110 protein-coding genes and 1 riboswitch (2 of these 111 only partly in view) are annotated in these 114,418 nt (G+C 60.1%); of the genes, 49 read left to right on the top strand and 61 right to left on the bottom strand.

Going from position 1 to position 114,418, the window contains the following annotated elements; translation table 11 throughout:
• The 6 genes from fba to tkt form a co-directional block, all read right to left on the bottom strand.
• Positions 1-385, bottom strand: partial view of a class II fructose-bisphosphate aldolase gene (gene fba / locus B3N48_RS19200; protein WP_093468420.1) — the start only. The gene continues 680 nt to the left of window position 1, outside the view; 385 of the gene's 1,065 nt are visible here — the first part of the coding sequence; it begins with the start codon at positions 383-385; its stop codon lies beyond the left edge, outside the window.
• A 124-nt stretch (positions 386-509) separates the two neighbouring features.
• On the bottom strand, positions 510-833 hold the full coding sequence (locus tag B3N48_RS19195) for an MliC family protein (RefSeq protein WP_296186464.1): 324 nt from the start codon (positions 831-833) through the stop codon (positions 510-512).
• Between the two features lie 99 nt (positions 834-932).
• Positions 933-1,160 (bottom strand): hypothetical protein, encoded by a 228-nt coding sequence (locus tag B3N48_RS19190; RefSeq protein ID WP_296186462.1) that lies wholly within the window; start codon positions 1,158-1,160, stop codon positions 933-935.
• Positions 1,161-1,188: 28 nt separating this feature from the next.
• The gene (locus B3N48_RS19185; RefSeq protein ID WP_296186460.1) at positions 1,189-2,352 is read right to left on the bottom strand and encodes a phosphoglycerate kinase; all 1,164 of its coding nucleotides are present in this window, start codon (positions 2,350-2,352) and stop codon (positions 1,189-1,191) included.
• Positions 2,353-2,369: 17 nt separating this feature from the next.
• The gene (gene epd, locus B3N48_RS19180) at positions 2,370-3,419 is read right to left on the bottom strand and encodes an erythrose-4-phosphate dehydrogenase (RefSeq protein WP_296186458.1); all 1,050 of its coding nucleotides are present in this window, start codon (positions 3,417-3,419) and stop codon (positions 2,370-2,372) included.
• Between the two features lie 143 nt (positions 3,420-3,562).
• The gene (tkt, locus tag B3N48_RS19175) at positions 3,563-5,560 is read right to left on the bottom strand and encodes a transketolase (protein ID WP_296186456.1); all 1,998 of its coding nucleotides are present in this window, start codon (positions 5,558-5,560) and stop codon (positions 3,563-3,565) included.
• A 256-nt stretch (positions 5,561-5,816) separates the two neighbouring features.
• Between tkt and B3N48_RS19170 the strand changes: the two genes are divergently transcribed.
• The 3 genes from B3N48_RS19170 to B3N48_RS19160 all read left to right on the top strand — a co-directional run bounded on the left by B3N48_RS19170 (position 5,817) and on the right by B3N48_RS19160 (position 15,942).
• A complete protein-coding gene (locus tag B3N48_RS19170) occupies positions 5,817-6,812 on the top strand; it encodes an ArsR/SmtB family transcription factor (RefSeq protein ID WP_296186453.1) in 996 nt (331 codons plus the stop codon).
• Positions 6,813-6,832: 20 nt separating this feature from the next.
• A complete protein-coding gene (gene metK, locus B3N48_RS19165; protein WP_296186452.1) occupies positions 6,833-8,023 on the top strand; it encodes a methionine adenosyltransferase in 1,191 nt (396 codons plus the stop codon).
• 251 nt (positions 8,024-8,274) lie between these two features.
• The gene (locus B3N48_RS19160) at positions 8,275-15,942 is read left to right on the top strand and encodes a neuraminidase-like domain-containing protein (protein WP_296186523.1); all 7,668 of its coding nucleotides are present in this window, start codon (positions 8,275-8,277) and stop codon (positions 15,940-15,942) included.
• Between the two features lie 84 nt (positions 15,943-16,026).
• On the opposite strand, the gene B3N48_RS19155 is transcribed toward B3N48_RS19160, so the two are convergent.
• The gene (locus B3N48_RS19155) at positions 16,027-16,647 is read right to left on the bottom strand and encodes a LysE family translocator (RefSeq protein WP_296186449.1); all 621 of its coding nucleotides are present in this window, start codon (positions 16,645-16,647) and stop codon (positions 16,027-16,029) included.
• Between the two features lie 193 nt (positions 16,648-16,840).
• Here B3N48_RS19155 and ligB point away from each other — a divergent pair, with 193 nt between their 5' ends.
• Together ligB and B3N48_RS19145 are read left to right on the top strand one after the other, a co-directional pair.
• On the top strand, positions 16,841-18,526 hold the full coding sequence (gene ligB / locus B3N48_RS19150; RefSeq protein WP_296186447.1) for an NAD-dependent DNA ligase LigB: 1,686 nt from the start codon (positions 16,841-16,843) through the stop codon (positions 18,524-18,526).
• Between the two features lie 57 nt (positions 18,527-18,583).
• Positions 18,584-19,000, top strand: a complete 417-nt coding sequence (locus B3N48_RS19145) for a DUF1090 domain-containing protein (protein ID WP_296186444.1) — start codon at positions 18,584-18,586, stop codon at positions 18,998-19,000.
• 49 nt (positions 19,001-19,049) lie between these two features.
• Here B3N48_RS19145 and B3N48_RS19140 read toward each other — a convergent pair whose 3' ends face one another.
• From B3N48_RS19140 to B3N48_RS19130, 3 genes are all read right to left on the bottom strand, one after another.
• Positions 19,050-19,475, bottom strand: a complete 426-nt coding sequence (locus B3N48_RS19140; protein ID WP_296186521.1) for a c-type cytochrome — start codon at positions 19,473-19,475, stop codon at positions 19,050-19,052.
• Between the two features lie 138 nt (positions 19,476-19,613).
• On the bottom strand, positions 19,614-20,000 hold the full coding sequence (locus B3N48_RS19135) for an MAPEG family protein (RefSeq protein ID WP_296186442.1): 387 nt from the start codon (positions 19,998-20,000) through the stop codon (positions 19,614-19,616).
• Positions 20,001-20,015: 15 nt separating this feature from the next.
• The gene (locus B3N48_RS19130; protein ID WP_296186438.1) at positions 20,016-20,855 is read right to left on the bottom strand and encodes a DMT family transporter; all 840 of its coding nucleotides are present in this window, start codon (positions 20,853-20,855) and stop codon (positions 20,016-20,018) included.
• A gap of 212 nt (positions 20,856-21,067) precedes the next feature.
• Here B3N48_RS19130 and B3N48_RS19125 point away from each other — a divergent pair, with 212 nt between their 5' ends.
• From B3N48_RS19125 to otnI, 5 genes are all read left to right on the top strand, one after another.
• Positions 21,068-21,886, top strand: a complete 819-nt coding sequence (locus B3N48_RS19125) for a DeoR/GlpR family DNA-binding transcription regulator (RefSeq protein WP_296186437.1) — start codon at positions 21,068-21,070, stop codon at positions 21,884-21,886.
• A 295-nt stretch (positions 21,887-22,181) separates the two neighbouring features.
• Positions 22,182-23,087 (top strand): L-threonate dehydrogenase, encoded by a 906-nt coding sequence (ltnD, locus tag B3N48_RS19120; protein WP_296186435.1) that lies wholly within the window; start codon positions 22,182-22,184, stop codon positions 23,085-23,087.
• Between the two features lie 9 nt (positions 23,088-23,096).
• Positions 23,097-24,389, top strand: coding sequence for a 3-oxo-tetronate kinase (otnK, locus tag B3N48_RS19115; RefSeq protein ID WP_296186433.1), 1,293 nt, complete (start codon positions 23,097-23,099; stop codon positions 24,387-24,389).
• Entirely contained in the window at positions 24,386-25,024 is a 639-nt protein-coding gene (locus B3N48_RS19110) for an aldolase (RefSeq protein WP_296186432.1), read from the top strand. Before otnK ends, B3N48_RS19110 begins: the two co-directional genes overlap by 4 nt.
• A gap of 251 nt (positions 25,025-25,275) precedes the next feature.
• Positions 25,276-26,067 (top strand): 2-oxo-tetronate isomerase, encoded by a 792-nt coding sequence (gene otnI / locus B3N48_RS19105; protein WP_296186430.1) that lies wholly within the window; start codon positions 25,276-25,278, stop codon positions 26,065-26,067.
• A 195-nt stretch (positions 26,068-26,262) separates the two neighbouring features.
• Here otnI and B3N48_RS19100 read toward each other — a convergent pair whose 3' ends face one another.
• Positions 26,263-26,667, bottom strand: coding sequence for an acyl-CoA thioesterase (locus tag B3N48_RS19100; RefSeq protein ID WP_062385411.1), 405 nt, complete (start codon positions 26,665-26,667; stop codon positions 26,263-26,265).
• Positions 26,668-26,855: 188 nt separating this feature from the next.
• Positions 26,856-26,964, top strand: a riboswitch (S-adenosyl-L-homocysteine riboswitch).
• A gap of 20 nt (positions 26,965-26,984) precedes the next feature.
• Here B3N48_RS19100 and ahcY point away from each other — a divergent pair.
• The 5 genes from ahcY (at position 26,985) to B3N48_RS19075 (ending at position 33,640) form a co-directional block, all read left to right on the top strand.
• Positions 26,985-28,394 (top strand): adenosylhomocysteinase, encoded by a 1,410-nt coding sequence (gene ahcY / locus B3N48_RS19095; protein ID WP_296186426.1) that lies wholly within the window; start codon positions 26,985-26,987, stop codon positions 28,392-28,394.
• A gap of 186 nt (positions 28,395-28,580) precedes the next feature.
• The gene (gene metF, locus B3N48_RS19090; protein ID WP_296186424.1) at positions 28,581-29,426 is read left to right on the top strand and encodes a methylenetetrahydrofolate reductase [NAD(P)H]; all 846 of its coding nucleotides are present in this window, start codon (positions 28,581-28,583) and stop codon (positions 29,424-29,426) included.
• A gap of 106 nt (positions 29,427-29,532) precedes the next feature.
• Complete coding sequence (locus tag B3N48_RS19085; protein WP_296186420.1) at positions 29,533-30,615, top strand: hypothetical protein; 1,083 nt, start codon at positions 29,533-29,535, stop codon at positions 30,613-30,615.
• A gap of 83 nt (positions 30,616-30,698) precedes the next feature.
• Positions 30,699-31,523 carry a substrate-binding periplasmic protein gene (locus B3N48_RS19080; protein ID WP_296186419.1) on the top strand — a complete coding sequence of 275 codons (825 nt, stop codon included), beginning with the start codon at positions 30,699-30,701 and terminating at the stop codon, positions 31,521-31,523.
• A 218-nt stretch (positions 31,524-31,741) separates the two neighbouring features.
• Positions 31,742-33,640, top strand: a complete 1,899-nt coding sequence (locus tag B3N48_RS19075; RefSeq protein WP_296186418.1) for a DEAD/DEAH box helicase — start codon at positions 31,742-31,744, stop codon at positions 33,638-33,640.
• A 266-nt stretch (positions 33,641-33,906) separates the two neighbouring features.
• Here the strand turns inward: B3N48_RS19075 and B3N48_RS19070 are convergent, their stop codons facing one another.
• The 3 genes from B3N48_RS19070 to B3N48_RS19060 all read right to left on the bottom strand — a co-directional run bounded on the left by B3N48_RS19070 (position 33,907) and on the right by B3N48_RS19060 (position 37,169).
• Positions 33,907-34,503, bottom strand: coding sequence for a YceI family protein (locus B3N48_RS19070; RefSeq protein ID WP_296186417.1), 597 nt, complete (start codon positions 34,501-34,503; stop codon positions 33,907-33,909).
• Positions 34,504-34,531: 28 nt separating this feature from the next.
• Entirely contained in the window at positions 34,532-35,083 is a 552-nt protein-coding gene (locus B3N48_RS19065; RefSeq protein WP_296186416.1) for a cytochrome b, read from the bottom strand.
• 313 nt (positions 35,084-35,396) lie between these two features.
• Complete coding sequence (locus B3N48_RS19060; protein WP_296186414.1) at positions 35,397-37,169, bottom strand: flavin monoamine oxidase family protein; 1,773 nt, start codon at positions 37,167-37,169, stop codon at positions 35,397-35,399.
• Positions 37,170-37,390: 221 nt separating this feature from the next.
• Between B3N48_RS19060 and B3N48_RS19055 the strand changes: the two genes are divergently transcribed.
• On the top strand, positions 37,391-38,797 hold the full coding sequence (locus tag B3N48_RS19055) for an adenosylmethionine--8-amino-7-oxononanoate transaminase (RefSeq protein ID WP_296186412.1): 1,407 nt from the start codon (positions 37,391-37,393) through the stop codon (positions 38,795-38,797).
• Between the two features lie 195 nt (positions 38,798-38,992).
• Positions 38,993-39,712 (top strand): 16S rRNA (uracil(1498)-N(3))-methyltransferase, encoded by a 720-nt coding sequence (locus B3N48_RS19050; protein WP_296186411.1) that lies wholly within the window; start codon positions 38,993-38,995, stop codon positions 39,710-39,712.
• A gap of 36 nt (positions 39,713-39,748) precedes the next feature.
• Here B3N48_RS19050 and B3N48_RS19045 read toward each other — a convergent pair whose 3' ends face one another.
• The 7 genes from B3N48_RS19045 to trhA all read right to left on the bottom strand — a co-directional run bounded on the left by B3N48_RS19045 (position 39,749) and on the right by trhA (position 45,964).
• Positions 39,749-40,645 carry an allantoinase PuuE gene (locus tag B3N48_RS19045; protein WP_296186410.1) on the bottom strand — a complete coding sequence of 299 codons (897 nt, stop codon included), beginning with the start codon at positions 40,643-40,645 and terminating at the stop codon, positions 39,749-39,751.
• 52 nt (positions 40,646-40,697) lie between these two features.
• Positions 40,698-41,570, bottom strand: coding sequence for a MurR/RpiR family transcriptional regulator (locus tag B3N48_RS19040; protein WP_296186408.1), 873 nt, complete (start codon positions 41,568-41,570; stop codon positions 40,698-40,700).
• Positions 41,571-41,588: 18 nt separating this feature from the next.
• Complete coding sequence (locus B3N48_RS19035) at positions 41,589-42,836, bottom strand: cysteine desulfurase-like protein (protein WP_296186406.1); 1,248 nt, start codon at positions 42,834-42,836, stop codon at positions 41,589-41,591.
• A gap of 22 nt (positions 42,837-42,858) precedes the next feature.
• Complete coding sequence (locus tag B3N48_RS19030; RefSeq protein ID WP_296186404.1) at positions 42,859-43,593, bottom strand: amino acid ABC transporter ATP-binding protein; 735 nt, start codon at positions 43,591-43,593, stop codon at positions 42,859-42,861.
• Entirely contained in the window at positions 43,590-44,267 is a 678-nt protein-coding gene (locus tag B3N48_RS19025; protein ID WP_296186402.1) for an amino acid ABC transporter permease, read from the bottom strand. The genes B3N48_RS19030 and B3N48_RS19025 overlap by 4 nt, the downstream gene beginning before the upstream one ends.
• A gap of 49 nt (positions 44,268-44,316) precedes the next feature.
• On the bottom strand, positions 44,317-45,093 hold the full coding sequence (locus B3N48_RS19020) for a transporter substrate-binding domain-containing protein (RefSeq protein WP_296186400.1): 777 nt from the start codon (positions 45,091-45,093) through the stop codon (positions 44,317-44,319).
• Between the two features lie 253 nt (positions 45,094-45,346).
• Positions 45,347-45,964 (bottom strand): PAQR family membrane homeostasis protein TrhA, encoded by a 618-nt coding sequence (gene trhA, locus B3N48_RS19015; protein ID WP_296186397.1) that lies wholly within the window; start codon positions 45,962-45,964, stop codon positions 45,347-45,349.
• Positions 45,965-46,128: 164 nt separating this feature from the next.
• Between trhA and B3N48_RS19010 the strand changes: the two genes are divergently transcribed.
• Positions 46,129-47,049 carry a LysR family transcriptional regulator gene (locus B3N48_RS19010; RefSeq protein WP_296186395.1) on the top strand — a complete coding sequence of 307 codons (921 nt, stop codon included), beginning with the start codon at positions 46,129-46,131 and terminating at the stop codon, positions 47,047-47,049.
• A gap of 142 nt (positions 47,050-47,191) precedes the next feature.
• On the opposite strand, the gene madM is transcribed toward B3N48_RS19010, so the two are convergent.
• The 10 genes from madM to B3N48_RS18960 form a co-directional block, all read right to left on the bottom strand.
• Positions 47,192-47,956: a malonate transporter subunit MadM gene (gene madM / locus B3N48_RS19005; RefSeq protein ID WP_296186393.1), complete on the bottom strand. Its 765-nt coding sequence runs from the start codon at positions 47,954-47,956 to the stop codon at positions 47,192-47,194.
• Position 47,957: 1 nt separating this feature from the next.
• Complete coding sequence (madL, locus tag B3N48_RS19000) at positions 47,958-48,392, bottom strand: malonate transporter subunit MadL (RefSeq protein WP_296186392.1); 435 nt, start codon at positions 48,390-48,392, stop codon at positions 47,958-47,960.
• 62 nt (positions 48,393-48,454) lie between these two features.
• Positions 48,455-49,390, bottom strand: coding sequence for a malonate decarboxylase subunit epsilon (gene mdcH / locus B3N48_RS18995; RefSeq protein WP_296186391.1), 936 nt, complete (start codon positions 49,388-49,390; stop codon positions 48,455-48,457).
• Complete coding sequence (locus tag B3N48_RS18990) at positions 49,387-50,025, bottom strand: malonate decarboxylase holo-ACP synthase (protein ID WP_414704259.1); 639 nt, start codon at positions 50,023-50,025, stop codon at positions 49,387-49,389. Before B3N48_RS18990 ends, mdcH begins: the two co-directional genes overlap by 4 nt.
• Entirely contained in the window at positions 50,019-50,819 is an 801-nt protein-coding gene (gene mdcE, locus B3N48_RS18985) for a biotin-independent malonate decarboxylase subunit gamma (protein ID WP_296186387.1), read from the bottom strand. Before mdcE ends, B3N48_RS18990 begins: the two co-directional genes overlap by 7 nt.
• Positions 50,816-51,667, bottom strand: a complete 852-nt coding sequence (locus B3N48_RS18980; RefSeq protein WP_296186384.1) for a biotin-independent malonate decarboxylase subunit beta — start codon at positions 51,665-51,667, stop codon at positions 50,816-50,818. The genes mdcE and B3N48_RS18980 overlap by 4 nt, the downstream gene beginning before the upstream one ends.
• Positions 51,660-51,959 (bottom strand): malonate decarboxylase subunit delta, encoded by a 300-nt coding sequence (locus B3N48_RS18975; RefSeq protein WP_296186382.1) that lies wholly within the window; start codon positions 51,957-51,959, stop codon positions 51,660-51,662. The genes B3N48_RS18980 and B3N48_RS18975 overlap by 8 nt, the downstream gene beginning before the upstream one ends.
• A gap of 1 nt (position 51,960) precedes the next feature.
• On the bottom strand, positions 51,961-52,848 hold the full coding sequence (locus B3N48_RS18970; protein WP_296186379.1) for a triphosphoribosyl-dephospho-CoA synthase: 888 nt from the start codon (positions 52,846-52,848) through the stop codon (positions 51,961-51,963).
• The gene (mdcA, locus tag B3N48_RS18965; RefSeq protein WP_296186376.1) at positions 52,848-54,521 is read right to left on the bottom strand and encodes a malonate decarboxylase subunit alpha; all 1,674 of its coding nucleotides are present in this window, start codon (positions 54,519-54,521) and stop codon (positions 52,848-52,850) included. Before mdcA ends, B3N48_RS18970 begins: the two co-directional genes overlap by 1 nt.
• Before the next feature lie 105 nt (positions 54,522-54,626).
• Positions 54,627-55,769 carry a Fic family protein gene (locus B3N48_RS18960; RefSeq protein ID WP_296186374.1) on the bottom strand — a complete coding sequence of 381 codons (1,143 nt, stop codon included), beginning with the start codon at positions 55,767-55,769 and terminating at the stop codon, positions 54,627-54,629.
• Positions 55,770-56,046: 277 nt separating this feature from the next.
• On the opposite strand from B3N48_RS18960, the gene B3N48_RS18955 reads away from it, so the two are divergent.
• Together B3N48_RS18955 and B3N48_RS18950 are read left to right on the top strand one after the other, a co-directional pair.
• On the top strand, positions 56,047-56,295 hold the full coding sequence (locus B3N48_RS18955; RefSeq protein ID WP_296186372.1) for a CopG family ribbon-helix-helix protein: 249 nt from the start codon (positions 56,047-56,049) through the stop codon (positions 56,293-56,295).
• A complete protein-coding gene (locus B3N48_RS18950; RefSeq protein WP_296186371.1) occupies positions 56,273-56,551 on the top strand; it encodes a type II toxin-antitoxin system RelE/ParE family toxin in 279 nt (92 codons plus the stop codon). Before B3N48_RS18955 ends, B3N48_RS18950 begins: the two co-directional genes overlap by 23 nt.
• A gap of 86 nt (positions 56,552-56,637) precedes the next feature.
• Here the strand turns inward: B3N48_RS18950 and B3N48_RS18945 are convergent, their stop codons facing one another.
• The 6 genes from B3N48_RS18945 to pilG all read right to left on the bottom strand — a co-directional run bounded on the left by B3N48_RS18945 (position 56,638) and on the right by pilG (position 66,793).
• The gene (locus B3N48_RS18945; protein WP_296186369.1) at positions 56,638-57,108 is read right to left on the bottom strand and encodes a chemotaxis protein CheW; all 471 of its coding nucleotides are present in this window, start codon (positions 57,106-57,108) and stop codon (positions 56,638-56,640) included.
• Positions 57,101-63,088 carry an Hpt domain-containing protein gene (locus tag B3N48_RS18940; RefSeq protein WP_296186368.1) on the bottom strand — a complete coding sequence of 1,996 codons (5,988 nt, stop codon included), beginning with the start codon at positions 63,086-63,088 and terminating at the stop codon, positions 57,101-57,103. The genes B3N48_RS18945 and B3N48_RS18940 overlap by 8 nt, the downstream gene beginning before the upstream one ends.
• Before the next feature lie 36 nt (positions 63,089-63,124).
• A complete protein-coding gene (locus tag B3N48_RS18935; RefSeq protein ID WP_296186366.1) occupies positions 63,125-65,167 on the bottom strand; it encodes a methyl-accepting chemotaxis protein in 2,043 nt (680 codons plus the stop codon).
• 248 nt (positions 65,168-65,415) lie between these two features.
• A complete protein-coding gene (locus B3N48_RS18930) occupies positions 65,416-65,955 on the bottom strand; it encodes a chemotaxis protein CheW (RefSeq protein ID WP_296186365.1) in 540 nt (179 codons plus the stop codon).
• 16 nt (positions 65,956-65,971) lie between these two features.
• Positions 65,972-66,337, bottom strand: coding sequence for a twitching motility response regulator PilH (gene pilH / locus B3N48_RS18925; protein ID WP_093468272.1), 366 nt, complete (start codon positions 66,335-66,337; stop codon positions 65,972-65,974).
• A 45-nt stretch (positions 66,338-66,382) separates the two neighbouring features.
• Complete coding sequence (pilG, locus tag B3N48_RS18920; RefSeq protein WP_296186364.1) at positions 66,383-66,793, bottom strand: twitching motility response regulator PilG; 411 nt, start codon at positions 66,791-66,793, stop codon at positions 66,383-66,385.
• 264 nt (positions 66,794-67,057) lie between these two features.
• Here pilG and gshB point away from each other — a divergent pair, with 264 nt between their 5' ends.
• The 7 genes from gshB to B3N48_RS18885 all read left to right on the top strand — a co-directional run bounded on the left by gshB (position 67,058) and on the right by B3N48_RS18885 (position 73,343).
• Positions 67,058-68,011 carry a glutathione synthase gene (gshB, locus tag B3N48_RS18915; protein WP_296186363.1) on the top strand — a complete coding sequence of 318 codons (954 nt, stop codon included), beginning with the start codon at positions 67,058-67,060 and terminating at the stop codon, positions 68,009-68,011.
• Between the two features lie 291 nt (positions 68,012-68,302).
• A complete protein-coding gene (locus B3N48_RS18910; RefSeq protein ID WP_296186362.1) occupies positions 68,303-69,205 on the top strand; it encodes an energy transducer TonB in 903 nt (300 codons plus the stop codon).
• Between the two features lie 244 nt (positions 69,206-69,449).
• Positions 69,450-70,019 (top strand): YqgE/AlgH family protein, encoded by a 570-nt coding sequence (locus B3N48_RS18905; protein WP_296186360.1) that lies wholly within the window; start codon positions 69,450-69,452, stop codon positions 70,017-70,019.
• Positions 70,019-70,459 carry a Holliday junction resolvase RuvX gene (gene ruvX, locus B3N48_RS18900; protein ID WP_296186359.1) on the top strand — a complete coding sequence of 147 codons (441 nt, stop codon included), beginning with the start codon at positions 70,019-70,021 and terminating at the stop codon, positions 70,457-70,459. The genes B3N48_RS18905 and ruvX overlap by 1 nt, the downstream gene beginning before the upstream one ends.
• 77 nt (positions 70,460-70,536) lie before the next feature.
• A complete protein-coding gene (pyrR, locus tag B3N48_RS18895) occupies positions 70,537-71,058 on the top strand; it encodes a bifunctional pyr operon transcriptional regulator/uracil phosphoribosyltransferase PyrR (protein WP_296186358.1) in 522 nt (173 codons plus the stop codon).
• 12 nt (positions 71,059-71,070) lie between these two features.
• Positions 71,071-72,075 carry an aspartate carbamoyltransferase catalytic subunit gene (locus B3N48_RS18890; protein WP_296186357.1) on the top strand — a complete coding sequence of 335 codons (1,005 nt, stop codon included), beginning with the start codon at positions 71,071-71,073 and terminating at the stop codon, positions 72,073-72,075.
• A complete protein-coding gene (locus B3N48_RS18885; protein WP_296186355.1) occupies positions 72,072-73,343 on the top strand; it encodes a dihydroorotase in 1,272 nt (423 codons plus the stop codon). The genes B3N48_RS18890 and B3N48_RS18885 overlap by 4 nt, the downstream gene beginning before the upstream one ends.
• A 194-nt stretch (positions 73,344-73,537) precedes the next feature.
• Here B3N48_RS18885 and B3N48_RS18880 read toward each other — a convergent pair whose 3' ends face one another.
• Positions 73,538-73,954, bottom strand: a complete 417-nt coding sequence (locus B3N48_RS18880; protein ID WP_296186354.1) for an NINE protein — start codon at positions 73,952-73,954, stop codon at positions 73,538-73,540.
• Between the two features lie 250 nt (positions 73,955-74,204).
• Between B3N48_RS18880 and B3N48_RS18875 the strand changes: the two genes are divergently transcribed.
• Positions 74,205-74,930, top strand: coding sequence for a C40 family peptidase (locus tag B3N48_RS18875; protein ID WP_296186353.1), 726 nt, complete (start codon positions 74,205-74,207; stop codon positions 74,928-74,930).
• A gap of 128 nt (positions 74,931-75,058) precedes the next feature.
• Here B3N48_RS18875 and B3N48_RS18870 read toward each other — a convergent pair whose 3' ends face one another.
• Positions 75,059-76,093 carry a type IV pilus twitching motility protein PilT gene (locus B3N48_RS18870; protein ID WP_166595754.1) on the bottom strand — a complete coding sequence of 345 codons (1,035 nt, stop codon included), beginning with the start codon at positions 76,091-76,093 and terminating at the stop codon, positions 75,059-75,061.
• Positions 76,094-76,147: 54 nt separating this feature from the next.
• Between B3N48_RS18870 and B3N48_RS18865 the strand changes: the two genes are divergently transcribed.
• The 9 genes from B3N48_RS18865 to B3N48_RS18825 all read left to right on the top strand — a co-directional run bounded on the left by B3N48_RS18865 (position 76,148) and on the right by B3N48_RS18825 (position 83,112).
• Entirely contained in the window at positions 76,148-76,834 is a 687-nt protein-coding gene (locus B3N48_RS18865) for a YggS family pyridoxal phosphate-dependent enzyme (RefSeq protein ID WP_296186348.1), read from the top strand.
• Positions 76,835-76,858: 24 nt separating this feature from the next.
• Positions 76,859-77,677, top strand: coding sequence for a pyrroline-5-carboxylate reductase (gene proC / locus B3N48_RS18860; RefSeq protein WP_296186347.1), 819 nt, complete (start codon positions 76,859-76,861; stop codon positions 77,675-77,677).
• 10 nt (positions 77,678-77,687) lie between these two features.
• A complete protein-coding gene (locus B3N48_RS18855) occupies positions 77,688-78,278 on the top strand; it encodes a YggT family protein (RefSeq protein ID WP_296186346.1) in 591 nt (196 codons plus the stop codon).
• A gap of 446 nt (positions 78,279-78,724) precedes the next feature.
• Positions 78,725-79,864, top strand: coding sequence for a homoserine O-succinyltransferase MetX (gene metX / locus B3N48_RS18850; protein WP_296186345.1), 1,140 nt, complete (start codon positions 78,725-78,727; stop codon positions 79,862-79,864).
• Positions 79,865-79,871: 7 nt separating this feature from the next.
• Positions 79,872-80,492 carry a methionine biosynthesis protein MetW gene (gene metW / locus B3N48_RS18845; protein WP_296186344.1) on the top strand — a complete coding sequence of 207 codons (621 nt, stop codon included), beginning with the start codon at positions 79,872-79,874 and terminating at the stop codon, positions 80,490-80,492.
• 23 nt (positions 80,493-80,515) lie between these two features.
• Positions 80,516-80,962, top strand: a complete 447-nt coding sequence (locus B3N48_RS18840) for a DUF4426 domain-containing protein (protein WP_296186342.1) — start codon at positions 80,516-80,518, stop codon at positions 80,960-80,962.
• Entirely contained in the window at positions 80,959-81,555 is a 597-nt protein-coding gene (rdgB, locus tag B3N48_RS18835; protein WP_296186340.1) for an RdgB/HAM1 family non-canonical purine NTP pyrophosphatase, read from the top strand. The genes B3N48_RS18840 and rdgB overlap by 4 nt, the downstream gene beginning before the upstream one ends.
• Positions 81,552-82,766 (top strand): radical SAM family heme chaperone HemW, encoded by a 1,215-nt coding sequence (gene hemW / locus B3N48_RS18830; RefSeq protein ID WP_296186338.1) that lies wholly within the window; start codon positions 81,552-81,554, stop codon positions 82,764-82,766. The genes rdgB and hemW overlap by 4 nt, the downstream gene beginning before the upstream one ends.
• A 22-nt stretch (positions 82,767-82,788) precedes the next feature.
• Positions 82,789-83,112 carry a DUF3392 domain-containing protein gene (locus tag B3N48_RS18825; RefSeq protein WP_062385487.1) on the top strand — a complete coding sequence of 108 codons (324 nt, stop codon included), beginning with the start codon at positions 82,789-82,791 and terminating at the stop codon, positions 83,110-83,112.
• Positions 83,113-83,194: 82 nt separating this feature from the next.
• On the opposite strand, the gene B3N48_RS18820 is transcribed toward B3N48_RS18825, so the two are convergent.
• The 5 genes from B3N48_RS18820 to B3N48_RS18800 all read right to left on the bottom strand — a co-directional run bounded on the left by B3N48_RS18820 (position 83,195) and on the right by B3N48_RS18800 (position 86,204).
• Positions 83,195-83,635 (bottom strand): hypothetical protein, encoded by a 441-nt coding sequence (locus B3N48_RS18820; RefSeq protein ID WP_296186337.1) that lies wholly within the window; start codon positions 83,633-83,635, stop codon positions 83,195-83,197.
• A gap of 234 nt (positions 83,636-83,869) precedes the next feature.
• The gene (gene trmB, locus B3N48_RS18815; protein ID WP_296186519.1) at positions 83,870-84,583 is read right to left on the bottom strand and encodes a tRNA (guanosine(46)-N7)-methyltransferase TrmB; all 714 of its coding nucleotides are present in this window, start codon (positions 84,581-84,583) and stop codon (positions 83,870-83,872) included.
• Between the two features lie 55 nt (positions 84,584-84,638).
• Positions 84,639-85,433: a thiazole synthase gene (locus B3N48_RS18810; protein ID WP_296186336.1), complete on the bottom strand. Its 795-nt coding sequence runs from the start codon at positions 85,431-85,433 to the stop codon at positions 84,639-84,641.
• Between the two features lie 61 nt (positions 85,434-85,494).
• The gene (gene thiS / locus B3N48_RS18805; protein WP_296186335.1) at positions 85,495-85,695 is read right to left on the bottom strand and encodes a sulfur carrier protein ThiS; all 201 of its coding nucleotides are present in this window, start codon (positions 85,693-85,695) and stop codon (positions 85,495-85,497) included.
• Between the two features lie 125 nt (positions 85,696-85,820).
• The gene (locus B3N48_RS18800) at positions 85,821-86,204 is read right to left on the bottom strand and encodes a DUF423 domain-containing protein (RefSeq protein ID WP_296186334.1); all 384 of its coding nucleotides are present in this window, start codon (positions 86,202-86,204) and stop codon (positions 85,821-85,823) included.
• A gap of 79 nt (positions 86,205-86,283) precedes the next feature.
• Between B3N48_RS18800 and mtgA the strand changes: the two genes are divergently transcribed.
• Positions 86,284-86,994, top strand: coding sequence for a monofunctional biosynthetic peptidoglycan transglycosylase (gene mtgA / locus B3N48_RS18795; RefSeq protein WP_296186333.1), 711 nt, complete (start codon positions 86,284-86,286; stop codon positions 86,992-86,994).
• 183 nt (positions 86,995-87,177) lie between these two features.
• Here the strand turns inward: mtgA and rpoH are convergent, their stop codons facing one another.
• The 4 genes from rpoH to ftsY all read right to left on the bottom strand — a co-directional run bounded on the left by rpoH (position 87,178) and on the right by ftsY (position 91,410).
• Positions 87,178-88,032 carry an RNA polymerase sigma factor RpoH gene (gene rpoH, locus B3N48_RS18790; RefSeq protein WP_296186332.1) on the bottom strand — a complete coding sequence of 285 codons (855 nt, stop codon included), beginning with the start codon at positions 88,030-88,032 and terminating at the stop codon, positions 87,178-87,180.
• Between the two features lie 140 nt (positions 88,033-88,172).
• The gene (gene ftsX, locus B3N48_RS18785) at positions 88,173-89,198 is read right to left on the bottom strand and encodes a permease-like cell division protein FtsX (protein WP_296186331.1); all 1,026 of its coding nucleotides are present in this window, start codon (positions 89,196-89,198) and stop codon (positions 88,173-88,175) included.
• Complete coding sequence (ftsE, locus tag B3N48_RS18780) at positions 89,195-89,866, bottom strand: cell division ATP-binding protein FtsE (protein WP_296186329.1); 672 nt, start codon at positions 89,864-89,866, stop codon at positions 89,195-89,197. Before ftsE ends, ftsX begins: the two co-directional genes overlap by 4 nt.
• On the bottom strand, positions 89,863-91,410 hold the full coding sequence (gene ftsY, locus B3N48_RS18775; RefSeq protein WP_296186327.1) for a signal recognition particle-docking protein FtsY: 1,548 nt from the start codon (positions 91,408-91,410) through the stop codon (positions 89,863-89,865). The genes ftsE and ftsY overlap by 4 nt, the downstream gene beginning before the upstream one ends.
• Positions 91,411-91,704: 294 nt before the next feature.
• Between ftsY and B3N48_RS18770 the strand changes: the two genes are divergently transcribed.
• The 9 genes from B3N48_RS18770 (at position 91,705) to B3N48_RS18730 (ending at position 100,351) form a co-directional block, all read left to right on the top strand.
• On the top strand, positions 91,705-93,057 hold the full coding sequence (locus B3N48_RS18770) for a M16 family metallopeptidase (protein ID WP_296186324.1): 1,353 nt from the start codon (positions 91,705-91,707) through the stop codon (positions 93,055-93,057).
• Entirely contained in the window at positions 93,054-94,550 is a 1,497-nt protein-coding gene (locus B3N48_RS18765) for a M16 family metallopeptidase (protein WP_296186322.1), read from the top strand. The genes B3N48_RS18770 and B3N48_RS18765 overlap by 4 nt, the downstream gene beginning before the upstream one ends.
• Entirely contained in the window at positions 94,550-95,170 is a 621-nt protein-coding gene (gene rsmD / locus B3N48_RS18760; RefSeq protein ID WP_296186318.1) for a 16S rRNA (guanine(966)-N(2))-methyltransferase RsmD, read from the top strand. The genes B3N48_RS18765 and rsmD overlap by 1 nt, the downstream gene beginning before the upstream one ends.
• Positions 95,154-96,158, top strand: a complete 1,005-nt coding sequence (locus B3N48_RS18755) for a hydrolase (RefSeq protein WP_296186316.1) — start codon at positions 95,154-95,156, stop codon at positions 96,156-96,158. The genes rsmD and B3N48_RS18755 overlap by 17 nt, the downstream gene beginning before the upstream one ends.
• A 309-nt stretch (positions 96,159-96,467) precedes the next feature.
• Positions 96,468-97,196, top strand: a complete 729-nt coding sequence (locus tag B3N48_RS18750; RefSeq protein WP_296186315.1) for an AzlC family ABC transporter permease — start codon at positions 96,468-96,470, stop codon at positions 97,194-97,196.
• Positions 97,193-97,516, top strand: a complete 324-nt coding sequence (locus B3N48_RS18745) for an AzlD domain-containing protein (RefSeq protein WP_296186313.1) — start codon at positions 97,193-97,195, stop codon at positions 97,514-97,516. The genes B3N48_RS18750 and B3N48_RS18745 overlap by 4 nt, the downstream gene beginning before the upstream one ends.
• Positions 97,517-97,667: 151 nt before the next feature.
• Positions 97,668-98,672 (top strand): methionine ABC transporter ATP-binding protein, encoded by a 1,005-nt coding sequence (locus B3N48_RS18740; protein WP_296186312.1) that lies wholly within the window; start codon positions 97,668-97,670, stop codon positions 98,670-98,672.
• Positions 98,673-98,690: 18 nt separating this feature from the next.
• A complete protein-coding gene (locus tag B3N48_RS18735) occupies positions 98,691-99,359 on the top strand; it encodes a methionine ABC transporter permease (protein WP_296186310.1) in 669 nt (222 codons plus the stop codon).
• Positions 99,360-99,424: 65 nt separating this feature from the next.
• A complete protein-coding gene (locus tag B3N48_RS18730) occupies positions 99,425-100,351 on the top strand; it encodes a MetQ/NlpA family ABC transporter substrate-binding protein (RefSeq protein ID WP_296186308.1) in 927 nt (308 codons plus the stop codon).
• 54 nt (positions 100,352-100,405) lie between these two features.
• Here the strand turns inward: B3N48_RS18730 and B3N48_RS18725 are convergent, their stop codons facing one another.
• The 12 genes from B3N48_RS18725 to B3N48_RS18670 all read right to left on the bottom strand — a co-directional run bounded on the left by B3N48_RS18725 (position 100,406) and on the right by B3N48_RS18670 (position 111,413).
• Positions 100,406-101,260, bottom strand: a complete 855-nt coding sequence (locus B3N48_RS18725) for a sulfurtransferase (protein ID WP_296186306.1) — start codon at positions 101,258-101,260, stop codon at positions 100,406-100,408.
• A 63-nt stretch (positions 101,261-101,323) separates the two neighbouring features.
• A complete protein-coding gene (locus B3N48_RS18720; protein ID WP_296186304.1) occupies positions 101,324-102,013 on the bottom strand; it encodes a TetR/AcrR family transcriptional regulator in 690 nt (229 codons plus the stop codon).
• A gap of 142 nt (positions 102,014-102,155) precedes the next feature.
• The gene (locus tag B3N48_RS18715; RefSeq protein WP_296186302.1) at positions 102,156-102,902 is read right to left on the bottom strand and encodes a phosphocholine cytidylyltransferase family protein; all 747 of its coding nucleotides are present in this window, start codon (positions 102,900-102,902) and stop codon (positions 102,156-102,158) included.
• Positions 102,903-102,908: 6 nt separating this feature from the next.
• The gene (locus B3N48_RS18710; RefSeq protein WP_296186301.1) at positions 102,909-103,541 is read right to left on the bottom strand and encodes a gamma-glutamyl-gamma-aminobutyrate hydrolase family protein; all 633 of its coding nucleotides are present in this window, start codon (positions 103,539-103,541) and stop codon (positions 102,909-102,911) included.
• A 5-nt stretch (positions 103,542-103,546) separates the two neighbouring features.
• The gene (locus B3N48_RS18705) at positions 103,547-105,937 is read right to left on the bottom strand and encodes a PEP/pyruvate-binding domain-containing protein (RefSeq protein WP_296186298.1); all 2,391 of its coding nucleotides are present in this window, start codon (positions 105,935-105,937) and stop codon (positions 103,547-103,549) included.
• A complete protein-coding gene (locus B3N48_RS18700; RefSeq protein WP_296186295.1) occupies positions 105,934-106,668 on the bottom strand; it encodes a formyltransferase family protein in 735 nt (244 codons plus the stop codon). Before B3N48_RS18700 ends, B3N48_RS18705 begins: the two co-directional genes overlap by 4 nt.
• Complete coding sequence (locus B3N48_RS18695) at positions 106,665-107,228, bottom strand: hypothetical protein (RefSeq protein ID WP_296186294.1); 564 nt, start codon at positions 107,226-107,228, stop codon at positions 106,665-106,667. Before B3N48_RS18695 ends, B3N48_RS18700 begins: the two co-directional genes overlap by 4 nt.
• A complete protein-coding gene (locus tag B3N48_RS18690; RefSeq protein ID WP_296186291.1) occupies positions 107,225-107,746 on the bottom strand; it encodes an adenylyl-sulfate kinase in 522 nt (173 codons plus the stop codon). Before B3N48_RS18690 ends, B3N48_RS18695 begins: the two co-directional genes overlap by 4 nt.
• A gap of 5 nt (positions 107,747-107,751) precedes the next feature.
• The gene (locus B3N48_RS18685) at positions 107,752-108,810 is read right to left on the bottom strand and encodes a CDP-glycerol glycerophosphotransferase family protein (protein WP_296186289.1); all 1,059 of its coding nucleotides are present in this window, start codon (positions 108,808-108,810) and stop codon (positions 107,752-107,754) included.
• Positions 108,807-109,934 (bottom strand): DegT/DnrJ/EryC1/StrS family aminotransferase, encoded by a 1,128-nt coding sequence (locus B3N48_RS18680; RefSeq protein ID WP_296186286.1) that lies wholly within the window; start codon positions 109,932-109,934, stop codon positions 108,807-108,809. Before B3N48_RS18680 ends, B3N48_RS18685 begins: the two co-directional genes overlap by 4 nt.
• A 45-nt stretch (positions 109,935-109,979) precedes the next feature.
• Positions 109,980-110,378 (bottom strand): sugar 3,4-ketoisomerase, encoded by a 399-nt coding sequence (locus B3N48_RS18675; protein WP_296186285.1) that lies wholly within the window; start codon positions 110,376-110,378, stop codon positions 109,980-109,982.
• Positions 110,379-110,480: 102 nt separating this feature from the next.
• Entirely contained in the window at positions 110,481-111,413 is a 933-nt protein-coding gene (locus tag B3N48_RS18670; protein WP_296186283.1) for a phytanoyl-CoA dioxygenase family protein, read from the bottom strand.
• A 184-nt stretch (positions 111,414-111,597) separates the two neighbouring features.
• Here B3N48_RS18670 and B3N48_RS18665 point away from each other — a divergent pair, with 184 nt between their 5' ends.
• Positions 111,598-112,782: a formyltransferase family protein gene (locus tag B3N48_RS18665; RefSeq protein WP_296186282.1), complete on the top strand. Its 1,185-nt coding sequence runs from the start codon at positions 111,598-111,600 to the stop codon at positions 112,780-112,782.
• A 101-nt stretch (positions 112,783-112,883) separates the two neighbouring features.
• Here B3N48_RS18665 and B3N48_RS18660 read toward each other — a convergent pair whose 3' ends face one another.
• Positions 112,884-113,528 (bottom strand): hypothetical protein, encoded by a 645-nt coding sequence (locus B3N48_RS18660; RefSeq protein WP_296186280.1) that lies wholly within the window; start codon positions 113,526-113,528, stop codon positions 112,884-112,886.
• Positions 113,529-113,576: 48 nt separating this feature from the next.
• Between B3N48_RS18660 and B3N48_RS18655 the strand changes: the two genes are divergently transcribed.
• Positions 113,577-114,418, top strand: partial view of a glycosyltransferase family 61 protein gene (locus tag B3N48_RS18655; protein ID WP_296186278.1) — the 5' portion only. Its footprint extends 79 nt past the window's final position; 842 of the gene's 921 nt are visible here — the first part of the coding sequence; its start codon is at positions 113,577-113,579; its stop codon lies beyond the right edge, outside the window.

The raw sequence follows: 114,418 nt of genomic DNA, 5'->3' as shown, positions 1-114,418 counted from the left end.
CGGTTTCTTGCGTCACGCGAACGTTGTATTCGTAATCCGCGGGGCTCTTGCCGTCTTCGCGCAGGGAGCCGTCCATCATGACCGAGCTGAAGCCCAGCTGGATCGAACGCTGGCAGATGGCAGGGCTGGTGCCGTGGTCTTGGTGCATGACCACCGGGATGTGCGGGAACTCTTCGATCGCCGCCAGGATCAGGTGACGCAGGAATGGGGCACCTGCGTATTTACGCGCGCCGGCCGAAGCCTGAACGATCACCGGGGAATCGGTCTTGTCGGCCGCTTCCATAATGGCGCGCATCTGTTCCAGGTTGTTCACGTTGAAGGCTGGAACGCCGTAGCCGAATTCGGCGGCGTGGTCCAACATCTGGCGCATGCTGATAAGTGCCATTGTCTGTCTCTCTCCCGGTAGGGTCGTTGATCGCGTGTGCCTGCCGTAACGGCGGCTATTCAAATTATAGGGGCGCTACAGCTCATCATCGCCCAGTGTTGCATCGGCCTGACTGCTCAACGCCTCAAGGCGCCGTGCAGCCACGACCGATCAAATCGTTGGTAGCGTCCCAGTAGACCAGGCCTTCGCTGCCTTTGTTATCAAACGCGAGAACCCCGTTACTGTAGAGGCCTCCCGAAGCGCCAGGCGCGGCCTGCAATCGGAACACCTGCTCGCTCTGATTCAACCGCACATCGACCTCTTTCTTCGCAGGGTCGGCGTAGCGCCAGAAAATCTCCGCTTTGCTGTCGCAGACCCAGTGGGTCCACGGCGTGGCCGGTTCGGAGGCCTTCATGCTGGCACAACCGCCCAGCAGCATCAGTGTCGCAAGGGCAATCAAGCCTTTCATTACCACTCCTGAAACCCCTGCGAACCGCGACTTGCGTCGGCGTTTCGGTCACCAGGGGCAGTTCCGTTTCTGATGTTTCTGTTCGCTGTCAGTTCAGATTCAGCGACAGGCTACCGGCCCGACAGCGGGCATGAACTCGTACTTCTCCCAGACTTCGGGACCGCCGCGCTTATACACGATCGGCACGGTTTCCGCCTGCCAGCCCGCTTGATAGCAGCTGACCTGAAGCCGTTCCGGCGCTGCGTTCAGCGCCGTCTGGGCTTCGGGCTTGCTTGCGCAGCCGACCAGCAAACCCGCCATGATCAACAGCGGTAATGGCTTGACCATCTCACTCCCCTTCACCTTGGCCTGACATTCAGGCCTTGGCACGTTGTTCCAGCATTTCCACGGCGGGCAGCACCTTGCCCTCGACGAACTCGAGGAATGCGCCGCCGCCTGTGGAAATGTAGGAAATATCGTCTTTGACACCGTATTTATCGATGGCCGCCAGTGTGTCGCCGCCACCGGCGATGGAGAACGCAGAACTGTCGGCAATGGCCTTCGCAAGCGTTTTGGTGCCTTCGCCAAATTGGTCGAATTCGAACACACCTACCGGGCCGTTCCAGAGAATAGTCTTGGAAGATTTCAGCAAGTCGGCGAACTGGGCCGCTGTTTTCGGGCCGATGTCGAGAATCATGTCGTCATCGGCGACATCGGCGATCAGCTTCACGGTCGCTTCGGCTTTGTCCGAAAACTCTTTGGCCACCACCACGTCCACTGGCAATGGCACGCTGACCTTGGCAGCGATGGCTTTAGCGGTGTCCAGCAGGTCCGGCTCGTACAGCGACTTGCCGACCTTGTGGCCCGCAGCTGCGAGGAAAGTGTTGGCGATGCCGCCGCCGACGATCAGTTGATCGCAGATCGAGCTCAGGCTGTTGAGCACGTCCAGTTTGGTCGACACTTTGGAGCCAGCGACGATGGCAGCCATGGGCTTGGCCGGGTTGCCCAGGGCCTTGCCCAGTGCGTCCAATTCGGCTGCCAGCAGCGGACCCGCCGCGGCGACCTTGGCGAACTTGGCGACGCCGTGGGTCGAGCCTTCAGCGCGGTGAGCGGTGCCGAAGGCGTCCATCACGAACACGTCGCACAGGGCCGCGTATTTCTGAGCCAAGTCGTCGGCGTTTTTCTTCTCGCCCTTGTTGAAGCGCACGTTCTCGAACAGCACGATGTCGCCGGGCTTGACCTCAACACCGCCGAGGTAGTCGGCCACCAGTGGCACGTCGCGGCCCAGCGCCTTGCTCAGATAGTCGGCGACGGGCTTCAGGCTGTTTTCGGCGGAAAATTCACCTTCGGTCGGACGACCCAGGTGGGAGCAGACCATGACGGCAGCGCCCTTTTCCAGCGCCAGCTTGATGGTCGGCAGCGAAGCAAGGATGCGTGCATCGCTGGTGACGACACCGTCCTTGACCGGAACGTTGAGGTCTTCGCGGATCAGTACACGCTTACCTTGCAGATCGAGGTCGGTCATCTTCAACACGGTCATGAGGCGTTCCCTGTTTTTTACTGTTGTTTATGGATACTGCGCAGATAGTGGTCAGCGACATCCAGCATTCGGTTGGCAAAGCCCCACTCGTTGTCGAACCACGCCAGAATGTTCACCAGACGAGGGCCGGAGACCCGCGTCTGGCTGGCATCGATGATCGCCGAATGGGGGTCATGGTTGAAATCACAACTGGCGTGCGGCAACTCGGTGTAAGCCAACAGCCCCTTGAGCGGGCCGCTGGTGGCGGCCGCACGCAGAATGCGGTTGATCTCGACCGCGTCGGTGTCACGCGCCACCTGCATTGTGATATCCAGGCACGAGACGTTCACCGTCGGCACACGAACTGCTTTGGCCTGAATTCGGCCGGCAAGTTCCGGAAGCAGCCGCTCGATGCCCCGCGCCAGACCAGTGGACACCGGGATGATCGACTGAAACGCCGAGCGGGTACGACGCAAATCCTCATGATGATAGGCGTCAATCACGGGTTGGTCGTTCATCGCTGAGTGAATCGTGGTGATGGTGACGTATTCCAAGCCCAGCTCGCGGTTCAGCAGGTCGAGCAACGGTACGCTGCAGTTGGTGGTGCAGGATGCCGCGGACACCAGCATCTCGTCGCCGGTCAGCGTTTGCTGGTTGATGCCGTAAACGATCGTGGCGTCGACATCGGCCTCGCTGGCCATCGGCTGGGAGAACAGGACACGCGGCGCGCGGGCGGCCAGAAAACGCTCGCCGTCGGCGCGGCTGTGGTAGACGCCGGAGCATTCCAGCACCAGATCGACATCCAGCGCGTCCCAGTCGATGCCTTCAGGCGTCGCGCTGCGGAAGACTTTGATGACGTGGTCGTTGATGTGCAGAAAATCGCCTTCGACCCGCACTTCGCCGGGAAACCGGCCGTGGGTAGAGTCAAAGCGCGTGAGGTATTCGAGACTGGCCATATCGGCCAGGTCGTTGATCGCCACCACTTCAAAGCCCGCCTTCGCACCTCGCTCGCACAACGCGCGGAGCACGCAGCGGCCTATACGACCGTAACCATTGAGGGCGACTTTAAAAGGGCGTGACGGGGGCATGGGGGGTTCTCAAATATTTGGTGATGTTTAGAGAACCTGTAGGAGTGAGCTTGCTCGCGATTGCGGTACATCTGTCGACGAATTCATCACCGACAAACCGCTATCGCGAGCAAGCTCACTCCTACAGTGGTTGCGCAGGCTTCTTAGTCTTCCAGCAGCTCTTCAGCCGTGCTGATGACGTTCTCCAGCGTGAAGCCGAACTCTTCGAACAGCAGGTTGGCAGGCGCTGACTCACCAAAAGTCGTCATGCCGATTACGCGGCCTTCCAGACCGACGTACTTGTACCAGTAGTCAGCGTGCGCCGCTTCGATGGCGATGCGAGCGCTGACTTCCAGGGGAAGAACCGACTGTTTGTACAGCGGGTCCTGCGCTTCGAAGACGCTGGTGCACGGCATCGAGACAACGCGCACGTTCTTGCCTTCAGCAGTCAGCTTGTCGAATGCCTGAACGGCCAGGCCGACTTCGGAACCCGTGGCAATCAGGATCAGGTCCGGTTCGCCGTTGCAGTCACGCAGCACATAACCGCCACGGTTGATGTTCTCCAGTTGCAGCGCATCACGTGCCTGGTGAGGCAGGTTCTGACGGGAGAAGATCAGCGCCGAAGGACCGTCGCTACGCTCGATGGCGTGTTTCCAGGCCACAGCCGATTCCACGGCGTCGGCTGGACGCCAGGTGTCCAGGTTCGGCGTGGTGCGCAGGCTGGTCAGTTGCTCGATTGGCTGGTGCGTCGGGCCGTCTTCGCCCAGACCGATGGAGTCGTGGGTGAACACGTAGATGGTGCGCTGCTTCATCAGCGAGGCCATGCGCACGGCGTTGCGGGCGTACTCCATGAAGATCAGGAAGGTCGCGCCGTATGGCACGAAACCGCCGTGCAGGGCGATACCGTTCATGATCGCGCCCATGCCGAACTCACGCACACCGTAGTGCAGGTAATTGCCACTGGCGTCTTCGCCGGTGATCGACTTGCAGCCTTTCCAGATGGTCAGGTTGGAACCGGCCAGGTCAGCCGAACCGCCGAGGAACTCAGGCAGCAGCGGACCCAGTGCGCTCAGGGCGTTCTGGCTGGCTTTACGGCTGGCGATGGTTTCGCCCTTGGCATTGACTTCGGCTACATAGGCCGCAGATTGCTCAGCGAAGTCAGCCGGCAATTCGCCGCTCATGCGACGGATCAGCTCGTTGGCTTCGGTCGGGAAGGCAGCGGAATAGGCCGCGAAACGCTGGTCCCACTCGGCTTCGGTCGCCAGACCTTTTTCCTTGGCGTTCCACTCTTTGTAGATGTCAGCCGGGATTTCGAACGGACCGTGGGTCCATTTCAGCGCGGCGCGGGTCAGGGCAATTTCGTCGTTGCCCAGCGGCGCGCCGTGGCACTCTTCCTTGCCCTGCTTGTTCGGCGAACCGAAGCCGATGGTGGTTTTGCAGCAGATGAGGGTCGGCTTGTCGCTCTTGCGGGCGGTGTCGATGGCGGTTTTGATCTCGTCGGCGTCATGACCGTCGACGTTGCGGATCACCAGCCAGCCGTAGGATTCGAAGCGCTTCGGCGTGTCATCGGTGAACCAGCCTTCGACTTCGCCGTCGATGGAGATGCCGTTGTCATCGTAAAAGGCGATCAGCTTGTTCAACTGCAGGGTGCCTGCCAGCGAAGCGACTTCGTGGGAAATGCCTTCCATCATGCAGCCATCACCCATGAACACGTAGGTGTGGTGATCAACGATGTTGTGGCCAGGACGATTGAACTGGGCCGCCAGGGTCTTTTCCGCGACAGCGAAACCGACGGCGTTGGCGAAACCCTGACCCAGGGGGCCGGTGGTGGTTTCAACGCCTGGGGTGTAACCGAATTCAGGGTGACCCGGGGTGCGGCTGTGCAGCTGACGGAAGTTCTTCAGGTCTTCAATCGACAGGTCGTAACCGGTCAGGTGCAGCAGCGAGTAGATCAGCATCGAGCCGTGGCCGTTGGACAGGATGAACCGGTCACGGTCGGCGAACGACGGGTTGCTCGGGTTGTGCTTTAGATAATCGCGCCAGAGGACTTCAGCGATATCCGCCATGCCCATCGGGGCACCTGGGTGGCCGCTGTTGGCCTTTTGCACGGCATCCATGCTGAGTGCACGAATGGCATTGGCACGCTCACGACGGCTTGGCATCGCTGATCTCCTGGGGCAGAAAGAAGTGGGATCTGAAAAAGGCGGCCATTTTCCCTCAGGCACTGCTTCGGGGCAATGACAGATGCGGCCTCAGACACGTTTTTCCTGAGCGGTGGACGATTTTTGTCAGATGATGGGCGTCTCCCCCCTCGAAACCGCGTATTCGCCGCGCCTTCCAGCACGCATACAACCAATATCAAAACTTTTTGATATTGGTGTTGCAGCGAACCCGGTCGATAACTAGACTGCCAACCCTATGAATCTTCGCGCGCCCGCCCTCGACCACAATCAAAGCGACGAACTGGCTGCCCTGTGCAAGGCCGGTGGCGACTCGCTGCGACTGAACGTGCTGCGCGCCTTGTCCAATGATTCCTTCGGCGTGCTGGAGCTGGCGCAGATTTTTGCCATTGGCCAGTCGGGCATGAGCCATCACTTGAAGGTGCTCGCGCAGGCAGATTTGGTCGCGACCCGTCGCGAAGGCAACGCGATCTTCTATCGTCGCGCCCTGCCCCACACCGAGCAGGTCGGCGGCAAGTTACATGCGGCGCTGCTCGAAGAGGTCGATGGTCTTGCGCTGCCCGACGACGTTCAGGCCCGCATCGGCCTGGTCCATCGTCAGCGCGCGACCGCCAGTCAGGACTTTTTCGCACGCACTGCGGAAAAATTTCGTGCCCAGCAGGACCTGATCGCAGGACTGCCCCAGTACCGCGAGAGCCTGTTGTCGCTGCTGGACAAACTCAGCTTCGCGCCCGACGCCACGGCAGTGGAGGTCGGCCCGGGCGATGGCGGTTTTCTGCCTGATCTGGCGCGGCGCTTTCGGCATGTCACGGGACTGGACAACAGCCCGGCCATGCTCGAGCTAGCGCGCAATCTCTGTGAGCAGAAAGCGTTGCATAACGTCGAGCTGAAACTGGCCGATGCGCTGTCAGACGCTAATGTTTTCGCTGACTGTGTCGTCTTGAATATGGTGCTTCATCATTTCGCGGCGCCGGCTGACGCATTGAAACAACTGGCCAACCTGTTGAAACCGGGCGCAAGCCTGCTGATCACAGAGTTGTGCAGCCACGACCAGAGCTGGGCCAGGGAGGCCTGTGGCGATCTGTGGTTGGGGTTCGAACAGGAAGACCTGGCCCGGTGGGCCATCGCTGCGGGGCTGGTCCCTGGAGAAAGTCTGTATGTAGGTTTACGTAATGGTTTCCAGATTCAGGTTCGCCACTTTCAGCGACCGACTGGCAACACTCACCATCGGTAACTCTCAGGAAAATCGTCGAGATGAGCGAATACTCCCTTTTCACCTCCGAGTCCGTGTCCGAAGGGCATCCGGACAAAATCGCCGACCAGATCTCCGATGCGGTGCTGGACGCCATCATTGCTCAGGACAAACACGCGCGCGTCGCCGTGGAAACCCTGGTCAAGACCGGCGTTGCCATCGTCGCCGGTGAAGTCACCACCAGTGCGTGGGTCGATCTGGAACAGATCGTTCGTGACGTGATCAGCGGCATCGGTTACACCAGCTCCAACGTCGGTTTCGATGGCGCCACTTGCAGCGTGATGAACATCATCGGCAAGCAGTCCCCTGACATCAACCAGGGCGTAGACCGCGCCAAACCTGAAGATCAGGGTGCTGGCGACCAAGGCCTGATGTTCGGCTACGCCAGCAACGAAACCGCTGAGCTGATGCCTGCACCGATCGCGTTCTCGCACCAACTGGTCAAGCGTCAGGCTGAAGCGCGTAAATCCGGCCTGCTGCCATGGCTGCGTCCGGACGCCAAATCCCAGGTCACCTGCCGTTACGAAAACGGCATCGTAGTCGGTATCGATGCGATCGTGCTGTCGACTCAGCACAACCCGGAAGTGTCCTATGCCGACCTGCGCGAAGGCGTGATGGAACTGATCGTCAAGCAAGTGCTGCCGGCGAACCTGCTGCACAAAGACACCCAGTTCCACATCAACCCGACCGGCCAGTTCATCATTGGCGGGCCGGTTGGCGACTGCGGCCTGACCGGTCGCAAGATCATCGTCGACAGCTACGGCGGCATGGCCCGTCACGGCGGCGGCGCGTTCTCGGGTAAAGACCCGTCCAAGGTCGACCGTTCGGCGGCTTACGCTGGCCGTTACGTCGCCAAGAACATCGTTGCTGCAGGCCTGGCCGAGCGTTGCGAGATTCAAGTGTCCTACGCCATCGGCGTCGCACAGCCAACGTCGATCTCGCTGAACACTTTCGGCACCGGCAAGATCAGCGACGACAAGATCGTCCAGCTGGTCCGCGAGCACTTTGACCTGCGTCCGTACGCAATCACCAAAATGCTCGACCTGCTGCACCCGATGTACCAGGAAACCGCAGCCTACGGCCACTTCGGCCGCACGCCGCAAAGCAAGACCGTGGGCGACGACACCTTCACCACGTTCACCTGGGAAAAAACCGACCGCGCCGACGCCCTGCGCGCTGCTGCCGGTCTGTAATACGCGTTAGCTGTTCAGCGCGTTAAGAAAAAGCCCCTGGCGATGTGAGTCGTCAGGGGCTTTTTCGTGCCCTGTCGTCTTTGATCGCCCTGTAGCGGTCAGGATCACAACCGGACCGGATATAGCGATTGGCAATCGCCCCTATCGCGAACTCAACTAGCCAACACACCTCAAGCTTTATCCCCCACTGCTAGCCTTTTCTGCGAGACCGAGCACACCGCTTACCCACCGAGCGTTATGCCTTGCAGTTCATGGATGACGCCTCCTCGCCCAATGCAAAGGACAACATCGCCATGGCCAATACAAAAGCTCCCGACGTCACACCTGAAGCCGCCACTTACGCCAAGCTCTTTCCCGAACAACTCGCCGACCGCTGCGCCCCTGACGCACTGGAATCCAACAGTGGTCCCATCGCGTACTTGCATGCGCTGTATCAACAGGTGCAGGAACTGGAGGCCACCAGCACATCGGACAAGCGCTTCACCCTCGCCAAACGCCGCCCTGACATAGGCGAGCTGTTGCTGGACGAAGCTGGCCTGGATACCAAGGTCGCGCCTCTGACACTGGCGATCAACGCCCTGACCCGCCAGGCCAAGGGCTACATCGGTGAAGACAAGAGCCTCACCGAAGTCCTCAGCGAATCAACGCAACGCGCTGGACTGCCGTTTCACTACCCGCTCGAACAGATTCAGGCGGTGCTGAAACACAAGAAAATCCCGCTGTTCGACCTGCTGCAACAGGCGCAATACAGCTACCCCAACTTCTGCTACGGCAACCTGCGTACCGAAGCGCTTCGGCAAGTCATGCGCGCCTCCACCGGCTTCAGCCCGGCGCTGCAAAAACTGCTGCTCGATGACAGCGCAGCGGATGAAGGTGATTTTCTCGCCAAACGCTTCGGCGTCACAGGGACGAACAGTACCCTCGTCAAACAACTGAGCAACGTCGAATTTTTCTGCCTGAAAACCGGCCTGACATCCGAAGAGGTGCAGGACATGCTCGCCATCGAAGGGGTGGACGACAACGCCGCCAAGGGCTTCACCAGCGTCCGGCGCTCGGCCGCCTACTCACCCTCGGACAAATCGGCGGTGGACGGCAGTGTCTATGGCGCCTCGTTTATCAACAACGGCAAAGCAGCCGTGTCACTGGAAGACACCCTCGCTGAGGCTGGAATCACGCTCGGCATCAAGGGCGCCACGGCTGCGCACTTTGGTCGCATGAATCAGATCATCCATCTGCGTCATGCCCTGCAATTGTCATTCGCTGAAACCGACCTGCTGGTGATGTCCGCACTGCGAGCCGAAGGGCAGACCAAGGATTTTCACCTTACGGCAAACACCCTGCGTGCCATCGGCGTGTTCCGTTATCTCAATGAAGTGCATGGGGTGACCGCAGACCAGTTCGCAGCTCTGATCCACGAGGTCTCGCCCTACGCCGTTTCGCGCGAGGTTTCCCTGCTAGATCGTGTGCTCGATGGCCCCGGTGCCCGCGCGCTGGCGAAAACCGAAGACGGGCTGATCATCGACGACCGCGAATTCGAACTGGCGGGTACCGCTGATGACCAAGGAAGAAGCCCATCGAACACGATCATCGGTCATCTGAGTAGCGCCATGGGCACCGACGAGCGCCTCACCCGGCGCTATCTGGCTCAAGCCACTCAAGCGTTGAAACTGAAAAAGCCCAGTCTGTCACTGCCGCTGATTTCTGCCCTCTACCGCCTGAGTCGCCTGCCTCGTTTGCTGGGGTTGAGCCTGAATGAAGGGGCCGATCTGATTGCCCTACTAATGCTCGACAATCCTCAGGTGCAAAGCATCGTCGCGGGCAAGGGGCAGATCAGCGACGACCCGGAAAAGGCCGATACCCTTGATGTGTTGATCGCCTTCACCAACATCCGGCAATGGCTGAAGCGCAACGGGCTTTCCGCCTCTGCCGTCCTCGCATTGCTGACCGTGCCTGAGCAAACGAACGCCAACCTTAACGCCATCGAGAAAGCACGCAAAAACCTGCTTGAGGATATACCGTTCGAGGTAGCGGCCTCGTGCCTGACTGAAGACCTGATCAAGGAAGGGCTACAGGCTGGCGACGCCCCTAAAACCGGCACCTGGCTGGGCTCGCTCAAAGATTACGTTTCAGAGCAAGGGCTGATCAGCTCCAACCTGCCTGCGGAGGGGGCTCTGAGAGCAGCCCTGGAGACACTGCTCAACGACACTTCCAAAGATACTGATTCGGCAAAAAAAGATGCGAAAGAAAACCCGGCCCCAGACAGAATCGCGCAAAGCCTTGCATCGGCAATCACTAACGCCCGAATCGCGCAGGAAGATTTGGCCAAGGGGATCTTCGGCAAGGCATTCGGCAAACTGCTAGGAAACTCAGCGACGGCCGCTGCATATGCCCTACCGTTGCTGAGGTGGATCGGCAAAGGTCCCGCTGATTTACTGGCGGATTATCAGGTGCTTGGCGCTGTCGATCAGCAGGCTTTTGACTTCTGGCAGGACATGACGCGCTATGCCCTCGCGATTCGGCTGACAGGTTTTAGCCCTGCGGGGCTGGGGGCGCTGATTGAAAATCCGCAGTGGTTCGATTTTGAAGATGATCTAACGGAGGTGAGCGAAGCGTCCGAAGAGAAAAGTACAGATCCGCTCGATCCGCCGGAGCTGACGCTTGATCTGCTTTATCAACTGACACGCTATCGCGACTGGATCGCCATCTGCCGGGAGCAAAAGTTAGAGGAAGCCGATGCGCTTGCGTATCTGACTGAGGCGAAACCGAGCGAGGAACCGGATGCAGTCAAGTCTGCGGCCAGTCGCTTGAGCAAGTTGATAGGGTGGAGCGAGAGCGAAACGCTGTTGGCGGTGCCTTATGTTGTGACGACGGAGCCGGGGCAGCCTGGAATTATCAAGGGGTCTGTGGATGAGTTTATAAGTTCGTTAAGCAGTGAAGAGCGAAAACTCTACGACAAGCCGAAAAAAGGTCTTAGCATGGCGCTTGCACACTACCACTTCCTACGAAAAGGGACAACATTCTACGATAAAGACGTGCACTCGATATATTCAAAGCTCAAGAAAATCATCGCCAACAATTCGGGAGTTTTAAAACTCTCACAAGAAGAATATAAACAATTCAACAAACCTGACACTTGGGAAAGGACCGCACGGAAGAGGATCGATCAAGGAATAAAAGTTGAAAACCCGGTGCTGATAAAGTTAGAACCCTATTCTGATGAAGAACTCAAAACAAGGGCAGAAAGCCCTATCATCACTTCCGAGATACCTGCGACTCCTAAGTGCATCAGTGACATAGACTTCATACTGCGCGAAAAACTTCTCTGCCAGAGAACAGGGCTTTCTTGCCAATCACTGCTTGACCTTGCACTTCTGGACGAAACATCGGCCTACCAGGATTTCTCCAATGTTCGTCATCTTTTGTTAGGCGCATGCACGGAGCAGGCATTGGAAACCCTCGAACCCTCTGTACAAGAAAAATGGCGTGATGCATTGGTCGATTACATGCTCGGCTACTGGGCACAGGCGGATAAAAACCGCCAGACCGAACTGAAAACGGTCGACGATCTCTCCAGCTACTTCCTGACCGACATCAGCCCGACGCGGGAAGCGATGCAAACAACGACCATCACCCAGGCCATTTCCAGTCTTCAGCACTATCTTTTCCGCCTGTTCTCACATCTTGAGCCCGGCTACGACGCCGCGAAAATGCCGGAACACGCCAACAGCGCGTGGGAACAGTACCTGAGCCAGTACGGCAGCTGGAGGGTCTGGAAAGCGCAGTTCAACCATCCGGAAAACCTCATCTACTACGCAAATCGCCCGAAAAAGAGCAAAGCGTTTCAAGAGCTTGAGGTAGAGGTCAATCAGGGCAAACTGGACACTGAACTGCTGCAGACGGCGATCTGTAACTACCTCACAAAGTTCGAAAGACTGAGTAACTTGCAGGTCATCAGCGGGTATCTGGATGGGCGCGACCCGAAAAGCGACACCTATTACCTGGTAGGCAAGACCAACGCCTCTCCGGCGGAATATTACTGGCGCTCTGTAGACATGGGATTACGGGACGATAAGCAGCGGTTGAGTCCGTTGGCGTGGAGTGAGTGGCAGAAAATCGGCTTGACAACGACAGGCAATATTGCGCAAAGCCTTTACGTTGAAGACGTCGAAGGGGTAGAAACGAAACATAAAGGCGATGCCATTCGCCTAGTGGTGATCAACGGTCGACTGTATGTATTTTGGGTAGAAAGGGGCACCACCGGCTTACCCAGTACCGACCCAAAAATAAAAGACCCGACTACCTACAAAAAAGTGTCGGTTCATTACGCTTATTTGCAAAGTGATGGATTCTGGAGCACCGCTAATGAATTGATGGCACTGGATGGGTTTGTCAATGGCGAGCGGCCGAAGGACGACAAGCGACAGTTGATAAAAGATGATGAAAACCAATGGATGAAATCAGACTCATGGATTCCAGGCCTCATTGTATTTGTCAACATCGAGGGTGAACGAGAAGCGGACCCTTGGCTGACTGTAATTCTTTTTGATTGCAACGCAATTAAAACAGAGAACAAGGAGATAAACAAGGACTATTACATTGAAATGCGTGATCTTTTGTTGATTGAGAAAAAGACGCTCCCCGGAAAAACCACTACACTCTTCAATGCCAGTTTTGGGGCTTATAAAGACATACGGAACATACAACACAGTTACAACGGCCCCCTACCCAACGCAAGCAGGATAAGGCTGAATAAATACACTGTGAATGGTCTGGAAGAAGGCTCTCTTGACCATAATATTTACCGTGAGTTTGTTGATGCGTACGCTCCTAAATTTAAAATCTCAAGTATGGACGAGAAAGCAAAAACGCTCATTATCACATTAGCCGAGGCAACAGCAAGCAAGAGGAATTTACTTTACGACACACTATGGATCAAACCGGACAAAGGTGAAACTTACTCACCGATAAAACCCATAAAAAACGCTGAAAGTGAATATTTATACAACTACACGGAGCTAGGCAACTATACGATACGATTGGACGTAGCCTGGCGCGGGGAAAATCTCATATTTGACTACACATTTAATATTTTTCCCGGAAACGCTGACGAAAAATGGTCCGTTCAAATCAACCACAAAGGACAATCTCAATATCTAAAGCTACCCACTCATTCGGACTCCTCCCCGACACTCCCGACGTACTACGTTCGATTAAACACCCTCTTCGGTAAACAACTCGTCGCCCGCGCCAGCCAAGGCGTCGAACAGGCACTCGACTGGGGCGCTCAGCAGATTGAAGAACCCACCATTGACGATGCCTACCCAAACCCACCGGTAGACTTCCACGGTGCCAATGGTTTGTATTTCCGCGAACTGTTCCTGCACTTACCTGCGCTGATCGCCAAACGGCTCACCGAGCAGCAACAGTTCGAAGATGCGGAGAAGTGGTACCTGCGTTACCTGTTCGACCCCTATCGTGCGCTGAAGCAGGACGATGGACGCCCGCCTTACTGGAATACCCGACCATTGGCGGAAGTCGGGTCGGGTAAGTCTGAGCTCAATAAACCTGTCAACCCTACAGCGCGCGCCTTTATTCTGTCTCGCTTCTATCGCAATGCGGTGTTTCTGGATCTGGTAGAAAACTGGCAGCTTCAGGGCGACCACTATTACCGCCAGCTGACCCTCAGCACTCTCAACCATGCCTGGCTGTGTTATCAGCAGGCGTTAAAGCTGATCGGGTCGTTGCCTGAGCGTGCTGCTGTGTCGCGCTGGACACCGGCTGCGCTATCGGAGGTCAACGAGAATAGCTTTCGCCTTCCTATCAACCAACGGGTGATCGAAGCGCGGCAGATCCTGGAACGGCGCCTGTTCAACCTGCGCCACGGCCTGACGATAGATGGCAAAGCATTGCCTGACATGGGCTGGGGCGATGAAGGGGGTGATCCTTTCGGTTCTGCCAAGGGGGGCTTGAACATTCTTGCGAATACCTACAACAGTGATCGGGCTGTCATTCCGGCATATCGCTTCAGAGAACTGTTGCCTGCCGCCCGCGCGGCTGCCCAGCGGTTGCTGGATTTTGGTCGCCATTACATGAAACTGATGGAAGATGAGTTCAATACTTCGCTTTCCGTTTTGCTCAAATCACAAGATCTCAAGATTTCGGATTTCGCTGTCAGCCTGCAGAAGGAGGCTATCGCCTCGATACAGGCCAGAAAACGACATCTTGAAATCAGTCGACAGGCTGCAGAGTTCAGAAAAGAGCACTGGGCGCGCTTGCTGGATATCGGCAGGTCACCTCGCGAAGAAGCGGCCACGGCGCTGACATGGACGGCAGGAATCCTGCAATACGCGGCCATTCCAACAGAAATCCTCGCCGGTGGTGCTGACGGATTGATCCCCACCATTCTGGGAATGGCAGTTGGTGGGACTAGACCGGCAGAATTGAAGCGCATGGCCAGCAAGGCCATGACGATGTCCAGCACGGGGATGAAGTTCGCTGCCGCTCAGCTACTGGCAGAGTCGGGTTACGAGCGCCGAGCAACAGGCTGGACGTTCGATATGCGCCAGGCTGAATGGGACATCAAGCTCATTGATCAGGAAGTCGCCGAGACCAACATCGAGATGAATGCTGCCGTTATCAGCCTGAAGGAGGCTCAACAAGAGCAGGCCAACCTGAAAGAAGCCTACGTCGCGATGACCACCGGCTTCACCATCATCCCGATCTACAACTGGCTCGTGGCGCGTCAGGAATTGATCTACGGCAAAGCCTACGACGCCGTGCTCTCGATGTGCCTCGGCCTTGAAGCCGCCTGGCGCTATGAGATTGGCGACTACAAGCGTGAGGCGTTCATCAGGACGCGCGCCTGGAGCGACTCCTACAAAGGCATGCTCGCAGGCGAATCACTGCTGGTGGACCTGATGGAAATGGAAAACGCGTTCCTGCTCGCCAACGAACGTCGCCTGACTATCCGTAAGACCTTCAGCCTGAATAAATGGCTCACCGAACATTCTCCTACGACGATCACTCGCACCCAGGAGCCGCTCAAAGGCAAAACGGTCACGCCGTGGCTGAACGCCGTTCTGGGGTTGTCCGAAGGGCAACCACTGCTGTTCGACTTCAAGGCCAAGGATTTCGACAAGAACTATCCCGGCCATTACTTGCGCCAACTGCGTTACGTCACTGTGTCGTTCATCAGCGAAAAAGAAGGTTTCAGCACCGATGGCCTGTGCGCGATCCTCACTCAGACTGGCAGCACGACGTTGGTGGAGCCAAACCAGGAGGGTGTGGAGTATTTTTATGGCGAGGCCAAAACTGTGCCTTCGAGCATCAAGCGCAATCTGCGGGCCAAGCAGGCCATCGCGCTGTCGTCTGCGATGAACGAAGACGGTTTGGGCTACAACCCGGGCGAGTCGGTCCATGAGCTGATGTTCCACGATGGCCGCTACCTGCCCTTCGAGGGCACCGGGGCTATTTCGGAATGGGAGCTGAAAATTCCCGACGCGGAATTCGCCAGTACGTTGATCGATGCCGCCTCCAACGTCCCGAACATCAGCGACATCCAGATCAATCTGGTCTATACGGCACGTTCGGATGAAGCACTGGCAGAGAAGGTGATGGCGAATGCCGCGGCAAAAGCGCAAGCAGAGGCTGAGGCTAAGGCCAAGGCCAAGGCCGATGCAGAGGCCGCTGCAAAAGCGCAAGCAGAGGCTGACGCTAAGGCCAAGGCCGATGCAGAGGCCGCTGCAAAAGCCAAAGCCGTAGCTGATGCTGCCGCAAAAGCCAAGGCCGACGCTGACGCAGCGGCTAAAGCCAAAGCGGCGGCTGATGCAGCCGCCAAAGCAAAGGCTGCCGCGGATGCCAAAGCGGCTGCAGATGCCAAGGCGAAAGCTGCAGCGGCAGCGGCGGCCAAGAAGAAATAGTGATGTATTGACTGCAACGAACGGTTGGCGCGGCGATGGCAGGTGTCTGCAATCGCCATTGCCGTTCCAGCCTGCTCTGCGAACTCACCCCCGCCGCGCCACCAACAGAAACGACGCAGCCCCTGCCAACAACCCCGCACACGTCCGGTTGAATAAGCGCTTGCCGCTCGGCTTGGCGAACAGTCGGCGTGCGTGAACGCCCATGTAGCAATACAGGCCGATGGCGATGCATTCCAGTGCCAGAAACATCGCGCCGAGTTGTACGAATTGCTCATCGATGGGGGCGGAATGGTCGACAAATTGGGGCAGAAATGCGGTGAATAGCAGGATCGCCTTGGGGTTACCCATCGCCACTAGAAATTCCTGACGCGCCAGTCGGCCCGATCCGACCTCTCTCACGCCTGCATCGACGTGAGTATCGGCCGGTGCGCGCCACAGCTGAATGGCCAGGTAGAACAGGTACGCCGCGCCGACGATTTTGATCGCGTGGAACAGCCATTCCGAGGTGTGCAACACGGCGGTCAGGCCCACACCAGCGAGTGCGATCATGATCGCGAAACCCAGCAACCGGCCCAGGCCTCCCGTGCACGCACGGACGAATCCATAGCGCGAGGCATTACTGATCGACAGCAGGTTGTTGGGGCCGGGGGCCATGTTCAACGCGAAGCAGGCGGGAATGAAAACGGTGAGGGTCGACAGCTCCATGATGGATGTCCTTACTGGGCGCTGGTAGAAACATCATTTTGCACTCGTCCCAAATCCGCTCAAGGGACAGCTATCACGCGAAACGGCCCTCGATTGTACGGATCGCAGACAAATCCGGTAACGGCTGTGCAGGAGAACAGCGACGTTTCAAACCCTAGCCTTTTGGGTCTCACTTCCCCGCAAGGATGCTCCGATGCTGCTCTCCCCCCGCGCTGTCGTTTGTATGTTGATCGCCCTTTCCTGCAACGTGGCCAACGCCGAAAGCTGCCCCGATTGGCCGCCGTCCAAAGCCCACAGCGAGATGCAGGCGCTTCAACAACAGGTCGCGCGGTGGGACGACAGTTATCACCGCCAAGGTATCTCGTTGGTCGCCGACGAGTTGTATGACCAGTCCGTACAACGCCTTTCGCAGCTGCAGGCTTGCTTCGCGTCCTCGTCTGCGCCCGCTCAAAATCCCCTCAAGACAGCAAGAGGCGAACACCTTCATCCCGTACCCCACACCGGCATCGCCAAACTGGGAGATGAGCGAGCGGTCGAGCAATGGCTCGAAGGCAAGACCGATCTCTGGATTCAGCCGAAAGTGGATGGCGTTGCGGTCACCCTCGTTTATGAGAAGGGCAAGCTGGTGCAAGCCATCAGTCGAGGCGACGGAATCAAAGGGCAAGACTGGACGGCCCACGCGATGAAGATCTCAAGCATTCCCGCTCACCTTTCCGAAAAAGAAACGCTGGTGCTGCAAGGCGAGCTGTATTGGCGCCTTGAAGACCATGTGCAAGCCAAAGCGGGCAGCCTGAATGCGCGAAGCCGCGTGGCAGGATTGCTGGCAAGAAACGCCATCAATGAGACCGAAGGTGCGCAGATCGGGCTGTTTGTCTGGGACTGGCCGCAGGGTCCCCGCGACATGAATGAGCGGCTGAAACATCTTCATATGCTGGGCTTCGAGGACAGCGCCCGCTTCAGCGAACCCTTCGAAAACTTCGCTCAGGCGAAGCAATGGCGGGAGCGCTGGTACACCCGTCCGCTGCCGTTTGCCACCGACGGCGTGGTGATGCGTCAAGGCGAGCGTCCGTCAGCCGATCGTTGGCAGGCCAAGGCGCCGTACTGGCTCGCGGCGTGGAAATACCCCTTCGCGCAGGTGCTGGGTGATGTGCGCAAGGTGCATTTCAACGTGGGCCGTAGTGGCAAAATCACGCCGGTGCTGGACATCGAGCCGGTGCGCCTCGACGACCGAACGGTGAGCCGGATCAGCGTCGGATCCTTTAAAAGGTGGCAAAAGATGGACATTCGGCCGGGGGATCAAGTGGCGGTCAGCCTCGCGGGCCTGACCATTCCTCGACTGGATAAAGTCGTCTTGCGCAGCGTGGAACGGCCGCCGCTGAACGTTCCGCAGGCGACGGATTACCACGCGCTGAGCTGCTGGCAGCCGACTAAAGGCTGCGAGGGCCAGTTTCGCGAGCGTCTGAAATGGCTGAGCGGCAAGAAGGGTTTGGCGCTCAAGGGTGTAGGGCCCGGCACCTGGGACAAACTGATCGAGGCCGGACTGGTGACAGACTTGCTGGGTTGGATGCACCTCGACAGCGCACAAATCTCGAACATTCCCGGCCTCGGACAGAAGAGCAGCGCTAAACTGTTGAAGAGTTTTCAGGCCGCGCGCGAACAATCCTTTGAAACGTGGCTCAAAGCGATCGGTTTACCACCCGCCGCGGGTGCGCCTTTGGGTGATTCGTGGGGCGCGTTGTCGGCCCGCAGCATCGATCAATGGCAGGCCGAGCCCGGTATCGGCCCTGGTCGTGCGAAGCAGTTGCACGCCTTTTTCCAGAACCCGCAGGTACAGGCGTTGAGTCAGCGACTGCGGCAGCAAGGGATCAGCGGTTTTTAGTCATCATGCCCCGGGCAGCCGTATCGACTGGCCGGGTATTTATTTTGAGGATTCGTCATGAAGTTTTTGTCGCCCATTATCGTCTTCGCCGCATGCGGTCTGCTGGCCGCCCCAGCACTCGCCGCCGAACAAGCGCCCGCACTGACCGGCTGCGCCGCCAAGCGCCAGGACATCAACGCTCAGATCGAACAGGCCAAGGCGGCCGGCAACAGCAATCAGCAAGCGGGGCTCGAAAAGGCCTTGAGCGAAGTCAGCGCCAACTGCACAGACGCGAGCTTGCTCAAAGAACAGGAAAAGAAAGTGCTTGATGCCAAACGTGAAGTCAGCACTCGCCAGGCCGATCTGGACAAAGCCATGAAAAAAGGCGATCCCGACAAGATCAACAAGCGCAAAGACAAACTGGCCGAGTCGCGCAAGGAATTGCAGGACGAACAGCAGAAACTCGAACAGTTGCAGCCTGACGAAGACGAGTAAAAGCAGCAGCGTTTGATTCTGGCCGAAGGCCGTAGGAGCCAGCTCAGCGTCAGTGGTTGCGAAACTCTCTATGGCACGCGTCGCAGGCATCTTCGACGTTGTTCATCGGCGGGATCATATTGGCAGGGGTCAGTTGAAGGGTCTGGGTGGCGACCACCAACTCTCCCGTCCGCGCTTCGAGGGCTCGGGCCAACGCCTGAAAACGTGCCTGCCGCTCCCAAACTGCGTCCTTTGCACTCGTGTGACCGGCCTCTTTTACCGCCGGAAAATGCTTCCACGGTTCGTGGGACAACGCATCGAGCTTCGCCGCGCCCGCCACGAATGTCGGGCCATCGAACGGTAAGCGGCCACGTAGCATGCCGCCCGTGTCTTCGCTGGTCTTGAGCATCTGCTTGAAGATGGCCTTGCGCTGCGCCAGCGGCGTGCCCGGACCTTCCCCGCCGCATGCACTGAGCGTCAGGCAAACCACCAGCATCAGGCCTACGGTTTTCGGGATCGATGACTTCAGCGATTTTTCCACGGCAACGCTCTTCGATTTCATGGCGGCTCTGATGCTTAGAACATGGCGGCCAGTATCTGCGTGCGCAGGAAAAAAACCAAGGTGCCATCACACTCAGACGGAGACGCCAAACAGCGCCACCACCAGTGCCAGACCGATGAACCACACCAGCGAGCGCAAGGCAGCCAGGTCGGCCAGATAAAAGATGATGTACAGCAGCCGACTGGTCACGAACAACACCGCCAGCACATCGATGGTCACCAGCTGAGCGACCCCGGCGACGTGGGCGATGATCACGCCAGCGGCAAAGCCGGGGATCGCTTCAAAGCTGTTCTGCTGCGCGGCATGGGCACGACGCGGGAATCCTTCAAGGCTGTCGAGAAAATCCCGGGGGTCATGATTGTCGCGCATGCGGAATCCACCACCGCCGAACTTGGCAATCGAGGTACACACCAGCGGCAGCAAAATCACGATCAACACGCACCAGAAGGCAACGGTCATGGACATCATCCTTTTTCAAATTTTGAGCTTCATCAGAAGCATTCCGAGCAGCACCAGCCCACAGGCTAAGAGCCGTGGACGGCCGAAAGGTTCTTTCAGGTAACGCATGCCGAACAGCACCACCAACACCACGCTGACTTCACGCAACGCAGCCGCTTCAGCAACCGAACCCAACTGCATCGCCCACAGCACCAACGCATAACTGGCCAGTACACAGAAACCGACGATCAACCCCAGTTTCCACTGCTCAAGCCAGAACAGCATGAATGCAGGACGCTTGTTGACCACGGCCAACAACGGAAACGGCCAAGCACTGACGAACGTTAGCCACACCAGGTAATCCAGCGCTGCAACCCCACGCTTGAGCGCCTGGCCGTCGATCCATGTGTAGAAGCCGATGCACAGCCCGATCAGGCCCACCACCGGCAGCATCGACCACGGCAAACGGTCGCCGCCTCCACCCTGCCACAACAGGCAGACCATGCCGCAGGGGATCAGCAGAATGCCCAGGATCTGCTGAGTCGTCAGGTGCTCGCCGGCGAAGATCAGCTTCAGCGCCAGCACCACTAACGGCGACAGCCCGCGCATCAGCGGATAGACCAGCCCGAGATCGCCGACCCGATACGCTCTGATCAACAGCGCGCGATACAGCAGTTCAAACAACGCCGACGCCACCAGCCATGGCCAGACAGCGAGCGGCGGGGGCGACACAAATCCCAAGGCGAAGACAGATAAACCGAAGGCGACCACGTCCATGCTGGCAATCACCAGCAGACGCTCTGCGCTGAATTTGATGAGGGTGTTCCACGTGGCATGCAGCACCGCCGCAAGCAAGACCAACGTTGTCGCCAGCACGGCATCTCCTTATCTGCTCGGATATTTTTTGTCGGGGCCGCGTAAGCCTGAACGACCGCCTAAACCCAGTGGCCCCCGAGGATAAGGGATTCTCCATGACAGCAGAGGTCCTGCGCAGGCGAACCGCTGGGTATTTCTCGGTGCTGCCACAACCCGAACGATTGGCTAAGATGCCAGCCACCGTAGCGGTAAGTCGATCCTCAGGAGCCTGAATGTCCAGCGAAGAAGACACCACCGTCAGTGGTGCAGCGCCCATGATTCCCGACCAGCGCAGGGAGCTGATGCTGCGCCAGTTGCGCAAGCATCAGGTGCTGAGCGTGCACCAATTGATGGAGATGTTCGACTGCTCGCACATGACCATCCGCCGAGACATCGCCCTGCTTGAACAGAGCGGTCGTGCTTATTCGGTGACCGGGGGCGTGCGCATTGCCAGTCAGGTTCACAGTGAGCCGAGCCACCAGTCGAAAGCCGTGGTCGAGCTGCCGCATAAACAAGCGATGGCGAAACTTGCAGCAGGGTTGCTGCACCCCGAGATGGCGGTCTATCTGGACGCGGGCACCAGCACGCTGGAAATCGTGCCATATATCGTCGCGCTGTCTGGCATGACCGTCGTCACCAACGATTTCGGCGTGGTGAATGCGTTGTCCGACGCGACTCACGTGGCTGTGATTCATACCGGCGGCCAGCTGGACCACCCAAACCGCTCCTGCGTGGGCGGCCTCGCTGCTGCGACGTTGCGTCAACTCGCGACGGATGTGGCCTTCATGTCCACCAGCTCCTGGGATTTGCAACGCGGCACCACCACACCGTCGGCCCTGAAAGTCGAAGTCAAACAGGCAGCGATGCAAGCAGCGTCGCGCAGCGTGCTGCTGACCACCAGTTCGAAATACGGCACGTTTGGCATGTACAAAGTGGCGGGGCTTGAGCAGTTCGACACGATCATCAGTGATGACAGGTTGGCAGAAGCAGCCGCGGAGAGCATCCGGGCGCAGGGGGTGGAATTGATGTTAGCGTCGGTGGAGAAGCGCTGAACAACGATAGACTCTGTAGGAGTGAGCTTGCTCGCGATTGCGTAATAGCAGCCTCAGCAGGCGTCACAGATCCACCGCAATCGCGAGCAAGCTCACTCCTACACTCGACATAGCAACGCCTCGGCTATCCCCGGGGCTTTTTTGTGTCCGATCAAAAAACAACCAATGTTAATATTTGTTAAATCAAAAATAACTTCACATTATCAGCTCAAAGGTTCACTATCTTTAACAGCTCGAAACAAATACCGTCCGAGTGCCTGACGCACTAATGGCGCTCAACCCAAGGAGAGCTTTCGTGAACAACAAGAATGTCGGCGTCATTGGACTCGGTGCGATGGGGCTGGGCATCGCCCGTTCCCTGCTGCGCAGCGGGTTCAACGTTCATGCCTGTGACGTGCGCGCTGCCGTGACTGAGCAATTCGCCAGCGAAGGTGGCGTTGCCTGCGATTCTCCTGCCGCCATGGCCGCCCTCTGCGATGTGATCGTGACGGTCGTGGTCAACGCCGAGCAGACTGAAGCCGTGTTGTTTGGCGAGAACGGCGCCGTTGCCGCTCTCAAGCCGGGCAGTCTGGTGATCGGTTGTGCCACCGTTGCGCCACCATTCGCCATTGAGCTGGGCCAGCGCCTGACTGAAAAGGGTCTGCTGTACCTCGATGCACCGATTTCAGGCGGTGCGGCCAAAGCGGCTGCAGGTCAGATGACCATGATGACGTCCGGTCCTGCCGACGCCTACGCCAAGGCTGACGCGGTTCTCAACGGCATGGCGGGCAAGGTCTACCGCCTGGGCGACGTTCATGGCCTGGGCTCCAAAGTCAAAATCATCAACCAGCTGCTGGCAGGCGTGCACATCGCTGCGAGCGCCGAAGCCATGGCCTTGGGCCTGCGCGAGGGGGTTGATGCCGACGCGCTGTACGAAGTGATCACCCATAGCGCCGGTAACTCGTGGATGTTCGAGAACCGCGTGCCGCACATCCTCAAGGCCGATTACACCCCGCTGTCGGCTGTGGACATTTTCGTCAAAGATTTAGGCCTCGTGCTGGACACAGCTCGCGCCAGCAAATTCCCGCTGCCGCTGTCTTCTACCGCGCACCAGATGTTCATGCAGGCCTCGACCGCAGGTTTTGGTCGCGAAGACGACGCCGCCGTGATCAAGATCTTTCCGGGCATCACCCTGCCTGTCGCCAAAGCCGCCAACGATTGAGGAATCGCCATGAGCACTTCCACTCCCCGCCCTCTATTGGGCTGCATTGCCGATGACTTCACTGGCGCCACCGACCTGGCCAACATGCTGGTGCGCGGCGGCATGCGCACAGTGCAAAGCATCGGCATTCCGAGTGCAGACAGCCTGGCCGAGCTGGACGCCGACGCCATCGTCATCGCATTGAAATCTCGCACCACGCCAGCCGCGGAGGCCGTGGGGGAATCTCTCGAGGCACTGCGATGGCTGCGCGATCGTGGTTGCGAGCAGATCTTCTTCAAATACTGCTCGACCTTCGATTCCACTGCCAAAGGCAACATCGGCCAGGTCAGCGAAGCCTTGCTCAAGGCACTGAACAGCGACTTCACGCTCGCGTGTCCGGCGTTCCCCGAAAATGGCCGCACGATCTTTCGTGGTCATCTGTTCGTACAGGATCAACTGCTCAACGAATGCGGCATGCAGAACCACCCACTGACGCCGATGACCGACGCCAATCTGGTGCGCGTGTTGCAATCGCAAACTGAAAAGAAAGTCGGCCTTTTGCGCTACGACAGCGTCGCCAAAGGTGTGGAAGGCGTGCGTGCCCGCATCGCTGAGCTGCGCGCCGACGGCGTGACCATGGCGATTGCCGACGCGCTGTCCGATGCCGACCTGTACACCCTCGGCGAAGCCTGTGCCGACCTGCCGCTGCTGACCGGTGGTTCGGGTCTCGCGCTCGGTCTGCCAGGCAACTTCCGCAAAGCGGGCAAATTGCGCGACATCGACGCGGCTCAGCTTGAGCAGGTCGAAGGCGGCGAAGTCGTACTCGCGGGCAGCGCCTCGGGGGCCACTAACGGCCAAGTCGCGGCATGGCGGGAGGCCCAACGTCCCGCCCTGCGCATCGATCCGCTGGCGCTGGCCGACGGCAAGCCGGTGGTTGAAGACGCCTTGGCGTTCGCCCGTGATGCCGGCCAGACCGTGCTGATCTACGCCACCAGCAGCCCGGAAGAAGTCAAAGCCGTGCAGCAAAAACTGGGTGTCGAGCGCGCTGGCGCGTTGGTGGAAGAAGCGCTGGGCCAAATCGCTCGCGGCTTGCTGGAGGCGGGCGTGAAACGCTTTGTGGTGGCTGGCGGCGAAACCTCCGGTGCCGTGGTTCAAGCCTTGGGCGTGAGCCTTTTGAAAATCGGTGCGCAAATCGATCCGGGCGTTCCGGCCACCGTCAGCAGTGGCGATCAACCGCTGGCACTGGCGCTCAAATCCGGCAACTTCGGTGGCCGCGACTTCTTTGACAAAGCCCTAAAGCAGCTTGCAGGAGGTGCCAAATGAGTACCGAAAACACACTGCGTGAGGAAATCTGCAACATCGGCCGGCTGCTGTATGGGCGCGGCTACACCGTGGGCAGCGCGGGCAACATCAGCGCGCGCCTGGAAGATGGCTGGCTGATCACGCCGACCGACGCGTGCCTGGGTCGCCTCGACCCAAACGGCATCGCCAAGGTCAATCTGGCCGGTGAATGGGTGTCAGGGGACAAACCGTCCAAGACACTGATGCTGCATCGCGAGGTCTACGACCGAAACCCTGGGGTCGGCGGCGTGGTGCACACCCATTCAACGCATCTGGTGGCCCTGACCCTTGCGGGCGTCTGGCAGCCGAACGACATTCTGCCGCCGATCACGCCGTATCAAGTGATGAAAGTCGGGCACATTCCGCTGATTGCTTACGAACGTCCCGGCTCACCGAAAGTCGCCGAACAAGTGGCGAAGCTGGCGAACAGCGTCCGCGGCGTAATGCTTGAGCGGCTAGGTCCGGTGGTATGGGAAAGCTCTGTCGCCAAGGCGGCTTACGCCTTGGAAGAGCTCGAAGAGACCGCGCGCCTGTGGCTGATGAGCAACCCTAAACCTGAGCCGCTGGACGCGGCAGCTCTGGAAGAGCTACGGCAGACCTTTGGCGTGATCTGGTGATCCACAGAGCGGGTGATGAGGCTGTTGCGGTGGTCTCCCCACGACGCGGTTCAGTCGGAAAAAAGGGCCGATGTGAACACCTGGCAAGCGAAGGCAGGCGAAGATAAAAACAGGCGGAACAGAAGCGTTGTTCACTAAACTGACGGGCCTGAACGTCGGAGACGACCCCTGCACTTGAATGTGCTTAGCACTGTTCTCAAACCTTGGGGCTTGCGAATGAGCCCTTCGTCTGACTTTCCAAGGAGACCAACATGCCTCGCTTTGCTGCCAACCTCAGCATGCTGTATCCGCAACACGACTTTCTCGCCCGTTTCGGCGCTGCGGCCACGGATGGTTTCCGGGGTGTGGAATACCTGTTCCCGTATGACTTCACTGCAGCGCAAATCAAGCTGCGTCTGGAAGACTTCGGCCTGACTCAAGCGCTGTTCAACGCGCCCCCGGGTGACTGGGCCAAGGGCGAACGCGGGATTGCCTCGTTGCCGGGTCGGCAGAGTGAATTCCGCAGCGGCTTCCAAAAGGCGCTCGACTATGCGGCGGAGTTGGGCAATGACCGGATTCACGTGATGGCGGGGCTGCTGCCCAGCGAAGACGTGCGTGAGAAGCACCATGCGGTCTATCTGGAAAACCTGGCCCACGCGGCAGAAGAAGCCGGGAAAGCAGGCATCACGGTGCTGATCGAGCCGATCAACACCCGCGACATGCCGGGCTTCTTCCTCAACCGTCAGGATCAGGGCCAGGCGGTGTGCAAGGAAGTCGGCGCCGCCAACCTGAAAGTGCAGTTCGATTTCTATCACTGCCAGATCGTCGAAGGCGATGTGATCAGCAAACTGCGCCGCGATTTCGCGGGCGTCGGCCATATCCAGATCGCCGGCGTGCCTGATCGTCATGAGCCAAATCTGGGTGAAGTCAATTACCCATGGATCTTCGAAGAAATCGACCGCCTGGGTTACACCGGCTGGGTCGGCTGCGAATACCGTCCGAAAGGCGACACAAGCGAAGGGTTGCAATGGTTGCGGGACTGGAAGGCGAGTCACCCGGAGTAACGTTCTCTGCTGCTTGATCGTGCCCACGTTCGGCGTGGGCACGATCAGCCAGCGTGCGTACCCCGTTCTATTGTGGGAGCCGGCTCGCTGGCGAAGGCGTTGGATCATCCACTCGTGATGCGCGACATTCAGCATTCGCCAGCAGGCCGACTCCACAGCTTTGCGTCGTTCTGAGGTAAGGACGCAGCCTGCCGATCATTCGTTGATCACGTCATCCTTGAACTGATCTTTGACGTACGTGATCTCGGTCTTGCCATGTGGCGCCGGCAGGCCGTCCTCGCCCAAGTTCACGAACACCATTTTCTCGACCGTCAGTATGCTTTTGCGGGTGATTTTGTTGCGCACCTGGCAGGTCAGAGTGATGGACGTGCGACCGAACTCAGTCGCCGTGATGCCCAGTTCGATGATGTCACCCTGACGCGAAGCGCTGACGAAGTTGATCTCGGAAATGTACTTGGTCACCACACGCTGATTGCCCAACTGAACGATGGCGTAGATCGCAGCTTCTTCGTCGATCCAGCGCAGCAGACTGCCACCGAACAGCGTGCCGTTCGGGTTGAGGTCTTCGGGCTTTACCCATTTGCGAGTGTGGAAGTTCATGGGGGCTCCAGGGCGTTTGGGGAATCGTGGCGTTTGTGCCCCAAGCTTCAAGCTTCGAGCCGCAAGCTGCAAGTAAAAGCAGATCCGCTTTCACCTGTCGCTTGCAGCTTGCAGCTTGCCGCTCAAGCCTTATAATCACCACCGCTTCAAAAAACGGTCATCACCGCTTGATACCGTTTTCCCGCCACCTGTCCGAGGGGCGCTGCAGCAGGTCAGACCTGTCAGGCTCGGAGAGGGCGTTGTTTGGTCCGGCGTCGCGCCGATCAAGCTTTAAACGCACAACGGCGCCCATTCGCACACTACGAATGGAGACTCTTATGAGCGCTGTACTGACGCCCAACGATTTCAACGACTACAAGGTCGCCGATATTTCCCTGGCAGCCTGGGGCCGTCGCGAAACCATCATTGCTGAATCCGAAATGCCTGCCCTGATGGGCCTGCGTCGCAAATACGCCGGCGAGCAACCACTGAAAGGCGCGAAGATTCTCGGCTGCATCCACATGACCATTCAGACCGCCGTGCTGATCGAAACCCTGGTTGCCCTGGGTGCCGAAGTGCGCTGGTCGTCCTGCAACATTTTCTCGACTCAGGATCAGGCCGCCGCTGCCATCGCCGCCGCCGGCATTCCGGTTTTCGCCTGGAAAGGCGAGACCGAAGAAGAGTACGAATGGTGCATCGAACAGACCATCCTCAAAGACGGTCAGCCTTGGGACGCCAACATGATCCTCGACGACGGCGGCGACCTGACCGAGATTCTGCACAAGAAATACCCGGCGATGCTGGACAAGATCCACGGCGTCACCGAAGAAACCACCACCGGCGTTCACCGCCTGCTGGACATGCTGGCCAAGGGCGAGCTGAAGATCCCTGCGATCAACGTCAACGACTCGGTCACCAAGAGCAAGAACGACAACAAATACGGCTGCCGTCACAGCCTGAACGACGCCATCAAGCGCGGCACCGACCACCTGCTGTCCGGCAAGCAAGCGCTGGTCATCGGCTACGGTGACGTGGGCAAGGGCTCGGCTCAGTCGCTGCGTCAGGAAGGCATGATCGTCAAGGTGTCGGAAGTCGACCCGATCTGCGCCATGCAAGCCTGCATGGACGGTTTCGAACTGGTCTCGCCGTTCATCGACGGTGAAAACGACGGCACCGAAGCCAGCATCGACAAGGTCCTGCTGGGCAAGATCGACCTGATCGTGACCACCACCGGCAACGTCAACGTCTGCGACGCGAACATGCTCAAAGCGCTGAAAAAACGCGCCGTGGTTTGCAACATCGGTCACTTCGACAACGAAATCGACACCGCTTTCATGCGCAAAAACTGGGCATGGGAAGAAGTGAAGCCACAAGTGCACAAGATCCACCGCACCGGCGCTGGTCAGTTCGATGCTCAGAACGACGACTACCTGATCCTGCTGGCCGAAGGCCGTCTGGTAAACCTGGGCAACGCTACAGGTCACCCAAGCCGCATCATGGACGGTTCGTTCGCCAACCAGGTGTTGGCTCAGATCTTCCTGTATGGCCAGAAATACGCTGACCTGAGCCCTGCTCAGAAAGCCGAGCGCCTGACCGTCGAAGTGCTGCCGAAGAAGCTGGACGAAGAAGTGGCCCTGGAAATGGTCCGCGGTTTCGGCGGCGTCGTGACCAAGCTGACCAAGACCCAGGCCGACTACATCGGCGTCACGGTCGAAGGCCCGTTCAAGCCGCACGCTTACCGGTACTGATACGTCTGCTGAAGGGCGTGCCCCGTTGTTTCGGGCACGCCCTTCAGCAAGAACGACCATTACCCCTGTAGGAGTGAGCTTGTTCGCGATAGCGTCAGATCCGAGAAGGAGATCGACTGACCTGACGCTATCGCGAGCAAGCTCACTCCTACAGGGTTTTGCGTAGGCTTTTCCCAGGATACGACCATGTCCCAAGACCGTAGCTTCAGCTTCGAGTTCTTCCCCACGAAGACCGACGCTGGTCATGAAAAATTGCTCGCCACCGCCCGCACGCTGGCCGGTTACAACCCTGAATTTTTTTCCTGCACCTACGGTGCGGGCGGTTCCACGCGCGACCGCACGCTCAATACCGTGCTGCAGCTGGAAAAAGAAGTGAACATCCCCGCCGCACCTCACTTGTCATGCGTCGGCGACAGCAAAGCCGATCTGCGTGGATTGCTGGCGCAGTACAAAGATGCAGGCATCGCCCGTATCGTAGCCCTGCGCGGCGACCTGCCGTCCGGTATGGGCATGGCGAATGGCGAGTTGCGCCATGCCAATGATCTGGTGAGCTTCATCCGTGAAGAGACCGGCAGCCACTTTCATATTGAAGTCGCTGCGTACCCGGAGATGCACCCACAGGCGCGCAGCTTCGAAGACGATCTGAAAAACTTCGTGCGCAAGGCCAATGCCGGTGCCGACAGCGCGATCACGCAGTACTTCTTCAACGCCGACAGCTATTTCTACTTCGTCGAGCGTGTGCAGAAGATGGGCGTCAGCATTCCGATCGTGCCGGGCATCATGCCCATTACCAACTACAGCAAACTGGCGCGTTTTTCCGACGCCTGCGGTGCGGAGATCCCGCGCTGGATTCGCAAGCAACTGGAAGCCTACGGCGACGATTCGGCGAGCATTCAGGCCTTCGGCGAACACGTCATCACGCAGATGTGTGAACGTCTGCTGCAAGGTGGCGCCCCAGGTTTGCACTTCTACACGCTGAACCAGGCCGAACCTAGCCTGGCGATCTGGAACAACCTGCAACTCCCTCGCTAAGTCATCGGAATTCAGTCCGCGGGCTCCGGTCACATTAAGGCAATGTTTCTCCAGCAGGCTTCGTCATAACGAGGCTTGCTGAAGCCTTGATTCGGACGGACATCCAGTGACTTCATTCAGACCCCTCCTCGCGCGCCCCCAGCTCGTCTACCTGGTTTTTGGCGCAGACACCTACCATCAGGAAGCGGTATTCAGCATCGCGAGCGCCGTGGCGCAGGCGGGCGACGATCGCCCGTTCGACATTCAAGTGTTCACTGATAACCCCATGCCCTACCGAGCGTTGCCGGTGCGGGTGCGCCCGCTCGATGCAGAAATGCGCCGCGAATGGAGCGGTCCGCATCGTTACGCGTTTCGCTGCAAACACGTCGTCGCCCGCAAAGTGCTGCAAGCGTCGGAAAAAGTCGTGCTGATCGACACCGATACATTCTTTCAGGACAGCCCGATGCAGCTGTTCGATCGAGTGAAGCCCGACACTTTGCTGTGCAACGCTTTTCAATTGCGCTACGACGAATGCAAGGAGACCGTCCTTTACACGGCGCTGGCAGAGACGCTAGCGGAGCGGGACCTGGCGGACGATCAGATGCGGCTGGTGAACTCGGGCGTGATCGGGCTGAGCCACGCAAACGTCGCGACCCTCGACAGATCCATCGCGCTGATGGACGAATTTTTCCCGCTCACGCCAGGGGCCGTGACGCTGGAAGAGTTCTGTCTGGGTGTGGCGGCGTATCGCACGTTGAAAATCGATCAATGCACCGACGTGATTCATCACTACTGGAGCCGCAAGCAGCTGTTCCGCGCCAAGGTCAGGGCCTGGCTGCACAAACATGAACAAACGCCCCTCAGTGCAGAAGCGCTGGCGGATACAGGCAAGGTGTCGGTTCGCCTGCCTCGCCCGGGTGCCTGGCAGCGGCTGCTGTACAAAGGCGCTACGCTTGCCGTTCCCAAAGCCCAGCGCCAGTTCATCCGCGAACTGCTTTATGGTTGCTGCGAGCATCCCAATGAGTTCGACCGGGCCTGTTCAGCGGTCTGGTGGGAAAAAGCCTTCCACAACGCTGAAAAAAGAAATAGAGGACCGATCGCCACTGCACAACTGCACCAATGGCTCGACCAATGGGCGGCACGGAAGCTGCTGGGGCGCAGGCGAATCGCGATTTATCAGCATCTGGCTCAGGCCCGATCGGCGCGGTAAACCTTGAAGTAGAGCGCTTGCGTTCTCAGGTGCAAATGGCGCGACCTCTTCTATTTGCCGGGCAGGCATCGTAATCTCGCCCCATGCCTCTGACCCCACGCCTCTCGTTCGCCGCTCTCCTCGCCTGCCTGAGTTTCAGCGCAATGGGCGAGAAGATCCGCATCGTCACCGAGCCGTGGGCTCCGTACGTGATGGTCGAAAACGGCAAAGCATCCGGGCTTGACTACGACACCACCGCGATTGTCTTCGAGCGGCTGGGGATCGAAGTGCAGTGGCAGTTCCTGCCGTGGAAGCGTTGTCTGATGATGCTTCAACAGGGTGAAGCCGACGGCGCGTTGGACATTTCCAAGGCCACCGAACGCGACGATTTGCTCCTGTACCCCAGCGAACCCATGTCCGACGTCAACTGGGTATTGTTTCAAGCGGACGCCCGCCCCCATCCGTTTCATACCCTTGAAGACCTCAGGGGCCTGACGGTGGGCGTGTCGCCGGGCTATCTGTACACCCCCGAATTCGATCATTCGACGGCCTTCATTCGAGAGCCGGCACCGAGCCACGAAGCGAATTTCGGCAAGTTGAGCCGGGGCCGGATCGATTTGCTGGTCACTGACCGCAGACTAGGGCAGCAACTGCTCGACCACCTCAAACTGCACGACCAGATCAGTCAGCTGCCGACCGTGATGAGCACCCGAGAACAGTATCTTGCGCTGCGTCGCAATGCTGGCATGGATTTGCTTGTGCAACGCTTCGGTGCCGAATTGAAACGTTTCAAAGGCGAACCGGCCTATGCGCAACTGCTGGTGCACTACACCGGTGAAACGTTACACACGTCAAAAAATGCCCACACAGCTCAAGCATCCATCAGCGCAGAGAAAACCGTTGAGCAGCATGAACACAGCGCGTTGTGATTGCTCTGTTATACTCCGGCCTTCCCGCCAGGCTTATCGCCCGGATGCTCGGTCTCACAGAAGACTTCTCGATCACGACAGCAGCGCATTCTCTTTCTCGCGCTCATGCCACGAGTTGAACTTACAGACCCCGGGATCGCGCCATTTGAATGCCAATTCGCGCCGCGCAGCTCATTCCTATTCGGGCCACAGTGCCCCAACTTAAGACAGGATTACTCATGTCCTTTGCTTCCCTCGGTCTCTCCGAGGCTTTAGTCAGCGCCATCGAGGCTGCTGGCTATACCCAGCCTACTCCGGTGCAACAGCGGGCCATTCCCGCCGTGTTGCAAGGCCGCGATCTGATGGTCGCCGCTCAGACAGGTACTGGTAAAACCGGCGGTTTCGCCCTCCCGATTCTGGAGCGCCTCTTCCCCGCCGGCCACCCGGACAAATCCCAGCGTCACGGCCCGCGCCAACCGCGCGTACTGGTCCTGACCCCCACCCGCGAACTCGCCGCTCAAGTTCACGACAGCTTCAAGATCTACGCCAAAAACCTCAAGTTCGTCAGCGCCTGCATTTTTGGCGGCGTCGGCATGAACCCGCAGGTTCAGGCAATGGCCCGTGGCGTTGACGTCCTTGTCGCCTGCCCGGGTCGCCTGCTGGATCTGGCCGGTCAAGGCAGTGTCGATCTGTCACACGTCGAAATCCTCGTGCTCGACGAAGCCGACCGCATGCTCGACATGGGCTTCGTTCACGACGTGAAGAAAGTCCTCGCCCGCCTGCCGGCCAAGCGTCAGAACCTGCTGTTCTCGGCCACCTTCTCGGCCGATATCACCGCCTTGGCCGGGAAGCTGCTGCATAACCCGGAACGCATCGAAGTCACGCCGCCGAACACTACGGTCGAGCGCATCGAACAACGCGTGTTCCGCCTGCCTGCCAACCACAAGCGTTCGCTGCTGGCGCACCTGATCACTCAAGGCGCATGGGAGCAGGTGCTGGTGTTCACCCGCACCAAGCACGGCGCCAACCGTCTGGCCGAATATCTGGACAAGCACGGCCTGAGCGCTGTGGCGATCCACGGCAACAAGAGCCAGAACGCCCGCACCAAAGCGCTGGCGGACTTCAAGGCCGGCACCGTGCGCATCATGGTGGCCACTGATATCGCAGCACGGGGTCTGGACATCGACCAGCTGCCGCATGTGGTCAACTTCGAGCTGCCGAACGTCGACGAAGACTACGTACACCGCATCGGCCGTACCGGTCGCGCGGGCCGCACCGGTGAGGCGATCTCCCTGGTGGCGCCGGACGAAGAAAAGCTGCTGAAAAGCATCGAACGCATGACCAAGCAGAAGATTGCCGATGGCGATCTGATGGGCTTCGACATCAGTGCCGTCGAAGCCGAGAAGCCGGAAGTCCGCGAGCGCCCGGACGTGCGCAACCCGCGCAACGCTCGTGGCCCCCGTGGCGACGGCCCGAACGGCGGCGGTGGTGGTGGCGGTCGCAAAGACAAAGGCAAAGACAAAGGCAAGGAAAAACCGGCTGCCGCAGCGTCGGGCGAACGTCCTGCTCGTCCAGCGCGTCAGCAGAAGCCGCGCCAAGGCACGCCGTCCAATGAGGCTCGCGCCTCACAGCCACCTGCGCCTCGCGCCGATCGTGCACCGGATGAGTTTCTGGATGATGAGGTCGACAACTTTGGCAACCGCGCTGACTACGTGAGCCCTTATCAGGGCAAGAACCAGCAAGGTCGCAACCGCCGTCCTGGCGCGCCAGCTACCGGTGCCGCTCCGGCGCCACGCGGTCAGGCACCTGGCCGCAGCGGTCCCCGTGGTGGTTCGGGCAGCGGCGCCAGCACCGGCGCAGGCGCTCCGGCCAAACGCAACGGCCCACGCAACGGGTCTGGCCGCGACGGCCAGGCGCGTCGTGAAGATCAACCGCGTAACCGCCGCCCGGCTCGCGATGATCAGCCTGCTCGTCAGGAACCGGTGGTTCGCGGTCCTCGCGACGGCCAGCCGGGCCCGAAGATCATGCACAAAGAGTCCAAGAGCGACCGTTTCCCGTCCGCCGAGCTGCTCGATCAACTGCCGAGCCGCCCTCGGGGTGAGAAACCTGCCCTGCTGACGCGCAACCGAGAAGGTTAAGCACAGGCATATAAGAAAGCCCCGACGGATTCGGGGCTTTTTTGTGGGTGCGGGAATACTGGAGTTCCACGTCAGACACAGGCCCCCCCTTCTGACGTTGGGTGATCGTGTATGAAAGCTGGCTTGATGACGAATGCGGTAAGTCAGGCAACTCAATGTCACTGATTTGCCAGATTCGCCAGCAAGCCGGCTGCCACAGATTCGGTGCTAATACTTCAACGAAAACGCCGACCCTGAGGTCGGCGTTTTCGGTACAGCAGCCTGACTTACTTGGCTTTGACGCCTTCGAACGAGATGTCGAAGGTGACGGTGTCCGATTGTGGACCCAGGTCCATCATCTTGCCGAAATCAGAACGCTTGATGGTGGTGGTACCACTGAAGCCTGCACGGTAGCCGCCCCATGGGTCCTTGCCTTCGCCGTTGAAGACCGCCTTGATGACGACAGGCTTGGTGACGCCGTGCAGGGTCAGGTCGCCGGTCACGTCAGCGGTAGTTTTTCCATCGGCGTTCTTGCCGACGTTGTCGACCTTGGTGGATACGAACTTGGCGTCTGGATAGGTCGCGACGTCCAGGAAGTCTTTGCTGCTGATGTGCTTGTCGCGCTCGGCATGGTTGGTGAAGACGCTGGCAGTTTTGATGTCAATGCTGATTTTGCTGTCTTCAGGCTTGGCAGCGTCGAAGCTGAACGTACCGCTCCAGTCCTTGAACGTACCGTGAATGAAGCTGTAACCCAGGTGGCTGATCTTGAAATCGACGAAGGCGTGCTGGCCTTCTTTGTCGATGGTGTAGTCAGCAGCCATGACCTGGCCTGCGGACAACAGAGCGGTACCCAGCGCCAGTGCAGCAAAGGTCTTTTTCAACATACGTCGTCTTCCTTTTAGTGAGTCGAATTCAGGCCTTGCGGCCAAGCATGCGAATGAATGTGGCATCACGATCAACGAAGTGATGCTTCAGGGCGGCCAAGCCGTGGAGTACCGCAAAAATCACCAGCGTCCAGGCCAGATACAGGTGCACTTGGCCCGCCACGTCCGCCTGATCGGGCAGTCCGCTGATGAGCGCAGGCACTTCGAACAATCCAAAGACCGGTATCCCGACGCCATCGGCGGTGGAAATCAGGTAACCGGCGATCATCACCAGAAACAGGTCCAGATACAGGAACGCGTGTCCGAGTTTCGCCGCGGTACGGACGAACCGGCTATGGGTCGGCGGCGACGGCGGTGGCGGACTGATAAGGCGCCAAACCACACGGATCAGCATGACGAGAAACAGCGTGATGCCAATGCTCTTATGCAAATCAGGCCCGGCCTTGCGCCAAGTGTCGTAATAACCCAAGCCGACCATCCATAAACCCAGTGCGAACATCCCGAACACAGTCAGCGCGACACCCCAATGCAAAACGATGCTGACCCAGCCATATCGAGAAGAAGAGTTGCGTAACTGCATGGTCCTTTTCCTGTAGAAGCAGCGTGTTAAAGCTGAGTGGAAGACTATCGATTTATCTATCGAATGAAAGCGCAAAATCTTGCTTTGAAATATCAGGAAATGCGATTGAAACATTCCGTCGTATTTTTCTTCATGGCCGATTAACGCAACGTTACGCGCAGCTCCAATGCAGGAGATCTATGAAGGTCGGCATCGTAGCTGTAGGCGTGTAGATTGCTCTATCCAGACAACACTCTAGCCGCTGCAGTTATTCGCGAGATGAAAAAAAGGCGCGGTATCGAACCGCGCCTTTCTCATTGCCGTTTCTCAACGATCAGTTCTTGCTGTCCGTTGCCGGTGCTGCCGCCTTATCGGCAGCGGGTTTGGCTGGCGCTTTTTTCGCGGCGTCAGCTTTGGCCGGGGCCTTGTGAGTCGTGGCCGGTTTAGCGGGCGTCTTTTTAGCAGGCTCTTCCTTGGCGGGCTCTTTCTTCGCCGGGGCTTTTTTCACAGGCTCGGCAGGTTTGGCCGGCTCGGCAACTGGCGCAGGCGGCGGCGTAACCGGCGCAGGGGCGGGTGCGGGCGCCGGAGCAGGCTCAGGTGCTTTTTCAGCCGGTTTCGGTTCAGGTTTGGAACCACCGAACAAGTTAGAGAAGAAGCCGCCAACGCCGCCGCTGCTTTCTTTCGCAGGCTCAGGCGCTTTCGGTGGGGCAACTTTCACAGGCTCGAACGACTTGCCCGCTGCGAGATCCTGCACTTGGCTGGCCGCGCGCTGGCCGGTGCGCAACGCGCCCTCCAGCGTGCCCGGGTACAGGCTGTCGGTGTGCTCGCCAGCGAACGCGACGCGCTGCAGCGGCTTTTCCCACAGACGCCAGTATTTGCTGATCTGGCCAGGGCCGAAAGCCAGGTACGCGCCGCCGGTGGAAGGATCGACGCTGGAACGGCGGATTTCGTAGCCGGTAAACGCGCCACGCGCTTGTGGATAGAAAGCGTGCAGACGAATCAGCACCTGATCCACCATCTGCTTGTCGCCGAAGGCCTGCATGATGCGCGCGTTGTCGCCGGAGAGGTTGATCACGGCATTGGCACCACCCTTCAACGCAGGCTCGATCCACAGCATGCCCAGACCGGTGTTGCTGTAGATTTCGCCGGACATGCGCGCCTTGCTGTCCCAGACCGGGGTCTTAAACTTGAGCATGATCTGGTCGTGCCAGCCATAGTTGGTGCTTTTGATCGCGCCCTGATGCTGAGCGTCCAGCGCCGGGGTCAGCTGGATCTTGCTCAGGGCGCGCAATGGCACGGCGAGGACCACGTACTCCGCCTCGTAACCCACCGAACCGACTTTGACAGTCACACCGTCTTTGTCCTGATTAATGGCCGAGACCGGGGAGTTGGTCTTGATCACTTTCAGCTGTTTCACGAACGCTTCGGCCAACACCGCGCTGCCACCTGGCAAGCGCGCAGCACGGCGGTCACGGTCATCGATGTCACGACTCACGCGGGCTTGCTGAGCGAGGTACAGCAATGACAAGCGCGAAGGCTCGTCATAGCGCGTACGAATCTGCTGATTGATCAGTTGGCGCGCAGTGGGCGGCAGGGCCAGGCGGTCGAGCCAATTGGCGACGTTGATCTGGTCCAGGGCGAACAGGGTGCTGTTGGCGGCCGGGTTTTGTGGGTCGGTGATCGAACGCGCCATATCATCCAGGGCAGCTTCGTAGCGTTTGATCGCTTCGGCCGTCGCTGGCTGTTTGGTCGCCAGATCGGCAGCGGAGAAATACTCGCCTTCGATCAGATACCCCGGCGTGCGCACGAATTCCGGCGCGGGCACAGGATTGAGTTTGAAACGCTCCAGGTATTGATTGAGCACCGGCTGCGCCTTGGCGTTGCCGATCCACTCGCTGCCAGCCAGACCGGCACGGCCGCCGACCGCAGGTTTGGCTTCCAGCAAGGTGACCTGCCAGCCTTTGTTTTGCAGCTCATAGGCGGCCGTCAAGCCTGCCAGCCCGCCACCGACGACGATCGCCGTATGGGGTTTGTCCACAGCGAGCGCCGAAGCGCTGACCAGCCCAACCAACACCAGCGCACAGGCGCGCAGCCAACCAGAAAGCATTCAGCAAACTCCGGAATAAACGAAGGAATTGTCGGTACTTTGTGTCCGACTATTCGAAGAGCGCGAAGAATACGCCAGCCGTTGAATGCCCGCCAGCAATGTCCGTCGGGCATGTTTCTCGGCGCATCGGTGCGCTAAAGGTTGTCCCGCTGCCGTGCATTGCATAGGCTTGCGCGATTGTTTTGCCTCGCCGTGTGCGAGCTGCCAGCTGGAGATAACCAATGGGCCTCAATAACGACTGGATGCAGCGAGATCTGAAGGTGCTGTGGCACCCCTGCACCCAGATGAAAGACCACGAAAACCTGCCACTGATCCCGATCAAGCGCGGCGAAGGGGTTTGGCTGGAGGACTTCGAAGGCAAGCGCTACCTCGACGCCGTGAGTTCCTGGTGGGTCAACGTGTTCGGCCACGCAAACCCGCGCATCAATCAGCGCATCAAGGATCAGGTCGATCAGCTTGAACACGTGATTCTGGCCGGATTCAGTCATCAGCCGGTGATTGAGCTGTCGGAGCGTCTGGTGGCCATGACGCCCGAAGGGCTGACGCGCTGTTTCTACGCCGATAATGGCTCGTCCTGCATCGAAGTCGCATTGAAAATGAGCTTTCACTACTGGCTCAATCGCGGCAAACCGGACAAGAAACGCTACGTCACCCTGACCAACAGCTACCACGGCGAGACGGTGGCGGCGATGTCAGTGGGTGACGTGCCGCTGTTCACCGAAACCTACAAAGCGCTGCTGCTGGACACCATCAAAGTGCCGAGCCCGGATTGCTATTACCGGCCTGAGGGCGTGAGCTGGGAAGAACACACCCGCACGATGTTTGCGGTGATGGAGCAGACCCTCGCCGACCATCATGAAACGGTGGCTGCCGTGATCATCGAGCCGCTGATTCAGGGGGCGGGCGGCATGCGCATGTACGACCCGATTTATCTCAAGCTGCTGCGCGAGGCCTGCGATCGCTATGGCGTGCACCTGATTCATGACGAGATCGCCGTCGGCTTCGGGCGTACCGGAACGATGTTTGCGTGTGAACAGGCCGGGATTCGCCCGGACTTCCTGTGCCTGTCCAAAGCCCTCACCGGCGGCTATTTGCCGTTGGCGGCGTGCCTCACCACCGAAGACGTCTACAGCGCGTTCTACGACGATTACCCGACCCTGCGCGCCTTCCTGCACTCGCACAGTTACACCGGCAACCCGCTGGCGTGCGCGGCGGCATTGGCGACCCTGGACATCTTCGAGCAGGACGACGTCATCGAAAACAACAAGGCGCTGGCCCAGCGCATGAAAACTGCCACGGCGCATCTGGTGGACCACCCGAACGTCGCGGAAGTGCGCCAGACCGGCATGGCCCTCGCCATCGAGATGGTGCAGGACAAGGCGACTAAAACGGCTTATCCGTGGCAGGAACGTCGCGGCCTGAAAGTCTTCGAACACGCCCTCACCCGAGGCGCGCTGCTGCGACCGCTGGGCAGCGTGGTGTACTTCCTGCCGCCGTACGTGATCACGCCAGAGCAGATCGATTTTCTCGCCGAAGTGGCCAGTGAAGGCATCGATATCGCGACCCGCAGCAGTATCAGCGTGGCGGTGCCGGAGAATTTCCATCCGGACTTTCGGGATCCGGGCTGACGGTGCTTGACCCCATGGTCGCCTGGGCCTCCGGGGCACGGCGATCTCAAACTGTGGGCGGCCCTTGCTGCGGGCGGCGTTCCGATGAAAGCGGTGTTTCAGCTATATCGATGTTGACTGACACTCTGCCTTCGCCAGCAAGCCGGTTCCCACAGCAAAAAGCGCAGTATCTGAAAAATTAACAGAGACACGATCATGAGACTCTCCCGCTTTTTCATCGACGCCACCCTGAGCATTGGCGAACACGAACTGCCCGAAGCCCAGGCCCATTACATCGGACGTGTGTTGCGCATGGCCGAGGGCGATGCGGTGCAGTTGTTCGATGGCACAGGCCAGGAATTTCGCGCCACGCTGGTGGAAGTCGGGAAAAAGCAGGTGCGCGTGCAGGTGACTGAAAGCTTTGCCGGCCTGAGCGAGTCGCCCTTGCAGATTCACCTCGGCCAAGGCCTGTCGCGCGGCGAACGCATGGACTGGGCGATACAGAAAGCCACTGAACTGGGTGTCACGCAGATCACCCCGATCGTCAGTGAGCGCTGTGAAGTGCGCCTCAAGGACGAACGCGCCGAAAAACGCCAGGCGCATTGGCAGCAAATTGCGATCAGCGCATGCGAACAGTGCGGGCGTTCGGTGGTGCCGGTGGTCAATCCGCCAATGACCTTGAGCGACTGGCTCAAACACACCGAAGCGGAGTTGAAGCTGGTGCTGCATCCGGTCGCCGAGCCGCTGGTCAGCCATGAAAAGCCGACCACGCTGGCGTTTCTGATCGGCCCGGAAGGCGGCTTGAACGACGCTGAAGTGGATCAGGCGCAAGATGCCGGTTTCCACGCCGCGCGCCTTGGCCCGCGAGTGCTGCGCACCGAGACCGCCCCGGTTGTTGCCCTGAGCGTGGCGCAGCAGTTGTGGGGCGACTTCTGATTCAGGCGTGACGCGAATCACGCCTGCGGCGGCGACTCAGCGACGGCTCAACCAAGCCTTGGCGATTTCTTCGCGTGTGGTGAACCAGACGCCTTCGTGGCCTTGGGCATACTCGATAAAGTGCTTGATCGCGCGCACCCTGCCCGGGCGGCCGACCATTCGCGGGTGCAACCCGATGGACATCATGCGCAGACCATCGGCGGCCTCTTCGTAAAGCACGTCGAAACTTTCTTTCATGTATTCCAGAAAGTCCGAGGCCTGAGACAAACCTGGCGAGTTCCAGTAGCGGAAGTCGTTGACGTCGCTGGTGTACGGCACCACCAGATGTGGCTTGCCTTCAACATCGACAAAATACGGAACGTCATCGTTATAGGCGTCCGAGTCGTACAAAAAGCCGCCTTCTTCGGCCACCAATCTTCGCGTGTGCACGCTGGCACCGTAACGGCAGTACCAGCCCACCGGACGCTTGCCGCAGGTGCGCTCGAACGACTCGATGGCCAAACGAATGTGCTCGCGCTCTTCGGCCTCGCTCAGCCGGAACACCTCTTCCCAGCGATAGCCATGACTGCAAATCTCGTGGCCGAGCTCTACCGCGGCCCTGGCAACATCGGGGTTCTGCTCGAACGCCACGGCGCACGCATGAAAGGTCGCAGGGACGTTGGCCTGCTGCAGGATGTCAAGGATGCGCCAAATGCCAACCCGGGCGCCGTATTCGTACATCGACTCCATCGCCAGGTTGCGGACGCCATCGGGAAACTGATAGCTGCCCCACTCGGTCATGCTTTCCTGATCGGCGTCCCCCATGGCCAACGAACGCTCTGAACCTTCCTCGTAGTTGATGACGAAGTTGATGGCCAGGCGCGCGCCGTTTGGCCAAGTGCCCTTGGGCCGTTGCCGACCGTAGCCGACCAGATCTCGAAGAGGTAATGCCATGGAACACGTCTCCTGCACGTCAGAACATTGCGCATAACCGCCAGGCATCGCCTCAGCAGTCGATAGTTTTAAGTGCATCGTGCCCCGGGCCGTCGAGGTTCTGGCCGTCGCGAAAGGCCAGTCCCATGGCCAGGGTCTGGGCGATGCAGAACGCGGCGGTCAGCGAACGGAAACCCAACAGCTCGGCGTCGTTGACCTCGATCATGACCGACGCTTTCTGACCAACCGGGCTCAGAAGGCTGTCCGTGATGGCGACGATCGGCGTCCCCGCTGCAACCGCTTGCTGGCACGCATCGATGGTTTCCTGCGCGTACGGCGGAAAACTCACCGCGATCAGTACGTCATCGCCGTGCAAAGCGCCGACCTGTTCGCGCAGACTGCCACCCAGACCGCTGATGTGTACGGCCCGGCGCCCTACGCGGCTGAGGGCATAGCTGAGGTAGGACGCCATGGGAAACGAGCGCCGCATACCGACCACAAAGGTCGTGCGCGCCTGTTGCAACAGCTCGATGGCTTTCTCGATGGCCTCGACCTGCTCGCCTTCCGCCAGGTGCTCGAGCGAGACAATGTTGGCCCGGCTGAACGCTGAAAGCATGGCCCCGACATCGGTCGGGTCTTCCAGCAATTGCTCGCCGCGATAGTGCCGGATACGTTCCTTGAAGCTGCCCTGCCCTGCCTGTTGCAACGGCTGCTTGAACAGCTTCTGCAGGTCGCTGAACCCACCGAAACCCAAGGCCTGCGCCAGCCGAATGAAGGCCGATGACGGGATGCCGGAGATGTTCGCCAGCGCGGCCACGGTGTTGAGCGCAACGTCGTGCGGGTGCTCGGTCAGGTAATGCGCCGCATCACGCTGCCGGGCCGTGAGCCGCTCCTGCTGTTCGATGAGGGCGGCACGCAGCTCGGCGAGGGTTTGAGGTACAGGCATAAATTCGCTCGGTGAAAGTCAGGATGGACGCAGTTCGGTGATCGCTTCGCGCAGGTGCTCAACCAGGCGATTCAACTCATCGACGCTGTTGTAATGAGCGATCGACACACGCACCACGCCGCCGTGTGGCGTCAGCCCCAACCGTTCGATCAACCGACGGGCGTAGAAGTCACCAAAGCGGATGCCCATGCGATGCCCATCGACGCGGCGCACGATCGCTTCGGACTGCACGCCTTCGACCACGAAACTGATAGTCGGCACGCGATCACCGTCGGTCACGTGAGCCTTGCCAATGATGCGTACGCCGGGGGTTTCTCGCAGAAAGCCCAGCAGGATCTCGGCGAGCAGGTCTTCCTGCACTTCGAAGGTATCGAACGCCGCCTGCATCAGTTGCCGTTCTGTGCCTGTGGCGCCGAGGCGTTGTCCCATGTCGATCAGGTAATCGCTGATGCCTATGCAGCCATACGACAGCTCATAGTTGAGGTTGCCCGGTTGCAGCTTGTAGGGGATCACCTCCTGGCCAATGAAAAAGTGATTCAGGCTTGGCAGCTCCAGCAGTTGCTCGCGTTGGCCCCACAGCACGGCGAAGTGCGGGCCGAAAGTCTTGTAGAAGCTGAAGACGTAATAATCAGCGCCGCTGGCCTGCACATCGACCAGCCGATGAGGTGCATACGCCACGGCATCGACGCACAGCTTGGCACCCACCGCATGCACCCTGCGCGCGACTTCAGCCACGGGATTGACGCTGCCCAGAATGTTCGAGGCATGGGTCATGGCAACGTAGCGGGTCTTGGCGCTGAGCAGTGCCTCCAGATCCGCCAACTCCAATTCCATGCTGTTCAGGCCGACGCCCCAGACGCGCAGGGTCGCGCCGCGTTCCTCGCACAGCTTCACCCAAGGCCCGATGTTGGCTTCGTGGTCGCAATCTGTGACGACGATTTCATCCCCCGGCCCGATCGACGGCGCCAAGGCGCGACACAGGATTTGCAACAGATGAGTGGTGGAGCCACCCATCACGCACTCCTCCGGATAGCGAGCATTGATCAGCTGCGCCACTGACTCCCGAGCCTGCATCACCCGCGCGCCCGCATTTACCGACTCGCTGTAGGAAGCGCCCAACTGCACGGCACTGTTGAGCAGATAATCCGAAACCCTGTCGGCAACAGGCTTGAGGACGGCAGAACCACCGGCATTATCCAGATAGGCGTATCCACTGCTCAGTGCAGGGAATTGGCTGCGTACGTAATCGATGTCCAAGGCATTCAAGGGCGGGTTCTCCAGGGTCTGATCAGTGATGCAGGATGGCCTGCAAAAACGCACGGGTTCTCGGCTCTTGCGGGGCCGTGAAGAAATCGTGCGGATTGTTCTGTTCGATGATTCGGCCGTTTTCCATGAAGATCACCCGATCGGCGACCCGGCGTGCAAAGCCCATTTCGTGGGTGACGACGACCATGGTCACGCCGGAACGCGCCAGGTTCTGCATGACGTCCAGCACTTCGCCGACCATCTCCGGGTCGAGTGCGGAAGTGGGTTCGTCGAACAGAATCACCCGCGGTTCCATCGCCATGGTGCGGGCGATGGCCACGCGCTGCTGTTGACCGCCCGACAGCTGGCCGGGGTACTTGGCCGCATGCGCCCCCATGCCGACTTTCTCTAGAAGCGCTTGCGCCCGTTCGTTGGCATCCCGGCGCGACATACCGCGCACGCGCACAGGGGCCAACGCCACATTGGCCAGCACCGTAAGGTGCGGATACAGATTGAAATTCTGAAACACCATGCCGACTTCGCAACGAATGCTCGCCAGTTTCGGCCCGTTCTCGACCCGCTGACTGGCCACCCGTATGTCGCCCTGCTGGTATTGCTCCAAGAGGTTGATGCAGCGAATCAACGTTGATTTGCCCGAACCGGACGGTCCCAGAATCACCACCACCTCGCCTTGGTCAACCGTCAGGTTGATATCGCTCAGCGCCTGGAAAGGGCCGTAGAACTTGTCGAGGCGTTCGATCTCGATGACGGTGGTCATGCGCTCTTTCTCCCGGCGCCGCTGCGCCGCTCATTCCAGCTGACGAGTTGCACCAACGGCAGCAACAGCAGCAGGTACATGATCGCCGCGCCCACCAACGGCGTAGGGTTGGCCGACAGTGCCTGAGCTTGCGTGGCTTGTTTGAGCAGATCCGGCATCGCCACCACCGAAGCCAGTGCGGTGTCTTTCATGACGTTGATGCAGTTGCTGGTCATCGGTGGCATGACGATGCGCATGGCCTGGGGCAGGATGATGTCGCGCATGGTGTTGAAGAAGCTCATGCCCTGAGACGCCGCCGCTTCGAACTGTCCCCGCGGGATAGCTTCGATGCCTGAACGAAAGATCTCCGCCGAGTAAGCGCACGACACCAGCGACAGCGCAGCCGTCGCAGCAGCAAACGAAGACAGGCGAATGCCCACGAACGGCAACGCGTAATAAATGAGCACCAACAGTACCAGCAGCGGTATCGAGCGCATGACGTCGATATAGATCCGCGCAGCGATGCGGATCGGTACGTAGGCATACAACCGCAGCATCGCCAGCAACAGTCCGCCGACGAGGCCGAGAATGATGCTGACCACGCCCAGCATCACCGTCACGCCCAAGCCACGCAGCATCAGTGGCAGCGCATCGACGAACACGCTCCAGTTGAAGAAAGTCTGTAACAACTCCATTGCGATTCCTTAGGCAGGCAGCGGCGGGCGCGATGTTTGAGCTCACGGGTTACTTGAGGACGTCGACCACTTTGACCGTGCTCGACTCAGGGTCCGCGTCGGCACCGAACCATTTCTTGTGCAGGTCGGCGAGCACGCCTTCTTTTTTCATGGCGGAGATGATGTCGTTGACCTGACCGGCGGACGCCCAGCCCTTCGCATGCATCAGCGAGTACTTTTCGCCTGTAGGGATGCGCGCCACGACTTTGTACTGAGGCTTGTCCTTGATGTAGTACAACACCGCCGGAATATCGCTGATGTAGCCGTCCATGCGGCCGGACGCGAGGTCGAGCATTGCAGGCGACAGGCCTTCATAACGGGAGACTTCCTTGAATTTGTACTCGGCCTGATGCGCATTGACCCACATGTCGCCCGTAGAGCCGGTGTCGACGCCAGCGATCTTGCCTTCCATGTCCTTCAAGCCCGTGATGCCGGATTTGGCCAGCACGGCCAGGGATTGGTCACTGTCGTAATACGGTTGAGCGAAGCCTACGGACTCAAGTCGCTTCGGAGTGATGGTGATCGAAGAAATGGCGATGTCAGCCCGTTTTGACTGCACGGCGCTGAACAAGCCATTGAAGGGAATGTTGACGAATTCGACGGTCTTGCCCGCGCGTTTGGCGACCTCTTTCACCACGTCGACTTCGAAACCCACGATCTCGCCCTTGCCATCCTGAAATTCCCACGGAACGTTGCCGACGTTGGCGCCGACGGTCCAGTCCGCGGCCCAGGCAGAGGCGGAAAATGCGGTGGCCACGGCCATGCTCAAGAGTACTTTCACGTTCATGTCTTGCTCCCGATCAGTTCGTCAGTTCAAGAAGGCCGCCTCCACTTGAGCAGGCGTTTCGAGGGTCAGACTATGATGACGAATTAAATAATTCAACAAATAAAATAAATGAATTAAATGCTTCAATCAGGTGCAAAGGCAGGCTGCTTTGGTGCGAAAGCAAGAACCCTTGTGGGCTATAGGCCGTGTTGAAAATGAGGGGCAATCGGCAAGATGCGCTGCACTGAAGCAGCGCATGGTTTGCCGTATTGCCTTAGAGAACGTAGCGCGTAATCGCCACGAAATGCAGCAAACTCCCGGCGATGACGAACAGGTGCCAGATCCCGTGCCAGTGCCGGAAGCGTTTGTCGTAGGCAAAGAAAATGATCCCGACGGTGTACAGCACCCCGCCCAGCGCCAGCCAGGTGAACCCCGCCGTGCCCAAGGCGGCCATCAACGGTTTGACTGCCACCAGCACGATCCAGCCCATCACGGCGTAGATCACGATGGACATTACTCGCGCTTCCGAACGGGGTTTGATCTCCTGCAGGATGCCGATCAGCGCCAGCCCCCAGACGATGCCGAACAGCGTCCAGCCCCACGGTCCGCGCAGGGTCACCAGACAAAAAGGCGTGTAGCTTCCGGCGATCAGCAGGTAGATCGAAAAATGATCGACTTTCTGCATGATCGCTTTCGCTCGGCCGCGCACGCTGTGATACACGGTCGAGGCGCTGTACAGCACCACCAGCGCTACGCCATAGACCGCAACGCTGACGATCTTCCATACATCGCCCGCCAGGCTCGCGATCACCAGCAACCAGACGGCACCGATGGTGGCCAGCACTGCGCCCACGAGGTGGGTCCAGGCGTTGAATTTTTCTCCGTAGTACATCCGCAACAAACCTCTCTCAGTTGTACGACCCTCGACAAGGCTCCAGCTTATGACCCTAAAGCGCAATGCATGTGTCAGGGTTAATGAGAATTTAATGCAGCCAGCCGTGCGTCAGTTGGGCACAATCAGGCGCTTAAACAATAAGAGCCGCTGCGGACGCCACGATGCAGATCGACGAAGAACTGACCCTCAAGAAGCTGGAAATCTTTCTGGCGTTCATGCGCACCGGCAATCTGGCCCGCGCCGCCGTAGAGTTGCAGACCAGCACTGTCAGCGTTCACCGGGCGATTCACTCGCTGGAAAACGCCTTGCGCTGTCCGTTGTTCAAACATGAAGGACGCAACCTGACTCCCCTGGAAAGCGCGTATGTGCTGGAAGAAAGGGCGCAAAAACTGGTGCAGGACGTGTTGAGCACGGTAGAGCAGACCCGCGCAGCAGCGGGATTTTCGGCGGCACGTTTCAAGCTGGGAGCGCTGTACTCGCTGACGGTGAAGACCGTGCCGCAGTTGATCATGGGGCTGAAACTGCGTCGCAGCGAGTTGAATATCGACCTGATTCTGGGTTCGAACATCGACCTGTTCTACAAGCTGAAGAACATGGAAGTCGATGCGATTCTGGTATCGCTGAACGAGAGCGTTAACGACCCTGACTGCGAGCAACTGCCGCTGTTTTCCGACGACATTTTCCTCGCCACGCCTGCCGATTCGCCGTTTGCCCAGCAGGCCGAAGTGGACTTGGCAGACCTGCGGGAAATGACGTTCATCACCCTGACCCAGGGCTTCGCCACTCACCGTGATGGCACGCGGGTGTTCGAACAGGCGGGTTTCGAGCCGAAGGTGGCGATGCAGGTGAACGATATTTTCACGCTGCTGAGCATGGTCAGTTCCGGGGTGGGTTACGCGCTGCTGCCGGGGCGGATCGCGGCGGTCTACGAAAACCGCGTCCGCTTGATACCGCTGCAAGGGCGTTACCGCATGCAGCAGCACATCGGACTGGTGTTCCTCAAAGCCCGCGAGCGCGATCCGAATCTGCTGGCGCTACTGGCGGAGTGCCGGATGTATTCGAATAGGTTGACCGAGATCTGAATCAGCTGCACAGCCTCTGTGGGAGCCGGCTTGCTGGCGAAAGCGTCGGGGCAGCAACATCCAGGTCGCCTGTCACGCTGCCTTCGCCAGCGAGCCGTCGGCCAGAATCAAAAGCAAAAACCGCCTCTGGCTCGCCTGACGATCAGCCCAAGATCCCGCGCACGATGAAATACAGCAGCGACGGCCCGAGCAAGCAGCCCAGCCCGGTGTGAAACGTCGCAGTCAGCGCGCCGTACGGCACCAATCGCCGATCCGTTGCGGCCAACCCTGCGGTCACGCCGCTGACCGTGCCGGCCAGACCACCAAACACCATTGCTGAACGCGGGTTGTCCAGGCCCATCCAGCGCGCCGCCATCGGCGTGCCGACCATCACCAGAATCGCCTTGATCAAACCGGTGGCAATCGACAATGCCATCACGTCCGACGTCGCGCCCAAGGCCGCGCCAGTCACAGGGCCGACGATGTACGTCACTGCGCCTGCACCGATGGTGGTAATGCTCACGGCATCGCGATAGCCGAACGCATAGGCAACGCTGCAGCCCACGATGAACGGCAGCACGGTGCCGAGGAACAACGAGAACGCGCCGATCAAACCGGCCTTTTTCGCCTCGGTCGCCTGCACTTCAAACGCCGTGGCAACGATGGCGAAGTCGCGCAACATCGCGCCACCCATGAGACCGATGCCGGAAAACAGCGCCAGATCCGCGAGCCCTTTTTGCCCGCCCGTCATCATCCCGCCGACCCACGCCAGCACCAGGCCGATCACGATGGCGATGGCCGAGCCGTGAATGCGCCCGAAGGTCAGTCGCTTGGACAGCACCACGGAAATCCACATCACCACGCCCACCACGGCAAAGGCAGTGACCAGACCCTGGCTGATCAAATCTTTCTGAATGAGATCCCACATATCAACGGCCTCCCACTGGGGAGACGGTCGGCGTGATCACCGCAGCGTCTGTGGCGACTTCGTCCTCGCTGGGCAGCGGCGCGCCTTTATTAGTGCGACTGATGATCGCAATCGTGCAACCACAGACGATCACCGAGCCAACGGCAGCAATGACCGCAATCGGACCGCCTTTCAGGGCGGTGACGACGTTTTGCTGGGCCGCCATGGCCACGACGACCGGAATGTACATCGCGCCCCAGAAGCCGACGCCCATTTCGCAGCCTTCACTCATGCCACCGCGTTTTTGCATGTAGAGACGGGCGCAGATCAGCAGGATCATCGCGATCCCGACACCGCCCACGTTGGATTTGACGCCCAGCAGCACGCCAAGCAGATCACCGAGAATCACCCCCGCGAGGGTGCAGATAGCCAGTAACGCAACGCCGTAGATAACCATTGTTCTTGCCCTCAATCGTCGAAGTTGTTGTTGTTGTGTTCCTTCGAAAGCAGCAACCATTTTTAGGGGTGGCGACGTTCCTCCTCTCGCGACAGCGCGCTCAGCGTATCCAGCCGGGCGCCCTGGAAGGCGACAGCCGATCCTTGTTCGAAGACTTTTCGCCCCAGCCCGGTCAGCACGGTGCCGGGCGGCAATTCGATCTGCAGACGTGCGCCGCGCTCGTACGCGGTCTGCACAGTGCTGCGCCAATCGATAACGCGGCACATATTGAAGGCCAGGTCGTCGCGCAATTTATCGGCAGTGAACAGCGGACGGGCCGTGCTGCCACTCAGGTATTTCAGGGTCGGGGCCTGGATCGACACTTGAGCGAAGGCGTCGGCCAGCGTCTGCGCCGGTTCACTCAGCAGCTCACAGTGGGACGGCACGCTGACCGCCAGCCGTTTCGCCGCAGCAGCGCCCTTCTCTTTCGCCAAGGCCGCCACATTGGCCATGGCGTCATCGCTGCCAGCGATGACGAATTGGTTGTCGGCGTTGATGTTGGCCAAGTACACCGGCGTGCCGGCGCCGTGAATCTGCTGAATCAACGCTTCCACCGTGCCCTGATCCAAACCGATCAACGCGGTCATGCCATAGCCCTGTGGATAGGCGGTTTGCATCAGTTCGCCACGCAGCGCCACCAGCCGCACCGCGTCGGCAAAGCTCAGCGCACCGGCAATTACAGCGGCCGGGTAGGCGCCAATCGAGAGGCCTGCGAGGTAATCCGGCTTGATGTCCTGCGCCATCAGCAGCCGCGAACAGGCGACCCCGGCGATCAACAGACACAGCTGAACGGCGCGGGTCGATTGCAGTGCTTCGTTTGAATCCAGCGCGCGCACGTCTTCATTCAACGCGTCGCTGGCTTCGCGCAGGCATTCGTCGATCAACGGACTGTTCGGCAGCGCGTGCAACATGCCCGCCTGCTGCGCGCCTTGACCGGGAAACGCCCAAAAGCTGCTCATGCTGCGCGCTCCTGAAGCTGCCACGGATTGCTGACCAACCGCGCGCCATCGTCAGCCTTGAGCAACACCTGCCGCGCCGATCCGGCCCACTCACGCAAGGCAACGGCGCCGAAAGGGGTTTGTAATTGCAGGTCGATGCGGCACGCCGCGCCCTCCAGCGCTTCAATCAGCGCGGCAGCGCGGTGGCGACTGAAGCATTGCTCGGCGCGCAAAATCAGGTCGAGGTCGCTGTCCTGATGCAGCACTTTGATGCTGGTCGCCAACTCGAACCCCGCGCCGCCTGCGACACCCCAAGGTAAGTGCATTGCATCAAGCACAGGGCGAATGTGTTTAAGCGCACGCAAGGCAGGCCAATCAGCCTCGACGTGATCCACCGCATCGACCAGTTGCTCAGGCTTGATGCAGCGCGTGACGTCGGACAGTTTCATCAGGGCGGCGAAGCGCTGATCCCGGGAACGCCCGCGCACGCCCACTGCCACCCATCCCTCGGCGACCTTTGCCCGACGCACAACGACCGGATGCCCGAGACCAACGACGTCGCTCACCCACGCCGGAGCGTCGGCAGGCAAAGCCGCTACTGGCATCCCCCACAACAGATCGTGAGGCTGCACGGGCCGGTTGAGGCTCATTACCACTGCGCCCGCAGCAGTTCACGCACCTTTGAAGAAGCTGCGCGATTCGGCGCACCCAGGCGCGAACTCAGGTCGTTGCTGCTGCCTTGAACGTCTTTGACCGCTGCGATCAGACACCCTTCAACAGTGGCAATGTCGCTCGCGGAAGGCTGTTCGATCTGACTCACCGAAAGCGTTTCCCACAGCAGACCAAGCCCTGCATAACTGTCGATGTCGTAGGCCATCGGCGGAATGCTCGCGGCGAGTTTTTCCAGCTCCTCGACGCTGCGCAACGTGACCCGCGCCGCCGACGCCTTGCCCATGGCATGCACCATCACGCCGGGGTCGCGCAGGGCAATCAGGCGGTTGGCTTGATAGCCATGGGCGAGAAAGGCGCCCGACATGGCCTTGCCCACCAGCAAGCCGATCACAGGGTGCCCCGCCAGCCGGGCGCGGGCATAAGCATCGACCGCCCCGGCCAGCGCCTGATGAATGCCCAAGGCTTCTTCGCGACGCCCATAGGCCTGACTCGGTACGTCGATAATGGCGATCAGCGCGCGTTTCTGTGGGTTCTGCCCATCCAGCTCGATGGCAGCGTCTACAGCCTTTGCCAGACCCCAGCCTTCCAGCAGTCCGACCTCGCCGTTTTGCGCGCGTGGAAAACGGTTGTCCGAGTCTGCGACCACAGCCAGGAAACGCGCAGGATAATCCCCCAATTGACCGTCGGCCGCCTTCACCGATGCGGGTAGGCCGACCACCTCGGCGGCCCCCGCGCTCAAGGCGTTGAACCAGTTCAAACCACGGGTCGATGCACTCATGGCTGCTCTCCTTCATACAGTGCACGCACGGCGGCGGGGTCGATCTGCGACGTGGTGTCCAGCGTCGAAAGACGCTGCAGGAACAGACCGTATTGGCTGCTGCGCTCCTGCTCGGGTCTGCCTTTCTGCAGCAAGGTTTTCACCTGCGCCGAAATGGCGGCGATATCGTCAGCGACGTACCCATCGACCAAACCGCTGGCAAAGCGCTGTTCGCCTCCCGTGAGGCTCCAGATGAAGGGCCGGTCGCGGGAGTCGTACTCTTCGATGCCCGCCTCCTGCTCGATGACTTGCGGGCCGTTGAGCCCCAAACGCGCTTCCTGCGTCACCACCAGATAGCTGCACAACCCCGCAGCGATGGACATGCCGCCAAAGCAGCCGACGCTGCCTGCGACCACGCCGATCACCGGTTGGTACCGACGCAGATCAACGATCGCCGCGTGAATCTCTGCAATCGCGGCAAGCCCAAGATTGGCCTCCTGCAAGCGCACGCCGCCGGTTTCCAGCAGCAAGACAGCGGCGGTGGGGATGCCTTTGCGGTTGTCTTCGGCTGCCAACTCCAACGCACCGGCCATCTTTGCGCCGCCGACTTCGCCCATACTGCCGCCCTGGAACGCGCCTTCAATGGCGCAGATCACCACCGGCTGACCACCGATAGAGCCTTTGGCGACCACCACGCCGTCATCGGCCTGGGGCACCACGCCTTGCTTGGCCAGCCAAGGCGAAGTGACCCGCGCAAAGGGATCGATCAATTCACGAAAGCTGCCTTCGTCGAGCAGTGCGCGGGCGCGCTGCCGGGAGCCGAGTTCGACGAAGCTGTGTTGTTGCAACAAGCGAGCGCTGTCAGTCATGACCGATCTCCTCGAAGCCCTGCTCCAGTCGCAAACGCACCACACCCGGGGTCGCGCCGAAATCGTGAATGTCGATGCTCAGCGCAGGCGGCGTCTGACCGTCGAACATGCGCTCGAACAGGTTCTGCCAGCGTGCCGAACTGCCGTTGACCGAGGTCAGCACCTGAATCGTCAATTTGCCGGGCGAACCGGGCTCCAGCAGCACTTCAAGGTCGCCGGATCCGACACAGCCCACCAGTGCACGCCCCAATGGCGGCTGGCCGGCGGGAAATTCAAAGGACAAGGTTTCCATTTCAAACGATCCTCGCGTCATTGCCGAGCGCAGGCTCGAGGCAATCGATAAACAGGCAGGCGGCGAGCAAGTCAGCTGCGCCACCGGGAGAGGCATTCAGGCTCAGCAGTTGCTGATCCAACGCATGCAACGCGCGACGACCGCTAAGGCTCGCGCTGCCGCCCGCATCCAGCACCCGCTGCGCGCCCAGCTGCATGGCCTGCAAGCCTTGTTCGCCTGCGCGATACAGCACGCAGGTGTCAGCCAAGGTGGTCATGATCGCCAGCAGTGCGTCGAGACGAGCGTTCTGCTCGCCAGCACCTTGCGCGCGACTGCGTTCGAGTTGCGGCAAGCCGGTTTGAGTCACGGCCGGAAAGCCCATTTGCGCCTGCTCTCTAGCGCCCATCGCGCCGAATTTTTGTGCCACTTCAGCGCCATGGCTGTGAGTGACCGGCAGGTGGCGGTCTTCGATCAACGCCAGACAGCCTGCGCGCAATCCCAACCCGGCGGGCGACAGATCAGCGGGATCGAGCGCTGCCGCCGAGACCAACAACCCCAGAGCCCAGATCGCGCCCCGGTGGGTGTTCACGCCCGAGGTGGTCCGCATCATCACCGCTTCGCCTTCGCGCCCGATGCGGCCGATGGCTTCGCGCAGCGGCTGGTTGATCTCGCCAATCTCGATGGCCGCCTCAGCCATCGCTTTAAAAGCAGGCCACAGCGACAATGCCGACGCGTGCATCAAGCCCAGGTGCAGGTCCTTGTGGGCGCCACTGCTGCGACGGTCTACCAATGCGGGCTTGGGCGAGAGGTCGGCTTCGTCGATCAACGCGTCCACTGCCAAGTCTGCCAATCGCTCAGCCAAGGGCAGGGAACGCGGCGTCTGGTCGAATGCAACATTGAGTCCGCGCATCACCAGCTCCTGAATTTCGCAGGCGGGTTGTACAAACCACCGGACCATTCCACCAACTCGGCAATGCTCTTGGCCGCCAGTAATTCGCGGCTGGCGTCGGTGCGACGGATACCTAAATCTTCGGGCAGCGCGATCAATCCCTCGCGGCGCATCCGTGCGGTGTCTTTGGTGTTATGGCGCAAGCCAATGGACGTCACGCCTGCCACAGCGGCGATCATCGCCTGACGCTCTTCGAGGCTGCGCGCCTTGTACAGGTAGGCGATGCCCTCTTCGGTCAACAAGTGCGTAACGTCGTCGCCGTAAACCATGATCGGCGCCAGTGGCATGCCGCTTTTTTTCGCCACGCCCACGGCATCGAGCGTTTCGACGAAGGTGGGCTTGCCGCCTTCCTGGAAGGTTTCGACCATCTGCACGACCAGCTTTTTGCCGCGCTCGAGGTAAGCGTCGGTGTCCGGATTTTGCTGACGCATGTCGAGCCACGCCGGGGTGCTATGGCGCCGACCGCGCGGGTCGTGGCCCATGTTTGGCGCGCCACCGAAACCGGCCAGACGGCCACGGGTCACGGTCGAGGAATGCCCGTCGCCATCGACTTGCAGCGTGGCGCCGATGAACAGGTCCACCGCGTATTGGCCTGCCAGTTGGCACATCATGCGGTTGGAGCGCATCGAGCCGTCGTGACCGGTGAAGAACACGTCCGGACGGGCGGCGATGTAGTTCTCCATGCCCAATTCAGTGCCGAAACAATGCACGCTTTCGACCCAACCGCTTTCGATGGCCGGGATCAACGTGGGATGCGGATTGAGGGTCCAATTGCGGCAGATCTTGCCTTTCAGCCTCAGCGACTCACCGTAGGTCGGCAGAATCAGTTCGATGGCGGCGGTGTTGAAACCGATGCCGTGGTTCAGCGACTGAACGTTGTGTTTTTCGTAGATGCCACGAATCGCCATCATCGCCATCAACACATGCACCGGCTTGATGTGGCGCGGATCTCGGGTGAACAACGGCTCGATGTAGAACGGCTTGTCGGCCACGACGACAAAATCGACCCACGATGCCGGAATGTCCACGCGCGGCAGGTCGCTGACGTCGTCCACCAGCTGATTCACCTGCACGATGACGATGCCGTCGCTGAAGGCGGCAGGCTCGATCAGGGCCGGGGTGTCTTCGGTGCTGGCGCCGGTGTAGATATTGCCTGCGCGGTCGGCCATGAACCCGGCAGACAGCACGACGTTGGGAATCAAGTCGACCAGCAGTCGGGAATACAGCTCGATGTACGTATGAATCGCGCCGATTTCCAGCAAGCCGTCTTCCAGCAACTGGCTGATGCGCAGGCTTTGCGTACCGGCAAACGAAAAGTCGAGCTTGCGGGCAATGCCACGTTCGAAGAGGTCCAGATGCTCGGCACGCCCCACGCTGGGCATGATCATGTGCAGATCGTGCAGCTTGGCGGGATCGGCCTTGACCAGCGACCGAGAAAGGAAATCTGCCTGTTTCTGGTTGTTACCTTCGAGCACCACGCGATCACCGGGGGCAATCAACGCCTCCAACGCCGCGACGATCTTGTCGGTGGGCAGAACCACACCGTCGGCGAGGGAACGCACTTGCTCGAGCCGCCGCTGCTTTTCGCTGCGACGACGCGACCAGCGCGGGTCAAGTTTTGTTGTAGTCGTCATGCTGACTCCACGAGTTCGCTGTCGTGGGCCACAGTAGGACGCCGGGCCATGGGCATCAATCAAGCAACAGCGCGGATCGTTACGGTGGGAGTAATGATCGGCGCTCTAGCGGCTGATCTGATAACGCGTATTGCGTCCACCGCCCGGTAGCTTCATCAGACACCCCTTTTCCAGCAGATCTGTTAAATGGCGAGTCGCGGTGGCCTTGCTGACCTTCGCGACGGCCTGGTATTGGGCGGCACTGATGCCTCCGGCGAATCCCATACCAGGCTTTTCGACCAGTACGTCGCCGTTGAGAAGCCGGGTGAGTACCTTGATCTGCTCCGGGGAAAGACCGTCCTCCCGATGCTGGTGCCAGAACCGAGCGTTGGCCAGCACGCGATCGATACGCTGCATCGCCTGTTCGAGCGCGCTGAGTAAAGTCTCCAGAAACCAGGTCAGCCAAGGTGTGATATCCAGACCGCTGCGCTGGCTCGACTCCAGAACGCGGTAGTAACTTTGCCTCGTACTCAGGATGATTGCGGACATGGCATAAAACCGAATGGCCTGGTGATCGGCCTGCGCCAGCGCCAGATCCGTAATCGCGCGGGTCAGGCGGCCGTTGCCGTCATCGAAGGGGTGGAGCGTTACGAACCAGAAATGCGCAATTCCCGCGCGCAGCATGGGGTCCAGCGCATTGTTCGTGCGGCTGGCGTTGAACCAGTCGAAGAAATCACCCAGCTGCGCTTCTAGCCCCCCACGCCCGGGCGCCTCGAAATGAACGATGGGTCGATCAATCCGCCCGGACACCACCTGCATCGGCTCACTCCCCCGTAACGTCCCGACGCTTACGCCTTTGGCTAGCAGTGAATCAACTTCGGGAAAGAGCAAACGATGCCAATGCATCAGTCGGGCGAACGTCAGAGGTGCGTCGTAATGCTGAGTGGCGTCCAGCATCAATTCTGCAAGGCCTTCACTGCGCGGCGTAACTCGCTCATCGCTAGTGAGCCCGAGGCGCTTGGCCAGAGAAGAGCGCACAGAGCCTGCATTCAGTTGCTCACCTTCAATGGCCGATGAGGTGATGATGTTTTGCAGCAAGGCATCGAGTTCGGTCTGCGCATTGGCAGTGACATCCGAGATGCGAAGCATGCCCAGCAGCCCTCCCTGGGCTTTATTACAGGCCCGCAACAGAGGTGCTAATAGCCCGTCGTCCCAATTGAAATGGGGCCATCCGGCGTGTTGCCAGATCCATTCGACAGACTGATTCATAGAAATCCTCGCCGTGCGTGAGCCGAATATCGGGTGCATATGGCTCATATAATGAGCCGAATATGCGTTTTATTCGGCTCATAGTCCAGCGTAGGCATCGTCGAAGGGCGATAAATATGTACCACCTTCATCTGAACCGGCTCGCTAACCTCTGCCCTTTCAAATGATCAAACTGAAGCCTGTGCCAACCACTCCGGAATTGCCCTTTGCGTATCACCTGCCTACAGTTGTGGAGACTGTATACGATGTATACAACCACTCCAATTCAGGGGGCTCTATGCCATCACCCGTTTTGTCATTTCGAACCGATGAAGAAATGCTGAGCAAGCTCGACCAACTGGCCGAAGCCACCGAACGTGATCGTCAATACCACCTGAAACGAGCGCTGAGCCGGTATCTGGATGCTGAGCTCTGGCATCTGCAGGCGATTGCGGAGGGGATCGCAGATGCCGACGCGAACAATCTGACCGATCTGAATTCCGTAAAAGAAAAGTGGGTGAAGCGTGCTGAAAATAGCCCTGACTGATAAGGCGCAAAGCGATCTGGAAGCTTTACACGACTATTACACAGGCAATTCAGGGCTTGAAGCGGCCAACCGCATCGTGATCGAGATGCTAGAGGCACTGGAGCCCCTCATGACATTCACCGGATTAGGACGACCCTCTCAATCGCCGGATATCAGGGAGTTCGTTTTCACCCGATACCCCTACGTGGCGCCCTATCGAGTAAAAAATAATGAAATTCAAATTTTGAGGGTGCTGCACCAACGTGTAGATCGATAGGGTTGGCATTCGGCACCCGCGTATCGGTTTTGCGCAACCCCCCACGCAGAATAACGGCGCGGCATCGGTATCCACGCAAATGCCTTCTACACCAACCCCGCCTCCACCAACCACTGCTCTAACCCCACCAGATCCGGCACTTTCGCCACCGTCTCGCCCACCTGGACCGCCGCCAGTTCGAGCGCGGAAAGCGGCACGTCGACATAACTGAGCTGACTGTCCAGCTTGCAGGAGCGGGGAATGCCTTGAGTCAGCAAGGCGATGAATTTCAGGTCTGGCCTGCCGCCCAGAGCGTTGAGGACGACAATGCGCGCTCGCCCGCCGACCTTGGCGCGGTTGCCGCAGGCGGCTTCGAAGCAGAGCAGCGGCAGGCTGCGGTGGCGCCAGTTGATGGGGCCGAGGTACCACTTGGGTGCAGTGGCGTCGGCGACGCTGTCCTGGTAGTCGATCAATTCGGCGACGGCCACGTTGGGCAGCAGCAAGTGGCGGTCGCTCAGGGGGATGAGCAGGCCGGTGAGGCTGGTCAGGCGTGCGGTTTGGGTCGTGGTGTCAGACATGCACGTGGCTCCAGTGAGCGATGCTCTCCAGCAGTGCCGCTTCCTGATACGGCTTGCTCATATAGTCGTTGACCCCTAGCGCCATGGCCCGATCCCGATGTTTCTGGCCGGAGCGGGAGGTGATCATGATGATCGGCAAGTGCTTCAACGCTTCGTCCTCGCGCACTTTGCTGGCGACCTCGAAGCCGTCCATGCGGGGCATTTCAATGTCCAGCAGCATCAGGTCAGGCGTGTGTTCCTGAAGCAGCGCCATGGCGTCCACGCCATCTTTGGCGGTCAACACGTTCATACCGTTACGCTCCAGCAAACGGCCCGTCACCTTGCGCACGGTGACCGAGTCGTCGACCACCAGCACCAAGAGCGGACGCGTCTGTTCGGGCTCGACATAGCGGACCGGCGTTTGCCCCGACACCAACATCTGCGCGTGCAGACGGCGGATATGGGCAAACAGGTCGAGGATCAGCACCACACGCCCGTCACCGAGGATGGTCGCCCCGGAAATCCCCTGCACGCCGGCGAACTGCGGGCCGAGGTTCTTGACCACGATTTCCCGCGAGCCCATCAAGGCATCCACCTGAACGGCCACCCACTGATCATGCACATGCACCAGCAGGACCGGCAGCGGCTGGGTCTGACCCATGAGTGTCGGCGGCTGGCCATTGTTCAGCAGCTCACCGAGGTAGCGCAGTTCGTAGGTCCGCTCGCCATATTGGTAACGCGGCGGCGTCGACTGGTAATACGCTTCGAGCTCGCCGGGCATGACCCGCACGATGCCTTCGACGCTGTTCAGCGGCACCGCGTACTGCTCTTCGCCGCACTGCACCATCAGCGCTCGATTGACCGACACGGAAAACGGCAGGCGAATGCGGAAACGCGCGCCCTGCCCGGACTTCGAATCGATGACCATCGAGCCGCCCAGCTCTTTCACTTCGGCGTGCACGACGTCCATGCCCACGCCACGGCCGGAAATCTGTGTGATGGTCTCGGCGGTCGAAAACCCGGCCTGAAGGATGAACTGCAACGTGTCGTGTTCGCTCAGCTCGGCCTCGGGGCTGATCAGGCCGCGCTTGATCGCCTTGCGCCGCACGGCTTCGAAATCGACACCCGCGCCGTCGTCGCTCAGCTCAATGACGATGTCGCTGCCTTGGTGGGCGAGGCTCAGGGTGATGTGACCCGATTCGGGCTTGCCAGCGGCGAGGCGTTTTTCGGTGCTTTCCAAGCCATGGTCGATGGCATTGCGCAGCATGTGTTCGAGCGGCGCGACCATGCGCTCCAGGACGTTGCGGTCCATTTCGCCCTCGGCGTTGACCACATCGAATGTCACCTTTTTGTGCAGCTCTCCCGACACCTGCCGCACGATACGGCGCAGACGCGGCACCATCCGCTCGAAAGGCACCATGCGCGTGCGCATCAGGTTTTCCTGAAGCTCGGTGTTGACGCGCGCCTGCTGCGACAGCAGCGTTTCCGCCTCGTGAGTACGGCTGTCGAGGGTCTCCTTAAGGTCCATCAGGTCGGACGCCGACTCGAACAGCGCGCGGGACAATTGCTGCAACTGGGAATGCCGGTCCATTTCCAGCGGGTCGAACTCTTCATACCCCTGCCGCTCGGTGTGATGATCGCGGCTGAGAATCCGGCCCTGAGTCTCGATATCCAGACGACGCAACTGGTCGCGCATCCGCTCGATGGTGGTTTCCATCTCGACAAGGGTGATCTGAGCGTCGCTGACCTGCTGCTCGATGCGTCCCCGGAAGATTGAGGTTTCCCCGGCAAGGTTGACCAGATCCTCCAACTGCTCGGCAGGCACCTTGACCATTTCCGGCCCGGCGCGCTCGCCCTCGGCATCCGGTGGCGCAGGCGCGGGCTCGACGGCAGGCGGCGCAGCGACAACGGCAGCGTCTTGCGGTTTGCCGAGGGTTTCTTGAATGGCGCCGGAGGCTGCTCCGCCCGAAGACGAATAATGCGCGATGCTGTCGATCAGCAGCGCCGGGTTGGGCAGCGGTTCATAACCACGCACGGCATCAACCATGTCGGCGAGCATGTCGTGCCCGCTTTGCAGCAGGCCGTTGAGCAACGCGCTGTTCTTCAACGTGCCGGAGGCGAGGCCTTCGTACAGCGACTCAAGCTCATGGGCGAGGTCGCCAATCGGTGCAATTTCCACCATCCGCGCGCCGCCCTTGAGCGTGTGCAAGTCGCGCAGCAGGTTTTCCACTTCAACGGTGTTGTGCGGGTCCGCCTGCCAGCGCACCAGCGCAGCGCTGGAGCTTTCAATGATGTCGTCGGCCTCTTCGAGAAAGATCTCCAACAGTTCCGGATCGCGCTCGTCCAGCGGCTGGATCATCGAACCGACATTGCGCGGCTCGCTCTCCGGGGGCATGGCGTGGCCGGTCGTTTGACGAAACTCACGAATCGAATCGATCAGCGCCAGCGGCGAAGCCAACGCGCTGCGGTTTTGCAGCTGTTCGAGCATCAACGCCAGATGATCGTGGCTGCGGATCAGCAGGTCCGCCAGGGCTGGCGTGTGACTGCAACGACGGTCAATCAGGCTTTCGTAGAGCGACTCAAGCTCATGCCCTAAGTCGCCAACGGGGCCTATTTCAGCCATGCGCGCCCCGCCCTTGAGGGTGTGCAGGTCACGTTGCAGCGACGACAGCGGTGATGGATTGTCGGGATCATCCAGCCAACGCTGCAGCGCATGGCCTGCGCTGTCGAGGATATCGACGGCCTCTTCGAGAAAGATGTCGACGATTTCCTGATCGATGTCGTCGCGCACTGACTTCGCGGGGTCCGCTTCAGCATCGAGGCTGCCCGTGGCCTCGCTCAGTTCGGTAACCCGGGTCGCCAGCCCGCCATCGCTCTCGATCACGCCCATGGCCTCGGGGTCCAGCCCCTCTTCCAGCAACTCGCGTAGCGCGCTCACCCGCTCCGGGCAGGGCTCGACCTGCTGACCGGCCGCGACCTGATCGAGCATGTTGATCAGCGCTTCGTGGGCGTTTTCGGCCTCATGAAAGAAGCGTTCGCTGACCGCCAGGCTGCTTTCTTCAACAGCGCCATACAGGTCAAGCAAGGCTTCACACAGTTCATCGACCTGCGGCAGATCGGCCATGTGCGCACCGTGCCCGAGCATAGTCAGCTCGTCGAGCAGCGCGTTGAGTTCCTGCCGTTCCCGCGGATGCTGGCGCCAGCGTTTGAGCAGGCTTTCGGCGTCCAGCAGGATGTCCATGCCTTCGGCCAGGAAGCTGGCGAGTATTTGCGGATTGCGGCGGATGCGCAGGCCGTTGTTATCGGCGTTGAGGGCCGCCGCCATGCGCTCATCGAGCAGCTCGTGCGCCGACGCAATCAGGGCTGCGGCGCCTTCGATGGGCATCAGCGGGTCGACGTCCAACTGCGCCAGTCCCTTATGAAACAGCGGCTCAGCCGAGCGCAGCAGCTGGATTTCCGGCTCGCCGACGGCAATCAGGTTGGTCTTGAACTCACGCACCAGTTGATCGAGCGGGCTGGCAAGTTCGGCCATCGGCAACACGCCCGCCATGTACGCACTGCCTTTGAGGGTGTGCAGGGCGCGGAGCAGTTCGTCACTGAACGAGGGCGACGCTTCACGCTCTGCCTCATGCAGATAGCGGTTGAGCGCGTCCAGATGGGTCTGGGCTTCCTGACGAAAAATCTCCAGCAATTGTGGGTCGAAGGCTTCGTCTTCCGCTTCGACGACCGGGGCAGGCGCCGACAACTCGGACACTTCGCTTTCGCCTTGGGCCAGCGCGTGGGCGCGCGCGGCGAGAAGGTCGACGTCATCACGCTGACGTTGAACGTCTTCGGCGAAATCACGAATGACGTCTGGCAGCAGCATCAGCACGTCGCGTAACAACTGCTGGACCTGCGCGGTGGGTTCGACGCTGTGCTCCAACACGCGATTGAGCAGGTTCTCCATCGACCAGGCCAACTCAGCAATGATCAGCGCACGGACCATGCGCCCGCTGCCTTTGAGCGTGTGAAACGCCCGTCGCATTTCGGCCAGCGCCGAGATGTTCTCGGCGTCGTGCAGCCAGCGCGGCAGGTATTCGTGCAGCGCCTGGAGGACTTCGTCGGTTTCTTCGAGAAAGACATCACGCAGTTCATCGTCGACGGGCGGCTCGTCTTTGGGCGGCGGCAGAAGACTGGCGGGCACATGGCGCGCAGGCGGGTTGACGGCGGACACGGGCCTGGCCAGCACCTGGGCGATGCTCTGGCCTTCATTCGCGGAACCCGATTCGGACGGTTGCTCGTCATCCACGATCTCGTCGAGTACCGGCACGTCAGCATCCGCAACAGGGGCATACCCGAGTTTTGCGAGGCTCTCCTGAGCCAGATCCAGCACATGCTCGCCCGGCGCCTCCGGGTCTTCGGCCATTCGCTCCAGGTAATACTCGATGCCGATGATGACGTCCGCCAAGTGGTCCAGCTGCGACCAGGCCGGGCGCTCGCCGTCCTTCAACAGATGCTCGGCGATGTATGCGTCGCACGCCGCCAACAGCCCCGACGCGCGTGCCAGCGGAATCATCGCCAGCGCGCCGCGCACCTGCGTCAATTGCGCAGACAGCGGGGCCAGGCGCTCGCGATCTCGCTCGCCATCAACGTAGTCGTCGATTGCATCCTTGGCCTGCTGCAAGACCGCGCGAGCTTCCTTGATCACCAACTGATGAATCTGACTCAGGTCGGTGGTGGGCAGGCGGCTTTCTTCGGGGCTGCTTTGATCGACGGTACCTGCCATGCCTGCCAGGGTCGCTTCGACGTAAAGCAAGGCACCGGCAACGTCCATCAGCGTGGGGTCGTCGGGTTCCCGCTGACCTTGTGCCATGCCCTGCACCACGGTCAGTTGATCGATGATGACTTTGCGCGGCTGGCCGAAACCCAGCACCGCCAAGGTGTCGGCAATCTGCCGAAGCGGCGGCAGCAAAGCGTTGAGCTCGCTCACGTGCTGCCGGTCGCCACGCACGAAGACGTCCAAGCGCTCTTTGGTGCGCACCAGTTCATCGCACAAGGCGATGATCACCGAGCGCATCGCGTCTCGGTCAGGGCCGGCCATGCGGGCGCGCTCTTCATCCACCAGCGCACTTTCGGGCAGGGCATCGGCCAGGCCGTATTGGTCCTTCAAATCCATCATCCTTTGCGCCTGACTGTCCGATTTGGCGATGTAAAACAGCAGGCTTTTCAGCAATTCATCCGGGGCGGGCTGATTGATGCCCGCGATGCCCTGCTCCAGCAGCCGCTTGAGTTCCTTGTCTGCATCTCTGAACAGGCTGCGCAGCGCCGGGCTGTTGGTGAAATGGCCACCCGCCATGGTCTCGACCAACGCAGACGCGATGCGCCACAGCGGCTCCAGCGGCGCGTCCTTGCAAAGCGCTTCAAGGCGACCGAACACCTTGCTCATGTAGCCAAGCTGGGTCTGCACATCCTGTTCGCGCAGCAGGCCGACCAGCGCGGTTTGCAGGGTCTGGCGCAACTTGCGCAGCTTCGCCGGGAGCTCGGGGATATCGCGCTCGGCCAGTGTCTGCGGGTCCAGCGCGGGAATCGACGGCAGTTGCGGCGCGAAGAGGCTGGTTTCCGTGAGCAGGCTTTCGCCCCGTGCGCTGCGCAGGTCATTGAGCAAGGGCAGCACCACCAGCGGCAGATCTCGCCGGGCGGAATACACGCGGTCCAGGTACACCGGCAATTGGCTCATTGCCAGATTCAGCAGTTGGATGGCCTCGGTTTCCTGCCCCACATGCCCTTGTTGCAGGGCCAGCGCCAGTTGTTCGATCTCCTCGGCAAACAGCGCGGCGCCGTAGAACTCGATCATTTGCAGGCTGCCGTGCACCTGATGAATGAAGCCCAGGCAGACGTCCATGGCCGCCGGGTCGTGAGGCCGGGCGACGAAAATGTCGAGCGCCTGCCGGGCGTGCTTCAAGGTGTCGGCGATTTCGCCCTTGACCCACTCCAGGGCCACGTAGTCGTGACGGTCAGCCATGATGGCTCCAGTTGCACAAGTCCTGTGACCTGACGATCAATTCGAGTCCCGCGATGCCGGCAGTGTAAAACCGGACACCGAGCGGCGCATTTCGCTGGCCATCTTGGCCAGGTTGCCCATGCTTTGCGCAGTGGCCGCCGTGCCCGAGGTGGTCTGGGACGTGGTCTGCTGGATCACGGTCATGGTCGCCAAAATCTGCTGACCCAGCGCCGCCTGCTGCTGCGCCGCGTTGGTGATGCTTTCGACCAGCGCCGCCAGCACTTTGGACACCCCTTCGATTTCCTCCAGCGCCACACCGGCATCCTGCGCCAAGCGCGCCCCGCGCACCACTTCAGTCGTCGTCTGCTCCATGGAAATAACGGCCTCGTTGGTGTCGTTCTGAATCGCTCTTACCAACGTTTCGATCTGCTTGGTCGCTGACGACGAACGTTCCGCCAGGCGCTGAACCTCGTCCGCCACCACCGCAAAACCGCGCCCAGCATCTCCGGCCATGGATGCCTGAATGGCGGCGTTGAGCGCAAGGATGTTGGTCTGGTCGGCAATGTCGTCGATGAGGCTGACAATGTCGCCGATCTCTTGGGAAGACTCGCCAAGACGCTTGATGCGCTTGGAAGTGTCCTGAATCTGCTCGCGAATGTTGTCCATGCCGTTGATGGTGTTGTGCACCACCTCATTGCCCTTGTTGGCAATCTCCACCGAACGCTCGGCCACGGCTACCGATTCGCCCGCATTGGCCGACACTTGGTCGATGGACATCGCCATGTCGTTGATCGCGTTGGACGCCGCCGCAATCTGCAGCGCCTGATGCTCGGACGCCGCCGCCAGTTGGGTCGCAGTGGTCTGGGTCTCCTTGACCGCGCCGAAGACTTGCTCGGCGGTCAGGTTGATGGTTGCCACCAGCTCCCGCAACTGGTCGATGGAATAGTTAATGGAGTCGGCGATGGCACCGGTGAAATCTTCGGTCACGGACGCCGCGACGGTAAGGTCGCCATCGGCCAGGTCCTCGATTTCGTCCAGCAAGCGCATGATCGCGGTCTGGTTGCGCTCGCTTTTCTCGGCCGTTTCGCGCAACTGGCGGTTGGTTTCGCGCACCATGACCATGCCGATCAGGATGATCGACGCCAGCGCCAGCAGTCCCAGCAGGTAGCCCGCGTATACATTGGCTTTTCGGCCACCCGCCATGTGCTCGAAGCTGTTAGCCAGCATTGAGGCTTCGTCGAGCAGGGTCTGAGAGAGGGTGAAGATATTGCCCGCCGACTCACGCACATCGAGCAGTTCAGGGGAGGTTTCCAGAATTTCGTCGACCGAACCCGACACGAACTGAAACAGCTCGGCGATTTCAGCCAACCGGGCGCGGGCGTCGCGCTCTTCGACTTGGGTGATTTTCAGAGTCGCATTGCCTTCAAGCATCCCGTTGAGCACGCGCCCGAATTGGCTGGCATCCCGGCCGAAGGCATCGGCAGCCTGAACTGCCGTTTCGTCGCCAGACAGCACGGTGTTCACAGCGCCGAGAATCCGTTCTGCCAGCAGCGACTGACGCTGGGCGAGCGCCACTTGGCTGGCCGATGCGCGGGTTTGCAGGAGAATGTCGACGACCTTTTCCGACTCGATCTGAAGCTGAGGAATGGTTTCCGCCAACGTCGCGGCGACTTGGTGCAGCGACAGCACCGTTTGCTCACGAGCCAGAATGACGTCGGTGCTTTTTCGCAGATTTTCCCAATCGTTCTGCACCGCTTTCAGTTCGTCGCTCACCGCCGACGGCGCCGCAGGCAAGCCGGTGCTCTTGTCGCCTTTCTTCAGGTACTCCCAGCGGGTATCGAAATCGTTGCGGGCGTCGGCCAGCAGTTTGAACGCGGCAGCCTTGCCAGCGGCAGCCTCGGTGGCGTTCTTGGCGATGCGCTGAGACAGCACGCGCAGCTCGCCCGCATGGCCGATGTACTGTTTGTCGTAGTTGGACTGCGTGCTCAAGTACGCGAAATTGACGAACAACAGCATGATGAAAACGATGAGACAGACGAACAGCACGACGATTTGCGAGCGGCTGCGGGCGCCTTCCAGTGACTTGCCGGTATGACTCATTGCTCAGGGCTCCGCCTGACGTTCGGTTATTTGACGCATCCGACAGGGCAGCGGTCCCGGATGCACATCAACTACTGTGGGCGCCGGCTGGCGGGCGGAAGCGGAGTAACAGGCAACGCGTTTGCAACTGATCGGTTGCTTTCGCCAGCAAGCCGGCTCCCACTGGGTTGGCGGTGGATCGCCATTTACCGTTTCGGCGCAAACGCCCAGAAAAGCCGTCGCCGCTCCCGTGCGACTGGCGGACCGTATCAAAGGGCAACATCCATGAAACCCGGCGATTGCACCAGGCTTCTAGGGCTGAACACGCGCCAGGCTTGCTCGCGCAGGAAGCGGCCCAGGATGTAGGGCGCCATGTCCGGACCGCTGTCATCCGCCGACTCCGGCATCAGGCTGCGCTCGCTGAAATGCTGCATGCCCAGGACTTCGTCCACCAGCAGACCGACGAACACATCTTGATGATCGATCACCAACACCCGGCGCTGTTTTCGCAACGGGGACTGTTCGTGGCCAAAAAAAGCCTGCAGGTCAATGATCGGTAACAAGCGCCCACGCAGATTGGCGATCCCGCGGACCCAGGGTTTAACGCCGGGCATCGCGGCGTAGCGCGGTTCGTGGAGAATCTCATCGACCTCGCCCATCGGCGCCACGTAAAAGCGCTCACCCATGCGGAAACCGATGCCACTCCAGCCCTGCTGCCGGGTTTCCTGCAATGGAAGCCCGGCTGCCAGCGAACGGCACCGCTGGTCGATGTCGAGCAACAGTTGAAAGGCGGTCTGTGACTGGCCCATGAACGCTGACTGGCCTTCAGCCCGCCAGAACCGCGTTCAGGGTTTTCATGAGGGTTTCTTCATCCACCGGCTTGGTCAGGTAATCCCGCGCGCCCTGGCGCTTGCCCCAGACTTTGTCGGTTTCCTGATCCTTGGTGGTGATCATGATCACCGGGATCATGTTGGTGTCAGCGTCTTTGGTCAGCTGGCGAGTGGCCTGAAAGCCGTTCAGGCCAGGCATGACGATGTCCATCAGCACCGCATCGGGTTTTTCCTGACGCGCCAGGGCGACGCCGTCGGCACCGTTTTCAGCCTTGAGTACCTGATGACCGTGCTTTTCCAGCATCCCGGTCAACTTGTACATTTCGGTCGGCGAGTCGTCGACGATCAGAATTCGAGCCATGGTCCATCCCTATAGAAACAGCCGCCCCTCATGGAAGGCACGGCATCAAGATAGTTGTTGTTCTACTGCCACGAACCCCGGCACATGGGCCTTGATCGTACTGAGCAGCTCTTCCTTGCTAAACGGCTTGGTCAAAAACTGATCAGACCCGACGATACGCCCCTTGGCCTTATCGAAGAGCCCGTCCTTGGAGGACAACATGATCACCGGCGTAGACTTGAATGCCCGGTTGTTCTTGATCAACGCACAGGTCTGATACCCGTCCAGCCGGGGCATCATGATGTCGACAAAAATGATTCTTGGATGATTATCGGCGATCTTCGCCAGAGCATCGAAGCCATCGACAGCGGTGATCACTTCACAACCGACGTTCTTCAGCAGCGTCTCGGCGGTCCGACGAATCGTGCGCGAGTCGTCGATGATCATGACTTTCAGTGGGGCTGAATGCTGTTCCATATCTGCTCTACCATCGCCGCGGCGATTCAGATGGGTGTGCCTTCCGCCTGGCTTCTGGTGCCGTTCAAATCGCTGAACCCCCATCTAGAGGGGTTTGTGGCGCCTGACCTGACGCCAAATGCCGAGCCTTTTTAGCACACTCTAAGGGCGCAATCCATAAAGCAAATGCGCCGCGCTTGCCCCTTGACCGCGAGCCAGCGCAGCGCCACCCTGACGCGTATTTTCAGGCCCACTCAGGCCATTACCGGACAGAGGATATACCCCATGAGCGTTCGCGTTGGCATTGTCATGGACCCCATCGAGCGCATCTCCTATAAAAAGGACAGCTCGCTGGCCATGCTCCTGGCGGCGCAAGCGCGCGGCTGGTCGCTGTTCTACATGGAACAGCAGGATTTGTATCAGGTGGCCGGTCAGGCCCGCGCCCGCATGAAACCGCTGAAAGTCTTCGCGAACCCGGAGCACTGGTTCGAATTCGAAGCCGAAATCGACAACGGCCTCGACGACCTGGACGTGATCCTGATGCGCAAGGATCCGCCGTTCGACATGGACTTTATCTACACCACCTACTTGCTGGAACAGGCGGAGCGCGCAGGCACGCTGATCGTGAACAAGCCGCAGAGCCTGCGTGACTGCAACGAGAAGCTGTTCGCCACGCAATTCCCGCACTGCACACCACCGACGCTGGTGAGCCGCCGCGCCGACATCCTGCGTGCGTTCGCTGCCGAGCATGGCGACGTGATCTACAAGCCGCTGGACGGCATGGGCGGCACCTCGATCTTTCGTCACCGTGCCGAAGACCCGAACCTGTCGGTCATCCTCGAAACCCTGACCGTTAACGGCGCGCACCAGATCATGGCGCAGGCGTATCTGCCAGCGATCAAGGACGGCGACAAGCGCATTCTGATGGTCGATGGTGAGCCGGTGCCGTACTGCCTGGCGCGCATCCCGGCCGCAGGCGAAACGCGCGGTAACCTGGCCGCCGGTGGCCGAGGCGAAGCCCGCCCGCTGAGCGACCGTGATCGCTGGATCGCTGCCGAAATCGGCCCGACCCTGCGTGAAAAAGGCTTGCTGTTCGTGGGCCTCGACGTGATCGGCGAACACCTGACGGAAATCAACGTCACCAGCCCGACCTGCATCCGCGAAATCGACAACGCGTTCGGCACCGACATCGGTGGGTTGCTGATGGATGCGATCGAGAAGAAGCTTAAGGCCCGGTAAACCGAGGCGCCCCCCCTTCGTGAGCAAGCTCACTCCCACAGGATCTGCGCCCACCCTGTAGGAGTGAGCTTGCTCGCGATGGCGGTGTGTCAGTCTATTGCGGCGTTGTTCGCTTACCGTCATCGCGAGCAAGCTCACTCCTACAAGTGCTATGTGTCGATTGCTCTGCCCACTAATCGGCCAACCCGCATCAAACCCCAAGCCGCCCCTGACATTGCGTTATCATGCGCGGCCTGAATTTCGCCTTAGGTTGGTTTTCGCAATGCTGGTTGATGTGATTCCGGAGCGCCGATGAACGCGGCGGTCGACAGTGATCTCCCGATGGCCTTGACCCGCACCCACGTGCGCCCGCGTGATCGTCTGGGTTTTACCTTGCTGATCGCGGCCCTCGTGCACCTGGCGCTGATCCTGGGCGTGGGCTTCACCTACGTCAAACCCGAAACCCTCAGCCAGACCCTGGAAATCACCCTCGCGCCCTTCAAAAGTGATACCAAGCCGAAGGACGCCGATTTCCTAGCCCAGGAAAACCAGCAAGGCAGCGGCACCCTCGACAAGAAAGCGGTGCCCAAGACCACTGAAATTGCCCCGTATCAAGACACCCAGATCAACAAGGTGACACCGCCCCCCGCCACCAAGCCGGTGGTGAAGCAGGAAGCGCCGAAAACAGCCGTCGCCACCAAAGCGCCTGTGAAGGAAAAGACTGTCGCCAAACGGGACGAGGTCAAAACCGAAGAGCCCAAGAAAGCCGCGCCCACCTTCGACAGCACCCAGCTGAACAGCGAAATCGCCAGCCTCGAAGCCGAGCTGGCTGATGAGCAACAGGCCTACGCCAAGCGCCCGAAAATCCATCGCCTCAGCGCGGCCTCGACCATGCGCGACAAAGGCGCCTGGTACAAAGAAGACTGGCGCAAGAAAATCGAGCGCATCGGCAACCTCAACTACCCCGAAGAAGCACGGCGCCAGCAGGTCTACGGCAGCCTGCGGATGATGGTGTCGATCAACCGCGATGGCTCTTTATATGAAGTGCTGGTGCTGGAATCGTCCGGCCAGCCGCTGCTGGACCAGGCCGCGCAGCGCATCGTGCGACTCGCCGCGCCGTTTGCGCCATTCACCGGCGACCTGTCGGACATCGACCGCCTGGAAATCATCCGCACCTGGAAATTCGCCCGCGGGGACAAGCTTTCCAGTAATTGAGTCCAGACATCAATACCTGTAGGCGTAAGCTCGCTCGCCATAGCTGTTGATCAATCAACAGCCTGGGTGCAGGCATACTGCCATCGTGAGCAAGCTCACGCCTACAGGTGCATCATTCGCCGTGAGATCTGCTTCAGCCTCGGCGACTCAACAACATGAAAACCTGACCCACGTCGCGATTTATCTCCCGCCGAGTCGGTTCTGCCAGTTGTCACAACAGCCCCACGGCGCCACACTAGGGCTCATGAAAAACGTCACTCCGTCGTACCTCAAGCATCAATTTCTGATCGCCATGCCCCACATGCACGATGAGAACTTCGCTCAGACCTTGACCTACATCGTCGAGCACAACGCCAATGGCGCCATGGGTCTGGTGATCAACCGACCGCAAAGCCTGTCACTGGCCGATATCCTCGAACAGCTGCGCCCGGAAATGGCGCCTCCTGCCCGTTGTCAGCACATCCCCATTCATGTCGGCGGCCCGGTTCAGACCGATCGCGGCTTCGTACTGCATCCGACCGGCCAGGTGTTTCAAGCCACTGTCGATCTGGGCGGTATTTCGCTTTCCACTTCGCAGGATGTGCTGTTCTCTATCGCCGACGGCTACGGCCCTGATCAAAATCTGATCACTCTCGGCTATGCAGGCTGGGACGCTGGTCAGCTGGAAGCGGAATTCGCGGCCAATGCCTGGCTCAACTGCGCGTTCGACCCTGCGATCCTCTTCGAGGTCGATAGCGAGCTTCGTCTCGACGCCGCTGCCGCCAAACTCGGTATCAACCTGAATCTGCTGACCAGCCAGGCAGGCCACGCCTGATGGCTGCATTGCGTTTGCTTCTGGGGTTCGACTACGGCACCCGGCAAATCGGCGTTGCCGTCGGCCAGGTGATCACCGGTCAGGCCCGCGAACTCTGCACGTTGAAGGCGCAGAACGGCGTCCCGGACTGGGACAAGGTTCAGGCCCTGATCACGGAATGGAAGCCCGACGCCATCGTCGTCGGTCTGCCGTTGAATATGGACGGCACGCCGAGCGACATGAGCGCCCGCGCCGAAAAGTTCTCGCGCCAGCTCAATGGCCGCTTCAATCTGCCCGTCTACACCCACGACGAGCGTCTGACGACTTTCGAGGCGAAGGGCGAGCGCATGGCCCGTGGCGGCCAGCGCGGCAGTTACCGCGACAACCCGGTGGACGCCATCGCCGCAGCGCTTCTGCTGCAAGGCTGGCTGGACGCCAACGGCGCACTGTTTGAAACCTGAGCGCTTTACGCTGCATCGAATCCGAGTTTTGGCCCGGCCGTCTGCAATCGCACGACCGGGCACCTGAAGGAGCCACCATGACCCTGCCCAATCCCGCCGACCTGATCCGCCAGATGGCGATCGATCTGAACGCGCACTTGAACAAACGCGGCATCAGCGAACCTCGCTTCATCGGCATTCGTACCGGCGGCGTCTGGGTCGCGCAAGCCTTGCTCGAAGCGCTGGGCAGCCAGTCGCCGCTGGGTACGCTGGACGTTTCTTTCTATCGCGACGATTTCAGCCAGAACGGCCTGCACCCCCAAGTCCGCCCTTCTGAGCTGCCGTTCGAAATCGAAGGCCAGCATCTGGTGCTGATCGATGATGTGTTGATGAGTGGTCGCACCATTCGCGCGGCCCTCAACGAGCTGTTCGACTATGGCCGTCCTGCCAGCGTGACGCTCGTATCGTTGCTGGATCTGGACGCTGCCGAGCTGCCGATCCGTCCGAATGTGACCGGCGCGACGCTGAATCTGTCTCCAGACGAACGCGTCAAGCTGTCCGGTCCGACGCCGCTCACCCTGGACCTGCAAAACCTTTCCACCGATTCCGCCGCCCTCTAAGAGTCCTTTGCGATGACGCCTCTCGACGCCAAGCGCCCGCTGCAACTGAACCATCAGGGTCAGCTGCAACATTTCCTCTCGCTCGACGGTTTGCCCCGCGAACTGCTCACCGAAATCCTCGACACCGCTGACTCGTTTCTCGAAGTCGGTGCGCGAGCGGTGAAGAAAGTCCCACTGCTGCGCGGCAAGACCGTGTGCAATGTGTTCTTCGAGAACTCGACCCGCACCCGAACGACCTTTGAATTGGCGGCGCAGCGGCTGTCGGCGGACGTCATCACTCTGAACGTGTCGACGTCCTCGACCAGCAAAGGCGAGACGCTGTTTGACACCTTGCGCAACCTTGAGGCGATGGCGGCCGACATGTTCGTCGTGCGCCACGCGGATTCAGGCGCGGCGCACTTCATTGCCGAGCACGTCTGCCCGCAGGTGGCGATCATCAACGGCGGCGACGGACGTCATGCACACCCGACCCAAGGCATGCTCGACATGCTGACCATCCGCCGCCACAAGGGCGACTTCAAGAATCTGTCGGTGGCCATCGTTGGCGACATTCTGCACTCCCGCGTCGCGCGCTCGAACATGATCGCGCTCAAGGCGCTGGGTTGCCCGGACATCCGCGTGATCGGCCCGAAAACCCTGCTGCCGATTGGCGTCGAGCAGTATGGAGTGAAGGTCTACACCGATCTCAACGAGGGCCTGAAAGACGTGGACGTGGTGATCATGCTGCGTCTGCAACGGGAGCGTATGTCGGGCGGGCTGCTGCCGAGTGAGGGCGAGTTCTATCGCCTGTTCGGCCTGACCACCGCACGTTTGGCAGGGGCCAAGCCTGACGCCATCGTCATGCACCCCGGCCCGATCAACCGGGGTGTGGAAATCGAATCCGCGGTGGCCGACGGCGCCCACTCGGTGATCCTCAACCAAGTGACCTACGGCATTGCGATCCGCATGGCCGTCCTGTCCATGGCCATGAGTGGCCAAACCGCACAACGTCAGTTCGAGCAGGAGAACGCCCAGTGAAGTTCAGTATCCTCGGCGCTCGCGTCATCGACCCTGTCAGCGGTCTGGATCAAGTCATCGACGTTCATCTGGAAGCCGGCAAAATCCTCGCCCTGGGCGCGGCCCCAGCCGATTTCAGCCCTTCGCAAACCATAGACGGCAAGGGCCTCGTCGCCGCGCCGGGCCTGGTCGACCTCAACGTTTCTCTGCGCGAGCCCGGTTACAGCCGCAAAGGCAGCATCGCCAGCGAAACCCGCGCCGCTGCGGCCGGTGGCGTGACCAGCCTGTGCTGCCCGCCGCGCACCAAGCCGGTCCTTGACACATCGGCAGTCGCCGAGCTGATCCTGGACCGCGCGCGCGAAGCCGGTCACAGCAAAGTGTTCCCCATCGGCGCGCTGAGCAAAGGCCTCGAAGGTGAGCAACTGGCCGAATTGATCGCCCTGCGCGACGCCGGTTGCGTGGCGTTCACCAACGGCCTGACCAACTTCAAGAGCAACCGCACGCTGTGCCGCGCGCTGGAATACGCCGCCACGTTCGATCTGACGGTGATTTTCAACTCGCAGGATCACGATCTGGCCGCGGGGGGTCTGGCCCATGACGGCCCAACGGCGGCGTTCCTCGGCTTGCCGGGCATTCCGGAAACCGCCGAAACCGTGGCTTTGGCCCGCGATCTGCTGCTGGTCGAGCAAAGCGGCGTGCGCGCGCACTTTACGCAACTCACCAGCGCGCGCGGCGTGGCACTGATCGCTCAGGCACAGGCCCGTGGCTTGCCAGTAACGGCGGACGTGGCGCTGTATCAGCTCATTCTGACTGACGAAGCGCTGATCGACTTCTCCAGCCTCTATCACGTGCAACCGCCGCTGCGCACCCGCGCCGATCGCGACGCGCTGCGCGAAGCAGTCAAATCGGGCGTGGTTCAGGCCATCTCTAGCCACCACCAGCCTCATGAACGCGACGCCAAGCTGGCCCCGTTCGGCGCGACCGAACCCGGGATCAGCAGTGTCGAGCTGCTGCTGCCGCTGGCGATGACTCTCGTGGAGGATGGCCTACTGGACCTGCCGACGCTGCTGTCTCGCCTCAGTGCGGGGCCAGCCGCGGCGCTGCGTCTGCCTGCGGGACGACTGACGGCAGGCGCTGCGGCGGATCTGGTCCTGTTCGACCCTGCAGCCTCCACCGTGGCCGGCGAAAAATGGCTGTCGAAAGGCGAGAACTGCCCATTCCTCGGCCATTGCCTGCCAAGTGCCGTGAAGTACACGTTTGTGGATGGGCGGGTGAGCTATAACGGGTGAGATGCCCACCTCAGGCAAACGTTGATTATGTGGGAGCGGGCTTGCTCGCGAAGGCTGACTTAAGCTCTAGAGAAAATGGCTGAATGGACCGGCCCCTTCGTGAGCACGCTCACTCCCGCAGTCCATGCTGCCCTGGATATCTGCATCACCTGCGGGTGATCCCGCGGGAGTGAGCAGTATGTCGCAGCGCTCTGCTATCTACGGGCGTTCTTCTCCGAAATCTGGTCGTTCAGCGTCCAGAAGTCATACAAGATCCCCAGAAAGAACAGCCCACCTGTGAGCGCGTAGATGACCCCGGTGATCCATTTGCCCTGGTACATCCGATGCACGCCAAACACGCCCAAGAAGGTGAGCAGAATCCACGCGACACTGTAATCCGTCGGACCGGCGCTAAAGCGCATGTCAGCCTGCTCGTCCATCGACGGGATGAGAAACAGGTCGATCAGCCAGCCAATGCCCAATAGCCCCAACGTGAAAAACCAGATCGTCCCGGTTACCGGCTTGCCGTAATAAAACCGATGGGCACCGGTAAAACCGAAAATCCAGAGCAGGTAACCCATGACCTTGCTGTGCGTGTCAGGCCGCTGGCCATCCGGGTAATAGGTGTTCATTGGGCACCTCTTTCGTGCTGATAGAAAAAAATGTGCGTAAGTTTTGTGACTTTGATGATGCCGTCCGACGTATGGTTTGAACCTCTTTTCATCCCTGCAAACCCTTGTTCTGAAAGGGCGAGGCCACAGTGATGTGACAGTTTTGCAGTCAATTCTGACTTCCAGGGCAGTAAATTGTTCGACAAGTGGCCTCGGAAATGCGGAAAAAGCTGTTATAAAGTTGCGCGCTGACCCACATGAGCCCTGCCTAATGCGTCCATTTTTGAAGACATGGCTGACTATTTGTCTATTTATGCCACTGGCCGCCCACGCCACCAATCGTGAGCAACCGCTACCTTCGAGCTTCACCGGATTTACAGCGAACAGTCATCCTTCGCCAACATCGGTAGCGAGTAAAAAAGTCACCCAAGAGGCCCTCGAAGAGACGGCAATGCCGCTCGAAACCTCTAGCAAGAAAAGCCGAGCCACCAAAGGCAAAAAAGCCAAAGTGGGCTCGCATAAGATTTCAGAAAATACCGTTGCTCTTGCCAATGCCGGGCAGATGGGTACCAAACAAAGCAGCAATGTAGTCAACCGGGCCGTCAAGGCCATTGGCACCCCTTATCGCTGGGGCGGCACTAGCCCTACCAAGGGGTTCGACTGCAGCGGTTTGGTGAAATACGCGTTTAACGACGTAAGCGAAGTGGACTTGCCACGCACCTCCAACGCCATGGCTGAAGGTCATGGGCAGAAGGTCGATCGCAAGGATCTGAAACCCGGCGACTTGCTCTTCTTCAACATCAAGAGCCGTCAGGTGAATCACGTCGCCATTTATCTGGGTGACGACCGCTTCGTCCATGCGCCTCGCCGTGGCAAGGCTGTGACGATCGATACGCTGAAAAAACCGTACTGGGACAGCCACTACGTTGTGGCCAAACGCGTACTGCCGAAGCAGCCGCCAAGCAAGAAAGGCACTGTGCGTATCGCGCAGCGATAAGTCTCAGCGCGACACCGACTGTGTAGGAGTGAGCTTGCTCGCGATGCGTTGTGTCAGACAATGATGATGTCACTGACATAACCCATCGCGAGCAAGCTCACTCCTACAGTTGTTTCGGGGTCCAGAAGCTAGAAATTATCCGGCGTCTTCGCTTTCTCGCGAGCGCTTTCCCGGGTGATCAGGCCTTTGGTCACCAAGTCCTTCAGGCACATGTCCAGTGTCTGCATGCCCAGCGCACCCCCGGTTTGAATCGACGAATACATCTGCGCCACCTTGTCCTCGCGGATCAGGTTACGAATCGCCGACGTGCCGATCATGATTTCATGTGCCGCCACCCGACCGCCTCCGACCTTCTTCAGCAATGCCTGAGACACAATGGCATGCAACGACTCGGACAGCATCGAGCGAATCATCGATTTTTCCTGAGCCGGGAACACGTCCACGATCCGGTCGATACTTTTCGCCGCCGACGTGGTGTGCAAGGTGCCAAACACCAAGTGCCCGGTTTCCGCCGCCGTCAGGGCCAGGCGAATGGTTTCCAGATCCCGCAGCTCACCCACCAGAATCACGTCCGGGTCTTCCCGCAGCGCCGAACGCAAGGCTTCAGCGAAGCCGTGGGTGTCGCGATGGACTTCACGCTGGTTGATCAGGCTTTTCTTGGACTCGTGAACGAACTCGATCGGGTCCTCGATGGTGAGAATGTGGTGATGCTTGTTCGCGTTCAGGTAATCGACCATCGCGGCGAGCGTCGTCGATTTACCCGAACCGGTGGGCCCGGTGACCAGCACCAGCCCGCGCGGGACGTCTGTAATCTTCCGAAACACTTCCCCCATGCCCAAGTCTTCCATGCTCAAGACCTTCGACGGAATGGTCCGAAACACAGCGCCTGCGCCACGGTTCTGGTTGAACGCGTTAACCCGGAACCGCGCCACGCCGGGCACTTCAAACGAGAAGTCCGTTTCCAGATCCTCCTCGAAGTCCTTGCGTTGCTTGTCGTTCATGATGTCGTAGATCAGCGCCTGGACTTCTTTCTGGTCCAGCGCTGGCAGATTGATCCGCCGCACATCGCCGTCGACCCGGATCATCGGCGGCAGGCCAGCCGAGAGGTGTAAGTCCGACGCGCCTTGCTTGGCACTGAAGGCAAGCAGCTCGGTAATATCCATACAGCTCCTCATCACATAGAATGCCGCAGACTTTAGCCCTGCTGGCGCAAATCAATGTCCACGATAGCAGAGAACATTTCAACGCTCGCAGAGCGAATTCATCACGCCGCCCAGGCCGCCCAACGCGACCCGTCGTCCGTCCGGCTGCTGGCCGTGAGCAAGACCAAGCCCGCCAGTGATCTACGTGAAGCCTATGACGCCGGGCTGCGCGATTTTGGCGAGAACTACCTGCAGGAAGCCCTTGGCAAACAGACCGAGCTGAGCGACCTGCCCTTGATCTGGCATTTCATCGGCCCCATCCAGTCAAACAAGACTCGCGCCATCGCCGAGCATTTTGACTGGGTGCACTCCGTGGATCGTTTGAAAATCGCACAACGTCTGTCCGAACAACGTCCCGCCGAGCTGCCCCCGCTCAACATCTGCATTCAGGTCAACGTCAGCGGCGAAGCCAGCAAGTCCGGCTGCAGCCCCGAAGACCTGCCGGCCTTGGCGCAAGCGATCAGCGCCCTGCCTCAGTTGAGATTGCGCGGCTTGATGGCCATTCCCGAGCCAACAGAAAACACTGACGAACAAAACGCCGCTTTCGCTGCCGTGCGCAGCCTGCAAGCACAACTGAACCTGCCGCTAGACACCCTTTCCATGGGCATGAGCCACGACCTGGAAGCCGCTATCGCACAGGGCGCGACCTGGGTGCGGATCGGCACTGCCCTCTTTGGCGCCCGCAATTATGGGCAGCCTTAACCTTTGCCCCACAGGAAGCCGTTCATGAGCAAGACCCGTATCGCGTTTATCGGCGCCGGCAACATGGCCGCCAGCTTGATTGGCGGCATGCGCGCCCAAGGCGTCGCAGCTGATTTGATCCGTGCCAGCGACCCCGGCGCGGAAACCCGCGAGCGCGTCGCCAAGGAGCACGGCATCACTGTCGTCGCCGACAACGCCGAAGCCATCGAGGGCGCCGACGTGGTGCTGCTGGCGGTCAAGCCACAGATGATGAAAGCCGTCTGCGAAGCGATCAGACCTGCCTTGAAGCCGAATCAGTTGATCGTCTCGATTGCCGCCGGGATCACCTGCGCCAGCATGAAAGCCTGGCTGGGCGATCAACCCCTGGTGCGTTGCATGCCAAACACGCCGGCGCTGTTGCGTCAGGGCGTGAGCGGGCTGTACGCCACCGATGACGTGACCCAGACCCAACGCCAGCAGGCCGAAACCCTGCTGTCTGCGGTCGGCATTGCGTTGTGGGTCGACACTGAAGCGCAGATCGACGCCGTGACGGCCGTGTCAGGTAGCGGTCCTGCGTATTTCTTCCTGCTGATCGAGGCCATGACCGCCGCCGCCGTGAAACTGGGCTTGCCAGCCGACGTGGCCAAGCAGTTGAGTCAGGAAACCGCGCTGGGCGCCGCCCGGATGGCGACCACCAGCGACGTTGATGCAGCTGAGCTGCGTCGTCGCGTGACCTCGCCTGCGGGCACCACGGAAGCCGCTATCAAATCGTTCCAGGCCGATGGCTTCGAAGCGATTGTCGAGAAAGCACTGGGCGCCGCCGCGCATCGCTCGGCCGAGCTTGCCGAATTGTTGGGCAAATAAGGAGCCATTCATGAATGCACTCACTGGCGCTACGATTTTCGTCATCCAGACGCTGATCAGCCTGTACCTGACCATCGTTCTGTTGCGCTTCGTTCTGCAACTGGTCAAAGCCAATTTCTACAACCCGCTCTGCCAGTTCGCCGTGCGCGCGACTCAGCCACTGCTCAAGCCGATCCGCCGCATCGTGCCAAGCGTGTTCGGGCTGGACACCTCCTCGCTGCTGCTGGCCATCGTGATTCAGGCGCTGTTGATGGCGTTCGTGCTGATGATGACCTACGGCACCATCGGCGACGTACCGCACTTGCTGATGTGGTCGATCATTGGCGTCACGTCGCTGCTGCTGAAAATCTTCTGGGTGGCGATGATCATCATGGTGATCGTCTCGTGGATCGCGCCCGGCAGTCATAACCCGGCGGCCGAATTGGCTTATCAGATCAGCGAGCCGATCCTTGCGCCATTCCGCCGCATCATCCCCAACCTGGGCGGCCTCGACATCTCCCCGATCTTCGCGTTTCTGGCGATTCAGGTCGTGCAGTCGTACGTCATGCCGGAACTGGCAGCCTACGCCGGCATGCCGCAGGAACTGTGGCGGTTGATCTGACTGTCGAGATTCAATCTGTGTAGGAGCGTGGCTTGTCCCGCGATCTGTCGCGAAGCGGCAGCAAAACCTGAGAACGCGGTCTTTCTGCATGACCGCGTTCTCAGATTTCAGGATTGCTGCGCAACCCATCGCGGGACAAGCCACGCTCCTACGCCCTGCGGGCAGAATCAAAAGCAGCGGGTCGGAATCTGACGGTTGATCTGACTGTCAAGATTCAATCTATGTAGGGGCGCGCAGATAGCTCGATCTGTAAACGGCCCCTTTCACTGTAGGAGTGAGCTTGCTCGCGATGACGGTGCGTCAGATACGTAGAGTGTGTCTGGCACACTGCAATCGCGAGCAAGCTCACTCCTACAGGGACTCATCTGTCCACCGCCCCGTTGTTTGCTTGCCGCTACCCCCCGCGATCTTTAGACTTACGCCTCATTTCAGTGAGAGCAGGGTCGATGTCCACGGTCTTTCCCGAAGATTCTGTCGGTCTGGTCACGCCGCAAACCGCGCATTTCAGCGAGCCATTGGCTTTGGCCTGCGGGCGTTCGCTGGCTGATTACGACCTCATCTACGAAACCTACGGTCAACTCAACGCGGCCAAGAGCAATGCGGTGCTGATCTGCCACGCCTTGTCCGGCCATCATCACGCGGCGGGTTATCACAGCATCGACGAACGCAAGCCCGGTTGGTGGGACAGTTGCATCGGTCCTGGCAAGCCCATCGACACCAACCGCTTCTTCGTCGTCAGCCTGAATAACCTCGGCGGCTGCAACGGCTCTACCGGCCCAAGCAGCATCAACCCGGACACCGGCAAGCCGTTCGGCGCCAACTTCCCGGTGCTGACGGTCGAGGATTGGGTGCACAGCCAGGCGCGTCTGGCCGACACCCTCGGCATCATGCAGTGGGCCGCCATCGTCGGTGGCAGTCTGGGCGGCATGCAGGCGTTGCAGTGGACCATCACCTACCCTGATCGTGTGCGTCATTGTCTGGCCATCGCCTCGGCACCCAAGCTGTCCGCGCAAAACATCGCCTTCAATGAAGTCGCCCGTCAGGCCATCCTGACAGACCCGGAATTCCACGGGGGCTCGTTCCAGGAAATGGGCGTGATCCCCAAGCGCGGCTTGATGCTGGCGCGCATGGTCGGACACATCACCTACCTGTCCGATGATTCCATGGGCGAGAAATTCGGCCGTGGCTTGAAGAACGAGAACCTCAACTACGACTTCCACAGCGTCGAGTTTCAGGTCGAAAGCTACCTGCGCTATCAGGGTGAAGAGTTTTCCGGGCGCTTCGACGCCAACACCTACCTGCTGATGACCAAGGCACTGGACTACTTCGACCCGGCCGCCCACTTCAACGACGATCTGGCAGCGACTTTCGCCAGCGCCTCGGCGAAATTCTGTGTGATGTCGTTCACCACCGACTGGCGCTTCTCCCCTGCCCGCTCCCGCGAGCTGGTGGACGCGCTGATGGCGGCGAAAAAGGATGTCTGTTACTTGGAGATCGACGCACCGCAAGGCCACGACGCCTTTCTGATGCCGATTCCACGCTACCTACAGGCCTTCTCCAGCTACATGAACCGTATTGCACTCTGAGGACACCATGAGAGCCGACCTGGAAATCATCCAAGACTGGATACCGGCAGGCAGCCGCGTGCTCGACCTCGGCTGCGGCGACGGCGAATTGCTGGCCTGGCTGAAAGAAAACAAGCAAGTGACCGGCTACGGCCTGGAAAACGACGCCGACAACATCGCGCGTTGCGTGGCCCGCGGCGTGAACGTCATCGAACAAGACCTCGACAAAGGGCTGGGCAACTTCGCCAGCGACAGCTTCGACATTGTGGTCATGACCCAAGCGCTCCAGGCGGTGCATTACCCTGACCGCATCCTCGACGAAATGCTGCGCGTCGGCCGCCAGTGCATCATCACCTTCCCCAACTTCGGCCACTGGCGCTGCCGCTGGTATCTGGCGAGCAAGGGCCGGATGCCGGTCTCCGAATTCCTGCCGTACACGTGGTACAACACGCCGAACATCCACTTCTGCACCTTCGAAGATTTCGAAGCGCTGTGCCGGGAACGTTCGGCGAAGGTCATTGATCGACTGGCCGTCGACCAGCAGCATCGTCACGGTTGGGCGAGCAAGCTTTGGCCTAATCTGTTGGGTGAGATCGGCATTTATCGTGTCAGCAGCCCCGGCTTGCAGGACCACCAGATCGCCGTGTGAGCCCTACACACAGGAGAATGGTCATGGCTCGTCTGATTGCATGGCTCGGCATGCTGTTGACGCTGGCGACACCCGCCATGGCTGTAAACAGCGCCAGCCCGAACAGACTGGAACAGTTCGGCGACCTGACCATTCACTACAATGCGTTTGGCTCAGGCCTGTTGCAGCCGGCCGTCGCGCAGAAAGCCGGGCTGATCCGCAGCAAAGGCCAAGGGGTGATCAACATCACCGCAATCAAGGACGGCAAGACCGTCGCGACCCGTGTCGACGGTTCAGTCGCTGACCTGACCGGTCGCGAAGACGCCCTGAGGTTCAAACCGATCAGCGAAAACGGTTCGGTCAGCTACATGGCCCAGTTCGACGTGCAGCCCGACAGCGAGGCTACTTACGTCTTCACGATCAACGTCAAGGCGAGCGACGGCTCAATCCACACGCTCCGCTTCAACCAACAGATTTTCTCGGACGAATGATGAATCTCTCTCAACTCGTACTCGCCAGCCACAACGCCGGCAAACTCAAGGAACTCCAGGCCATGCTCGGCGGCAGCGTGCAACTGCGCTCGATTGGCGAGTTCAGCAATGTCGAGCCTGACGAGACAGGCCTGTCGTTCGTCGAGAACGCGATTCTCAAGGCTCGCAATGCGGCGCGCATTTCCGGGTTGCCCGCGCTGGCCGATGATTCGGGCCTGGCAGTGGACTTCCTCGGCGGCGCACCGGGTATTTATTCGGCGCGTTACGCCGACGGCAAAGGCGATGCGGCGAACAACGCCAAGCTGCTCGATGCGTTGAAAGACGTGCCGGAAGAACAGCGCGGTGCGCAGTTCGTCTGCGTGCTGGCGCTGGTGCGTCATGCCGACGACCCGCTGCCGATTCTCTGCGAAGGCCTATGGCACGGTCGCATCCTGACCGCCGCCGGTGGCGAGCACGGTTTCGGCTATGACCCGCTGTTCTGGGTGCCTGAGCGCAACCTGTCCAGTGCCGAACTGAGCCCGGCCGACAAGAATCAGATTAGCCACCGCGCCCGCGCCATGGCCCTCCTGCGCCAGCGTCTGGAACTGCAATGACCCAGGATTCCAGCACCCGGCCGCTGATCCTTGGCGCGGCCGGTTTCAGCTCGGAACAGCCGAGACCCCCGCTGCCCGAACTGCCGCCGTTGTCGCTGTACATCCATATTCCGTGGTGTGTGCGCAAGTGCCCTTACTGCGACTTCAATTCCCACACTGCCAGCCCTGTCCTGCCCGAGCAGGAATACGTCGACGCGCTGCTGGCCGATCTGGATCAGGACCTGCCCCACGTTTACGGACGCGAGTTGAGTTCGATCTTCTTCGGCGGAGGCACACCCAGCCTGTTCAGCGCCGACGCATTGGGACGATTGCTAAAAGGCGTCGAGCAGCGCATTCGTTTCGCACCGGATATCGAAATCACGCTGGAAGCCAATCCCGGCACCTTCGAACAGGTGAAATTCAGCGCCTATCACAGCCTGGGGATTAACCGCCTGTCGATTGGCATCCAGAGTTTCCAGGAGGCCAAGCTCAAGGCGCTTGGCCGCATCCACAACGGTGACGAAGCGGTAAGAGCGGCGGACATGGCCCGTCAGGCCGGGTTCGATAACTTCAATCTGGACTTGATGCACGGACTGCCCGATCAATCGCAGGACGACGCGCTGGGCGATCTGCGCCAAGCCATCGCCCTCGCGCCGACACATCTGTCGTGGTATCAGCTGACCCTCGAACCGAACACCGTGTTCTGGAATCAGCCGCCGACGCTGCCGGAAGACGATATCCTCTGGGACATTCAGGAAGCGGGTCAGACACTGCTCCGGGAAAATGGCTACGTCCAATACGAGGTCTCGGCTTACGCGCAGCCGGGCCGTCCCGCGCGACACAACCTGAATTACTGGAGCTTCGGCGACTTCATCGGGATTGGCGCAGGCGCCCACGGCAAGCTCAGCCACCCCGATGGCCGTATCCTGCGCACGTGGAAAACGCGGTTGCCCAAGGATTATCTGAATCCGACTAAGCCGTTTCAGGCAGGCGAAAAGCTGTTACCCCTCGATGAAATGCCGTTTGAATTCCTGATGAACGCGCTTCGCCTTACAAATGGCGTGGACGCTGCATTATTCCAGCGGCGCACGGGTCTAAGCGTCGATTCGCTCGCCAGCGCGCGACAGCTAGCCGAACAACGGGGCTTGCTGGAAACCGATCCAACGCGTCTGGTGGCGACTGCCCGAGGTCAATTGTTTCTCAACGACCTGCTGCAGTACTTTCTTCTTTAAGGCTTAACGCAAAGGAAACTGAATGGACCTCGTACTCGATCTGCTGGCCACTGTCTCACGCTGGAGTCGCAGCAATCTGTCAGAAATCGCACTCGCGTTGGTGGGATGTCTGTTGATCCTGTTCGGCGCAGACATAAAAGGCTGGATCGAAGGTCGCCTGAGCAGCTTCGCGGGGGCCTTGCGCGTACCCGTCATGGCCTTGTTGTGCACGATCGGCAGCGGTGCCGCTTTGATTTACGCAACACCCTGGGTGGTGCGCGGCCTCAGCCAGTTCAACAACTACAGCCTGGCACCGGTTTTGTTGGTGGTGCTGGTGTTGATCGGGGTGGTTGCGGATCGCAAGTGACCGTCTTTGAAACTGTGGTGGTCTCTGAAACCGGGGTGAGAGAGGGCCGCGCGCCCGGTTGCACAGGAGCGCGGCCGAGTCATCAGCGGATGCTCTGGATGCTGCCTTTGTTACCGGTCACTTTCACGTTCACCTGCTTGAAGATGAAGTAATCGTTGACCGTCACCTCGTAGCGCGGCGCGACGATGAGGTCGGCACCGGACGACTTCACGGCCTTGTAGGCCGCTGCAGCCTTGGCGTTGGACACCGGATCCGGCAGCGGCAGACCCATCCCGCCACCTGCGGCAGCGCCATAGGAAACACCGTCAGCGAATTGAGTGTCGCCACCGATGTTCAGCCAGCCGAACAGCACATTGGTAGACGACTCGCCACTGATGGTCTCGCCGACTTTCACATCTGCTTTCAGATCGGTTTTCACCTCACCTGACAGCGACGCGCTTGGCTGACTTACGTTGTAGCTGACGCAGCCACTAGTAGTCGCAATCAGCGCGGCAACTGCGGTCATTTGCCAGAACTTTTTCATCGTTACTCCCTGTTTCCGTTCATTGATCAATGCAACGGCGGGAATATATCGATGGGCAGTCACCAAATATGTCAGACGCTTCCGAAGAAAGAGTGGGTTTGGTCTCGGAACCCTACACCGCTATCAGAAAAGCATACCGACTGACTCGACGGCCGCTGGAAGGAGCAAGAATCACCAGAAGAGCTACCGAAATAATCGGCAGCTCTTGATGGCAAAGGGAAGTGGCGTGAGGGATTAAACGAGCTTTTGAAACTTCAGATCCCACACCCCATGCCCTAAACGCTCGCCGCGGCGTTCGAACTTGGTGATGGGCCGTTCCGCAGGGCGCGGAACGCATTTGCCGTCTTCGGCCAGGTTGCGATAGCCGGGCGCGACGTTCATCACTTCCAACATGTATTCAGCGTACGGTTCCCAGTCGGTGGCCATGTGCAGAACGCCGCCCGGCTTGAGCTTGGTGCGCACCAGTTCAGCGAATTCGGCCTGCACGATGCGACGCTTGTGATGGCGCGCCTTATGCCAAGGGTCGGGGAAAAACAGCATCAGGCGATCGAGGCTATTGTCAGCAATGCAGCGGTTGAGCACTTCGATCGCATCGCAATCGTAAACCCGCACGTTGGTGAGGCCTTGGGTCAATACGCCATTGAGCAGCGCACCGACACCGGGACGATGCACCTCAACGCCAATGAAGTCCTGCTCAGGCGCGGCAGCCGCCATCTCCAGCAACGAATGGCCCATGCCGAAGCCGATTTCCAGCGTGCGCGGCGCCGAGCGGCCAAACACCTGATCGAAATCGACCGGTGCATCGGCCAGCGGCAGCACGAACAGCGGCCGGCCCTGATCGAGCCCGCGCTGCTGGCCTTCAGTCATGCGACCGGCACGCATCACGAAGCTTTTGATGCGCCGATGATGGCTGTCATCGCCCTGGGCTTTGCCGTCTTCGTCGTTCATCACTTCGTCGTCCGGAAGTGGGTCGGGCGTTTGCGAATCAATCATCAACAGGCTCTTACTTGATCAGACCATCCAGCGGCGAGGACGCGCTGGCATAGAGTTTCTTCGGCATGCGACCAGCCAGGTAGGCCATGCGGCCAGCCAGAATGGCGTGTTTCATGGCTTCAGCCATCAGGATCGGCTGCTGCGCGTGAGCGATGGCCGAGTTCATCAGCACCGCTTCGCAGCCCAGCTCCATGGCGATGGTGGCATCGGACGCCGTGCCGACACCGGCATCGACCAGCACCGGGACTTTCGATTCTTCGAGGATGATCTGCAGGTTGTACGGGTTACAGATCCCAAGGCCGGTGCCGATCAGGCCAGCCAGCGGCATGACCGCGCAGCAGCCGATTTCGGCCAGTTGCCGGGCGATGATCGGGTCATCGCTGGTGTACACCATCACGTCGAAGCCGTCCTTGACCAGCGTTTCCGCGGCCTTCAGGGTTTCGATCACGTTGGGAAACAGGGTTTTCTGGTCGGCCAGGACTTCCAGCTTGACCAGGTTATGACCGTCGAGCAGCTCGCGGGCCAAGCGGCAGGTGCGCACGGCTTCGATGGCGTCGTAGCAACCTGCGGTGTTCGGCAGGATGGTGTAGCGATCCGGCGGCAGCACGTCGAGCAGGTTCGGCTCGCCCGGGTTCTGACCCAGGTTGGTCCGGCGCACGGCAACCGTGACGATCTCTGCGCCCGAAGCTTCGATGGCCAGGCGGGTCTCTTCCATGTCTTTGTACTTGCCGGTGCCGACCAACAGGCGCGACTGGAAAGTACGACCGGCCACTGTAAACGGCTTGTCGCTACGAACATTGCTCATCGGAAATCCTCTTTACGGTTGAGGTTCTTGCAGTTCTTCTGGATCGAGATGACGGCGGGGCCTAGCCGCCGCCGATGGCATGCACCACTTCGACCTGATCGCCTTCGTTCAGCGCCGTGGATGCATGCTGACTGCGCGGGACGATGTCCAGATTCAGCTCGACCGCGATTCGACGTCCCGCCAGGTCCAGACGAGTCAGCAGTGCCGCGACGGTCTCGCCATCGGGCAATTCGTAGGATTCACCGTTCAACTGAATGCGCATGCGGAAAGCAGCCATCATTTTTAGGGGCGAGCATTCTAGCCCGATCGGCCGTCATGACCAAGGCAAAGCACCGCCATTCGTCTCACACCGGGGAGCAACGACTGCACCTATGAGAAATCGACCCCTTACAGCGTGTCGAGTCCCAGACGCCAGGCGAGCCAGCCAAGGATGAACCAGCCGATCAGGAAGCACAGGCCGCCAATCGGCGTGATGATCCCCAGCTTACTGACACCGGTGAGCGTCAGCAGGTACAGGCTGCCGGAGAACAGGAGAATGCCTAGCACGAAGGCGATACCGGCATAACTGACCAACCGCCCCTGGATCTGCGTCGCCAGGATCGCCACGCCGAAAATGGCCAGTGTGTGGATCAGCTGATACAGCACGCCTGTGTGAAAAATCGCGAGGTACTCAGGCGTCAGGCGGTTTTTCAGGCCATGGGCGGCAAATGCGCCAAGGGCGACGCCGGTGAATCCGAAGAAGGCGGCCAACATCAGAAAGGTTCGTAACATGTGAAGCTCCAGGCAAAGTCGTTCAATGGCGCGTGGTCTGTATAATGGCCCGCTCAACCGGTTCGGCCAAGCCATCCTTATGCTGCGTTTTCTTCTCCGTCGTGTCGCCAAAGGCCTGCTCTGGTTCGCAGCGGCCAGTGTTGTACTGGTTTTGATCTTTCGCTTCGTACCTCCCCCGTTCACCGCGCTGATGGTCGAGCGCAAGGTCGAATCCTGGTTCGATGGCCAGCCCATTGACCTGCAACGCGACTGGGCGCCGTGGGATAAGATTTCGGATGACCTCAAAGTCGCCGTCGTTGCCGGAGAAGATCAGAAGTTCGCCGAACACTGGGGTTTCGATATCGACGCCATTCAGGCCGCACTGGTTCATAACGAGCGCGGCGGTTCGATTCGTGGCGCCAGCACGCTCAGTCAGCAAGTGTCGAAGAACCTCTTCCTGTGGTCCGGTCGCAGCTACCTGCGCAAAGGGTTGGAGGCGTGGTTCACGGGGCTGATCGAAGTGTTGTGGTCCAAACAAAGGATTCTTGAGGTTTACGTCAACAGCGTGGAATGGGACGACGGCGTGTTCGGCGCTCAAGCAGCGGCGCAGCACCATTTCCACGTCAATGCCAACCAACTGTCGACCCAACAAGCGAGTTATCTCGCCGCCGTGCTGCCGAACCCTCGGGAATGGAGCGCCAGCCGGCCCAGCAGCTACGTGTCGCGGCGTGCGGGATGGATTCGCCAGCAGATGCGGCAACTGGGTGGGGATGAGTATCTGGTGGGGCTGAATCATCGGCGTGAGTGGTGAAGCTCACCGCAAATCAATGTGGGAGCCGGCTTGCTGGCGAAAGCGCTGGTTCAGGGGCGGGCTAGATGAATGACACACCGCACTCGCCAGCATGCCGACTCCCACAGGTCAGTGTCGACAGGATCCTGTCCACAAACAAAAACGCCCCGATCATTTCGGGGCGTTTTGCATTTCGGCTACCGCTTACGCAGCAATCGACAGCTTGAGCTTGTTCATCGCGCTCTTTTCGAGCTGACGGATACGCTCGGCTGAGACGTTATACTTTTCGGCCAGGTCGTGCAGCGTCGCTTTTTCTTCCGCCAGCCAACGCTGGTAAAGAATGTCGCGGCTGCGGTCGTCCAGCACGTTCAGCGCCTCGTGCAGGTTGGCGGCCGAGCTGTCAGTCCAGTCGGAATCTTCCAGCTGACGCGCCGGATCGTAACGATGATCTTCCAGGTAGTTGGCCGGGGACTGGAATGCGCTGTCGTCGTCGGCTTCAGCAGCCGGGTCGAACGCCATATCGTGACCGGTCAGACGGCTTTCCATCTCGCGCACCTCACGTGGCTCGACGCCAAGGCTCTCCGCCACGCGGTGCACTTCTTCATTGTTCAACCACGCCAGACGCTTCTTCTGGCTGCGCAGGTTGAAGAACAGCTTGCGTTGGGCCTTGGTGGTCGCGACCTTCACGATGCGCCAGTTGCGCAGAATGAACTCGTGAATCTCAGCCTTGATCCAGTGCACGGCGAACGACACCAGACGCACACCCATTTCAGGGTTGAAACGTTTGACGGCCTTCATCAGACCAACGTTACCTTCCTGGATCAGGTCCGCCTGAGCCAGTCCATAACCGGAATAACTGCGTGCGATATGCACGACAAAACGCAGGTGGGCGAGCACCATCTGCCGAGCCGCCCCTAAATCCTGCTCGTAATAGAGACTCTCGGCCAGTTCACGCTCCTGCTCGGGCGTCAGCAAAGGAATGCTGTTGACCGTGTGCACATAGGCTTCAAGGTTTGCACCCGGAACCAAGGCATAAGCAGGTTGCAAAGAATTGGTCATACGAAAAAACCTCCGACACATGACTCGTGCAGTTCAGCACTGCGAAAATTGACCGGGAACCGCGAGACAAGTTCCCTAAGCTGAAAAGTCAATAGATGAAACACAATTTACGCTAAAAAAAATGACCCTAACCTTAAAACTCAACGGGGTGCCAGCTCTCGCAAATGGCGTGCGACGGCAATCCACGCACCGATATACCCCAACAGCACGGCGCCAAGCAATAGGGAGAGACCATCGGCAACCGGCACACCGGCCAGTGCAAAATTGCTTCCATAAAGCCCGGCCAACCGGACCACTGCCTCATTGAGCCAGTCTAGGCCAAACGCCAACACACCCCATGAAAGAATGCCTGCACCGAAACCGTAAAGCGCACCCATATAAAGGAAGGGCCTGCGCACGTAGGCATCAGTGCCGCCCACCAGTTTAATGACTTCTATCTCCGTGCGGCGGTTCTCGATATGAAGACGGATGGTATTGCCTATCACCAATAACAATGCGACAACCAGCAGCACCGTCAGACCAAAAACGAAGCGATCGCCCAGTTTGAGAATCGCGGCAAGGCGCTCGACCCACACTAGATCCAACTGGGCCTGCTGGACTTTCGGCAGTTCAGCGAGGCGGCCACGTAATGCCTCCAGCGCAGGTTTGTCAACTTCCTGCGGGGTCACCAGCACGACGCCCGGCAAGGGGTTTTCAGGCAATTCTTTCAGTGCCTCGCCGAGGCCCGATTGCTGTTGGAACTCGTTCAACGCCTGATCGCGGGAAATGTACTCTGCTTCAGCAACGCCGGGCATGTCCTTGATCTGCGCGACCAGCCCTTGGCCTTCAGCGGGTGAAGCATTCAGTTGCAAATAGAGGGAAATCTGCGCCGCACGCTGCCAGGAGCCGCCCAGCCGCTCGACATTACTCAGCAGCAACGACAGCCCCATCGGCAGGCTCAACGCCACCGCCATCACCAGGCATGTAAAGAAGCTGCCGATGGGCTGCTTGCCAAGACGCCGCAGGCTGTCGGCCATGCTGGAACGATGGGCTTCAATCCACGCGTTGAACAACTGGCCAAAACTGGGGCCGTCGTCATCGTCATGTTTCTTTTTCTTCTGCGGGCCCGGCTCAGCGGCCTTGGGCGCTACGCGCTCGGAAACCTTTGGGCTGCGAGTGGCACTCATACGCCAGCCTCCCCGTCGCCGATCAGTCGGCCGCGTTGCAGGGTCAGCATGCGGTGGCGCATACGTGCGATCAGGGCCAAGTCGTGACTGGCGATCAGCACGCTGGTGCCCAGGCGGTTGATGTCTTCGAATACACCCATGATTTCCGCTGCCAGCCGTGGGTCGAGGTTACCGGTAGGTTCGTCCGCCAGCAGCAGCGCCGGGCGATGGACGATGGCGCGTGCGATACCGACGCGCTGTTGTTGACCGGTGGACAGGTCGCCGGGGTACAGCTCGGCTTTGTCGGACAGGGCCACGCGCTCCAATGCCGAATCGACGCGTTTGGTCACTTCGCCCTTGGACAGCCCCAGAATCTGGAGCGGCAACGCGACGTTATTGAACACTGTGCGATCGAACAGCAACTGGTGGTTCTGAAACACGACACCAATCTGTCGACGCAGAAACGGGATCTGCGCGGTGCTGATTTGCCCGAGATCCTGACCGGCCAGCAGCAGTTTGCCAGTGGTTGGACGCTCCATGGCCAGCAACAGCCGCAGCAGCGTGCTTTTCCCGGCGCCGGAGTGGCCGGTTACGAAGAGAAATTCGCCGCGACGCACTCGAAAGCTCAGCTCATGCAGGCCGACGTGTCCGTTCGGATAGCGTTTACCGACCTGTTCGAAACGAATCATGTGCGCTCCCGCTCGGCGAAGAGGGCCTGAACGAAGGGTTCGGCCTCGAATGTCCGCAAATCGTCGATGCCTTCACCGACGCCGATGTATCGGATTGGCAGCCCGAACTGCTTGGCCAGCGCAAAGATCACCCCGCCTTTGGCCGTGCCGTCCAGCTTGGTCAGTGCAAGACCCGTCAGGCTCACAGTCTGGTTGAACTGTTTGGCCTGATTGATGGCGTTCTGGCCAGTACCAGCATCGAGCACCAGCAACACCTCGTGAGGCGCGGCTTCATCCAGCTTGCCGATCACGCGGCGCACCTTTTTCAACTCTTCCATGAGATTGTCTTTGGTGTGCAGACGACCGGCGGTGTCGGCGATCAACACATCGATGCCACGGGCCTTGGCCGCTTGCACGGCGTCGTAGATGACCGAGGCCGAATCCGCGCCGGTGTGCTGGGCGATGACGGGGATTTTGTTGCGCTCGCCCCAGACCTGTAACTGCTCGACCGCCGCCGCGCGGAAAGTGTCGCCCGCCGCCAGCATGACTTTCTTGCCTTCGAGCTGAAGTTTCTTCGCCAGCTTGCCGATAGTGGTGGTTTTGCCGGCGCCGTTGACGCCGACCACCAGGATCACAAAAGGCTTGTGCTCTGAACCGATGACCAACGGCGCTTCGACCGGCTTGAGCATCTCCGTCAGTTCGTTTTGCAGCGATTTGTAGAGCGCGTCACTGTCGGTCAGTTGTTTGCGCGCCACTTTCTGAGTGAGGTTGCGCACGATCAATGACGTGGCTTCCACACCGACATCAGCGGTGAGCAAACGGGTTTCCAGCTCATCGAGCATGTCGTCATCGATAGCTTTTTTACCCAGAAACAGGCTGGCCATGCCTTCACCAAGACTGGCGCTGGTCTTGGACAAGCCCTGTTTAAGGCGGGCAAAGAAACCGGGTTGCTTGGCTTCCACTGCCGGAGCCTGAGGCTCAGGTGCGACAGGCGCTTGCGAGGTCTCGACCCGAGGGGCAACGGGCACGACGGGTACCGACACAGGATCAGGCGACCGCTGAGACAACGCAGGCAAATCATCGCCCGCGACTGGATCAGGCTCGGCAACAGGCGTGGGCTCGATCGGCGGCGGTCCGTCCACTGCGGCAGTTTCGATCACGGACGGCGAGACAAGCTCGCGAGCGCTGATGATTTCCGACTGCACATGTGAAGCGGTGTGAGCCGGTATCTCTGGAGTGATGTGGGGTTCCTGCTCATCCGTCAGCGCCACCGGCTCTTCGGCAACGGGCAGTTTTAGCCAAGGCTCACCGGCTGGCTGCTCGATAATCGGTGTCGGTGCTTCGAAAGCCGTGGCGACATGTGGCACAGCAGGCGGGATCGCCGGAGGGGTTTGCGGCTCGGCAGCAGGCGGCGTCGGCTCGACGACAGGCTCGGGCGCTGCGGCGGTTGAATCCTTGGGCGGCTCGGCAACGGCTTCCTGCGGCTTCTTGCGCAGCCATCCGAACAGGCCTTTTTTCTCGCCAGCCGGGGCTGGGGTCTTCTTGTCGTCGTTGGAACCAAACATGGAGGACGGCTATCTCAAGGTAGCGACGCGCCAGAGCGGCGCCTCTGAAAAATTCTGTATGCGAAACAGACTGCTTTTATGTCCGCTTGTTCATCTACTGGCCAGGCGCAGGACAATACCGAAATCGCTCCGTAGCGTGCAGCCACGTCCGCCGGAATCAGCTCAAGGCCCTTCACTTATCCGAAAACTCCTACATCTTAGTCGTGGTCGGCAAGCAAACTGGCCGCTATCCTAACACCCCCGGGCCCGCGGACGCTAAGTTCAAGCAGGCCGCTTCGAAGGTTCAAATAACGAATGAATGCTATTGCCCGCCGTGCCGCAGGCCTTCTGCTCGGCACATTGTGTTTGCCCCTTGCTGCTCTCGCCGCCGACCCTCAACCCACTTCCGAATTCACGCTGGATAACGGCCTGAAAGTCGTCGTGCGCGAAGATCATCGCGCGCCGGTCGTGGTGTCGCAGGTCTGGTACAAGGTGGGCTCCAGTTACGAGACGCCCGGCCAGACCGGCCTGTCCCACGCGCTGGAACACATGATGTTCAAGGGCAGCTCCAAAGCGGGGCCGGGCGAAGCGTCATTGATCCTGCGCGACCTCGGCGCCGAGGAAAACGCCTTCACCAGCGATGATTACACCGCGTACTACCAGGTGCTGGCTCGCGATCGCCTGAGCGTCGCCTTCGAACTGGAAGCCGACCGCATGGCCAGCTTGCGCCTGCCGCCTGAAGAATTCGCTCGCGAGATCGAAGTTATCAAGGAAGAACGCCGCCTGCGCACTGACGACAAGCCGAACGCCAAGGCCTATGAACGCTTCAAGGCCATGGCCTATCCGGCCAGTGGCTACCACACGCCAACCATCGGCTGGATGGCGGACCTCGACCGCATGAAGGTCGAAGAACTTCGCCACTGGTACGAGTCCTGGTACGTGCCGAACAACGCCACATTGGTCGTGGTGGGCGACGTGAAACCTGATGAGGTGAAGGCGCTGGCCGAACGCTTCTTCGGGCCAATTCCCCGCCGCGACGTGCCACCCTCAAAAAAACCGCTGGAACTGCCCGAGCCGGGCCTGCGCCAGATCACGGTGCACGTGGCAACACAGATGCCGAGTTTGATGTACGGCTTCAATGTGCCGAGCCTGTCTACCGCCACCGATCCGCAATCGGTCAACGCCCTGCGCCTGATTTCAGCACTGCTGGACGGGGGTTACAGCGCGCGCATCCCGACGCGTCTGGAGCGCGGCGAAGAACTCGTCACTGGCGCTTCTTCCGATTATGACGCCTACACCCGTGGCGACAGTCTGTTCACGATCAGCGCTACGCCGAACATGCAAAAGAAGAAAACCCTGGCCGACACCGAAGCCGGTATCTGGCGTTTGCTGGACGAACTGAAAAACAAGCCGCCGACCCAGGAAGAGCTTGAGCGGGTTCGGGCACAGGTCATCGCCGGTCTGGTGTACGAGCGCGACTCGATCACCAGTCAGGCCAGCACCATTGGCGAGCTGGAAACCGTGGGCTTGTCCTGGCGCCTGATCGACGGCGAGCTGGCTGCGTTGCAAAGCGTGACCCCGGAAGACATCCAGAAAGCCGCCCGCACCTATTTCACTCGCGAACGCCTGGCCGTCGCACACGTTCTGCCTGAGGAGAAAGCCCAATGACCCAGCGCAACGAAACACGCTTTGCGCGAACGCGGGCCCCTTCGATGCTACTGGCAGCGACCCTCGCGATCTTCAGCGTCGCCCCCGTCATGGCCGATACGCCCGCTGACGCGCCCAAGGCCATCGACAAGGCCGTCAACACACTCCAATCCCTGAAAGAACTCGACGGCAAGGCCCCGGCCCGTCGCTCGCTGAACATTCAGTCGTGGAACACGGCCGAAGGCGCCCGCGTCCTGTTCGTCGAGGCCCATGAATTACCGATGTTCGACATGCGCCTGCTGTTCGCCGCGGGCAGCAGTCAGGACGGCGCCACCCCAGGCATCGCGCTGGTCACCAACGCCATGCTCAACGAAGGCACCAAAGGCAAAAATGTCAGCGCCATCGCCGAAGGGTTCGAAGGGCTGGGGGCCGACTTCGGCAACGGCTCCTACCGCGACATGGCGTTGGTTTCCTTGCGCAGCCTGAGCGCACCCGACAAACGCGAACCCGCGCTGAAACTGTTCTCGGAAGTCGTGGGCAAGCCTACCTTCCCCGCGGACTCGTTGGCACGGATCAAGAACCAGCTTCTGGCCAGCTTCGAATACCAGAAACAGAACCCAGGCAAGCTGGCGGGCGACGAGCTGTTCAAGCGTTTGTATGGCGATCACCCTTACGGGCACCCGAGCATGGGCACTGCCAAGAGTATCACCCCGATCACGCTCGCACAGTTGAAAGCCTTCCACGCCAAGGCCTACGCGGCGGGTAATGCGGTAATCGCGCTGGTAGGCGACCTGTCCCGCGCAGACGCTGAAGCGGTCGCCGCTCAGGTGTCGGCATCGCTGCCAAAAGGCCCCGCACTGGCGAAGACAGTTGCGCCCACTGAGCCTAAAGCCGGCGAGACGCACATCGAGTTTCCGTCCAAACAGACACACCTGATGCTCGCCGAACTGGGTATCGACCGCGCCGACCCGGACTACGCCGCGCTATCGCTGGGCAACTCGATCCTCGGCGGTGGTGGCTTCGGCAGCCGTTTGATGACGGAAGTCCGCGAGAAGCGCGGCCTGACGTACGGCATTTCGTCAGGCTTCACGCCCATGCAAGCGCAGGGTCCGTTCATCATCGGCTTGCAAACCCGTGCCGAACTGAGCGAAAACACCCTCAAATTGGTCAAGGATGTGACCCGTGACTTCCTCGTCAACGGCCCGACCCAGAAAGAACTCGACGACGCCAAGCGCGAGCTCGCAGGCAGTTTCCCGCTGTCTACGGCCAGCAACTCCGCCATCGTTGGCCAACTCGGGGCCATCGGCTTCTATAATCTGCCTCTGAGCTACCTCGAAGACTTCATGACACAGTCTCAGAGCGTCACCGTCGAGCAAGTTAAAACGGTGATGAACAAGCATCTGAACGTGGACAAGCTGGTCATCGTGACCGCAGGCCCCACCGTTGCGCAGAAGCCTCTGCCGCCCCCTACTGATCGACCTGCCGAACAACCCCTCGGCGTTCCGGAGCACTAATGACCTCGACTTCCAAGCCGCCGCGTATTCATAAAGGGCACAAAGTCCATACGGGCCTCGGCCAACTGCGGATCATCGGCGGCGAATGGCGCAGTCGGCGTCTGAGCTTTCCTGACGCGCCGGGCCTGCGTCCGACGCCGGACCGGGTGCGCGAGACCCTGTTCAACTGGCTGGCGCCGTACATCGAAGGCGCCCGCGTGCTGGACCCGTTCGCAGGTAGCGGCGCGCTGTATCTCGAAGCCCTGTCCCGAGGTGCCAGCCTGGGCCTGGCGCTGGACACGAACGCTGCCGCCATCTCCAACCTGCGCGAGCATCTAGGCACGTTGCGCTGCACGGTGGGCCGCACCTCGACCAGCGACGCCTTGCGCTATCTCGAAACTCAACCCGCCGAACAGTTCGATGTGGTCTTCCTCGATCCACCGTTCCACCAGAATCTGCTGGCACCGGCCTGTGCGTTGCTCGAAGGGCGCCAGTGGCTGGCGGACAACGCGTGGATCTACACCGAAAGTGAAACCGCGCCGTCGACACTGGGCATGCCAGGCAACTGGCGCCTGCACCGGGAAAAGAAAGCCGGGCAGGTTTATTACGCGCTGTGGGAACGAAGTGCCGTCGTCAGCTGACAGCCGGTCCTTCGTTCCGGCGACCGGCCTGGGCAATCCCCACGTGCAAACCTTGTGGGGGCCGCTGTGGCGCAAAACTGTTCACCTGGACCGTCGTCGTGAACGCATCTGGCTCGAGGACGGCGATTTTCTCGACCTGGACTGGCACGGGCCTCACGACGCCAACGTGCCTGTGGTCATCGTGCTACATGGCCTGACCGGGTCGTCCAACTCGCCCTACGTCGCCGGCTTGCAGCGAGCGATGGAGAAACGTGGTTGGTCCAGCGTGGCGGTGAACTGGCGCGGTTGTTCGGGCGAGCCCAATCTGCTGCCACGCAGCTACCATTCGGGCGCCACAGAAGACCTTGCGGCAGTGATCGATCATCTGCGGGCGGCCCGTCCCCTCGCCCCGCTTTACGCGGTTGGCTACTCGCTTGGGGGCAATATTTTGCTCAAGTACCTCGGTGAGTCGGGGCTCGAAAGTCAGCTGCAGGGGGCGGCGGCGGTGTCCGTGCCATTTCGCCTGGATGAGTGCGCCGATCGCATCGGGCTGGGGTTTTCCAAGGTGTATCAGCGGCACTTCATGCGTGAGATGGTCGGGTACATCCGGGACAAGCAACGCCGTTTTCAACACGAAGGTATGGGCGACAGGCTGGCTGTACTGGCGGCGCTCGGCTCCCTGGATAACCTGCGCACATTCTGGGATTTCGACGGGAAGGTCACGGCGCCGCTGAACGGTTTTCTCGACGCCAAGGACTATTACCGAAAAGCGTCCAGTCGTTATTACCTCGGCGCCATTCGGACGCCCACGCTGCTGGTGCAGGCATTGGACGACCCCTTCGTCTTCCGCCGCAGTGTGCCAGAGCCGAGCGAGTTGTCTGACAGCACCCGGTTCGATTTCCAAGCCCGCGGCGGTCATGTGGGGTTCGTTGGAGGCACGATCAGAACGCCGACCTATTACCTGGAACAGCGGATTCCGGAATGGTTGGTGGACGTGCATGGGGCGTAAGTCTCTGCCCCATGCATTGAATGATTGACCGCCCTGCCCTCATCCCTTCGGCGTCTCCTACAGCGTGTGTGGTGTGGCGAATACGCCATTCGGCCTTGGACCACGGCCATTCAACGGGGGCGCCGGACCTGAGATCGAAGGAACCCTGTAGGACGCCGGAGGGACGACGGCAACGAAGGCGCCCGTCCAGCTACCCAGATCTGAACTGAGGCCCCGCATTCGCCAGCATGCTGGCGGCATGCTCGTGCAAGAACGTTCAAGACACCTCACATCATCCGCCGTACCCTGCGGGACATAAGGAGAACCACCATGTCCCGCAATCAATTATTCGCTCGCGGCCTTCGCGACAGCGTGCCCATGCTGGTCGGCATTGCGCCGTTCGGCATCATTTTTGGAACCCTGGCAGGCGTTGGCGGCTTGTCGCTGTGGCAGGCGGTAGGGATGTCGATGTTCGTGTATGCCGGGTCGGCGCAGTTCATCGTCGTCAGTCTGATGGGCGCAGGTGCCAGCGCGGTGGTGATTCTGCTGACCACCTTCATCGTCAACCTGCGACACGTGCTTTACAGCGCCACGATGCAGCCTCAGGTGCAGGGCCTGCCCCAGCGGTGGCGGCTGTTGCTGGCGTTCTGGTTGACCGACGAAACCTTCGCGGTGGTTCAGCGGTTCTACCTCGTTCATGGCCGCACGCCACTGGCCCACTGGTATTGGCTGGGCGTCACCGTTTCGCTGTATGTCTGCTGGGTCAGCAGTTCAGCGGTGGGCGTGTTGTTCGGTCAAGCCGTGCCAGACATGGCGAGTTGGGGGCTGGAGTTTGCGATGCTGGCGACGTTCATTGGCATCGTCGTCCCGCTGCTGCGCAACCGACCGCAAATCGCTGCCGCGTTGGCCGCTGGTGCCGTCGCCCTGATGACGTGGTCGCTGCCCTACAAATTGGGGCTGATGGCCGCCGCGTTCAGTGGCATTGCAGTGGGCGTGTGGCTTGAGCGTCGGCAGTCGCCAAGCGTGTATGGCATCCCGACTGACGAGGTGCAGCCATGAGCTATTGGTGGCTGATTCTCGGGATGACCGTCCTCACATTTTTGATGCGCTACAGCCTGTTCGCGTGGCCGAACCTGCGTTTCCCGCCGGTGGTGCGACAGGGTCTGCACTATGTGCCGACGTCCGTGCTTACCGCCATCGTCGTACCGGGCATGTTGCTGCCGGATGGCCAGACGTGGCAGGTGTCATGGCACAACGCATATCTGCTAGCTGGGGTCGCGGCCATTGCCATTGCCGCGTTGAGCCGAAACCTGCTGGCGACCATCGGCGGCGGCCTGGCAGTGTTCTTCTTATTGCGTTGGGCAATGGGGCAAATTTGAGCCTGGTTATAAGCAAAGAATTAAAAATTCCTTTTAGCTATAAACATCACCCCTGATTATGCGGTTCTTGAATGATTGACGACACATTGGATGTCGGCGGTTTCCGACATCCAATGTGTCGCGCAAGCGAATGTCACCAAGGACAGCTGCAGTGAGTGATCCGATTTTCCACCTGACCCATGTCAGCAAAACCTTCAACCGCGACAACACCGCCACTACGGCGCTCGACAATATCGACCTGGAGATCCAGCGCGGTGCTTTTCTGGGCATCGTCGGCACCTCTGGGGCGGGGAAAAGCACACTGTTGCGCCTGCTCAATCTGCTGGAAGCACCCTCGGCAGGCACCATCGCGTTCGACGGCCAGGATCTGGCGGCATTGGACGGCGCGGGTCAGCGTGAATACCTGTCGAAGGTGTCGACCATCTTCCAGCATTTCAACCTGTTTCACGGCAAGACGGTGTTGGATAACATCGCGTTTCCGCTGGCCATTCGTGGCGTGCCGACCGCTGAACGCTATGCCCGCGCGCGTGAGCTGATCGAAAAAGTCGGACTACAAGATCGCGAAGGCCATTACCCCTCGCAGCTGTCGGGCGGACAGAAACAACGCGTCGGCATCGCCCGCGCCTTGATCACCAACCCCCAAGTGTTGCTATGCGATGAGGCCACCAGCGCGCTGGATTCGCAAACCACACAGACCATTCTCGATCTCCTGGCCGACCTCAAGCGGGTCTATGGCTTCACGGTCATCCTGATCACCCATTCCTGGGATGTGGTGCGCTACGCCTGCGACACCGCGGTGCTGATTGAGGAAGGGCGAATCGTCGAAGTCGGCACGCTCAAGGAGGTGATTCAGCGCGAGCAGTCGGTCCTCAAGGATCACCTGTTGCCGCTGAACAAGGATGCCGCCTGGCAAAACGGCCCGGACACCCTCGACCTTATCTTCGAACACCCGGAAACCCAGACCGATCTGCTTTCGACGCTCGCCGGGGCGCTCGGTCTCGACTTCTCGATTCTCTCAGGGCGCGTCGACAACCTGGGCAAAACGCCGGTGGCCCGCTTTCAAGTGCGTTTCCGTCCACGCCACCCGCAGACGCAAGTGGATGTCGGTCAGGTCAGGCGATGGCTGACCGACCAGATGATCACCGTCAACCTCTGATTTCCGTTCGAGCGCCTGATGAACCCGATGACTTGGCAAACCTACCTTCCGGACTTCTGGGCCGCACTGGCCCAGACCCTCTACATGATCGCCATTGCCGGCCCCTGCATTATCGTGGCGGGCCTGACGGTCGGCACCACGCTGTACCTGATCGCGCCGCAATCGATCTCGCCGAGGCCAGCGCTGTATTACCTGCTGACCACTGCGGTCAACGTGGGTCGGTCCATTCCCTTCCTGATTTTGATCGTGCTGTTGATCCCCATCACCCGCGCGACCGTGGGCACCACGCTGGGGCCGGTCGCGGCCATCATTCCTTTGGTGCTGGGCTTTACGCCGTTTTTCTCCAGGCTCGTGGAATCAGTGCTGAGGGAGATCGATCAGGGTCGTATCGAAGCTGCGCGTTCAATGGGCGTGACGCGGTTCCAACTGATTTTCCGCGTACTGCTGCCCGAGTCTTTCTCAGGTCTGCTGAACGCCATGACCATCATTCTGGTAGGCACCGTGGAAGGCACAGCCGTCGCGGGCGCCGTCGGCGCAGGCGGGGTCGGAGATTTCGCCATCGAGTTCGGCTACCAGCGTTTTTATGGCGAACTGATGTTCATCTCGGTATTAGCGATGGTGATCATCGTCCAACTGATCCAGATCACCGGCGACGTGTGGATACGTGCACGCAGCCACAAACGTTGACCCTCAATACGTCAGCGGCCCGTCGAGCGACGCGCCGCTTCGCTCAACCTTGTCGAAGAGAAATCATGGAAAACACACGCGCCATATTCAGACGCAATGCGGTATTGGCTGCCGCGATGACAGTGATTGCCGCTAGCGCCGCGCTGGTCATGCCGACCTTGATGGGCGCCACGGCGTCGGCCAGTGAGGTGACGGCCACTGCCAACAAGGGCACGACCGTGCCGGACACGCCGCTGAAAATCTACGCCACTGCTTCACCCCAAGGCGACATCGTGCGTTTCGTGCAAAAGCTGGCGGACGCCGACGGTTCGGGCCTGAAGCTCAAGCTGACCACCAGTGGCGGCAGCGGTGCGCTGGACTCCTACGAGCTGCTGGCCAGCGGCGACACCGACGTAAACTTCACTGGCCACCAGCCGTACGTCAATGCGTGGAAGGCTGCGCACCCCAAGCTCAACAATTTCGATGGCAAAGCGACGGTACTGCTGAACGCGTTCGGCCTGTATTCCACTCAATACAAAACCCCCGCCGAGCTGCCCGACGGCGCGAAGATTCTAGTGCCCAACGAGCAGACGAACCTGCCTCGGTCGTTGTTCATTCTTCAGGACTTGGGGTTGATCAAACTCAACGTTGCCAAACTCGACAGCTCGCCCGCGGCCATTTCGGTGAGCGAGAAATCCATCGTCGATAACCCTCGCCATCTGCAGCTGATCCCCACCGACACGGTGCTGCGGGCCAAAGCATTGCCTGACGCCGATGCGAGTTTCATTAACGGCGATGTGGCCCTTTCCAACGGCGTCGATCCTTCGCGGGCATTGGTACGGGAGCACACGGCGGACAACCCGTACGCCAACCTCATCTATGCCCGTAACGACATGCTCGATGACCCGCGGGTGAACCTGCTGGCGAAGTACCTGACCGGGCCTGAGGTGAAGCAGTTCATCGAAGCCAACTATCGGGGCTTCGTGGTGCCCGACCAGAAACTGGTGCGTTAAAAACGCCGTGGCCGATCCCTGACCGGCCACGGGTCTGCATGGCAACCGCGCGGCTTACGCCCCTTTCGCGACGCCACGCTGCGGATCAGTGATCCACTCACTCCACGAACCAGCATACAAGCCGCCCAGGGGGTACCCCGCCAAGCACAGGGCGAACAGATTGTGGCAGGCCGTCACACCGGAGCCGCAATACGCGATGAGATGTTCTGGCGGCCGGCCGTTGAGGGTCTGGGCAAAACGTTGTTTGAGCTGATCGGCTGGCAAAAAGCGGCCATCCGGCCTCAAGTTGTCGGTAAACGCTGCGCACTGCGCCCCCGGAATATGGCCGGCGATCGGGTCGATAGGCTCGACCTCTCCCCGGAACCGTGCCGGTGCACGGGCGTCGATCAGCGTCACGTCAGGTGCCCCAAGCTTCTGCTGCACATCGGCGGCACTGAGAACGAGCGCGTTGTCAGGCGTGCCATCGAAGCGGCCTTCTGCGTGTTGCGGTGGATCCAGGCTCAGCGGCAGGCCTGCGGCATGCCAGGCTTTGAGGCCGCCGTCGAGAATGAACACGCCTTCGCGCTTGCCCAGCCACGCCAGCAACCACCACGCGCGAGCGGCATAGGCGCTCGGCCCGTCGTCATACAGGACGATGTCGCTGTCATTGTCGACGCCCCAAAAGCGCAAACGCGCGATCAGGGTTTGCGGGTCTGGCAAGGGGTGCCGACCGGTCACACCTTTGTTGATCGGGCCGCTCAAGTCATTGAGCAAATCAGCGTAGGAAGAGCCTTCAATATGGCCCTCCGCGTAGCTGCGCTGTCCGTAGTCCAGATCCTCAAGAGAGGACCGACAATCCAGAATCACGAGGCCTGGGTGTTGCTGACGTTCGGCCAGTTGTTGCGGGCTGATCAATTGCGCGATGGACATGACGGGCTCCTGCAGACAGTGAAAGTGGCTAAAGCGATAAGACCGTGGATTTGACAGGGAGGCTCATGGAATTGCGTCCTCCAGTGCCTTGTTCAGTGGCACGTAAAATTCTGTGCAAAGGGCGTGAACTGCCTCATGCGCCTCTGGCGTGACGTAGGCCAGCTCCAGCGTCAACACCTGATAGACCCCTCGTCGAATGGCGTTCTCATTGAGGTGCGTGGCATTTTCCCGCGTCGTGCATAAGAAACGCACCCACGACGTGAGGATGATCCAGGCATTGAGGGTGAGGGTTTCGATCTGCACCGGGTTCATGCTCAGGATGCCCGCGTCGACGAAACCGCCATAAATCTCCATGGCCCTGATCAGGCAGTGCTGAGAGAACCGGCGATAACGCGTCGCCAGCTCAGGGTCGGTGTCAAGCAGGTGTTCGAGGTCGCGATGCAAAAAACGGAAGCGCCACATGCCGTCGAGGATGGCCATCAGGTAATGACGCTTGTCTTCGACACTCGGCAACCGGCCCATCGGCGGGTGCAGAAAGCTGTCCACCAGGGTTTCGTATTCGCTGAAGAGTTCGGCGATGATCGCCTGCTTGTTGGGGAAGTGGTAGTACAGATTGCCCGGCGAAATTTCCATGTGCGCGGCGATGTGGTTGGTGCTGACACTACGCTCACCCTGCAGATTGAACAGCTCCAGGCTGATCTGCACGATGCGTTCACGGGTCTTGATGCGTAGGGGTTTGATGCGCGGCGCCATGTTCGACTCGAACGTGTGAGGGTCACAGTGATGGACTGGATCTTAACGCATGCCGCCGCGACGCGGTGCGTCGAACAGGAACGGCGGCAGGGGGCACAGCCAACGTGCGGCGCAAGACGCTTGGTCAGGCTTCGCACACCGGTCAGCGCCAGTCATGACTCCAGCCGGGTGTCGCGATAAGCCGCTCGTAAAGGGCGATGTCCGATGGGTTGTCCACTTCCACCCAGCCTCCTGAAATCGGCACCGCAGCAATCGGAGTGCCCTGTTCCAGGAGACGCCGCAGCAGGCTGGTCATGTCCAGTTTGTCGACCTGGTCCGGGGCCAGCCCGTCCAGCAGAGCACGGACCTGCTGCCAGCCGCCAGGCGTGAACTTCAACAGGCCCATGTACTGGCCTTCGATCTGCTGACGGTCACGCACTTTTTCGCCAATGGAAAGCAAATGGCCGTCAGCCTGGCGAAAGCTTTCGGCATCGCTGAGCGGGTCATCGAACCGCGCCGACCACAGCAACCACCAATTCTGGTCGTAGGTCATTGCCAGCGGCGCCGGGCTGCTCATCAGGCTCTGAATGATATCGGGCCGGTAGACGATGTCGCCATAGCACACCAGCATCGGCTCAGTGGACAGCAAGGCGTCGGCGCGCAACAGGCTGCGCACCATGTTGCTGGTGGCCCAATGCGGGTTGAACAAGCGACTGTCGCCGTAGGGTTCGAGGGCCTCACTGCAATAACCACTGACCAGATGAATGGCATCTACTCCGGCGCTGTGCAGCGCTTCAATCTGCCATTCCAGAAGGGGTTTGCCTGCCAGCGAAGTCAGCGGCTTGGGCTGTTCGGCGGTGATGCTGCCCAGACGCGAGCCGCGTCCAGCGGCGAGAATAATGGCTTTCATGTCGACTCACTCAAACAGCCAACGGCACAGTTGCCGATCGGGCTCGCTAAGGGTGGCTTCGCGCTCGGGATGCCACATGATCCCGGCGATTTTTTCGCTGCCATGCACCAACGCTTCGCAAGCGCCCTGCTCATCGCGGGCCCAGACCTGCAAAGGCTCAGGAACGGGGTCGGCCAGACGATTGCCATGAAACGAATTGACCATGCGCGGCTGCCGGTCGTCGTGCCAGGGCAGCACCAGGCTCTCGGGCGCAGGGATGAGGCGATGGCGCTGAGCGACATGCAGTGCGCGATTAGCATCGGTCAACTGCCCGCCGAACTGCAATTGAATCAACTGCAGCCCCCGACAGACGCCCAGAACCGGCCAGCGTTCAGCGATGCAATGCGACAGCAACGCCTGCTCGGTGACGTCTCGCACCGGGTCGCTGCCGATGTCGTCGCCGCCGCTGAAAATGACGGCTTCAACCCCCTGCCGCTGGGCGTAGGCCACGGTTTGCTCGCCAAGATTGGGCAACAGCAACCAGTGATGACCCGCGCCCAATGCGTCGAAGAAGCAATACCAGTCCCGCGCCAGGCTATCGCGGGGTTCGTGATAGCCCGAGGGCGACGATTGACGCAGGGTGATGCCGATTTTTTTCATGGGGCTTACACCGGGCGCAGGGTTTGGTCGCGGCAGTCGAGGGCGATGCGCGGGCTGCGCACCAGTCGATTGAACAGCTGCGCACCGCAGCCGATGGCAGCGGGAATACCAAACTCGGCACAGCGTATCGCCATGTGCGAATTCGCCCCGCCGTATTGAGTGACCAACCCGGCGATGCCTCGGGTGAAGACCCAGTCGTAACCGGGATCGGCGTTTTCGATGCAAACGATCTTGCCCCGCAGCGAGGTCGAGGCGGGCGAATCCTGTTGCAGCTGCACGCCAGGGGCTTCGATGTGCTTCTGGGTGACGAAATTCGGCAGGCTGCGGTGCAGCGGCACCACCACGATGTCGTCAATGTCAGCGATCAGGTGCCCAAGCTTCAGCATCAAACCTTGCTCGTAACTGTTGCGGGCCTGAGTGGCGCGGTCGAGCAGGATGCGGTCGAGATCGTCCATCAATGGCACGCTGAGGGTGTCCAGCAACCCGTCGATGGTCAGGAACGACAAATCCTCTCGCGCCAAGCCGACCCGACCACCCCAGGCGACCAGCTGATTCAGCGCGTCGGACAGATCGCGGGTGAAGATCAGCTTGACGTACTCCCGGGCCTGAATGGCGCGGTTGGCGTAGGCCAGCAGCGCGTCAGGCGACAACGGCCATCCCTGTTCATCGAGCAATGCCTGCAATGCCTGGCGTTCATCGACGCTCAGCTCGAAGGTCGATACGGTCTGATGCGATTCGACCTGATGCAGCGGCTCGGCAGCGAACAAATCGGTGCGCTCGTCATAGCGAAGCGAAGTGATTTCATAGGTGCCGGGACGCAGATGACCAAAGCTCGCCAAAAACCCCGGTAGCCTTTCGCTGTCCACGCAGGCGGCGGCGTACTGCCCGGTCAGTTCGGTGGTGACGGTTTCGATGGAGTGTTTCCACGCTTGCAGACGTTCAGGGCTGAGCGCGCCACGGCGGCTGGCCGAGCGCAGCAGGGCCTCGGCGATGAAGCCATGGCGGGCCACGACGGCAAATTGCAGTGTGCCCTGATCACGGCATTCGCTAAGCAGACGCGCCACATTCTCAAGGCTGGCATGCGCATCGTCGAGCGAGCGCCGTTGCTGCTCTCGCTCTCGCTCATGCACCTGCGCCAGCGCGCGGTCCAGCGCGCCGTCGCCTTCCCCCAAGAGGGCACGTCGGGTCAACGCGTCGAGCGCAATGCGATAGGCAGCGCGCTCGTCCGATGTCAGAACGTTCGCATAACGCGAGGAGAAATCGGCATCGAACGTAAAGTCCAGGCAAGTGGGCACGATCTCGAACTCCACTTTGTCGTGCCATTCCGGGTTGTTTTGCAAACGATCCAGCCAGGCGTTGACCAGCTTCTCGCTGATCGCCGGGGCCATCCCGTCCGGTAAAAACGAGTTGAAGCTGCAACGCACGTCGATGTAAGGGTGATGCCCCAAGGTCACCATCAGCGCCTGATGAGGAGGCGCGTAATAGCCCATGCGACCCCGCGCCTCGCGCCAGGTGGCATCGGTCACCAGTCGGCGGTAGAGCGAGGCAGCCAGCGGGCGGGGGGTGGTGCCGATGATTTCTGCCGGGTTCCAGTCAGGCATGACCCCCAGCACCGTGCGCTCGCCGTACAACTGCGGTTGCGGCGCGAGACGACGCCCCAGAAACTCGCGCACATGTTCAAGCTGGCGGGCCACGCGACGCTCGGTCACCGGGTGCCAGGTGTTGCTCAGGGTGATGCGCCGCACTTGCAAGACGTACACCTGCTGCTGGCGATCGACCGCGAACTCAATGTCCAGGGGCACCCGCCCGCAGAGGGTTTCCAGTTCGCGACAGGCCTGAACGACCGCCTGAATACGCGCCGAATGCACGGACTGCAGCGCTGTGTCACGGTAGATCAGCACGGTTTTGTGGATGCCGACGCCGCCGGTGATGGTATCGGTCTGGCCACTTTCGTCGTCGTAATTGAGCACGTAATACGGCGCGCCATGTTCGAGGTCATAGGTCATGACCACGCCGCTCATCTGCGTGTCGGTCAACATTGGCTGGACCAGCACCTGATTGCCATCCGAAAGATGCCCGGCAAACGACGCGATAACCTGATCGATGGCTGCGCCCACTTCGTCGCTGCTCGTGGCGTCGACATTCAGGCAACTGGTGAACGCTCCCGCCATGGAACTGGCGGCGCCGTCCTCACCCTTCGCACTGCTGCGCACGATCACGCTCCCGCCGTGCTCCAAACGCCCGATCGCGGCTAGTACCGACGAACGATCCTGACGCCACTCGACAGCCGTGAAAAAGTGCAGCGGCAAGATCCGCGAGCAGCGAACCAACGGTTGCAGGCGCTTGAGCGTTTCGGATTTGGTGCCGAACGGCACGCTGTCGCGGGGCGCCGTCATGGGGTGGGCTCCTGCTGATCGACTGCGAGCAAGGCCAGATGCTTGAGCAGCGGATGAATGATGAAATACGGCGGCATTTCGTGATCCAGCTCCGGCGCGGTCAGGGGTTGCAGGCTGGCCGGGTTCGAGCGCCAGCGAACGAGAACCGCCACCAGCAGGTCGGCACGAATGGCATTGTCGTAGACGTAATCGACATCCAACCCGGCAGGCGGCAGCGGGTACACCTTGCGCGCCAGCACCGGGCCGGTGTCGATGGTCTCGTTGAGCAACAACGCGCTGGCGGCACACTGACGCTGTTCGAGGATCTGATAATAGATCGTCGTGCTGCCACGGTAGTCCGGCAGCCACCCTGAATGAATGTGCAAGACCGGGCAACGTTGCAGCAGCGTCGGCGGGACGAGCTGACCGCCGTACCCGGAGTAGACCAGCACATCCGGCGCGGCCGCTTCGACGGTGGCCACCAAGGCGGGGTCGTCCAATGACGCTGCCGCGCAAACCTCATGGCGCCAGCCCAGACGCGCAAGGCACGTCGTCACGTCTTCGCGCAGGTCCGGCAGAAACAGGCCATCGATCGCGACGCCCTGCCACGCTCGGTCGATCTGCAAGGCAGAGCCCGACTGGCCATACACCACGATCTGATCCGGCACGACCCCCGCTAGATGCAAGGCTTGCAGATACGCCACCGAGCGGGCTGTTCGCGCGCACAGCAACACCAGTGTCGGCGAGGTCATGGGCGCAGCTCCGCGATCAATTGCCGTTCCTGCTCCAGAATCCACGCCAGCTGCGCGGCTTCTTCGTTGTGCAGGCGGGCTCGCTGGGAGACGAGGGTGTCTGAAAGTTTGAGCAGCCCGCTGAGGTAATAACCGGCCCGCTGAGTGCGCCAGCCGTGGATCATTGCTTCGGCCAGCAAAAGATAAGGGCGCAGCGCCAGACAGTCGCTGCCTGGCAATGCGCGATGGGGCGCGGCCAATTCATAGCCGGCGAACAGCCGCTTGCTCACTTCGAACTTTTTCAGCAGCCGGGGCAGCCAATACGACGCAGGCGTCTTTTCATCGACACGGCCGTCGCGCAAGCTGAGGCAAATTCGCGCCAGCCACGCGACGCTGTCGGTGCAATCGCTGTCGGGCCTGGCGTTCAGCGGCATCTGCGCGGGTGCTGGCAACGCACGCTGAGCCGCCTGGCGTGACGCCTGCCACGCGTCGACGAACGCCTCGCCTTGAAAACTGGCGTAGCGATACGTCTGCGGATCTTTCAGCAAATCGCCCTCGCTGTAGGGGTAATTCACGCTCACGAAGCGTACCCGCTGATCTGCCGGATCTGCGCCACATAACCAGGCAAGTCTTGCAGCCGTTGGCTGTTATGCACGATCAGGTCCGGCGCCACAGGAGGCCGGTATTCGATATCGACGCCCACCACATGCTCGCGCTCACCGCGCAGAGCGGACTGGTAAAGGCCTTTGTCATCGCGTTCGATCAAGGTGTCGAGCGGTACGTCGACGAACACTTCGCGGTAGTCGGAAAAGCGCTGACGGTTTTCGTCACTGATGTCCTGAAACATCGAGAGGATGCAACAGACGACATCGATACCCTGATTGTCGAGCCAGCCGCACAGCGCCTGAATACGCTCGGCATTGATGCGTCGCCCGGCGAGGGTGTAAGCGTCTGGGCGTTGATCATGACGAAACAGCGCCCGGACTTCGTCACCATCGACGAAAACGGTGTGCGGACGCTCCTGTTTCAGGCTGGCGTACAGGGCCTTCCCCAGAGTGGTTTTCCCGGCGCCGGACAGGCCGACCAGCCAAATGACCATGATCTCTACCCTTGCGTGAGTAACGTTTCGATGTTGCACAGCGCCATCACCGCCATCTCGGCGGAAAACCCGTAGCTGTTCACGAAGTACGTGTGGCGCAGACGCTGCCGGACCTTCGCCTGCGCAGCCCACAGCGCGTCGTCGGCCAGCAGCTCGGGCAAGCTCCAACGCGCGTGTTCGTCAACATTGACAATCTCTTCGCGCAGCAGAATATCGGGCGAATCATCGCCCGTCAGGGCATCGGACTCGGCGTCCGGGACGTTCAACAGCAGCAGGTTTTTGTCCAGATACAGCGCGCCGAACGGGGTTCCGCCGTAGTCGGAGACCACGTAATCGGCGCAGCGGAACAGCGCCAGATTGTCGTACACCGTGGTGATCACCGCCGTGAACGCGTACTGATCCAGGATCGCCAACACCTCGGGCTCGGCCTCGACCGACAGCGGGTGCGTTTTCACGATGACGTTGTACTCAGCGCACAGGGCAAACATGGCGTCGGCGAAACGGCTGATGGACGACAGCTCCATCCAGGTCGGCAGCCAGAGCACGGTTTTCTTCGCCGGGTCCAGCGAGAGCCCGGGCGGCTGCGCGCCAATCAACGCGGGCTGCCTGAAATACTCGTCGTAACGCGGATAACCCATCTGGAACGTCACCGCGTCGCAGCAATCCTTCAAGCGTTGCGCCTGCCACGGGCCGAAACAGAGGATCAGGTCGTAGTGGCTGTTCCAGTCGGAAAAGTTATGCCGGGCCTTGCCCAAGGCATACATGAACCGCACGCGACGATGGCCCAGCACGTGGATGAGGGGCTGATCGAGATGGTGGTACATGCTGTGGTTGGATACCACGATGTCATAACACTGCCCTGCCTCGATCACCGCCTCACTGTCGAAGCAGCGATAACCGGCCTGTTCGGCCAGTACCCGGCTGTCATGCCGTTCGTGGTCGGTGCCATGGAGCACGATGTCGAACGCCTCGTCTCCCAGCAGGCGCCACACTGGCTGGTAGTGGTTGAACATTTCGGCGGCGTGCACAAAAAAAGCGACTTGTGCGAAGTGCTGATTCTTCATCCGTGGGGGGCCTTATGCTCCATCGTGAATTCATTGAGCGCAGCCACGATCCGGTTCTGTGCCTCGGCGCTCAACGTTGGGTAGATCGGCAGTGAAAGAATCCGCTCATGCAGCCCTGCAGCTTCCATCGCCGGGCTCAGTTTCAACGTTTGGTAAGGCGCGTGGGCCGGGATCGGCAGGGGATAGTGGATGGCGGTCTGAATCCCCCGTTGCGCAAGATGCTCTTTCAAGGCGTCGCGCTCGGCGCATTCGACCACGAACAGGTGCCAGACGTGGGCGGCGCGTTCAGTGATAGTGGGCAAGCCGATCAACGGATTGCTCACCGCGCTCAGATAGCGCTCCGCCACTTGCCGACGGCGCTCGGCATCAGCGTCCAGATGCGACAGTTTGACCGAGAGCATGGCAGCCTGAATTTCGTCCAGCCGGCTGTTAACACCCGGGTAGTCATGCTGGTATTTGACGCTGGAGCCGTAGTTGCCCAAGGCCCTGACCAAGCGTGCCAGCGCTTCGTCCGAGGTGACGACCGCACCGCCGTCGCCCAGCGCGCCGAGGTTCTTACCAGGATAAAAGCTGAATGCGGCCGCATGCCCCCAATGACCGGCTTTGCGGCCGTCCAACTGAGCGCCGTGCGCCTGCGCGCAGTCCTCCAGCACCAGCAGTTCGTGGCGTGCGGCCAGTGCCATGAGCTGTGGCATCGGGGCCAATTGCCCGTACAGGTGAACCGGCAGAAGCACGCGGGTGTTCGGCGTGATTGCAGCTTCGACCGCCGCGCAATCTAGGTTGTGGGTGGCAGGGTCGATATCCACCAGCACCGGCATCAGCCCGGTTTCGGTCACCGCCGAGACCGTGGCGATGAAGGTGTTGGCGGGAACGATCACTTCGTCTCCCGCTTTGAGCTTGCCCTGCTCTTTCCAGGCCCGCAGCACCAACACCAGTGCATCCAGGCCATTGCCGGTGCCGATTGCGAACGGCACGCCGCAATACTCGGCAAACGCGGCTTCGAATCGGGCCAGCTCCGTACCACCGATGTACCAGCCCGAATCGATGACTCGCGCGCAGGCCGCTTTCAATTCGTCGGCGTATTCGTGATTGACCGCTTTCAAGTCGAGAAACGGGATATCCATCAGTAAACCTCGTAAAGCGCAGCGCTCAGGACCGGAACAACCCCGTCACTCCTGAACCATCTGCAGGAAAGTCTCGTAGTCCCTGACGTAATCGGCTTCGTCGTACAGATTATCGGCCAGCACCATCAATACGCAGTCGGGCGAGAAATCGTACATTTCTCGCCAGGTGAACGACTCGATCAAGAGCCCTTGATGAGGATGATCGAGGCGGATATCGATCTTTTCCTTGCCGTCGTCCAGCATGAAACGGCATGAGCCGCGCACCGCCACTGCGACCTGTTTCAAGGACTTGTGGGCGTGATAGCCGCGACGGACCCCCTCCCCCGTGTCGAACATATAATAGACACGCTTGACCGCGAAGGGGATGTTCTTGCCCTCCTCCAGCGCGATCAACGAACCGCGGTCATCGCCATGCGTCTGCAATTGCAGGAATTGGATTTTCATAACATTTTGCTCACGAACGCGCGCACTCCATTGCAGCCTGTCGACAACATGTGGGTGTGAAGAGGGCGGCTGACGAAGGCGCGTACCCCGAATGCACCCGCTTCAGTTTTTTGCATTGATGATATTGCCGCGTATTTGCGCAGCGCCTTTGTCGTCCAGATCACGACGGGTGCGCACCGGTTTGAGGTCGCCCTGGAGGGTGCCATTTATTTCGTCGATGGCAGTGACTGTGTGATTGCTGTTCGACTTGCCCACCAGATACCGCAACGACAGCCGGAACTGCTCGGATTCGTGGGCCACTGGCCGGGTGCCGTGCAACGTGCAGTTGTGCCACAAGCCGACATAGCCAGGCCCGCCTAACAGGGTCTGGTCCTGGCATCGAATCGCATTGCCGTGATCATCTGCATACGTCCACTGGTCGCCGCCCAGAGGCTCCAGCCGGTGGGGGAACAGCGTTGCACCGAAGCGATGAGATCCCGGTATGAGGTGCAGCGGCGAGTCGAACTCGGTGACATCGTGCAGGTAGACGTAAAGCGTCAGAAAGGTCGATGGCTCAAGCTCGACCCGCCCTTGGGGCCAGTCGATGATGTCCTGGTGGAAATCGATACCGCGAAAATAGGTGATATCCCGAAAAGGCTTCTTGATGTAGGGGCCGAGGTTGGCCACGTTCACATCGCGAATGCGCTCGCGAATCCACTCCGGCAGCCAGGAATCCGGGACGCCACACACGGCCTTCTTGATCACCACTTCGTAATCGTCGCCAAGCAATGTGTCGAGCGCGCCCTTCAGACGAGGGTCCTGCTCGATGAACTGCAATTGCTCGTCGAACTGATTGAGAAAATTGAAGGTCTTGGTCGGGTTGGCGTTGAAATGGTTTTCCTGAGCCAGGTATTCGGCTTCGTCCATGAACAGGCTGCCATCGAAAGCTCGCGCGGCGACCATGGCGCGGTACAGCGCCTGAACGCGCTCGACATCCAGCATTTCGCCAAACAGATGAGCGCCTTGCTCCATCAGGTTCTTTACACAGCTTTGCATGATCTACTCGCTAAACGGTCCGCAAACACCTTGATAGCCTTATCGGCGGCGCGGGGCTTAAATGAAACCGGGCCAGGAAAATTTTTTGGCAACATTCCCATCGCTCCGCGCTACGACGGATGGACAGCCGATTGGCTCGTCGTCAGTATTTGCCATCGCGCCATGGGCAGAGAGAAAGCAAACAGTGATCATCATCGCCGGTAAGAACAACATCGCCGTGCACGGCCTGGAGCTTGCACTCAACCATTTTCCCGCAGAGGCACTGGCGGTGGTGTGCAACCGCAATGACAGCGGCGCAGACGGTTGGCAACGTTCACTGCGAGCTGCTGCCGTGCGTCACGGCGTGCAGGAAATCAGCCTCGACGACGCCTACACGACCACTCGCACTGCATTCCTCTCGCTGGAGTTCGACCAACTGGTCGTGCCTTCGCGATTCTCTGTACCGAATCTGTTCAACATCCATTTTTCACAACTGCCTGCCTACAAAGGCATGTATACCTCGGTGTGGCCGTTGCTCCACGGTCAACACGAAGCGGGAGTGACTCTGCACTATCTTGAACCCGGCATCGATACTGGCGATATCGTGGCGCAACTCACGTTTCCCATGGCTAAATGGTGGACCTGCAGAGACCTGTACTTCGCGTTCAACCAACACGCGGGCCAGCTACTGGATCAATGGTTTTTGCGCCTGGTGGGTGGGCCGGTGCAAGCGCAGGCCCAAGCCGCTGAGGGGTCGAGCTATTTTTCCAAGTCGACCATCGACTATGCGACGCTGGGCATCGAACCGATCACCACCGCGTGGGCATGCGTCAACAAGATCCGCGCCTTTAGCTTCCGCGAATATCAGCTACTCAAGTGGCAAGGAACGCCAATCGCATCGGCCAGCGTCCTGCCGAGCAAATCGACACGCAGACCAGGCGTGGTGCTCCAGCAAACGGACCACCACGTCGACATCGCCACCATCGACTTTGACGTGCGGCTTCATTTCGACCGGCTGCCGGCGATGCTCGCGGCGTGCGAAAAAGGGGATCTGGACGCGGTCGTCGCGCTGGAAAAAAACATCGCAGGCTTTGACGACGCCAACGAGAAGGGCTGGACGCCGCTCATCGTCGCCAGTTACGCCGGGGCTTATGAGGTCGTGCGCTGGCTGTTGGCGAAAGGGGCGTCGCCTGACCGCAGCAATCACAAAGGGACTACGCCGTTGATGTACGCCAAGGACGCTTATTTCTCAGGCCGCTGTCGGAAAACGTTTTCTCTGCTGAGGGAAAGCGGTGCAGATGTGTACGCGCGCGATTACGCCGGCAAGTTGCTATCGGACTATCTGACGCCGGCGCAATGTGCGGAGTTGCTGTCAGACGTTAACCCATAAATGTGTTTGCCAACGGAATCCAGACGACAACCGGCGCTCCTATTTTGACGCCAACAAACTTGCGCATGCGTGAACTTGACAAGTTGTCAGGCCGTTGCACACTACGCCCACGCCAACTCCGGGCGGTCGTTATTATCGGGTGAAGTATGGCGACGTGGTTCAAGCAAAAAGCGCGCATTCTGATTTTTGGAACAGGTGCGGGTGGCGTCAATTTCTACAAGACCTGCCGGGGACGTTTCCAGGTCCAAGGTTTCGTCGATAACAATGTGCAGAAACAGGGCCAGCACCTGTTTGGCAAACTTATCTACGCACCCCGCGAATTGGTGAATCTGGATTTTGATACCGTCATCATCGCCAGCGACTACCACGCCGAGATTTATCCGCAGTTGCTGGCCTTGGGCATTTGCGAAACCAAAATCGACATCTTTCACCATCAATTTCGTCAGCAGACTTCCGCTGCTCAACGATTGCGCAGCCGACTGTGGGGACAAGTCCAGGAATTGATCTGCTGGCGCGAAGGGTGGATCTCCGATTTGGCGTTCGCTTTGTTTTCCCGGAGTAACTCGGGGCAGCGACGCACGCTCAAGCGCCTGCGCTTGCAGTGGCTCGACCAAACCGATGAATTCAAGGCCCACGTGTTTCGCCCTGCACTCGCTGGCGTAGTTCAGGGGCCGCGCTTCATCGGGCAAAACATTCAGCCCACGCCAATCACTTTCCCGGAAGTCGCGCTGCATCGCCTGCGTCAAGGTCAGGTCGGCTCCGTTTCCCGTTCAGCCGTTCTGCCCGACGGACGCGTGGTCATCGAACGCATCACCACGGTCAAACCGCGCAATGCCGACTACAGCGTGGCCCATGTCGTGTACCACGGCAAAGAGCTGGCGTTAGTGCGCGTTGACGAGCCTGAGCTCATTGAAAAAGGCATCTTGGTCAACGGCTGCAGTGAAACGAACTACTACCACTGGGTGCTGGAAATTCTGTCGCAGTTGCAGTTCGTGGCTGAATTGCCAGAACAGTACGCGGGTTATCCTGTTCTGATTTCAAAACACAGTCAGACCATTCCATCGATTCGGGCATTGATCGAGAGTATCGGCATCGATAGACCTTTTGTTTATCTCGATACTCTGCCCACGTATAAAGTCGACGATTTGCTGTTTATCACTGCGCCCAACAATATGATTCCCAACTTCAAGAACTCGGTCGGGAACCTCACAAACAGCAACTTCGCGCGGCCTGAATCCGTTGAATTCTTGCGTCAGCATGCAATGAGCCTGACGCAAGACATTGACGCGACAACGCTGCCGAAACGCGTCTTTCTGGCCCGTAAAGGTTTTCTGCGACGTTACAACCAGGCTGAAGTCATCAACCTGCTCCAGCCCTACGGCTTTGTCAGCGTTGCCATGGAAGAACTGGACGTCAGCCAGCAGGTGGCGCTCATGGCCAATGCCGAGGTCATCATCGGCCCGACCGGCGCTGCGTGGACCAATATCATGTTTGCGTCAAAAGGGGCGCAGGCGCTGTGTTGGATGGCCGAGGAATACGGCGATCTGTCCTGTTTCTCGAATCTGGCGACCATTGTTGGCGTAGACATGGAATTCATCACCTACCCTACCGGCGCTCACGACTCCCGCGAACTGTA

Origin of the sequence: Pseudomonas sp. UBA1879 (genome assembly GCF_002338065.1) — a bacterium.
Taxonomy (GTDB): Bacteria; Pseudomonadota; Gammaproteobacteria; order Pseudomonadales; family Pseudomonadaceae; genus Aquipseudomonas.
Note: the sequence above shows the minus strand (reverse complement) of the source record. Positions and strands in the feature narration are given on the sequence as shown.

Bases quoted from the DNA above. Each gene is read 5' to 3' on its own strand.
- B3N48_RS19155 (WP_296186449.1), bottom strand. From the start codon at position 16,647: ATGGAGCTGTCGACCCTCACCGTTTTCATTCCCGCCTGCTTCGCGTTG.
- B3N48_RS19190 (WP_296186462.1), bottom strand. From the start codon at position 1,160: ATGGTCAAGCCATTACCGCTGTTGATCATGGCGGGTTTGCTGGTCGGC.
- B3N48_RS19135 (WP_296186442.1), bottom strand. From the start codon at position 20,000: ATGACCGTTGCCTTCTGGTGCGTGTTGATCGTGATTTTGCTGCCGCTG.
- B3N48_RS18855 (WP_296186346.1), top strand. From the start codon at position 77,688: ATGAATGCACTCACTGGCGCTACGATTTTCGTCATCCAGACGCTGATC.
- B3N48_RS19125 (WP_296186437.1), top strand. From the start codon at position 21,068: ATGTCCAGCGAAGAAGACACCACCGTCAGTGGTGCAGCGCCCATGATT.
- B3N48_RS18945 (WP_296186369.1), bottom strand. From the start codon at position 57,108: ATGTCTGACACCACGACCCAAACCGCACGCCTGACCAGCCTCACCGGC.
- ligB (WP_296186447.1), top strand. From the start codon at position 16,841: ATGCTGCTCTCCCCCCGCGCTGTCGTTTGTATGTTGATCGCCCTTTCC.
- pilH (WP_093468272.1), bottom strand. From the start codon at position 66,337: ATGGCTCGAATTCTGATCGTCGACGACTCGCCGACCGAAATGTACAAG.
- B3N48_RS18940 (WP_296186368.1), bottom strand. From the start codon at position 63,088: ATGGCTGACCGTCACGACTACGTGGCCCTGGAGTGGGTCAAGGGCGAA.
- B3N48_RS18715 (WP_296186302.1), bottom strand. From the start codon at position 102,902: ATGAAAGCCATTATTCTCGCCGCTGGACGCGGCTCGCGTCTGGGCAGC.
- trmB (WP_296186519.1), bottom strand. From the start codon at position 84,583: ATGAACGACGAAGACGGCAAAGCCCAGGGCGATGACAGCCATCATCGG.
- mdcH (WP_296186391.1), bottom strand. From the start codon at position 49,390: ATGAGCAGCTTTTGGGCGTTTCCCGGTCAAGGCGCGCAGCAGGCGGGC.
- proC (WP_296186347.1), top strand. From the start codon at position 76,859: ATGAGCAAGACCCGTATCGCGTTTATCGGCGCCGGCAACATGGCCGCC.
- B3N48_RS18910 (WP_296186362.1), top strand. From the start codon at position 68,303: ATGAACGCGGCGGTCGACAGTGATCTCCCGATGGCCTTGACCCGCACC.
- B3N48_RS18975 (WP_296186382.1), bottom strand. From the start codon at position 51,959: ATGGAAACCTTGTCCTTTGAATTTCCCGCCGGCCAGCCGCCATTGGGG.
- mtgA (WP_296186333.1), top strand. From the start codon at position 86,284: ATGCTGCGTTTTCTTCTCCGTCGTGTCGCCAAAGGCCTGCTCTGGTTC.
- metW (WP_296186344.1), top strand. From the start codon at position 79,872: ATGAGAGCCGACCTGGAAATCATCCAAGACTGGATACCGGCAGGCAGC.
- B3N48_RS18710 (WP_296186301.1), bottom strand. From the start codon at position 103,541: ATGAAAAAAATCGGCATCACCCTGCGTCAATCGTCGCCCTCGGGCTAT.
- madM (WP_296186393.1), bottom strand. From the start codon at position 47,956: ATGTGGGATCTCATTCAGAAAGATTTGATCAGCCAGGGTCTGGTCACT.
- B3N48_RS18870 (WP_166595754.1), bottom strand. From the start codon at position 76,093: ATGGATATTACCGAGCTGCTTGCCTTCAGTGCCAAGCAAGGCGCGTCG.
- B3N48_RS19160 (WP_296186523.1), top strand. From the start codon at position 8,275: ATGGATGACGCCTCCTCGCCCAATGCAAAGGACAACATCGCCATGGCC.
- otnK (WP_296186433.1), top strand. From the start codon at position 23,097: ATGAGCACTTCCACTCCCCGCCCTCTATTGGGCTGCATTGCCGATGAC.
- B3N48_RS19170 (WP_296186453.1), top strand. From the start codon at position 5,817: ATGAATCTTCGCGCGCCCGCCCTCGACCACAATCAAAGCGACGAACTG.
- B3N48_RS18825 (WP_062385487.1), top strand. From the start codon at position 82,789: ATGGACCTCGTACTCGATCTGCTGGCCACTGTCTCACGCTGGAGTCGC.
- B3N48_RS19065 (WP_296186416.1), bottom strand. From the start codon at position 35,083: ATGCAGTTACGCAACTCTTCTTCTCGATATGGCTGGGTCAGCATCGTT.
- rdgB (WP_296186340.1), top strand. From the start codon at position 80,959: ATGATGAATCTCTCTCAACTCGTACTCGCCAGCCACAACGCCGGCAAA.
- B3N48_RS18955 (WP_296186372.1), top strand. From the start codon at position 56,047: ATGCCATCACCCGTTTTGTCATTTCGAACCGATGAAGAAATGCTGAGC.
- ftsX (WP_296186331.1), bottom strand. From the start codon at position 89,198: ATGAGTGCCACTCGCAGCCCAAAGGTTTCCGAGCGCGTAGCGCCCAAG.
- B3N48_RS19030 (WP_296186404.1), bottom strand. From the start codon at position 43,593: ATGACCACCGTCATCGAGATCGAACGCCTCGACAAGTTCTACGGCCCT.
- trhA (WP_296186397.1), bottom strand. From the start codon at position 45,964: ATGTACTACGGAGAAAAATTCAACGCCTGGACCCACCTCGTGGGCGCA.
- B3N48_RS18970 (WP_296186379.1), bottom strand. From the start codon at position 52,848: ATGCGCGGACTCAATGTTGCATTCGACCAGACGCCGCGTTCCCTGCCC.
- B3N48_RS18730 (WP_296186308.1), top strand. From the start codon at position 99,425: ATGGAAAACACACGCGCCATATTCAGACGCAATGCGGTATTGGCTGCC.
- B3N48_RS18840 (WP_296186342.1), top strand. From the start codon at position 80,516: ATGGCTCGTCTGATTGCATGGCTCGGCATGCTGTTGACGCTGGCGACA.
- B3N48_RS18810 (WP_296186336.1), bottom strand. From the start codon at position 85,433: ATGAGCAATGTTCGTAGCGACAAGCCGTTTACAGTGGCCGGTCGTACT.
- B3N48_RS18765 (WP_296186322.1), top strand. From the start codon at position 93,054: ATGACCCAGCGCAACGAAACACGCTTTGCGCGAACGCGGGCCCCTTCG.
- rpoH (WP_296186332.1), bottom strand. From the start codon at position 88,032: ATGACCAATTCTTTGCAACCTGCTTATGCCTTGGTTCCGGGTGCAAAC.
- B3N48_RS18670 (WP_296186283.1), bottom strand. From the start codon at position 111,413: ATGCAAAGCTGTGTAAAGAACCTGATGGAGCAAGGCGCTCATCTGTTT.
- pilG (WP_296186364.1), bottom strand. From the start codon at position 66,793: ATGGAACAGCATTCAGCCCCACTGAAAGTCATGATCATCGACGACTCG.
- B3N48_RS19020 (WP_296186400.1), bottom strand. From the start codon at position 45,093: ATGAACGTGAAAGTACTCTTGAGCATGGCCGTGGCCACCGCATTTTCC.
- B3N48_RS18935 (WP_296186366.1), bottom strand. From the start codon at position 65,167: ATGAGTCATACCGGCAAGTCACTGGAAGGCGCCCGCAGCCGCTCGCAA.
- B3N48_RS18820 (WP_296186337.1), bottom strand. From the start codon at position 83,635: ATGAAAAAGTTCTGGCAAATGACCGCAGTTGCCGCGCTGATTGCGACT.
- rsmD (WP_296186318.1), top strand. From the start codon at position 94,550: ATGACCTCGACTTCCAAGCCGCCGCGTATTCATAAAGGGCACAAAGTC.
- ahcY (WP_296186426.1), top strand. From the start codon at position 26,985: ATGAGCGCTGTACTGACGCCCAACGATTTCAACGACTACAAGGTCGCC.
- B3N48_RS18720 (WP_296186304.1), bottom strand. From the start codon at position 102,013: ATGGCGCCGCGCATCAAACCCCTACGCATCAAGACCCGTGAACGCATC.
- pyrR (WP_296186358.1), top strand. From the start codon at position 70,537: ATGACCCTGCCCAATCCCGCCGACCTGATCCGCCAGATGGCGATCGAT.
- B3N48_RS19025 (WP_296186402.1), bottom strand. From the start codon at position 44,267: ATGGAGTTGTTACAGACTTTCTTCAACTGGAGCGTGTTCGTCGATGCG.
- thiS (WP_296186335.1), bottom strand. From the start codon at position 85,695: ATGCGCATTCAGTTGAACGGTGAATCCTACGAATTGCCCGATGGCGAG.
- B3N48_RS19050 (WP_296186411.1), top strand. From the start codon at position 38,993: ATGAGACTCTCCCGCTTTTTCATCGACGCCACCCTGAGCATTGGCGAA.
- B3N48_RS18700 (WP_296186295.1), bottom strand. From the start codon at position 106,668: ATGACCTCGCCGACACTGGTGTTGCTGTGCGCGCGAACAGCCCGCTCG.
- B3N48_RS18890 (WP_296186357.1), top strand. From the start codon at position 71,071: ATGACGCCTCTCGACGCCAAGCGCCCGCTGCAACTGAACCATCAGGGT.
- B3N48_RS18980 (WP_296186384.1), bottom strand. From the start codon at position 51,667: ATGACTGACAGCGCTCGCTTGTTGCAACAACACAGCTTCGTCGAACTC.
- B3N48_RS18880 (WP_296186354.1), bottom strand. From the start codon at position 73,954: ATGAACACCTATTACCCGGATGGCCAGCGGCCTGACACGCACAGCAAG.
- B3N48_RS18725 (WP_296186306.1), bottom strand. From the start codon at position 101,260: ATGTCCATCGCGCAATTGATCAGCCCGCAACAACTGGCCGAACGTCAG.
- B3N48_RS18865 (WP_296186348.1), top strand. From the start codon at position 76,148: ATGTCCACGATAGCAGAGAACATTTCAACGCTCGCAGAGCGAATTCAT.
- madL (WP_296186392.1), bottom strand. From the start codon at position 48,392: ATGGTTATCTACGGCGTTGCGTTACTGGCTATCTGCACCCTCGCGGGG.
- B3N48_RS18705 (WP_296186298.1), bottom strand. From the start codon at position 105,937: ATGACGGCGCCCCGCGACAGCGTGCCGTTCGGCACCAAATCCGAAACG.
- B3N48_RS18800 (WP_296186334.1), bottom strand. From the start codon at position 86,204: ATGTTACGAACCTTTCTGATGTTGGCCGCCTTCTTCGGATTCACCGGC.
- B3N48_RS19110 (WP_296186432.1), top strand. From the start codon at position 24,386: ATGAGTACCGAAAACACACTGCGTGAGGAAATCTGCAACATCGGCCGG.
- B3N48_RS18675 (WP_296186285.1), bottom strand. From the start codon at position 110,378: ATGAAAATCCAATTCCTGCAATTGCAGACGCATGGCGATGACCGCGGT.
- B3N48_RS19195 (WP_296186464.1), bottom strand. From the start codon at position 833: ATGAAAGGCTTGATTGCCCTTGCGACACTGATGCTGCTGGGCGGTTGT.
- B3N48_RS19100 (WP_062385411.1), bottom strand. From the start codon at position 26,667: ATGAACTTCCACACTCGCAAATGGGTAAAGCCCGAAGACCTCAACCCG.
- B3N48_RS18905 (WP_296186360.1), top strand. From the start codon at position 69,450: ATGAAAAACGTCACTCCGTCGTACCTCAAGCATCAATTTCTGATCGCC.
- B3N48_RS19140 (WP_296186521.1), bottom strand. From the start codon at position 19,475: ATGCTGGTGGTTTGCCTGACGCTCAGTGCATGCGGCGGGGAAGGTCCG.
- B3N48_RS18685 (WP_296186289.1), bottom strand. From the start codon at position 108,810: ATGAAGAATCAGCACTTCGCACAAGTCGCTTTTTTTGTGCACGCCGCC.
- B3N48_RS19070 (WP_296186417.1), bottom strand. From the start codon at position 34,503: ATGTTGAAAAAGACCTTTGCTGCACTGGCGCTGGGTACCGCTCTGTTG.
- B3N48_RS18770 (WP_296186324.1), top strand. From the start codon at position 91,705: ATGAATGCTATTGCCCGCCGTGCCGCAGGCCTTCTGCTCGGCACATTG.
- B3N48_RS19055 (WP_296186412.1), top strand. From the start codon at position 37,391: ATGGGCCTCAATAACGACTGGATGCAGCGAGATCTGAAGGTGCTGTGG.
- B3N48_RS19075 (WP_296186418.1), top strand. From the start codon at position 31,742: ATGTCCTTTGCTTCCCTCGGTCTCTCCGAGGCTTTAGTCAGCGCCATC.
- B3N48_RS18690 (WP_296186291.1), bottom strand. From the start codon at position 107,746: ATGGTCATTTGGCTGGTCGGCCTGTCCGGCGCCGGGAAAACCACTCTG.
- otnI (WP_296186430.1), top strand. From the start codon at position 25,276: ATGCCTCGCTTTGCTGCCAACCTCAGCATGCTGTATCCGCAACACGAC.
- B3N48_RS19040 (WP_296186408.1), bottom strand. From the start codon at position 41,570: ATGCCTGTACCTCAAACCCTCGCCGAGCTGCGTGCCGCCCTCATCGAA.
- metX (WP_296186345.1), top strand. From the start codon at position 78,725: ATGTCCACGGTCTTTCCCGAAGATTCTGTCGGTCTGGTCACGCCGCAA.
- mdcE (WP_296186387.1), bottom strand. From the start codon at position 50,819: ATGAGTGCATCGACCCGTGGTTTGAACTGGTTCAACGCCTTGAGCGCG.
- B3N48_RS19045 (WP_296186410.1), bottom strand. From the start codon at position 40,645: ATGGCATTACCTCTTCGAGATCTGGTCGGCTACGGTCGGCAACGGCCC.
- gshB (WP_296186363.1), top strand. From the start codon at position 67,058: ATGAGCGTTCGCGTTGGCATTGTCATGGACCCCATCGAGCGCATCTCC.
- B3N48_RS19185 (WP_296186460.1), bottom strand. From the start codon at position 2,352: ATGACCGTGTTGAAGATGACCGACCTCGATCTGCAAGGTAAGCGTGTA.
- B3N48_RS18680 (WP_296186286.1), bottom strand. From the start codon at position 109,934: ATGGATATCCCGTTTCTCGACTTGAAAGCGGTCAATCACGAATACGCC.
- epd (WP_296186458.1), bottom strand. From the start codon at position 3,419: ATGCCCCCGTCACGCCCTTTTAAAGTCGCCCTCAATGGTTACGGTCGT.
- tkt (WP_296186456.1), bottom strand. From the start codon at position 5,560: ATGCCAAGCCGTCGTGAGCGTGCCAATGCCATTCGTGCACTCAGCATG.
- ruvX (WP_296186359.1), top strand. From the start codon at position 70,019: ATGGCTGCATTGCGTTTGCTTCTGGGGTTCGACTACGGCACCCGGCAA.
- B3N48_RS19145 (WP_296186444.1), top strand. From the start codon at position 18,584: ATGAAGTTTTTGTCGCCCATTATCGTCTTCGCCGCATGCGGTCTGCTG.
- B3N48_RS18745 (WP_296186313.1), top strand. From the start codon at position 97,193: ATGAGCTATTGGTGGCTGATTCTCGGGATGACCGTCCTCACATTTTTG.
- B3N48_RS18875 (WP_296186353.1), top strand. From the start codon at position 74,205: ATGCGTCCATTTTTGAAGACATGGCTGACTATTTGTCTATTTATGCCA.
- B3N48_RS18930 (WP_296186365.1), bottom strand. From the start codon at position 65,955: ATGGGCCAGTCACAGACCGCCTTTCAACTGTTGCTCGACATCGACCAG.
- B3N48_RS19060 (WP_296186414.1), bottom strand. From the start codon at position 37,169: ATGCTTTCTGGTTGGCTGCGCGCCTGTGCGCTGGTGTTGGTTGGGCTG.
- metF (WP_296186424.1), top strand. From the start codon at position 28,581: ATGTCCCAAGACCGTAGCTTCAGCTTCGAGTTCTTCCCCACGAAGACC.
- metK (WP_296186452.1), top strand. From the start codon at position 6,833: ATGAGCGAATACTCCCTTTTCACCTCCGAGTCCGTGTCCGAAGGGCAT.
- B3N48_RS18960 (WP_296186374.1), bottom strand. From the start codon at position 55,769: ATGAATCAGTCTGTCGAATGGATCTGGCAACACGCCGGATGGCCCCAT.
- B3N48_RS19010 (WP_296186395.1), top strand. From the start codon at position 46,129: ATGCAGATCGACGAAGAACTGACCCTCAAGAAGCTGGAAATCTTTCTG.
- hemW (WP_296186338.1), top strand. From the start codon at position 81,552: ATGACCCAGGATTCCAGCACCCGGCCGCTGATCCTTGGCGCGGCCGGT.
- mdcA (WP_296186376.1), bottom strand. From the start codon at position 54,521: ATGACGACTACAACAAAACTTGACCCGCGCTGGTCGCGTCGTCGCAGC.
- B3N48_RS18735 (WP_296186310.1), top strand. From the start codon at position 98,691: ATGAACCCGATGACTTGGCAAACCTACCTTCCGGACTTCTGGGCCGCA.
- B3N48_RS18750 (WP_296186315.1), top strand. From the start codon at position 96,468: ATGTCCCGCAATCAATTATTCGCTCGCGGCCTTCGCGACAGCGTGCCC.
- B3N48_RS19080 (WP_296186419.1), top strand. From the start codon at position 30,699: ATGCCTCTGACCCCACGCCTCTCGTTCGCCGCTCTCCTCGCCTGCCTG.
- ftsE (WP_296186329.1), bottom strand. From the start codon at position 89,866: ATGATTCGTTTCGAACAGGTCGGTAAACGCTATCCGAACGGACACGTC.
- ftsY (WP_296186327.1), bottom strand. From the start codon at position 91,410: ATGTTTGGTTCCAACGACGACAAGAAGACCCCAGCCCCGGCTGGCGAG.